General features: G+C 42.0%; 117 protein-coding genes, 1 tRNA gene and 1 pseudogene (1 of these 119 running past the window's edge). 55 read left to right on the plus strand and 64 right to left on the minus strand.

From position 1 onward, the window contains the following. Window positions 1–140 precede the first annotated feature (140 nt). The 7 genes from pth to KUG63_RS06640 all read right to left on the minus strand — a co-directional run bounded on the left by pth (window position 141) and on the right by KUG63_RS06640 (window position 5,711). Window positions 141–710, minus strand: coding sequence for an aminoacyl-tRNA hydrolase (pth, locus tag KUG63_RS06610; protein WP_015006533.1), 570 nt, complete (start codon window positions 708–710; stop codon window positions 141–143). A gap of 3 nt (window positions 711–713) precedes the next feature. Beyond that, window positions 714–1,364, minus strand: a complete 651-nt coding sequence (locus tag KUG63_RS06615) for a 50S ribosomal protein L25/general stress protein Ctc (RefSeq protein ID WP_016390630.1) — start codon at window positions 1,362–1,364, stop codon at window positions 714–716. 59 nt (window positions 1,365–1,423) lie between these two features. Beyond that, entirely contained in the window at window positions 1,424–2,359 is a 936-nt protein-coding gene (locus tag KUG63_RS06620; protein WP_016390629.1) for a ribose-phosphate diphosphokinase, read from the minus strand. Window positions 2,360–2,420: 61 nt separating this feature from the next. Next, a tRNA-Gln gene (locus KUG63_RS06625) sits at window positions 2,421–2,495 on the minus strand. 17 nt (window positions 2,496–2,512) lie between these two features. Next, window positions 2,513–3,406 carry a 4-(cytidine 5'-diphospho)-2-C-methyl-D-erythritol kinase gene (gene ispE, locus KUG63_RS06630; protein WP_015006536.1) on the minus strand — a complete coding sequence of 298 codons (894 nt, stop codon included), beginning with the start codon at window positions 3,404–3,406 and terminating at the stop codon, window positions 2,513–2,515. Continuing rightward, entirely contained in the window at window positions 3,388–3,978 is a 591-nt protein-coding gene (lolB, locus tag KUG63_RS06635; RefSeq protein ID WP_041932889.1) for a lipoprotein insertase outer membrane protein LolB, read from the minus strand. Before lolB ends, ispE begins: the two co-directional genes overlap by 19 nt. After that, window positions 3,975–5,711, minus strand: coding sequence for a tetratricopeptide repeat protein (locus tag KUG63_RS06640; RefSeq protein ID WP_020162523.1), 1,737 nt, complete (start codon window positions 5,709–5,711; stop codon window positions 3,975–3,977). The genes lolB and KUG63_RS06640 overlap by 4 nt, the downstream gene beginning before the upstream one ends. A 167-nt stretch (window positions 5,712–5,878) precedes the next feature. On the opposite strand from KUG63_RS06640, the gene hemA reads away from it, so the two are divergent. From hemA to KUG63_RS06660, 4 genes are read left to right on the plus strand one after another with little or no spacing between them, the layout of a single operon-like run. After that, window positions 5,879–7,129, plus strand: a complete 1,251-nt coding sequence (hemA, locus tag KUG63_RS06645; protein ID WP_016390626.1) for a glutamyl-tRNA reductase — start codon at window positions 5,879–5,881, stop codon at window positions 7,127–7,129. Between the two features lies 1 nt (window position 7,130). Then, window positions 7,131–8,219: a peptide chain release factor 1 gene (gene prfA, locus KUG63_RS06650; protein ID WP_016390625.1), complete on the plus strand. Its 1,089-nt coding sequence runs from the start codon at window positions 7,131–7,133 to the stop codon at window positions 8,217–8,219. A 21-nt stretch (window positions 8,220–8,240) separates the two neighbouring features. Next, window positions 8,241–9,074, plus strand: coding sequence for a peptide chain release factor N(5)-glutamine methyltransferase (gene prmC, locus KUG63_RS06655; RefSeq protein ID WP_020932171.1), 834 nt, complete (start codon window positions 8,241–8,243; stop codon window positions 9,072–9,074). Between the two features lie 15 nt (window positions 9,075–9,089). Continuing rightward, window positions 9,090–9,512, plus strand: a complete 423-nt coding sequence (locus KUG63_RS06660; protein ID WP_020162525.1) for a Mov34/MPN/PAD-1 family protein — start codon at window positions 9,090–9,092, stop codon at window positions 9,510–9,512. Window positions 9,513–9,539: 27 nt separating this feature from the next. On the opposite strand, the gene KUG63_RS06665 is transcribed toward KUG63_RS06660, so the two are convergent. The 4 genes from KUG63_RS06665 to gatC form a co-directional block, all read right to left on the minus strand. Further along, window positions 9,540–9,890 (minus strand): hypothetical protein, encoded by a 351-nt coding sequence (locus KUG63_RS06665; protein WP_016390623.1) that lies wholly within the window; start codon window positions 9,888–9,890, stop codon window positions 9,540–9,542. Between the two features lie 49 nt (window positions 9,891–9,939). Then, complete coding sequence (gene gatB / locus KUG63_RS06670) at window positions 9,940–11,373, minus strand: Asp-tRNA(Asn)/Glu-tRNA(Gln) amidotransferase subunit GatB (protein WP_020932170.1); 1,434 nt, start codon at window positions 11,371–11,373, stop codon at window positions 9,940–9,942. Between the two features lie 2 nt (window positions 11,374–11,375). After that, window positions 11,376–12,839 carry an Asp-tRNA(Asn)/Glu-tRNA(Gln) amidotransferase subunit GatA gene (gene gatA, locus KUG63_RS06675; protein ID WP_020162528.1) on the minus strand — a complete coding sequence of 488 codons (1,464 nt, stop codon included), beginning with the start codon at window positions 12,837–12,839 and terminating at the stop codon, window positions 11,376–11,378. Window positions 12,840–12,927: 88 nt separating this feature from the next. Beyond that, window positions 12,928–13,215, minus strand: coding sequence for an Asp-tRNA(Asn)/Glu-tRNA(Gln) amidotransferase subunit GatC (gene gatC, locus KUG63_RS06680; protein ID WP_015006546.1), 288 nt, complete (start codon window positions 13,213–13,215; stop codon window positions 12,928–12,930). Window positions 13,216–13,338: 123 nt separating this feature from the next. Here gatC and KUG63_RS06685 point away from each other — a divergent pair, with 123 nt between their 5' ends. From KUG63_RS06685 to lipA, 12 genes are all read left to right on the plus strand, one after another. Beyond that, window positions 13,339–14,382, plus strand: coding sequence for a rod shape-determining protein (locus KUG63_RS06685; RefSeq protein WP_015006547.1), 1,044 nt, complete (start codon window positions 13,339–13,341; stop codon window positions 14,380–14,382). A 28-nt stretch (window positions 14,383–14,410) separates the two neighbouring features. After that, complete coding sequence (mreC, locus tag KUG63_RS06690) at window positions 14,411–15,286, plus strand: rod shape-determining protein MreC (protein WP_073023048.1); 876 nt, start codon at window positions 14,411–14,413, stop codon at window positions 15,284–15,286. Further along, complete coding sequence (gene mreD / locus KUG63_RS06695; RefSeq protein WP_287017728.1) at window positions 15,276–15,761, plus strand: rod shape-determining protein MreD; 486 nt, start codon at window positions 15,276–15,278, stop codon at window positions 15,759–15,761. Before mreC ends, mreD begins: the two co-directional genes overlap by 11 nt. Window positions 15,762–15,767: 6 nt before the next feature. Continuing rightward, window positions 15,768–17,597: a penicillin-binding protein 2 gene (gene mrdA / locus KUG63_RS06700; RefSeq protein WP_026362649.1), complete on the plus strand. Its 1,830-nt coding sequence runs from the start codon at window positions 15,768–15,770 to the stop codon at window positions 17,595–17,597. After that, entirely contained in the window at window positions 17,594–18,730 is a 1,137-nt protein-coding gene (gene rodA / locus KUG63_RS06705; RefSeq protein WP_020162530.1) for a rod shape-determining protein RodA, read from the plus strand. The genes mrdA and rodA overlap by 4 nt, the downstream gene beginning before the upstream one ends. Window positions 18,731–18,739: 9 nt before the next feature. Continuing rightward, complete coding sequence (gene mltB, locus KUG63_RS06710; RefSeq protein ID WP_073023050.1) at window positions 18,740–19,753, plus strand: lytic murein transglycosylase B; 1,014 nt, start codon at window positions 18,740–18,742, stop codon at window positions 19,751–19,753. Further along, complete coding sequence (locus KUG63_RS06715) at window positions 19,750–20,607, plus strand: septal ring lytic transglycosylase RlpA family protein (protein ID WP_015006553.1); 858 nt, start codon at window positions 19,750–19,752, stop codon at window positions 20,605–20,607. The genes mltB and KUG63_RS06715 overlap by 4 nt, the downstream gene beginning before the upstream one ends. A 96-nt stretch (window positions 20,608–20,703) precedes the next feature. Continuing rightward, window positions 20,704–21,828: a D-alanyl-D-alanine carboxypeptidase family protein gene (locus KUG63_RS06720; RefSeq protein ID WP_020162533.1), complete on the plus strand. Its 1,125-nt coding sequence runs from the start codon at window positions 20,704–20,706 to the stop codon at window positions 21,826–21,828. 8 nt (window positions 21,829–21,836) lie between these two features. Continuing rightward, entirely contained in the window at window positions 21,837–22,703 is an 867-nt protein-coding gene (locus tag KUG63_RS06725) for a D-amino acid aminotransferase (RefSeq protein WP_015006555.1), read from the plus strand. Window position 22,704: 1 nt separating this feature from the next. Beyond that, complete coding sequence (locus KUG63_RS06730) at window positions 22,705–22,986, plus strand: YbeD family protein (RefSeq protein ID WP_015006556.1); 282 nt, start codon at window positions 22,705–22,707, stop codon at window positions 22,984–22,986. After that, window positions 22,983–23,654 carry a lipoyl(octanoyl) transferase LipB gene (gene lipB / locus KUG63_RS06735; RefSeq protein WP_016390614.1) on the plus strand — a complete coding sequence of 224 codons (672 nt, stop codon included), beginning with the start codon at window positions 22,983–22,985 and terminating at the stop codon, window positions 23,652–23,654. The genes KUG63_RS06730 and lipB overlap by 4 nt, the downstream gene beginning before the upstream one ends. Before the next feature lie 4 nt (window positions 23,655–23,658). Then, window positions 23,659–24,633 (plus strand): lipoyl synthase, encoded by a 975-nt coding sequence (gene lipA, locus KUG63_RS06740; protein ID WP_015006558.1) that lies wholly within the window; start codon window positions 23,659–23,661, stop codon window positions 24,631–24,633. 18 nt (window positions 24,634–24,651) lie between these two features. Here the strand turns inward: lipA and murU are convergent, their stop codons facing one another. Together murU and KUG63_RS06750 are read right to left on the minus strand one after the other, a co-directional pair. Continuing rightward, window positions 24,652–25,317, minus strand: a complete 666-nt coding sequence (gene murU / locus KUG63_RS06745) for an N-acetylmuramate alpha-1-phosphate uridylyltransferase MurU (protein ID WP_020162534.1) — start codon at window positions 25,315–25,317, stop codon at window positions 24,652–24,654. Beyond that, the gene (locus tag KUG63_RS06750; protein WP_277642453.1) at window positions 25,314–26,336 is read right to left on the minus strand and encodes an aminoglycoside phosphotransferase family protein; all 1,023 of its coding nucleotides are present in this window, start codon (window positions 26,334–26,336) and stop codon (window positions 25,314–25,316) included. The genes murU and KUG63_RS06750 overlap by 4 nt, the downstream gene beginning before the upstream one ends. 97 nt (window positions 26,337–26,433) lie before the next feature. Between KUG63_RS06750 and KUG63_RS06755 the strand changes: the two genes are divergently transcribed. The 4 genes from KUG63_RS06755 (at window position 26,434) to rsmA (ending at window position 32,371) form a co-directional block, all read left to right on the plus strand. After that, window positions 26,434–29,160 (plus strand): LPS-assembly protein LptD, encoded by a 2,727-nt coding sequence (locus KUG63_RS06755; RefSeq protein WP_287554495.1) that lies wholly within the window; start codon window positions 26,434–26,436, stop codon window positions 29,158–29,160. 108 nt (window positions 29,161–29,268) lie between these two features. Beyond that, window positions 29,269–30,567: a peptidylprolyl isomerase gene (locus KUG63_RS06760; protein ID WP_287554496.1), complete on the plus strand. Its 1,299-nt coding sequence runs from the start codon at window positions 29,269–29,271 to the stop codon at window positions 30,565–30,567. Between the two features lie 30 nt (window positions 30,568–30,597). Further along, entirely contained in the window at window positions 30,598–31,575 is a 978-nt protein-coding gene (pdxA, locus tag KUG63_RS06765; RefSeq protein WP_413464111.1) for a 4-hydroxythreonine-4-phosphate dehydrogenase PdxA, read from the plus strand. Window positions 31,576–31,579: 4 nt separating this feature from the next. Next, on the plus strand, window positions 31,580–32,371 hold the full coding sequence (gene rsmA / locus KUG63_RS06770) for a 16S rRNA (adenine(1518)-N(6)/adenine(1519)-N(6))-dimethyltransferase RsmA (protein WP_287554498.1): 792 nt from the start codon (window positions 31,580–31,582) through the stop codon (window positions 32,369–32,371). A gap of 17 nt (window positions 32,372–32,388) precedes the next feature. Here the strand turns inward: rsmA and KUG63_RS06775 are convergent, their stop codons facing one another. Then, on the minus strand, window positions 32,389–32,919 hold the full coding sequence (locus tag KUG63_RS06775) for a hypothetical protein (protein WP_277642456.1): 531 nt from the start codon (window positions 32,917–32,919) through the stop codon (window positions 32,389–32,391). A gap of 55 nt (window positions 32,920–32,974) precedes the next feature. On the opposite strand from KUG63_RS06775, the gene KUG63_RS06780 reads away from it, so the two are divergent. Both KUG63_RS06780 and KUG63_RS06785 read left to right on the plus strand, forming a co-directional pair. After that, window positions 32,975–33,181 carry a DUF465 domain-containing protein gene (locus KUG63_RS06780; RefSeq protein WP_277642457.1) on the plus strand — a complete coding sequence of 69 codons (207 nt, stop codon included), beginning with the start codon at window positions 32,975–32,977 and terminating at the stop codon, window positions 33,179–33,181. Beyond that, entirely contained in the window at window positions 33,181–33,837 is a 657-nt protein-coding gene (locus tag KUG63_RS06785) for a lipopolysaccharide kinase InaA family protein (RefSeq protein ID WP_277642458.1), read from the plus strand. Before KUG63_RS06780 ends, KUG63_RS06785 begins: the two co-directional genes overlap by 1 nt. Window positions 33,838–33,972: 135 nt before the next feature. Here the strand turns inward: KUG63_RS06785 and KUG63_RS06790 are convergent, their stop codons facing one another. The 3 genes from KUG63_RS06790 to KUG63_RS06800 are packed head-to-tail and all read right to left on the minus strand — an operon-like array spanning window position 33,973 to window position 36,708. Further along, window positions 33,973–34,755 (minus strand): lipopolysaccharide kinase InaA family protein, encoded by a 783-nt coding sequence (locus KUG63_RS06790; protein ID WP_277642459.1) that lies wholly within the window; start codon window positions 34,753–34,755, stop codon window positions 33,973–33,975. A gap of 26 nt (window positions 34,756–34,781) precedes the next feature. Then, complete coding sequence (gene rfaP, locus KUG63_RS06795) at window positions 34,782–35,585, minus strand: lipopolysaccharide core heptose(I) kinase RfaP (protein WP_287554500.1); 804 nt, start codon at window positions 35,583–35,585, stop codon at window positions 34,782–34,784. Then, window positions 35,575–36,708, minus strand: a complete 1,134-nt coding sequence (locus KUG63_RS06800; RefSeq protein WP_287554502.1) for a glycosyltransferase family 4 protein — start codon at window positions 36,706–36,708, stop codon at window positions 35,575–35,577. The genes rfaP and KUG63_RS06800 overlap by 11 nt, the downstream gene beginning before the upstream one ends. Window positions 36,709–36,816: 108 nt before the next feature. On the opposite strand from KUG63_RS06800, the gene msbA reads away from it, so the two are divergent. The 4 genes and pseudogenes from msbA to KUG63_RS06820 all read left to right on the plus strand — a co-directional run bounded on the left by msbA (window position 36,817) and on the right by KUG63_RS06820 (window position 41,807). Beyond that, window positions 36,817–38,580 carry a lipid A export permease/ATP-binding protein MsbA gene (gene msbA / locus KUG63_RS06805; RefSeq protein WP_287554504.1) on the plus strand — a complete coding sequence of 588 codons (1,764 nt, stop codon included), beginning with the start codon at window positions 36,817–36,819 and terminating at the stop codon, window positions 38,578–38,580. 4 nt (window positions 38,581–38,584) lie between these two features. Next, window positions 38,585–40,135: a glycosyltransferase family 39 protein gene (locus KUG63_RS06810; RefSeq protein WP_020932153.1), complete on the plus strand. Its 1,551-nt coding sequence runs from the start codon at window positions 38,585–38,587 to the stop codon at window positions 40,133–40,135. A 185-nt stretch (window positions 40,136–40,320) separates the two neighbouring features. After that, a pseudogene (locus KUG63_RS06815) lies at window positions 40,321–40,589 on the plus strand (integrase core domain-containing protein); the annotation flags it as partial. A 162-nt stretch (window positions 40,590–40,751) separates the two neighbouring features. Continuing rightward, on the plus strand, window positions 40,752–41,807 hold the full coding sequence (locus KUG63_RS06820) for a glycosyltransferase (protein WP_020932151.1): 1,056 nt from the start codon (window positions 40,752–40,754) through the stop codon (window positions 41,805–41,807). Between the two features lie 8 nt (window positions 41,808–41,815). Here the strand turns inward: KUG63_RS06820 and KUG63_RS06825 are convergent, their stop codons facing one another. The 7 genes from KUG63_RS06825 to glnE all read right to left on the minus strand — a co-directional run bounded on the left by KUG63_RS06825 (window position 41,816) and on the right by glnE (window position 50,695). Next, entirely contained in the window at window positions 41,816–42,958 is a 1,143-nt protein-coding gene (locus tag KUG63_RS06825) for a glycosyltransferase (protein ID WP_020932150.1), read from the minus strand. Further along, entirely contained in the window at window positions 42,955–43,290 is a 336-nt protein-coding gene (locus tag KUG63_RS06830) for a hypothetical protein (protein WP_041932884.1), read from the minus strand. Before KUG63_RS06830 ends, KUG63_RS06825 begins: the two co-directional genes overlap by 4 nt. A gap of 100 nt (window positions 43,291–43,390) precedes the next feature. Next, window positions 43,391–44,833: a lipopolysaccharide kinase InaA family protein gene (locus KUG63_RS06835; RefSeq protein WP_287554507.1), complete on the minus strand. Its 1,443-nt coding sequence runs from the start codon at window positions 44,831–44,833 to the stop codon at window positions 43,391–43,393. After that, complete coding sequence (gene waaC, locus KUG63_RS06840; protein WP_287554508.1) at window positions 44,830–45,846, minus strand: lipopolysaccharide heptosyltransferase I; 1,017 nt, start codon at window positions 45,844–45,846, stop codon at window positions 44,830–44,832. Before waaC ends, KUG63_RS06835 begins: the two co-directional genes overlap by 4 nt. Beyond that, on the minus strand, window positions 45,827–46,870 hold the full coding sequence (gene waaF, locus KUG63_RS06845) for a lipopolysaccharide heptosyltransferase II (protein WP_287554509.1): 1,044 nt from the start codon (window positions 46,868–46,870) through the stop codon (window positions 45,827–45,829). The genes waaC and waaF overlap by 20 nt, the downstream gene beginning before the upstream one ends. 6 nt (window positions 46,871–46,876) lie before the next feature. Beyond that, window positions 46,877–47,797: a branched-chain amino acid transaminase gene (locus tag KUG63_RS06850; RefSeq protein ID WP_015006581.1), complete on the minus strand. Its 921-nt coding sequence runs from the start codon at window positions 47,795–47,797 to the stop codon at window positions 46,877–46,879. Between the two features lie 42 nt (window positions 47,798–47,839). Next, entirely contained in the window at window positions 47,840–50,695 is a 2,856-nt protein-coding gene (glnE, locus tag KUG63_RS06855; protein ID WP_287554511.1) for a bifunctional [glutamate--ammonia ligase]-adenylyl-L-tyrosine phosphorylase/[glutamate--ammonia-ligase] adenylyltransferase, read from the minus strand. Window positions 50,696–50,968: 273 nt separating this feature from the next. Between glnE and KUG63_RS06860 the strand changes: the two genes are divergently transcribed. Then, window positions 50,969–52,795 (plus strand): EAL domain-containing protein, encoded by a 1,827-nt coding sequence (locus tag KUG63_RS06860; RefSeq protein ID WP_238538327.1) that lies wholly within the window; start codon window positions 50,969–50,971, stop codon window positions 52,793–52,795. Here the strand turns inward: KUG63_RS06860 and KUG63_RS06865 are convergent. Together KUG63_RS06865 and KUG63_RS06870 are read right to left on the minus strand one after the other, a co-directional pair. Beyond that, window positions 52,792–55,185: a heavy metal translocating P-type ATPase gene (locus KUG63_RS06865; RefSeq protein ID WP_287554512.1), complete on the minus strand. Its 2,394-nt coding sequence runs from the start codon at window positions 55,183–55,185 to the stop codon at window positions 52,792–52,794. The genes KUG63_RS06860 and KUG63_RS06865 overlap by 4 nt on opposite strands. An 89-nt stretch (window positions 55,186–55,274) precedes the next feature. Beyond that, the gene (locus KUG63_RS06870) at window positions 55,275–55,685 is read right to left on the minus strand and encodes a BphX family protein (protein ID WP_015006585.1); all 411 of its coding nucleotides are present in this window, start codon (window positions 55,683–55,685) and stop codon (window positions 55,275–55,277) included. A 177-nt stretch (window positions 55,686–55,862) separates the two neighbouring features. On the opposite strand from KUG63_RS06870, the gene gstA reads away from it, so the two are divergent. Beyond that, complete coding sequence (gstA, locus tag KUG63_RS06875; RefSeq protein WP_015006586.1) at window positions 55,863–56,474, plus strand: glutathione transferase GstA; 612 nt, start codon at window positions 55,863–55,865, stop codon at window positions 56,472–56,474. A 48-nt stretch (window positions 56,475–56,522) separates the two neighbouring features. Here gstA and KUG63_RS06880 read toward each other — a convergent pair whose 3' ends face one another. After that, window positions 56,523–57,983: a 2-hydroxymuconic semialdehyde dehydrogenase gene (locus KUG63_RS06880; RefSeq protein ID WP_287554514.1), complete on the minus strand. Its 1,461-nt coding sequence runs from the start codon at window positions 57,981–57,983 to the stop codon at window positions 56,523–56,525. Window positions 57,984–58,315: 332 nt separating this feature from the next. Here KUG63_RS06880 and KUG63_RS06885 point away from each other — a divergent pair, with 332 nt between their 5' ends. Next, window positions 58,316–59,647 (plus strand): SRPBCC family protein, encoded by a 1,332-nt coding sequence (locus KUG63_RS06885; protein ID WP_016390587.1) that lies wholly within the window; start codon window positions 58,316–58,318, stop codon window positions 59,645–59,647. Between the two features lie 45 nt (window positions 59,648–59,692). Continuing rightward, a complete protein-coding gene (locus tag KUG63_RS06890; RefSeq protein ID WP_016390586.1) occupies window positions 59,693–60,268 on the plus strand; it encodes an aromatic-ring-hydroxylating dioxygenase subunit beta in 576 nt (191 codons plus the stop codon). Window positions 60,269–60,418: 150 nt separating this feature from the next. Here the strand turns inward: KUG63_RS06890 and KUG63_RS06895 are convergent, their stop codons facing one another. The 6 genes from KUG63_RS06895 to KUG63_RS06920 all read right to left on the minus strand — a co-directional run bounded on the left by KUG63_RS06895 (window position 60,419) and on the right by KUG63_RS06920 (window position 66,912). Further along, on the minus strand, window positions 60,419–61,306 hold the full coding sequence (locus tag KUG63_RS06895; RefSeq protein WP_020162556.1) for an EamA family transporter: 888 nt from the start codon (window positions 61,304–61,306) through the stop codon (window positions 60,419–60,421). Window positions 61,307–61,655: 349 nt separating this feature from the next. After that, complete coding sequence (locus KUG63_RS06900) at window positions 61,656–62,432, minus strand: HpcH/HpaI aldolase family protein (RefSeq protein ID WP_015006591.1); 777 nt, start codon at window positions 62,430–62,432, stop codon at window positions 61,656–61,658. Between the two features lie 25 nt (window positions 62,433–62,457). Next, the gene (gene hpaH / locus KUG63_RS06905) at window positions 62,458–63,261 is read right to left on the minus strand and encodes a 2-oxo-hept-4-ene-1,7-dioate hydratase (protein WP_015006592.1); all 804 of its coding nucleotides are present in this window, start codon (window positions 63,259–63,261) and stop codon (window positions 62,458–62,460) included. Then, a complete protein-coding gene (locus tag KUG63_RS06910; protein WP_015006593.1) occupies window positions 63,255–64,118 on the minus strand; it encodes an alpha/beta fold hydrolase in 864 nt (287 codons plus the stop codon). The genes hpaH and KUG63_RS06910 overlap by 7 nt, the downstream gene beginning before the upstream one ends. 117 nt (window positions 64,119–64,235) lie before the next feature. Further along, window positions 64,236–64,628, minus strand: coding sequence for a limonene-1,2-epoxide hydrolase family protein (locus tag KUG63_RS06915; RefSeq protein ID WP_015006594.1), 393 nt, complete (start codon window positions 64,626–64,628; stop codon window positions 64,236–64,238). A gap of 334 nt (window positions 64,629–64,962) precedes the next feature. Continuing rightward, window positions 64,963–66,912 (minus strand): hydantoinase/oxoprolinase family protein, encoded by a 1,950-nt coding sequence (locus KUG63_RS06920; protein WP_015006595.1) that lies wholly within the window; start codon window positions 66,910–66,912, stop codon window positions 64,963–64,965. Window positions 66,913–67,065: 153 nt separating this feature from the next. On the opposite strand from KUG63_RS06920, the gene KUG63_RS06925 reads away from it, so the two are divergent. The 9 genes from KUG63_RS06925 to KUG63_RS06965 all read left to right on the plus strand — a co-directional run bounded on the left by KUG63_RS06925 (window position 67,066) and on the right by KUG63_RS06965 (window position 74,138). After that, complete coding sequence (locus KUG63_RS06925; RefSeq protein WP_015006596.1) at window positions 67,066–67,998, plus strand: ABC transporter ATP-binding protein; 933 nt, start codon at window positions 67,066–67,068, stop codon at window positions 67,996–67,998. Beyond that, window positions 67,991–68,734 (plus strand): ABC transporter permease subunit, encoded by a 744-nt coding sequence (locus KUG63_RS06930; protein ID WP_015006597.1) that lies wholly within the window; start codon window positions 67,991–67,993, stop codon window positions 68,732–68,734. The genes KUG63_RS06925 and KUG63_RS06930 overlap by 8 nt, the downstream gene beginning before the upstream one ends. Further along, window positions 68,731–70,080 (plus strand): GldG family protein, encoded by a 1,350-nt coding sequence (locus KUG63_RS06935; RefSeq protein WP_020932137.1) that lies wholly within the window; start codon window positions 68,731–68,733, stop codon window positions 70,078–70,080. The genes KUG63_RS06930 and KUG63_RS06935 overlap by 4 nt, the downstream gene beginning before the upstream one ends. A gap of 3 nt (window positions 70,081–70,083) precedes the next feature. After that, complete coding sequence (locus KUG63_RS06940) at window positions 70,084–70,941, plus strand: DUF4340 domain-containing protein (protein WP_035850860.1); 858 nt, start codon at window positions 70,084–70,086, stop codon at window positions 70,939–70,941. Next, window positions 70,934–71,749, plus strand: coding sequence for a bifunctional DNA-formamidopyrimidine glycosylase/DNA-(apurinic or apyrimidinic site) lyase (mutM, locus tag KUG63_RS06945; RefSeq protein ID WP_016390581.1), 816 nt, complete (start codon window positions 70,934–70,936; stop codon window positions 71,747–71,749). Before KUG63_RS06940 ends, mutM begins: the two co-directional genes overlap by 8 nt. A 98-nt stretch (window positions 71,750–71,847) precedes the next feature. Then, on the plus strand, window positions 71,848–72,582 hold the full coding sequence (locus tag KUG63_RS06950; protein ID WP_016390580.1) for a DUF1538 domain-containing protein: 735 nt from the start codon (window positions 71,848–71,850) through the stop codon (window positions 72,580–72,582). Beyond that, the gene (locus KUG63_RS06955; protein ID WP_020932135.1) at window positions 72,582–73,376 is read left to right on the plus strand and encodes a DUF1538 domain-containing protein; all 795 of its coding nucleotides are present in this window, start codon (window positions 72,582–72,584) and stop codon (window positions 73,374–73,376) included. Before KUG63_RS06950 ends, KUG63_RS06955 begins: the two co-directional genes overlap by 1 nt. A 1-nt stretch (window position 73,377) precedes the next feature. Then, window positions 73,378–73,728 carry a P-II family nitrogen regulator gene (locus KUG63_RS06960; protein WP_015006603.1) on the plus strand — a complete coding sequence of 117 codons (351 nt, stop codon included), beginning with the start codon at window positions 73,378–73,380 and terminating at the stop codon, window positions 73,726–73,728. After that, window positions 73,725–74,138, plus strand: a complete 414-nt coding sequence (locus tag KUG63_RS06965; RefSeq protein WP_015006604.1) for a CBS domain-containing protein — start codon at window positions 73,725–73,727, stop codon at window positions 74,136–74,138. Before KUG63_RS06960 ends, KUG63_RS06965 begins: the two co-directional genes overlap by 4 nt. A 41-nt stretch (window positions 74,139–74,179) precedes the next feature. On the opposite strand, the gene ggt is transcribed toward KUG63_RS06965, so the two are convergent. Genes ggt through KUG63_RS06995 form a run of 6 tightly spaced genes read right to left on the minus strand, consistent with a single transcriptional unit; the run spans window position 74,180 to window position 79,849 of the window. Continuing rightward, window positions 74,180–75,868, minus strand: coding sequence for a gamma-glutamyltransferase (gene ggt / locus KUG63_RS06970; RefSeq protein WP_232228632.1), 1,689 nt, complete (start codon window positions 75,866–75,868; stop codon window positions 74,180–74,182). A 4-nt stretch (window positions 75,869–75,872) separates the two neighbouring features. After that, entirely contained in the window at window positions 75,873–76,130 is a 258-nt protein-coding gene (locus tag KUG63_RS06975; RefSeq protein WP_015006606.1) for a YfhL family 4Fe-4S dicluster ferredoxin, read from the minus strand. A gap of 4 nt (window positions 76,131–76,134) precedes the next feature. After that, a complete protein-coding gene (coaD, locus tag KUG63_RS06980) occupies window positions 76,135–76,614 on the minus strand; it encodes a pantetheine-phosphate adenylyltransferase (protein ID WP_016390578.1) in 480 nt (159 codons plus the stop codon). Continuing rightward, window positions 76,607–77,188 carry a 16S rRNA (guanine(966)-N(2))-methyltransferase RsmD gene (gene rsmD, locus KUG63_RS06985; protein WP_020932133.1) on the minus strand — a complete coding sequence of 194 codons (582 nt, stop codon included), beginning with the start codon at window positions 77,186–77,188 and terminating at the stop codon, window positions 76,607–76,609. The genes coaD and rsmD overlap by 8 nt, the downstream gene beginning before the upstream one ends. Beyond that, window positions 77,188–78,507 (minus strand): M16 family metallopeptidase, encoded by a 1,320-nt coding sequence (locus tag KUG63_RS06990; RefSeq protein WP_020932132.1) that lies wholly within the window; start codon window positions 78,505–78,507, stop codon window positions 77,188–77,190. Before KUG63_RS06990 ends, rsmD begins: the two co-directional genes overlap by 1 nt. Continuing rightward, entirely contained in the window at window positions 78,497–79,849 is a 1,353-nt protein-coding gene (locus tag KUG63_RS06995; protein ID WP_016390576.1) for a M16 family metallopeptidase, read from the minus strand. The genes KUG63_RS06990 and KUG63_RS06995 overlap by 11 nt, the downstream gene beginning before the upstream one ends. Window positions 79,850–79,925: 76 nt before the next feature. Between KUG63_RS06995 and ftsY the strand changes: the two genes are divergently transcribed. The 4 genes from ftsY to rpoH all read left to right on the plus strand — a co-directional run bounded on the left by ftsY (window position 79,926) and on the right by rpoH (window position 83,519). Then, entirely contained in the window at window positions 79,926–80,924 is a 999-nt protein-coding gene (ftsY, locus tag KUG63_RS07000; RefSeq protein ID WP_016390575.1) for a signal recognition particle-docking protein FtsY, read from the plus strand. 5 nt (window positions 80,925–80,929) lie between these two features. After that, a complete protein-coding gene (ftsE, locus tag KUG63_RS07005; protein WP_015006612.1) occupies window positions 80,930–81,592 on the plus strand; it encodes a cell division ATP-binding protein FtsE in 663 nt (220 codons plus the stop codon). Beyond that, window positions 81,585–82,544 (plus strand): permease-like cell division protein FtsX, encoded by a 960-nt coding sequence (gene ftsX / locus KUG63_RS07010; RefSeq protein WP_287554519.1) that lies wholly within the window; start codon window positions 81,585–81,587, stop codon window positions 82,542–82,544. The genes ftsE and ftsX overlap by 8 nt, the downstream gene beginning before the upstream one ends. Window positions 82,545–82,649: 105 nt before the next feature. After that, a complete protein-coding gene (gene rpoH, locus KUG63_RS07015; RefSeq protein ID WP_015006614.1) occupies window positions 82,650–83,519 on the plus strand; it encodes an RNA polymerase sigma factor RpoH in 870 nt (289 codons plus the stop codon). A 22-nt stretch (window positions 83,520–83,541) separates the two neighbouring features. Here the strand turns inward: rpoH and KUG63_RS07020 are convergent, their stop codons facing one another. The 5 genes from KUG63_RS07020 to KUG63_RS07040 form a co-directional block, all read right to left on the minus strand. Further along, window positions 83,542–84,066, minus strand: coding sequence for a TIGR02281 family clan AA aspartic protease (locus KUG63_RS07020; RefSeq protein WP_287554520.1), 525 nt, complete (start codon window positions 84,064–84,066; stop codon window positions 83,542–83,544). Window positions 84,067–84,164: 98 nt separating this feature from the next. Continuing rightward, a complete protein-coding gene (gene cyoE, locus KUG63_RS07025) occupies window positions 84,165–85,055 on the minus strand; it encodes a heme o synthase (RefSeq protein WP_020932131.1) in 891 nt (296 codons plus the stop codon). Window positions 85,056–85,069: 14 nt separating this feature from the next. Next, the gene (locus tag KUG63_RS07030; RefSeq protein ID WP_287554522.1) at window positions 85,070–86,044 is read right to left on the minus strand and encodes a COX15/CtaA family protein; all 975 of its coding nucleotides are present in this window, start codon (window positions 86,042–86,044) and stop codon (window positions 85,070–85,072) included. A gap of 4 nt (window positions 86,045–86,048) precedes the next feature. Further along, window positions 86,049–86,627 carry a hypothetical protein gene (locus tag KUG63_RS07035; protein ID WP_287554524.1) on the minus strand — a complete coding sequence of 193 codons (579 nt, stop codon included), beginning with the start codon at window positions 86,625–86,627 and terminating at the stop codon, window positions 86,049–86,051. Continuing rightward, complete coding sequence (locus tag KUG63_RS07040; RefSeq protein ID WP_236886361.1) at window positions 86,620–87,285, minus strand: SURF1 family protein; 666 nt, start codon at window positions 87,283–87,285, stop codon at window positions 86,620–86,622. The genes KUG63_RS07035 and KUG63_RS07040 overlap by 8 nt, the downstream gene beginning before the upstream one ends. Before the next feature lie 124 nt (window positions 87,286–87,409). Between KUG63_RS07040 and KUG63_RS11880 the strand changes: the two genes are divergently transcribed. Beyond that, on the plus strand, window positions 87,410–87,658 hold the full coding sequence (locus KUG63_RS11880; RefSeq protein ID WP_020932129.1) for a DUF2909 domain-containing protein: 249 nt from the start codon (window positions 87,410–87,412) through the stop codon (window positions 87,656–87,658). A 51-nt stretch (window positions 87,659–87,709) separates the two neighbouring features. Here the strand turns inward: KUG63_RS11880 and KUG63_RS07045 are convergent, their stop codons facing one another. From KUG63_RS07045 to bioB, 8 genes are all read right to left on the minus strand, one after another. After that, window positions 87,710–88,573 carry a cytochrome c oxidase subunit 3 gene (locus tag KUG63_RS07045; protein WP_015006621.1) on the minus strand — a complete coding sequence of 288 codons (864 nt, stop codon included), beginning with the start codon at window positions 88,571–88,573 and terminating at the stop codon, window positions 87,710–87,712. Between the two features lie 161 nt (window positions 88,574–88,734). After that, window positions 88,735–90,315 (minus strand): cytochrome c oxidase subunit I, encoded by a 1,581-nt coding sequence (gene ctaD, locus KUG63_RS07050; RefSeq protein WP_020162567.1) that lies wholly within the window; start codon window positions 90,313–90,315, stop codon window positions 88,735–88,737. A 12-nt stretch (window positions 90,316–90,327) separates the two neighbouring features. Next, window positions 90,328–91,179, minus strand: coding sequence for a cytochrome c oxidase subunit II (gene coxB / locus KUG63_RS07055; RefSeq protein ID WP_015006623.1), 852 nt, complete (start codon window positions 91,177–91,179; stop codon window positions 90,328–90,330). Window positions 91,180–91,585: 406 nt separating this feature from the next. After that, complete coding sequence (gene bioD, locus KUG63_RS07060; RefSeq protein WP_287554527.1) at window positions 91,586–92,284, minus strand: dethiobiotin synthase; 699 nt, start codon at window positions 92,282–92,284, stop codon at window positions 91,586–91,588. 6 nt (window positions 92,285–92,290) lie between these two features. Continuing rightward, window positions 92,291–93,106: a malonyl-ACP O-methyltransferase BioC gene (gene bioC / locus KUG63_RS07065; RefSeq protein WP_287554529.1), complete on the minus strand. Its 816-nt coding sequence runs from the start codon at window positions 93,104–93,106 to the stop codon at window positions 92,291–92,293. Then, the gene (bioH, locus tag KUG63_RS07070; protein ID WP_319023246.1) at window positions 93,103–93,894 is read right to left on the minus strand and encodes a pimeloyl-ACP methyl ester esterase BioH; all 792 of its coding nucleotides are present in this window, start codon (window positions 93,892–93,894) and stop codon (window positions 93,103–93,105) included. Before bioH ends, bioC begins: the two co-directional genes overlap by 4 nt. Next, window positions 93,882–95,039 (minus strand): 8-amino-7-oxononanoate synthase, encoded by a 1,158-nt coding sequence (gene bioF, locus KUG63_RS07075; RefSeq protein WP_277642136.1) that lies wholly within the window; start codon window positions 95,037–95,039, stop codon window positions 93,882–93,884. Before bioF ends, bioH begins: the two co-directional genes overlap by 13 nt. Window positions 95,040–95,047: 8 nt before the next feature. Then, entirely contained in the window at window positions 95,048–96,043 is a 996-nt protein-coding gene (bioB, locus tag KUG63_RS07080; RefSeq protein WP_015006628.1) for a biotin synthase BioB, read from the minus strand. Window positions 96,044–96,099: 56 nt separating this feature from the next. Here bioB and KUG63_RS07085 point away from each other — a divergent pair, with 56 nt between their 5' ends. Beyond that, window positions 96,100–96,813 (plus strand): ComF family protein, encoded by a 714-nt coding sequence (locus KUG63_RS07085; RefSeq protein WP_287554532.1) that lies wholly within the window; start codon window positions 96,100–96,102, stop codon window positions 96,811–96,813. Here the strand turns inward: KUG63_RS07085 and ubiA are convergent. The 8 genes from ubiA to KUG63_RS07125 all read right to left on the minus strand — a co-directional run bounded on the left by ubiA (window position 96,810) and on the right by KUG63_RS07125 (window position 104,888). Beyond that, entirely contained in the window at window positions 96,810–97,697 is an 888-nt protein-coding gene (ubiA, locus tag KUG63_RS07090) for a 4-hydroxybenzoate octaprenyltransferase (protein WP_041932878.1), read from the minus strand. The genes KUG63_RS07085 and ubiA overlap by 4 nt on opposite strands. Continuing rightward, window positions 97,697–98,251 (minus strand): chorismate--pyruvate lyase family protein, encoded by a 555-nt coding sequence (locus KUG63_RS07095; protein WP_223253220.1) that lies wholly within the window; start codon window positions 98,249–98,251, stop codon window positions 97,697–97,699. Before KUG63_RS07095 ends, ubiA begins: the two co-directional genes overlap by 1 nt. Window positions 98,252–98,266: 15 nt before the next feature. After that, window positions 98,267–100,351 (minus strand): ATP-dependent DNA helicase RecG, encoded by a 2,085-nt coding sequence (gene recG / locus KUG63_RS07100; protein WP_277642135.1) that lies wholly within the window; start codon window positions 100,349–100,351, stop codon window positions 98,267–98,269. Window positions 100,352–100,376: 25 nt separating this feature from the next. Further along, window positions 100,377–100,766: a RidA family protein gene (locus KUG63_RS07105; RefSeq protein WP_015006633.1), complete on the minus strand. Its 390-nt coding sequence runs from the start codon at window positions 100,764–100,766 to the stop codon at window positions 100,377–100,379. Between the two features lie 10 nt (window positions 100,767–100,776). Then, entirely contained in the window at window positions 100,777–102,939 is a 2,163-nt protein-coding gene (locus tag KUG63_RS07110) for a RelA/SpoT family protein (RefSeq protein WP_015006634.1), read from the minus strand. 119 nt (window positions 102,940–103,058) lie between these two features. Next, on the minus strand, window positions 103,059–103,331 hold the full coding sequence (gene rpoZ / locus KUG63_RS07115; protein WP_015006635.1) for a DNA-directed RNA polymerase subunit omega: 273 nt from the start codon (window positions 103,329–103,331) through the stop codon (window positions 103,059–103,061). A 63-nt stretch (window positions 103,332–103,394) separates the two neighbouring features. Further along, entirely contained in the window at window positions 103,395–104,012 is a 618-nt protein-coding gene (gene gmk / locus KUG63_RS07120) for a guanylate kinase (protein WP_015006636.1), read from the minus strand. A gap of 9 nt (window positions 104,013–104,021) precedes the next feature. Beyond that, on the minus strand, window positions 104,022–104,888 hold the full coding sequence (locus KUG63_RS07125) for a YicC/YloC family endoribonuclease (RefSeq protein WP_015006637.1): 867 nt from the start codon (window positions 104,886–104,888) through the stop codon (window positions 104,022–104,024). 65 nt (window positions 104,889–104,953) lie between these two features. Between KUG63_RS07125 and KUG63_RS07130 the strand changes: the two genes are divergently transcribed. From KUG63_RS07130 to pyrE, 6 genes are all read left to right on the plus strand, one after another. Further along, entirely contained in the window at window positions 104,954–105,865 is a 912-nt protein-coding gene (locus KUG63_RS07130; protein ID WP_287554535.1) for a serine/threonine protein kinase, read from the plus strand. Window positions 105,866–105,968: 103 nt separating this feature from the next. Continuing rightward, entirely contained in the window at window positions 105,969–106,685 is a 717-nt protein-coding gene (gene rph / locus KUG63_RS07135) for a ribonuclease PH (RefSeq protein ID WP_015006639.1), read from the plus strand. Further along, window positions 106,682–107,293, plus strand: coding sequence for an XTP/dITP diphosphatase (locus KUG63_RS07140; RefSeq protein WP_015006640.1), 612 nt, complete (start codon window positions 106,682–106,684; stop codon window positions 107,291–107,293). Before rph ends, KUG63_RS07140 begins: the two co-directional genes overlap by 4 nt. Next, window positions 107,290–108,441: a radical SAM family heme chaperone HemW gene (gene hemW, locus KUG63_RS07145; RefSeq protein WP_020932119.1), complete on the plus strand. Its 1,152-nt coding sequence runs from the start codon at window positions 107,290–107,292 to the stop codon at window positions 108,439–108,441. The genes KUG63_RS07140 and hemW overlap by 4 nt, the downstream gene beginning before the upstream one ends. After that, window positions 108,438–108,635: a CPXCG motif-containing cysteine-rich protein gene (locus KUG63_RS07150; RefSeq protein WP_015006642.1), complete on the plus strand. Its 198-nt coding sequence runs from the start codon at window positions 108,438–108,440 to the stop codon at window positions 108,633–108,635. Before hemW ends, KUG63_RS07150 begins: the two co-directional genes overlap by 4 nt. An 86-nt stretch (window positions 108,636–108,721) precedes the next feature. Further along, the gene (gene pyrE / locus KUG63_RS07155; protein WP_015006643.1) at window positions 108,722–109,363 is read left to right on the plus strand and encodes an orotate phosphoribosyltransferase; all 642 of its coding nucleotides are present in this window, start codon (window positions 108,722–108,724) and stop codon (window positions 109,361–109,363) included. On the opposite strand, the gene KUG63_RS07160 is transcribed toward pyrE, so the two are convergent. From KUG63_RS07160 to moaA, 3 genes are all read right to left on the minus strand, one after another. Continuing rightward, complete coding sequence (locus KUG63_RS07160; protein ID WP_015006644.1) at window positions 109,360–109,656, minus strand: hypothetical protein; 297 nt, start codon at window positions 109,654–109,656, stop codon at window positions 109,360–109,362. The genes pyrE and KUG63_RS07160 overlap by 4 nt on opposite strands. Window positions 109,657–109,858: 202 nt before the next feature. Then, complete coding sequence (locus tag KUG63_RS07165; RefSeq protein WP_015006645.1) at window positions 109,859–110,326, minus strand: 4Fe-4S dicluster domain-containing protein; 468 nt, start codon at window positions 110,324–110,326, stop codon at window positions 109,859–109,861. A 113-nt stretch (window positions 110,327–110,439) separates the two neighbouring features. Beyond that, window positions 110,440–111,456, minus strand: coding sequence for a GTP 3',8-cyclase MoaA (gene moaA, locus KUG63_RS07170; RefSeq protein ID WP_015006646.1), 1,017 nt, complete (start codon window positions 111,454–111,456; stop codon window positions 110,440–110,442). 310 nt (window positions 111,457–111,766) lie between these two features. Between moaA and KUG63_RS07175 the strand changes: the two genes are divergently transcribed. From KUG63_RS07175 to KUG63_RS07185, 3 genes are read left to right on the plus strand one after another with little or no spacing between them, the layout of a single operon-like run. After that, window positions 111,767–112,753: an ABC transporter substrate-binding protein gene (locus KUG63_RS07175; RefSeq protein WP_015006647.1), complete on the plus strand. Its 987-nt coding sequence runs from the start codon at window positions 111,767–111,769 to the stop codon at window positions 112,751–112,753. Between the two features lie 12 nt (window positions 112,754–112,765). Continuing rightward, window positions 112,766–113,512, plus strand: a complete 747-nt coding sequence (locus KUG63_RS07180) for an ABC transporter permease (RefSeq protein ID WP_287554538.1) — start codon at window positions 112,766–112,768, stop codon at window positions 113,510–113,512. 6 nt (window positions 113,513–113,518) lie between these two features. Further along, window positions 113,519–114,250 carry an ABC transporter ATP-binding protein gene (locus KUG63_RS07185; RefSeq protein ID WP_287554540.1) on the plus strand — a complete coding sequence of 244 codons (732 nt, stop codon included), beginning with the start codon at window positions 113,519–113,521 and terminating at the stop codon, window positions 114,248–114,250. A gap of 161 nt (window positions 114,251–114,411) precedes the next feature. Here the strand turns inward: KUG63_RS07185 and KUG63_RS07190 are convergent, their stop codons facing one another. Continuing rightward, window positions 114,412–114,774 (minus strand): phasin family protein, encoded by a 363-nt coding sequence (locus KUG63_RS07190; protein WP_015006650.1) that lies wholly within the window; start codon window positions 114,772–114,774, stop codon window positions 114,412–114,414. 307 nt (window positions 114,775–115,081) lie between these two features. Here KUG63_RS07190 and KUG63_RS07195 point away from each other — a divergent pair, with 307 nt between their 5' ends. Further along, window positions 115,082–115,343 carry the 5' portion of an antibiotic biosynthesis monooxygenase family protein gene (locus KUG63_RS07195; protein WP_015006651.1) on the plus strand. Its footprint extends 41 nt past the window's final position, so the window shows 262 of its 303 coding nt (coding positions 1–262); the start codon lies at window positions 115,082–115,084; the stop codon falls past the right edge of the window.

The following is a 115,343-nucleotide window of genomic DNA, read 5'->3' on the forward strand; positions in this document are numbered from 1 at the left end:
ATTCGAACCTCCGAAGGCTGAGCCGTCAGATTTACAGTCTGATCCCTTTGGCCGCTCGGGAACCCCTCCGAAATTAGCCGACTATTGTCTTTGATTTAATTTTGGCTGTCAACAACCAATATACTTCTTAATAAAAGATTTTAGTCTGTATGTAAACTTTGCATTACCGACTGGATATCACCGGCACAAATACCCGGTATTTTCTCAATTGCACGATCCATTGCAGCCTCAATTAATACATTATCCGCTTTACTGGGCGCCTTTAATACATAATTTACAACTTTATTGCGATCACCTGGGTGCCCCACCCCAAGTCTAAGCCTATAAAACTCTTTGGATGATAAATGCGCGATTATATCTCGAAGACCATTATGCCCGCCATGACCCCCTCCTTTCTTCAATCGCACTATGCCAGGCTCCAAGTCCAACTCATCATGCACAATCATGACATTTTCTGGCTGGACAGAATAATACTTTGCATAGGCCGATACTGACAAGCCACTTTTATTCATAAATGTTTGCGGCTTGATTAACCTAACCATGCTGTTACCAATTACGCACTTTGACACATCGGCTTTAAATTTAGCGTCATAATTAAAGCGCACACCTTCTCTTTGAGCCAAAGCATCTAACAATAAAAACCCGACATTATGTCGGGTTTTTTTATACTCATCGCCCGGATTGCCCAGACCGACTATTACTGAAATCATTTATTACTCGCCAGAACCCTCTTCGGACTCACCTTCAGCTGATTCAGCACCTTCAACATCTTCGTCTACTTCTGCTGCTCTGTTGGCTTGAATTGCAACCACCTGCAGATCGTGGTCTTCACCTTGCAACAAGGCAACCATTTCTAGACCATCGGCCAACTTAATGTCGGACAAGTGCAAACTATCACCAATTTCTAGAGCCGATACATCCACTTCTATAAACTCAGGCAAATTATTAGGTAAACATTGGATCTCAACATCCACTAGGCTATGCGTTACCACACCACCCTGTTTAGCGCCCGGAGCCTCTTCTTCACCAATAAAGTGAATAGGCACATGAACTTTTAATTTTTCCTTCATGCTGACACGCATAAAATCCGCATGCATTAAAATATTTTTCGCAGGATGACGCTGTAACGCTTTAATAATAACGCTTTCTTTCTTTCCGTCCACATCAATAGATAAAATATGCGAGAAAAAGGCTTCATTTTCCGTGCTATGCATTAATTGATTATGGCCCAAAGTTATCGAAACAGGTTCTTCACCCGCCCCATAAATTACAGCTGGAACCATTTCTTGTTTGCGTAAACGACGCGTTGCACCTTTACCTAAGTCATTACGAATCGATGCCGCCAATTCAAAGCTGATACTCATCTAACTTTCTCCAAAAATAATATTTAATTTGCGCTAAACAGCGTATTTTGCCACATTTTTTAATCTACGTATAGCGAACTTACTGAATCGCCTTCTACCATTCGACGAATTGTTTCTGCCAGCATCTCAGCAATACTCAATTGTCTTATTTTTTCACAACCCAATGCTGTTTCACTTAAAGGAATTGTATCTGTAACAACCAATTCATCAAGCACTGAACCTGATATATTTTCTATTGCCTTTCCTGATAACACAGGGTGCGTACAATACGCCTTTACACTTATTGCGCCATTATCTTTTAGCGCCTTTGCAGCCAAACACAAAGTACCCGCTGTATCCACCAAATCATCAACAATAACGCATTCTCTGCCGCTTACATCGCCAATAATATTCATCACTTGCGAAACATTAGCCTTTGGGCGACGCTTATCTATTATTGCCAAATCTGCATCGTCTAAGCGTTTTGCAATAGCCCTTGCCCTTACTACACCGCCGACATCAGGCGACACAATCATTAGGTCTTTTGTTTTTCTCTTCCATATATCGCTCAACAAAAGAGGTGACGCATAAACGTTATCAACCGGGATATCAAAAAAACCTTGGATCTGATCGGCATGCAAATCAACTGTTAGTACATGATCTGCACCGGCAGTATCAATCATTTTTGCTATTAATTTAGACGTTATAGGCACCCGCGCTGAACGTGGGCGGCGATCCTGTCTAGCATAGCCATAATATGGAATAACCGCAGTGATACGATTTGCGCAAGCTCTTTTCAGCGCATCAATCATCACCAATAACTCCATCACATGGTTGTTTGTTGGTGCGCATGTTGGCTGTATGATGAACACATCTTTACCACGAACATTTTCGCCAATTTCAACCATTACTTCGCCATCGCTGAATATCTCAACGCTGGCACGGCCAAGCCTCATATTAAGATGACGAACGATATCTTTAGCTAACGATATATTTGCGTTACCAGTAAACACCATGATGCCATTATCTAGCACTATGAACTCCCACTAAAGTATTGAATGATATAAGTATAAAGAATGGCTGGGGCGCCAGGATTCGAACCTGGGATGCGGAGATCAAAACCCCGTGCCTTAACCACTTGGCCACGCCCCAAACTTTATGGCTGCAGATTATACCTGATTTAACCGATTAAAAAACTGTTTAAGCGACTTCTGTAAAGGTGATTCGCTTACGCCCTTTACTACCCACTTATTCCAGCCATCAGGTAACCTTTCTGACAGCAGCACCGCCTCTTGCCGAGTATCGCATTTAGCAAACATACTCGAGCCAGTGCCTGTTAAATAAACCTTAGAGAATTCAGAAAATTGCAGATAAACAGCATCCAACTCTTGACTTATTTCTCTAACAACCGGCAAGCAACTATTATCTTCTTGCCCGTCTAAAAAGTCGCGTATTGTGATGGCTGAATTATCCCGTGTCAAACTGTTATGTGAAAAAACTTCTTTTGTTGAGCAATGATAAGGAGGATTTACCACAACAAACCACTTTTCAGGCAAGTCAATCACTGTCATTTTTTCACCAATACCTTCCGCCCATGCTGACAAGCCCCTAACAAAAACAGGCACATCCGCCCCCAGTTTAAGGCCCAACATTTCCAACTCTTCAACTGAATAACCGAGCCCCCAAACTGCATTAAGCACAATCAACGTAGTGGCCGCATCAGAGCTACCTCCTCCTAAACCGGCACCCATTGGTAATATTTTCTTAAGTATTATCTTTGCACCTAAACTTGCATTTGCTTGCTGCTTTAGTAAATTAGCCGCTTGAACAACCAAATTAGTATTTGTTGCAAGACTGACCGAATTGCAACTTAATGTGATCTCACCATCCTCTGTAGGCACGACGTTTAACCAGTCAGAAATACCTATTAACTGGAAAACTGTTTGCAACTCATGGTATCCATCAGGTCTTTGTCCAACAATATTTAGCATTAAATTTAACTTTGCCGGTGCTGGCCACCAATGCTCTTCCCACTCTGTCACCGCTATTTTTCCATCCACCATTTATCTACAACCAATTTAATTTTTAAGTCTTCTTTTATAAGCGTCACCCTAGCGGGCAATACAACTTCCCCATAAGTCTGAAACCGTTCTAATTGCACATTCCAGCCACCCTGCTCAAACAACACGGTATCATCGAGATATTCCCTGCTTGATGGTCCTTGAAACTCGGGGGATAACACACCTCTCACCCAATATTTCATATGCTTTAAAGGTGCTGAATACCCCAATAATGAAGCCAACTCCTCCTCCGAAACATGCTGTAAAACACCCTCTTCATCGGTCAGTAAAATACCTTGCTTTGAATACAATATTTTTGCAACCACGCCCCCTAATGAGGTGCTTAAGGTCAGGTCATCTATACCCTTTCGATGATTCCACTCTAGCGTTGTAAACCAAGACTGCCGCATATTTCGAACAGATAAACGACCCAGCAAACGCCACTCATTAATAGCTAAAACCTTCTCTGCGTTGTGTAAGGTCGGTAAAGAACTTTCCTCAGTTTTTATAATGCTTGTAGAGGCACAGGCCATCAATTGCGAAACTAACAGAAGACAAACAAGACAACGGGTCATTTTAGTTTCTGCAATACTTCAAGTAGGTAACGGTTATCTTTATCCCGTTTTAGTGCTTCCTCCCAGATGGTACGCGCTTCTTTTTGACGCCCTAGCATCCAAAGAGTCTGACCAAGGTGAGCAGCTATTTCACCTTCAGGTGTTTGACTGTATGCTCTTTTTAACAAAACCAGTGCGCTTTCGTAATGACCTTCACGATAATCCAACCACCCCATACTATCTAAAATAGCGGGGTCATCTGGCTTTAATGAAAGCGCCTGCGTTAGGTAACCCCTCGCTTCTTTAAAGCGAAAGGTTTTACTCGCCAATGCGTAACCCAATGCATTTAAGGCATTAACATCCTTAGGCTCTTTTTCTAATACAAACAATAAGTCTTTCTCTGCAACGGACAATTTATCTAGCTCCGTGGCTGCGATTGAGCGCGCATATCTGAGCGATAAGTTATCCACATTTTCACTAATTGCCGACGATAATAAGTCATAAGCCAGCTGATAATTCTGAACATCCACCAAAAGCTCCGCCTCTAACAGGTAAAACCGTGCTGTATTTTTTGGGTATTCATTGCGCAACTGTTGCAAAACACTCCTGGCGCCTTGCAAATCTCCCATTTCTGACTTAATCATCGCGATTGAGACCCAAGAATCTACATGGTGAACACCATTATCCACCTTCTCAAACCACAACAAAGCATCTTGGTACTGTTTCTGATAATAATATATTCGCCCTAAATAAAAGGCTGACTTCGAAGCAAACACCTCTTCGTTATATAAATTTTCAAATACTTTCGCCGCTTCTATAGGGTTATCCAACTTTAAATAAACAAGGCCCAATGCAAAACTTGCCTCTGGGTAGCTTTCCCCATCAGACAACAACTTTAAAAACTGCTCTTTTGCCTCTTCGTACTGTTCATTCTTGGCTAACAACTGACCATAACCCATCAGCAAAGGTTTCGCTTTAAGGTTCTCGACAGCGTTTTTTAAAACCTCTAACGCACGCTCTGTCTCACCTTTTTGCTCCAACACTAGGGCAAGCTGAGCAAACCCCACAGGCCAGGTCGAATCCAACTCAGTAACCTTCACCGCATCCTTTTCGGCTTGAAGCAGTTGCCCTAAATGAGACATCATTTGCGAGCGAGCAAGATAAGCTCCAGCCTCTTCAGGATAATAACTCACCAACTCATCGATCAGATGACCAGCCAAGTCTTTAGACGCATGACGGGAAACAATGTCGCCAATGGCCAGCAAGGTATTTCGTTGAGGCATATCGCTTTCTTTAAGGATTGAAGTAATCAAATCCAAACTCTTCTCTGCCTCACCCGCACGCAAGTAAACTGTTAGAGCAAGCCGTTGCGATTGAAGCGATAGCTCTCCTTTTGCCACCAATATATCAACGGCTAACTTAGCTCCAACGATATCATTACTATACAACGCTATTTGTGCAGCCCTAAGCGCTACCTGTGGATCATTCGAGCGCTTAGCCGCATCAACATAGAATGCAGAAGCCATTTTGACATCCCCACGTTGACCTGCCACCTCGCCACCTAACAAACTATACAATAAAGCAGCATCTAGCTGGCTCGGTTGTACCTGCTTCGTTTTAACCTCAGGCGTTTCTTGCACAAGATTCGATATTGCTTTGCTTGGCTCTACCACTTCAACAGCATCGTTTTTACCTACGTGTGTACAACCTATAGATAAAACAACAAAAACCATCATCACGAACTTTAGAATCATATTTTTCTCACCCACACCCTAATCAACATCAGCCGCCTATAAAACTAACACCTCATTCTCTTGTTACAAGGCAAATCGAAAACTACCTGTTTAAACATATAGAACATTCATAGGGCTAAAACGCTTATAATAACCCAATTAACCTAAAGTAAAACTACCAAAAGCGCATGCTGCTTACGCTCGGACTCAATCACAACACAGCACCTATCGAGATTCGAGAGAAACTCGCTTTCTCTCCTGAGCGCCTCGGTCAATCGCTTCAGTCATTAGCGCAGCTTTCATCCATTGAAGAAGCCGCTATTTTATCCACCTGTAATCGCACCGAAATATACTGTGATATAGCAACGCAACAAACAGATGAACTGATCGCTTGGCTTGCCAGCTACCATCGCCTAGATGAAAGTAGTATTAGAGACTATCTATACAGCCACATTGGCCCCCAATCAATAAAGCACATGTCACGAGTCGCCTGTGGGCTTGACTCCTTAGTGCTTGGCGAACCACAGATTCTTGGTCAAATGAAAACGGCTTATCAACATGCCTCTGAGGCCGGCACCCTGGGAAAGTATCTTGGTCGCTTATTCCAGCACACCTTCCAAGTCGCGAAGAAGGTGCGTACCGATACAGCCATTGGCTCTAGCCCGGTATCGGTTGCTTTTGCTGGCGTAAAATTAGCACAACAAATATTTGGTCAATTACAAGATCAAACCGCCTTACTTATTGGTGCCGGGGAAACTATCGAACTATCAGCCCAACACCTAAAAGAGCAAGGCATTGGTCGATTAATTGTTGCTAATAGAACCCTTGAAAAAGCACATGCCATTGCTTCTCAAGGTAATGGATACGCCATTGAAATTAAAGATATCCCTGAGCATCTCGCCGAAGCAGACATTATCATTTCATCAACGGCTAGCTCACTACCCATCCTTGGCAAAGGGAGTGTTGAAACCGCCATTTCAAAACGTAAACACAAACCCATGTTTATGATGGATTTGGCAGTACCACACGATATAGAAAAAGAAGTTGGTTCATTAAGCGACGTCTATCTTTACTGCGTAGATGACCTAAAAAATATAGTTGATGATGGACTTCAATCACGTCGCGAAGCGGCCGAACAAGCTGAAGATATAATCGACATTCAAATCTCGCACTTTCAAACATGGCTACGTGCGCAAGATGCCTCAAAAACCATTTACCAGCTTAGAACCCAATCGGACAATATACGTGAGGAACTCCTTCAAAAGGCGATTAGTGCGGTAAAAAACGGCCAGCCCGCTGAACAAGCTCTAGAACGTTTAGCAAACGATCTCACGAAAAAAATATTACACGCACCTAGCAGCACCCTGAAGAAAGCTGCATCCGAAGGTAACAACGAATTACTATTAGCCGCTCAACAACTTTTTAACTTAAATAAATAACGTGAATATAACTATCCTACAAAAGCTAGACACTCTGTCTGAACGTTTCGAAGAAATTGCTGGGCTACTCTCTGAACCCAGCATACAAAGCGATCAAAATAAATTTCGCTCTTTGAGTCAAGAGTATGCCCAATTAGATCCCATTGTTAGCACCTACCAGAACTATCTAGCGACACTAGAAGATAATGAGTCTGCAAAAGCCATGCTGAATGATAGCGACCCGGATATTAAGGCTATGGCAAAAGATGAGTTAAAGGACACTCAAGCAGCCCTTGAAAAACAAGAAAATGAATTGCAAATCCTTTTGTTACCTAAAGACCCTAACGATGGAAAGAATGCTTTTCTTGAAGTTCGTGCGGGAACAGGTGGTGATGAAGCAGCTATTTTTTCAGGCGATCTTTACCGTATGTACCTACGATTTGCTGAGAAAAAAGGCTGGAAGTTTGAAATCATGAGTGAAAACCAAGGCGACCACGGCGGATACAAAGAAATTATCGCTCGAATAGAAGGTCACGACGTGTATTCACAACTGAAATTTGAATCCGGTGCTCACCGTGTTCAACGTGTCCCAGAAACCGAATCTCAAGGCCGCGTTCACACCTCTGCATGCACGGTAGCTATCATGCCTGAAGCCGATGAAAAAGATGATATTGAAATCAACGCTGGCGACTTGCGTGTCGACACTTTTAGAGCATCAGGATCTGGCGGACAACATGTTAACAAAACAGACTCTGCGATACGTCTTACTCATCTTCCCACCGGCACAGTTGTAGAGTGTCAAGACGAACGCTCACAACATAAAAATAGGGCTCGCGCGATGTCCTTATTAAAAGCCAGAATCATGACCGCTGAACAAGAAAAAGCTGATGCTGAACAAGCTGAGTCTCGTCGTTCGCAAGTTGGTAGCGGCGACCGCTCTGAACGCATTCGAACCTATAACTACCCACAAGGCAGAGTTACCGACCACCGCATCAACTTAACACTGTATAAACTAGATGAGATCATGCAAGGCGCACTAGATCAGGTGATCGACCCATTAATTCAAGAACACCAAGCAGAACAACTAACACAGTTAAGCGCAGAAGAATAAACCCTCGTTTTGAAGCCCCCCTTGACAATAAAAGAGGCTCTTACAGAAGCTGCAAAAACACTGGTTAGCAGTGACAGCTGCGTGCTTGATAGCGAAGTATTACTAGCCTTCGTACTGAATAAAAACCGTAGCTATTTTAGAGCTTGGCCTGACGAGCTTCTAACTACCGAGAAGCTGGACAGGTTTCAGCAACTTGTTGAACAGCGACAAAAAGGGCAGCCGATCGCTTACTTAGTTGGCGAACGAGAGTTTTGGTCACGACGATTTATCGTTTCAAAAGACGTCTTAATTCCTCGACCCGACACCGAGCTACTCATAGAAATTACCCACGAAACGTTCGCTACCGACCAACATTTCTCAGTATTAGATTTAGGGACTGGTAGCGGCGCCATCGCTATCACCTTGGCATTAGAGTTTCCAAACGCCTCGGTGACAGCCCTTGATAACAGCCAAAAGGCCTTAGCGATTGCTGAAAAAAATGCCCTGCAACATAAGGTCCACAACATTCAGTTTTTGCGTAGCGATTGGTTTGAAACAGTGCCCAATACGAGGTTTGATTTAATAATAAGTAACCCACCTTATATTTGCCCAAATGACCCTCACCTTTTAGAAGGCGACCTTCGTTTTGAACCCTCTTCGGCATTGATTGCTCAACACGAAGGCCTACAGGATCTTGAGCATATTACCTCGCAAGCAAAGTCTTTCCTTAAACACAACGGACTTATCTTGTTTGAGCATGGCTTTCAGCAAGGCACTTTGGTCAAAAACTTGTTAGAATTGTACGGATTTAAATCAACCCAACATTTCCAAGATATTCAAGGGCACGTTCGGGCAACATTAGGCACAAAACCATAAACATTAGGGTTAAAAATGCACGAAAAAGAAATTGTCTTACCTAGAAAACTCGTTAATGAATTACTTCATAACGCACAATTATCAGAAGACCTCGAGGTCTGTGGTTTTATCAGTAAAAACAAAACGGGTCAGTACACCTGCCATCCTGTTCAAAATATAGCTGAAACACCTAGCAAGCGTTTTCTAATGGCGCCTGAAGAGCAAATCAGCGTAATGAAAGAAATCCGCGATAAGGGTGAAGAGGTTTTTGCTATCTACCACTCGCACCCCACCGCACCCGCTAGGCCTTCAATAAGCGATACTGAAATGCCTTCACACCCCGAAGCCTATTATTTAATTATTTCGCTAAACACCAAAGGTGTCTTAGAGATGCGCTGTTTCAAATTATTACACGATGAAAATATTGTTGAGATAACCCTAAGAATGGTTGAGGAATAACAACCAGACCGGGGCATCCCTTATTGGCTATTTACTTAACGCTATCGTTGCCAAAAACATTGCTCGTTTTAGTTTTCTTTTGGGCTCATCTGCATAGTCGCTCAATATATATGCTTCTCTGTAGGCTGAAACAGCTTCATCATATCTTTTCAAATACATGTTTCCATCGCCGACTAACAACCAGCCTTTAACCGTTGGTTCATCTTTTAGTTTTTCAGATATACGCGCAACCTGCTGCTCAACTTCCGCTTCCTCTGCTGACAAAGTCTTAGTCGCCAGCCCTTCTTGAGTGGGTTCCACGCCATTTTTAGTCGCGTGGCCACAGGCAGCCAACCATAACGCGATAACAAAAACACTCAACACCTTCAATATACTCATAACATCCTCGCTATTTATTCTAATAATTAACGTAACACTTTAAGAGAAACTACCCTTTTAGTTTACTTTCCAGCAATTTATTTAATTCTTGTGGATTCGCCTTACCCTGGGTTTGCTTCATCAACTGACCAACAAAGAAGCCTATCATTTTTGTTTTACCGGCTCTATATTGCTCAACTTGCTGAGCGTTATCAGCCATTAGCTGATCAATCATGTTTTCTAAGGCACCTGTGTCAGAAATTTGTTTCAAACCTTCTCGCTCAATCACGTCGTCTGCAACATCCTGACTATTCCACATAAACTCAAGGACTTGCTTAGCGATTTTTCCAGAAATTGTCTTATCTGCAATGCGTCTAACCAAGCCTCCTAATCGTTCAGCACTCAAGGGACTTTGCTGGATATCTAAATTATTGTTATTCAAGTTTGCGCTCAATTCGCCCATCACCCAATTAGCAACAAGCTTCGCCTCTCCATCTGAAAAGTTAACAGCATCTTCGTAGTAATCTGCCATCGCCCGTTGTGTTGTTAATACGTCGGCATCATACTCACTTAAACCATACTGCTGTTGGAAACGTTGTTTTTTAGCCGCAGGTAATTCTGGCAAGTCATTACGCACTTCATCCAACAACTCTGCTGTGATTTCGACTGGTAATAAATCAGGGCACGGGAAGTATCGATAGTCGTTCGCTTCTTCCTTAGAACGCATAGAGCGTGTCTCATCTTTATTAGCATCATACAAACGAGTCTCTTGAACCACTTGTCCGCCTGTTTCGATCACATCAATTTGGCGCTCAACCTCATGTGCAATGGCTTTTTCAATAAAACGAAATGAGTTTAAGTTTTTTATCTCTGCACGGGTTCCAAAGGCTTCTTGCCCTACTGGTCTGACTGATACATTAACATCGCAACGAAAAGAACCTTCCTGCATATTGCCATCGCAAATTCCTAAATACTGCACAAGAGTATGTAGTTTTTTAACATACGCTACTGCTTCTGCGGCAGAGCGCATATCCGGCTCAGAAACAATTTCAAGCAACGGTGTACCTGCTCGATTTAAATCTATTCCCGTCATCCCATGATAGTCTTCGTGCAACGATTTACCCGCATCTTCTTCTAAATGAGCCCGCGTAACACCTATTGTTTTTGTTTTACCATCCACCTCTATATCTAACCGCCCTAAACCAACAATCGGCTTATCAAATTGACTTGTTTGATAACCCTTAGGCAAGTCAGGATAAAAATAGTTTTTCCGTGCGAACACTGAATATGGAGCGATATGCGCACCAATGGCCAAACCAAATTTCACCGCAAAACGAACGGCCTGCTCGTTCAACACCGGCAATGTACCCGGTAAACCAAGGTCCACCGCACAAGCCTGCGTATTAGGTTCTGCGCCATAAGCCGTTGAAGCACCCGAGAAAATTTTAGATTGAGTCGCTAACTGAGCATGAATTTCAAGACCTATAACTGTTTCCCACTGCATCCTTATACCTCCTGCTCGTATCCAGCCGGCACCGCAAGATGCCAGTCAGTCAGTTGTTGATATTGGTGCGCCACATTTAACAAGCGAGACTCTTCAAAATAATTTCCTATCAACTGCATACCTACCGGCTTGTTCTCCACAAAACCACACGGCACTGACATTCCAGGCAAGCCTGCTAAATTAACACCAATGGTAAAAATATCTGAAAGATACATTGAAACAGGGTCTCCCTTCTTCTCATCTGATTTAAAGGCAACAGAAGGTGCTGTTGCACTAGCGATCACATCTACTTCTTTAAACGCTTCTACGAAATCTTGTTGAATCAAACGACGAACTTGTTGAGCTTTTTTATAATACGCATCGTAATACCCCGCAGACAAAACATAAGCGCCAATCATAACTCTTCGTTTTACCTCGTCACCAAACCCCTCTCCACGCGAACGCTTATAAAGATCCTCTAAGTCTTTTGGCGATTCGCAGCGATACCCAAATCGAACACCATCAAAACGAGACAAATTAGCAGAACATTCAGCGGGGGCAACCACATAATAAGCAGGCACTGATAGGTTAATATTCGGTAGGCTAATTTCTTTCACATGTGCCCCTGCAGACCGAATGGTATCAACCGCTTCTTCTACTTTTTCTCGAATATCACTATCAAGATCATCGGTAAAAAACTCTTTGGGCAAGCCAACGGTCAAGCCTTTGATCGAGTCACCCAAGCCGCTTAACAAATCATCAACGGGTCTATCAACACTGGTTGAATCCCTCTCATCAAAACCAGACATCGCTTGTAGCATGATCGCTGCATCTTCAGCACTTTTCGCCATCGCACCACCTTGGTCCAAACTAGAGGCGAACGCAATCATGCCGTAACGTGACACACGGCCATAGGTTGGTTTAATACCCGTCACCCCACAAAAAGCTGCTGGCTGACGGATCGATCCACCTGTATCTGTACCACTAGCCAACGGCGCCAAACGTGCCGCTACCGCCGCTGCTGACCCACCCGATGAGCCACCTGGGACCGTTTCCAAATCCCAAGGGTTTTTTACTCCACTATAAAAACTGGTCTCATTTGACGAGCCCATCGCAAACTCATCCATATTGGTTTTACCCAACATCACCGCACCAGCTTGTTCTAATTTACTAACCGCTGTTGCCGAATAAGGGGCAATAAAATTATCCAGCATCTTTGAGCCACAGCTTGTTCGTAAGCCTTGTGTACAAAAGATATCTTTATGTAACAAAGGAATCCCCGTTAACAAGCCGGCATCTCCTGATGCAATTAGTTGATCCGCCTGTTGAGCTGCAAGTAATGCGCCGTCTTCATTTAATGTAATGACGCTATTTAACGCCCCATCGTATCGATTGATACGCTCCAAAAAGTATTGACTAAGCTCAACACTGGATATTTGTTTGTTGTGAAGGTCGCTGGACAGTTCTTTTAATGATTTGTTATACATTGATTACCAATACTGTTTAAAAGGTATATATGCTTATCGCTATAAGCCTTTGTTTAAATAAATATGACACCGCCTCGTTAAAGGGCGACTAATCGATCACTCGCGGCACTAAAAACAAACCGTCTTCAATAGATGGCGCATTGTCCTGCAAAATATCACGTTGATTGCTTTCTGATACCACATCCGCCCGTAAACGTTGAAACTGATCAAGTGGGTGGGCCATAGGTTCAATATCAGTTGTATCAACTTGATTCATTTGCTCAACTAACAGCATTATATTCGACAAGTCTGACGCATATGACTCAAGCTGCTCGTGCTGAATACCGAGCCTCGCCAAGTGTGCGATTTTCAGTACATCTTCTGACTGAATTGGCATAAAATAACCACCTTGTTTTATTCATACTTTAAAACAGTGCAAATTAACACAATTCGCGCCTTGCCCAAAGAGGTAAAGGGTTGTTAAAGTACAAAATTCTCACCACCTACACTTATAAAATTCATGTTTAAAAAAATACGCGGCATGTTTTCCAACGATTTATCCATCGATTTGGGCACAGCAAACACACTAATCTATGCACTTGGCAAAGGCATTGTGCTTGATGAACCCTCTGTTGTTGCCATTCGAGAAGATAAAGTGCGTGGCGAAAAAAGCTTTGCCGCTGTCGGCAGCGAAGCAAAAGCAATGCTGGGTAGAACACCCGGAAATATCACCGCGATTCGCCCAATGAAGGACGGTGTTATTGCCGACTTTACTATCACTGAAAAAATGCTTCAGTACTTTATCCATAAAGTACATGAAGGTAAATTTCTACGCCCTAGTCCTCGTGTGCTTATTTGCGTACCGTGTGGCTCTACTCAAGTTGAACGAAGAGCCATTCGAGAATCGGCATCAGGTGCTGGTGCACGTGAAGTATATTTAATTGAGGAGCCAATGTCAGCGGCAGTTGGTGCAGGCTTACCGATAGATGAGGCACGCGGCTCCATGGTGTTAGATATTGGTGGCGGCACATCAGAAATCGCCGTTTTATCACTCAATGGTATCGTCTACTCGGAGTCAATTCGCGTTGGTGGTGACCGTTTTGACGAAGCGATTATCAATTACGTTCGACGTAATTACGGCACTATCGTCGGTGAATCGACCGCCGAAAGAATTAAACACACGATTGGCTCAGCTTACCCAGCAAATGAAGTTAAGGAAATGACCGTTACTGGTCGAAACCTAGCAGAGGGCATTCCCCGAAGCTTTACACTTAACAGCAATGAAATTTTAGAGTCATTACAAGAACCTGTTACCGCCATTGTTAGTGCTGTGAAACAAGCTCTCGAGCAAACTCCCCCAGAGCTAAGCGCTGACGTTGCTGAAAATGGCATTGTGCTAACCGGTGGCGGTGCATTACTGTATGGTTTAGATGAGCTTATCCATGAAGAAACAGGCGTACCTGTTCGCACAGCTGACGACCCTCTAACTTGCGTTGCGCGAGGTGGGGGCAAAGTACTAGAGTTGATCAATGAAAAAGGGCCTAATACGTTTGCATTAGAGTAAGAATAAGAGGTTATTCGCCATAAAACCAATTTTCTCAAAAGGTCCTGCTACCAGCACACGCTATATTGCCGCCGCCGTTATTTCTATTTTGCTTTTGCTACTTGCACAGCAAACGAACCAACTCACGCGCCTTAAAGACAGCCTTTCTTTTATCGTTCACCCTGTTCTCATCGTTGTGGACCTGCCTAGCCAGCTCTATGCCTGGCTGACTGAAAGCACAACAGAGTTATCTGAATTAGCTGACGAAAATCAACGCCTAAAAGATGAGTTATTATTTCTTAAAGTCAAACTGCAAAAATTTGAGGCGCTTGAAACAGAAAATACCCGGTTGCATAGCTTATTGGAGTCTTCATTCAAAATTGGAGAACAATTTATTTCAGCGTCTCTTATTAAAGTAAACCAACACCCAAACACAACCAATATTGTGATTGATAAAGGCAGTCGTTTCGACCTTTATAAAGGACAAGCCGCCCTCAACGAAGACGGTGTACTCGGTCAGATTACCAACGTTCACCCGCTCACTTCGTCTATCATCCTGATTACTGACCCCAATCATGCTATACCTGTTGAAATAAACCGAACAGGCTTAAGAACCATTGCCTCTGGTAGCGGACTAAAAAATACATTAACGCTACCATACCTACCCCATAATGCTGACATCAAGATAGGCGATTTATTAACGACATCTGGACTGGGCGGTGTTTTCCCATCTGGTTACCCTGTTGCCACCGTCACCAAACTGGCCCCGTTGCCAGGAGAAGCTTTCATGCATGCCGAGGCTAAAACTGTCGCCAAAATAGACAGCACTCGTGACATTTTATTGGTATGGAGCCAACAACAGCCCATTCCTATTTTATCAGGCGTCCCTGAAGAACCAGAAGTACCCACAGACAATGCACGCTAAATCCTCTGGTGGTGCCATCATTGGCTTAACTTTATTTTTTTCCATGGCCCTTAGCATTGCACCTTGGCCTGACCATTTGGCTATATTAATGCCCAGCTGGACGTTGCTAACATTAATCTACTGGAGCATCGCTTTACCGCATAAAGTTAGTATCTTGACTGGTTTTTCAACCGGCCTACTGTTCGATGTTTTAACAGGCAGTTTGCTCGGACAAAATGCGCTAATATTCAGTACCGCTTCTTTTTTTAGCCACTCTCTTTATTCACGCCTAAGAAATTATCCTGTGTGGCAACAATCTACGCTTATTTTAATGTTCTTAGGGTGCATAAAACTACTCTCTTTATGGCTTAACCACTTTATTGTTCACATTGAGTATACTTACCAACATGGGCTTCAAGTTCTTTTTAGCGCGCTGGTATGGCCTGCTATATTTGCTGTCTTACGCCTCATCAGAAGACACTTTAAAGTACAGTAACCTCACATGAACACTCGCTTCGACCTCAAGAGCTCACTCCAGGAAAATCGCCTTTTCCTATTGCGAGCCACCACATTGATCGTTTTTGTTCTTATTTTATTTTTTGCGCTGATTGCCCGTCTTACCTATTTACAAATCGCAACACATGAGAAGTATGTAGACCTCGCTCAAAATAACCGCGTAAAACTATCAGTTATTAGTCCTGTTCGTGGTTTAATTTTCGATACAAAAGGTCGCGTTCTTGCTGAAAACAACCCTACTTATAGTCTTGAATTAGTACCGGAACAAACGCCAGACCTTGCGAACACCCTCGAACGCTTGAGTGCCTTATTACCCATTTCTAAAGATGAATTGGCGTTATTTGAAAAACGTAGAAAACAGCAAAAACGCTTCGCTAGCGTCTCCATTAGAAATCGATTAAACGATCAGGAAGTGGCTATTTTTTCTGCCAACCGTCACTTATTTCCCGGTGTTGACATACAGGCACGTCCATTAAGACACTACCCTTTCCCTGAGCTAACCGCACATGTAGTGGGTTATGTCGGCGCCATTAATGAACAAGAGCTGAAAACTATTGAGCCAGCCAACTACCGAGGGACTCGATTTATTGGAAAAACCGGCATTGAAAGAACTTACGAAACTGAATTACATGGTTATGTTGGATACCAGCAAACCGAAAACACAGCACAAGGCAGATCATTAAAAGTCCTCAGCTACACACCACCATTATCAGGTAGCGATCTAACTTTGAATCTAGATATTGAGCTACAAAAAATCGCTCACGACGCACTCGGTGATTACACCGGAAGTGTTGCCGCAATAGATACTCGTACTGGCGCAGTTCGCGCCTTGGTGAGCAAACCAGGCTTCAATGCTAACTTGTTTGCTAAAGGTATCGATCAAGCCTCATACAGCCAATTACAAAACTCTTCAAAACGCCCTTTATTTAACCGCTTTCTTCGAGGGCAATATCCCCCAGGGTCTACCTTAAAGCCATTTTTAGCGCTCGCCGGCCTCGATTACAAAACCGTTCACCCACATCAAAGAATCTTCTGCCCAGGCTTCTATCAACTACCCAAACAAACACATAAATACCGTGATTGGAAAAAAACTGGGCATGGTATGACCACGCTTCATGACTCAATCGTTCAGTCGTGCGATGTTTATTACTATATATTGGCCCATGAGTTAAAAATTGATCGGATGCATGACTTTCTGCAAAAATTTGGTTTTGGGCAAAAAACAGGCATTGACATTCTGGGCGAAAGATCGGGCTTATTGCCCTCAAGAGAGTGGAAGAAACGCACACGAAATCAGGTCTGGTATCCTGGCGAAACATTGATTGCTGGCATAGGGCAAGGTTTCAATTTAACCACACCCCTTCAGTTAGCCCATGCAACGGCTCTTATTGCTAACAAAGGCTCCACACATATTCCATCACTCGTTGCTAAAATTAATGATAAGCCTCAGCAAACATCAACCACCCTGCCAATTACATTAAATAACCCTCAGCATTGGAATACCATTATTGATGCCATGTATGATGTCGTTAACGGTGCGCGTGGCACTGCTCGAAAAATTAGGGAAGGTGCGCCCTACAAAATAGCTGGCAAAACGGGAACTGCTCAAGTGTTTACCATCAAACAAGATGAAAAATATGATGAGGAAAATGTGCAAGAACACCTCAAAGACCATGCCCTTTTTATCGCTTTTGCACCCGCACGTGAGCCTCAATTAGCCGTTGCTATCGTGGTAGAGAACGGTGGTCATGGTGGCTCGGTTGCTGCGCCTATTGCCCGTTCTATTTTCGATCAATATATACAAGTTACCCCATGAATTGGTCTTTCCAAAAAGCCTCACAAATGAGCCTCTATCATCATCGCAAAGAGAGCCTCTTTCAGCGATTGCATATTGACCTCACCTTACTCATTCTACTGGCCCTCTTATCGTCTATTGGCATTCTTATTTTGATGAGCGCCGAACACCAAAATATTGGATTATTAAACAGGCAAGCCACTCGATTAGCTGTTGCCTTTTTTGCCATGTTTATCATTGCTCAAGTGCCACCTCATGCGTTAAAAATGTTTGCTCCTTGGTTATTTTTTCTCGGCACGCTCTTATTACTGGGCGTGTTATTTGTTGGTGATATGGGGAAAGGCGCTCAACGTTGGCTAGACCTAGGCTTCTTTCGCTTTCAACCCTCTGAATTACTGAAACTGGCAACCCCCATGATGGTGGCTTGGTACCTAGCAGAACGGCGACTACCTCCCAGTCACAAACATGTCGGTCTCGCCACTGTTTTTATAGCTATCCCTACCGTCTTAATTGCCAAACAACCTGACCTCGGTACCGCTATCTTAATAGCCAGCTCGGGATTAACCGTGCTGTTTCTTGCCGGCATTTCATGGAAGATCATCATCGGCGTCATAGCAACTGGCGCAGGACTCGCCCCTGTTCTATGGAGTTTTATGAAAGACTATCAAAAACAACGGGTTCTTACCTTTTTGAGCCCAGAAGAAGACCCATTAGGGGCTGGTTACCATATTATTCAATCAAAAATCGCCATTGGCTCAGGTGGTATCAATGGCAAAGGCTGGATGCATGGCTCGCAAGCACGCCTAGAGTTTTTACCCGAAAGTTCTACCGATTTTATTTTTGCCGTCTTCTCTGAAGAATTTGGCTTGATGGGTTGTGTCGGCTTATTAACCATTTATTTGATTATTTTCATCCGCTCCATTTACATTGCGATTCAGGCACAAGACACCTTTTCACGACTGCTTGCAGGTAGCTTATCGCTAACCTTTTTTATCTATTTATTTGTAAACGTCGGGATGGTCACGGGTATTTTGCCAGTCGTTGGTGTACCCTTACCTCTAGTGAGTTATGGCGGTACATCAATGGTGACATTATTACTTGGATTTGGCATATTAATGTCGATACATACTCATCGAAAATTACTTTCTTCTTAAGGACAAACGATGCGCAACATAAAACTTTTTTCTTTTCGATTAGCATTAACCCTTCTATTAACGCTAGTCTCTATTAGTGCTTGCGCCTCAACATCGTCGTCGCCTAGCAACCCTAGCCTTTATCACGACTTTATTGAAAAAATGGTCGAAGAGCACCAATTTAATCGTGACGAATTAACAACCTTATTAAATAAATCGGTTGTTAAAGAAAGCATCTTAAAAGCCATGTCATCACCGGCGGAGAAACGCCTAGAGTGGCACAGTTACCGTAATATTTTTCTTAAACCTAATCGCATTAATGGCGGTATAAAATTCTGGAAAGAAAACAAAGACCTATTGGATGCCGCCACCGAAAAATATGGCGTACCAGCAGAAATCATTGTCGCCATTATTGGTGTTGAAACACGTTATGGTCGCAACACAGGGTCTTATAAAGTCCTCGATGCCCTAACAACCCTTGGTTTTCATTTTCCAAAACGCGCTAAGTTCTTTCAACGTGAGTTAGAGCATTTCTTATTACTGTGTCGTGAAGAAGGCTTTGACCCTTATGAACCCAAAGGGTCTTATGCTGGAGCCATGGGGAAGTCTCAATTTATTTCAAGCAGCTACCGTGCTTACGCTGTTGATGGTGATGGCGATAACAAGCGGGACTTGTGGAATAGCCAGGCTGATATCATTAACAGCGTGGCCAATTACTTTTCAAGACATGGTTGGAAAAACACAGACCTAGTCACACAACAAACTAACGTTACAGGTGATGCTTATAAAACCTTACTCAATCGTTCACTCAAACCAAAGAACACCTTAAAACAACTGGCTGAACATCAGGTGCAAACACCACCTAATCTTGCAGATGACACTATCGTCAGATTATTGGAACTTAAACAAAAAGACCACTCGGAATTTTGGCTAACATTTCATAATTTCTATGTCATCACCCGCTACAACCATAGTCACTTATACGCAATGGCCGTTTATCAACTTGGTCAAGAAATTAAAAAGGGCTTTATAAATAACACATGATCCGCCTTCACTTTTTTTTATTATGCTGCTTGTCTGCTTACTTTTTAATAGGCTGCACAAGCCAACAACCTTTCGTTACCGATAGCGCCCCATCCGTTCACCCTGCCGGTATTGAACTAACCCCAGATGCGATCCCTAAAATAGAAGCTAAGAGCCGTGGAGGCAACCCCAGCTCCTATGAAGTTTTTGGCAAAAAGTATTACGTACAAGCGTCCAGTAAAAACTTTGTTCAACGCGGCCTCGCCTCTTGGTACGGCACTAAATTTCATGGCAATAAAACTTCGAACGGTGAAACCTACGATATGTATGCAATGACTGCCGCGCATAAAACCCTACCTATCCCAACCTATGTCGAAGTCACTAATCTTTCTAATGGCAAAAAAATCATTGTTCGCGTTAATGACCGTGGCCCTTTTCATGATGAACGAATTATAGATTTATCGTATGCCGCTGCCGCTAAACTCGGCACCCTTAAAAACGGCACATCAATGGTAGAAATCAAAGCCCTCGACCCTCACACCTATCTTTCAACCTCTTTAGATGAGCCACCTGCCGCACCAAAAAGCGACCTCACCTTAAGGTATACTGTTCAGCCACCCCAACCCTCTACTGAACAAAAGGGTTTGTTATTTATTCAAGCGGGGGCCTTTAGCTCTGAAGAAAATGCCAATAAACTCAAGTATGAATTGACCAATTTACTAAAAACCCCAGTCACCATAGAGTCTGGTGGTAGCACGTCAAAACCCTTGTATTTTGTGCGTGTCGGCCCTTATATACGAATGAAAAGTGCCGACTCAACAAGATCAAAACTTTACGAGTTAGGCTATAAGAGCACTTTTTATACCTCTAAATAAGCCAGCTAAAACAGCCTTCCTCCTAGCCCTTAATGATACGTTTTGCATGATATAATCTGAGCTTATCGTTACCCTAATACCTAACATTGCATTAATATGAAAAGAATTATCCTGCTGCTGAGCTTTTTTCTCTCTTCTCAAGCCATCGCGTTACCTATTCCTTCCGCCCCAAATTTAAAAGCGAGAAGCTACCACCTGACCGACTTTCACAGTGGAACAGTTTTAGCCTCTAAAGACCCTGATTTAAAACTAGCCCCCGCCAGCATGACAAAAATCATGACTGCGTTAATTGTCTTTCGTGAACTAAACCATGGAAATTTGAATTTAGACGATCAAGTTCGTATTAGTGAAAAAGCATGGCGAACTCCTGGTTCTAGAATGTTTGTGGAAGTTAATAAATTCGTTACGGTCGATGATTTAATTCACGGAATGCTTGTGCAATCAGGTAACGATGCCACTGTTGCATTAGCCGAACATATCGCAGGGGATGAATCAACTTTTGCACAATTAATGAACCAAGTTGCTAAAGACCTTGGCATGAAAAATAGCCACTTTACTAATAGTTCTGGTCTGCCCGACGAACAGCATTACACTACCGCTAGAGACCTCTCAGTTCTAACTCGCGCCTTAATCATTGAGTCTCCCGAGTTATATAAAATAAATGCGATCAAATCATTTTCTTTTAACGGTATTACTCAACAAAATAGAAACAAGCTGTTATGGCGTGATAGCACAGTAGACGGCGTTAAAACAGGGCATACAGAGGACGCTGGTTATTGTTTAGTTTCATCTGCTGTTCGCGACAATATGCGTTTAATTTCTGTCGTTATGGGCACAGACAGCGTAGCTGCACGAAATGATATCAATCAGGCCTTGCTGAATTATGGTTACCGTTTTTATAAAACTCACTTGCTGTATAAAGCACAACAATCACTAACCACCACCCGCGTCTGGAAAGGCGCGATTAAATCTTTACCAGTAGGCTTGGCGAAAGACCTTTACCTGACTATTCCTCGCAATGAATATAAATCATTAGATGCGAGCCTAGAGTTAAACCCCCAGCTGATTGCACCCATAAAAAAAGGCCAACTTGTTGGCAACGCGGTTATTCAACTTAAAGGTGACATTATTGCCAAACGCCCACTCATTGCTTTACAAGATATTCCGGAAGGGTCATTTATGGACATCCTAAAAGATGAAGCATTGTTATTGCTTGAGTAGGAGAATTGATGGTGTCGCACAAAACTGATGTTTTCCTTAATGGCCAATTTCTGCCACTAGCTGAGGCTAACGTTTCTGTATTAGACCGTGGTTTTTTATTTGCCGATGGTGTGTATGAAGTTATTCCTGCATACGGCGGCAAGCTTTTTCGCCTTCAACAGCACTTAGACCGCCTCAATAGTAGCTTAGCCGCTATTCGCATGAAACCGGTCATGAGTGATCAACAATGGACAAAAACACTCTCCCAACTGGTTTCACCGCATACGCAATCTGACCAATCGGTCTATGTTCAAGTAACACGTGGTGCTGGCACAAACCGTGATCACCAATTGCCAACTGAGTACTCCGCAACAACTTTTGCAATGTGCCAAACAATAGACCCCAAGAGTCTCGATTCTATTGCTAACGGCATTAACGCTATCACTTTAGATGATATTCGCTGGGATTGGTGCCATATAAAATCCGTCGCCTTACTTGGCAATATATTATTGAAGCAACAAGCCAGTGATCAAGGTTGTACTGAGGCTATTTTATTACGTGATGGTTTTGCAACCGAAGGGTCTGCTAGTAACTTGTTTATCGTTAAAGACCAGCAACTTATTACGCCACCCAAAAGCCATCATTTATTGCCCGGCATTACACGTGATCTTGTTTTAGAGCTTGCTATCAAAGAAGGCATTTCATGCATTGAGCAAGAAATATCAGAACAACAACTGTTTGATGCTGATGAAATTTGGTTAACCAGCTCTACCAAAGAAATTATGCCTGTAGTTAAATTAAACCGCCAAGCGGTCGGCAACGGACAACCGGGGAATTTATGGCAACAAGTCTCAACCAGCTATAGTCAATTTAAGAACCAATTGAGAAACCAGTAAAATGACTGATAACCCAGACGATCAACATAATGCATTAATGGACTACCCTTGTGAGTTCACCATCAAAACAATGGGGCTATCAAACATTGAGTTTGACGTAATCGTTGTCGAGATTGTGCGTCGCCACGCGCCTGATCTGAGTGAAAATGCGGTATCGTCGAAATTCAGTAAATCTAAAAAATACGTGTCTGTTAGCATCACCCTTACTGCTCAAAATAAACAGCAAATGGATGCCATTTATCAGGACTTAACAGACTGCGAACACGTTTTAATGTCTCTGTGAGCATTGACACAACACCCCCAGATTTACCATTAGTTATTCGTCAGCTTAACCAGCAGGACTACCTAGCAACCTGGGAAGCGATGAAAGCCTTTTGCATTGATCGTACCGGCGAAACACATGATGAAATTTGGTTTGTTGAACACCCCTCTGTTTTCACCCAAGGGGTGAGCGGTAAACCCGAACACGTCTTGAGTGCCAGTGATATTCCTATTATTCAAACAGACCGTGGCGGTCAAGTCACCTATCACGGACCTGGGCAATTGGTCATGTACGTTTTATTGGATTTACGCCGCCTAGGAATAGGTGTTCGTGCACTGGTTGATGTGCTCGAAAATATTACTATCTCAGGGTTAAAGAAATACGGATTAAAGGCTGCTGCACAAATAGATGCGCCGGGCGTCTATCTTAATGATAAAAAAATTGCTTCCTTAGGTTTACGGGTAAAAAAAGGCTGTAGTTATCATGGACTCAGCATAAATGTTGATATGGACCTAACACCCTTCAGCTTTATTAACCCCTGTGGTTATAAAGGTCTCGAAGTTACCCAATTATCCAAACATGGCGTAAAATGCACTACTGCAGACTTTTCAGCCGTTTTATTGCATGAATTAAAAGAACAACTCAATTATTCCCAATTAATACTCGGCCCCAATACACTACACGTTTAACACTATGTCACACGATACTGATACTTTAAAAGCGCCCTCTCGCGCTACGCCCGAAACACATCAACGCAGTGAAGCAAAGTTGGCTCGCATTCCGATTAAAGTTGAGAAAAAAGCTGACATTTTACGCAAACCCAAATGGATACGTGCAAAAGTACCCAGCGGAAACCGCGTTAACGCCATAAAAAAGGCTCTTCGTGAACACGGTTTATATTCCGTTTGTGAAGAAGCGGCTTGCCCAAACCTTGGCGAATGTTTTAATAATGGCACCGCCACCTTTATGATTATGGGTGATATCTGTACACGGCGCTGCCCATTTTGTGACGTTGCTCATGGTCGGCCAAACCCGCTAGATAAAGATGAACCACAAAAACTCGCCGACACCATTAAAGATATGAAGCTCCGTTATGTGGTCATTACATCGGTAGACCGTGATGATTTACGTGATGGTGGCGCTGACCATTTTGCCCAATGTATTAGTGCCGTGCGTGAAAAAAACCCTACTATACAAGTTGAAGTGCTAGTCCCTGACTTTAGGGGCCGTATGGATATCGCGGTCAACATATTAGCGCAAACACCACCAGATGTTTTTAATCATAACCTAGAGACCGTTCCACGTTTATATAAAAAAGCGCGCCCCGGCTCAGACTATCAGTGGTCGCTTGATTTATTAAAGCGTTACAAAGACGCCCACCCTGATATTCCAACTAAATCGGGACTTATGCTTGGTTTAGGGGAATCCAACGAAGAAACCTTAGCGGTAATGCGAGATTTACGCGCGCATGGATGTAACATGCTGACCTTAGGCCAATACTTACAACCTAGCCAAGGGCATTTAGCTGTGGAACGATATGTCACCCCAGAAGAGTTTGATGAATTAGCCAAACTGGGCAAAGAGATGGGCTTTTCACACGTCGCCAGTGGACCGATGGTTCGCTCTTCTTACCATGCCGATCAACAAGCCTCCGGGGTCATCGACTAGCCTAACGTTTGAGTGGCGTTAACGCTGTTTAAGCTTTAACGCCAACTCAGCAAGCCTTTCCGGTGTTCCTACATCAACCCACTCCCCCCGATGAAGCTCGCTGCTCACTCGCCCTTGTGCTATAAACTGACGAATAATCGGTGCTAAAGGAAAAACACACTCTGTTTGCTGTTCAAAAACAGCGCGGCTAAACACGCCGATTCCACTGTAGGTATAACGTTGACTGTCTTGATTTTTTTTCTCGCCATCCAGCAAGCAAAAATCACCGTGTTGATTATGATCAGGGTTATTAACAAGCACCAGATGAATATCTTTCACTGTCTTTTTTCTTAAACGCTGGAATGGAAAATCAGTCCATACATCCGCATTGACCAATAAAAACGGTTCATCACCTAATAAAGGCAAGGCCCTAAAAACCCCACCGCCTGTTTCTAAGGCGTTATCGCCTTCATCTGAATATTCAATGTGAACGCCCCACTGCTCCCCTTTTCCTAAGGCCGTTTTTATTTGATCGCCCAAATAGGCCACATTAATAACAAAGTCATTAAAACCTTGCGATTTTAACGCCAATAGGTGATGCACAATTAACGGCTGACCCGAAATTTCAAGCAGCGGTTTCGGGCAATTGTCGGTTAAGCGGCCCATTCTTTCGCCTCGACCTGCCGCTAAAATCATGACCTTCATGCTTCTTCACGCTCTTGTTGAAGCGTTGTAAATCTCTTCATTAATTGGTACTTATTAATCAAATCTGCTAATGGCTTTAATGTTTCATAGCGTGAACACACACGGGTTATATACGCCAGTGTGCGCGGTATATCCTTTAAGTAGCCTTTTTTACCATCCCTTAATAGCAAACGAGAAAAGATACCTACTGCTTTCATATGTCGTTGAACACCCATCCAATCAAACCATTGGTAAAAACGAAGTGAGTCAAAATCATCGCTACAACCACGTTGCTTACGTTGTTGTAGAAACGCATCCAGCCAAGCATAAATTTTTTCATCTGGCCAATTTATATAACAATCCCTGTATAAAGAGACTAAGTCGTAGCTTATTGGCCCGACAACAGCATCTTGAAAATCAATCACCCCTGGGTTGTTCTTCTGTGTCACCATCAAGTTTCTTGAATGGTAATCTCTGTGTACAAAAACCTGTGGCTGCTCGAGAGCAGAGCCTGTTAAGGCGTTTTTAACAGTCACTAGTGTTTTCTTATCTTCAGATGATAACTCTACACTTAATAGCTGACTGATAAACCACTCATCAAACAAGCCCATTTCTTTGTGAAGCAACTGAGAGTCATAATGCGGAATTGACAGTTCTTTCAGCGCTATAGCATGCATCTTATGTAGAACAGTCGCAGCATCTTGGTAGAGCCCATTAACAGACATTTCGTTCAATTTATCCAAATAGCTGTCTGTTCCTAAATCACTGAGCACGAGAAACCCTTCTTCAAGCGATTTGTAAAAAATTTCCGGTGCATAAATGCCGTTTTCGCGTAATACCTCAGCTATCATGATAAAAGAGGTACAGTCTTCTTGAGCAGGGGGCGCATCCATCACAACAAAAGATTGTGCCTGACATTTAACCCGAAAATAACGTCGAAAACTTGCATCACTTGAAGCAGGCTCACAACTAAAATCATCGGTTAAGAGAACCCCCGACAACCATTTAATTAAACGCTGCTTACGCTCATCTCTTACCATAAAAAATACTCTATCAGACCTAATTAACGCAGACCGAAAGTTGCGTGTTAATATATCGAAAAAATTACATGCTATCGTTGAAGATAAGCACCATTCTATGCGATTTCATACAACTTACGTTAGACTCAAGCAAAAAGGTTCAGCCATTATCTGCTCATACAAACACTTTCTTTTAGCCCTAGTGCTTTTATTGATGGCAAGCCAGGCATTTGGTTTCAGTAACTCTCAGTGGGATTGTAAATTAGCGAATGATGGTCAAACCTGGGATTGTTCCGCGTCTACCAAACCGATTGAAAAAAGTGCCAAAGTAGATAGTCCGCAACAACCCTCTAAGGATCAAACAACCGTTGCAGACAACACGACTGATAAACCAGCGCCCCCCTCTGTTCCAAGGGTTCGAGTTGCTGGCCAACCAAAAGTCATACAAACAAACAAAAAAGCACCGACTCAGACTCAAGTCACAACATTAAAAAACACTGGCTCATGGGATTGCAAAACTGGTGAGAATGGAACTTGGGACTGCTCACAAACCAGCGCGCCTTTTACAATGGTAGCCACCCTAGACAATAGACAGAGCATTGCCTTGTATGATGATAATGCAGGCCGGGTTAGAAATAATGCGCTGTTTCATCAAATGGTTAGGCAACTTAAAGTTGACCCTTGGGACACTTGTGAAGTCACTACCGACTCACTTCGCGAAAGCAGAAACAGCATTCAGCAAAATCGTTTAAATTCTGAGGTAAACATACAATCAGACTACGCCGAAGTCCTTGATAAAAGTAATGCCAAATTTAGCGGCGATGTCTTGGTTAATCGTGCTGATCAATCTATTACCGCCGACCAACTGACATATAATAATCAACAAGAAAGCGCCTCTGCTTCAGGTGATGTTTTCTACCAAGAAAATGGTTTCGCCTTGCACAGTGACCAAGCTGAACTACAGCTTGCTAAGGATACCGGGCAATTTAAAAACAACCAATTTATTCTTGAAACCACACACGCTCGCGGCAGCACCCAAACAACAACACTGGTTAACCGTAATATCACCCAGTCAACAAACGTTACTTACACCACCTGCGCACCGAGTGTTAGTGACTGGGAGTTACAGGCAAGAACACTTGAGTTGAACAAGGAAACTGGTCGTGGAACTGGACGTGACGTATGGGTTGAAGTATTTGATATTCCATTGCTTTATACGCCTTACATTAGCTTCCCTATTGATGACCGACGTCAATCTGGGGTCTTGACACCGACCTTTGGAAGTTCTGACACAACAGGCGTTGATTTCTCTCTCCCTTACTATTGGAATATTGCGCCAAACTATGATGCAACTATTACTCCTCGCATCATGAGCAACCGAGGGTTTATGCTCGGAGGCGAATTTCGCTACCTAACAGGTAGCAGTGAAGGACAGGTATCTGCTGAAATTCTAAGCGATACAGAGACGAGCGACTTACGAGGTCAATTTTCATTACAAAACCAATCAACCATTACATCTCGTTTGAGCTCAGATATAGACTTAAACTACATCTCCGATGATGATTATTTTGAAGATTTTGGTAATAGCCTCATCAGCTCTAGTAACCGTTACCTAAAAAGCCAAGCCAGTTTAAATTACCGTGCCGATCACTGGAGCTTACTAACTAAAATAGATAACTATGACTCTATTGATGAATCCCTCTCTAGCACCGCACGTCCTCATCGCCGTTTACCTCAGGTGCTGTTTAATTTACGTGAAACAGACGTATTTGGTATCGCTAAAGTCGATATGCGCAATGAGTTTGTTTACTTCGACCATAGTTCAGATGTTGATGCCAAACGTGTAGACCTTCACCCAGGCATTAGCGTTCCTTTAAGAAACGCCAGTGGCTTTTTAACCCCTAGACTAAGCCTAAGACATACCGAATATCGGCTGAGCGATCAAGCCAGCACCATTAACAGCGGTCAAAGTAGAACGCTTCCAATACTCTCTGTAGACTCTGGATTGTTTTTTGAAAGAAACCTTAATTTTGCCAGTGGCATGATACAAACACTGGAACCACGCGTATATTATTTATACGTTCCCCATGAAGACCAAGATGATATTCCATTGTTTGATACCTCTGAATATGACTTTAGCTTTAATCAATTATTTAGAGAAAACCGTTTCTCCGGCGCTGACAGAGTAGCCGACGCTAACCAGCTTACCTTAGCAGTCACTTCACGTTTTATTGAGTCTAATACGGGTAATGAACGCCTAAGAGCCAGTATTGGTTCCATTGTTTACTTTGACGACCTAGATGTACAACTTAAACCAACCAACAAGCCTATTACCGACGATACTTCTGACTTAGTAACAGAAGTTTCCGCAAAAATCACAGATACATGGTCCGCTCGTTCAGCCTTGCAATACGACCCACATGCTGGCAAAACAGAAAAAGCAACTCTGGGTCTTCACTACCAAGATGGGGCAAATCGTTTATTTAACGCAACCTACCGTTCACGCTATGAAGGCACTACTGACTTCAGAGGAAACTCTAATGATATTGAACAAACCGACTTATCATTCAAATGGCCAATTAGCAAAGAATGGAGTACGGTTGGCCGCTGGAATTACTCACAAGAGCATAACCTAGCACTTGATACCTTCTTAGGGTTAGAGAAAGACACCTGTTGTTGGCGCTTAAGAGTCATCGCTAGGCGCTACGTTAACGACGCAATAGACGAAGAAGCTAAAGAAGGCATTTTCTTTCAATTTGAACTAAAAGGCCTTACCAGCTTTGGTGAAAAACTAGACTCTTTCCTTGAAGAAGGCATATTAGGCTACCAAATACCCGAGCAATAACGTTCAGAAAAATCACTCTCAACAGTAAATAGAAGGTTACATAATAGCAATCCAAATGTTATTTTAACCTTCTATTTAAGCCCCTTTTAACTTGTGAATCTTTCCATCATGAATAATCTTAATCGCGCTCTCTTTATTAATGCAATCGTGCTATGTAGCTTCCTTTCGCCTGCTGTCTTCGCACAAGAGTCTATGAACCGCATTGTCGCCATTGTTGATAAAGGCGTTATTTTAAAAAGCCAATTAGACGAGCAAGTTAAACAAACCTACCAACGCCTACCCGCTGAACAACGTGCCTCAATATCAAGAGACGATATTGAAAAACGCGTATTAGACCGTATGGTACAAACCGAACTACAACTACAAATTGCTAGACGAAGTGCAATGAAAATCTCTGACGCGGAAATCGAAGACTCCATGCAACGTATCGCAGCCGCCAATAAACTTTCAACAGAAGAATTTTTAGACGTTCTACAAAAAGATGGCGTTACGCTGAAGTCTTTTAAGAACTCAATTAGAGATCAGATGTTAGTCAGACGTGTACAAGCAAGTTATGTACATCATGAAGTTAAAGTTTCAGACCAAGAAGTCGCCAGTTTTCTAAACTACCTAGAACAAAGCGAAGGAGACCAGTCTACAGAGTATCATTTAGGACATATCCTCATTGGTACGCCTGAAAACGCATCACCACAACAAATAACAACCGCTCGTAACAAGGCAGAAAAAATTATTACTAGCCTTAAACAAGGAAAGAAATTCTCTACGCTGTCCATTGCAAATTCAGACGCCAGCAATGCATTGGATGGTGGTGACCTTGGGTGGATGAAATTAGCGCAAATGCCGTCATTATTAACGCCCTTCGTTGAGAAAATGCAAGTCAATGAGTTTTCAGACCCTATTGCAAGCCCTAGTGGGTTCCATATTATTAAACTGTTTGGGACACGTGGCCAACAAAAGGTAATGATTACTAAAACACATGTTCGTCATATTCTTATTAAAATTAATGCATTGATTACCGATCAAATTGCGCAGGACCGATTGCTTAATCTTAAACAGCGTATTGAAAACGGCGAAGACTTTGCTGCATTAGCAAGAACAAACTCCGAAGATAGAGGGTCAGCCATTAATGGCGGCGACTTAAATTGGGTGCAACCCGGTGCTCTGGTGCCTGCTTTTGAAGCCGCCATGAACACACTCGAGATCAATGAAATTAGCCAACCTGTACAAACCCAATTCGGCTGGCACTTAATTCAAGTGTTAGGTCGCGAGGAACAAGATAACACCCAACTGATGCGCGAAGCTCAAGCACGTTCTCAACTTCAAAAACGTAAAGCAGATGCTGCGATTGAGTCGTGGTTAACTAAGTTAAGGGATGATGCTTACATTGAATATCGCTTGGATAACTAATTATCTTTTTTATCCAGTGATCATGTAATCATGCCATTACCTCGAATTGTTATTACACCTGGCGAACCTGCCGGTATTGGGCCTGATATTTGTCTGCAAATCTGCCAGAAACCATGGCCCTGCGAGCTTATTTTTGTCGCTGACCCTAACCTGTTAGCCCGTAGAGCTACTAAACTAAACCTTTCCATCGACATTCAACAAGCAGACCTAAGGCAAGCCTCTAGCGCCCATAAACCCGGCACTATGAACGTGTTTCCTATTAAACTCGCTAAGCAAGAAATTAGTGGGCTCTTGGATGTCAGCAATGCCGCGTATATCGTTGAAACGCTCAAAGCCGCCGCTCAACTTTGTCTCGACAATCAATGCCAAGCACTCGTTACTGGGCCTGTCCAAAAGAGTGTTATTAATGATGCTCATATACCCTTTTCTGGCCACACTGAGTTTTTAGCTGATTATTGCGGCAGCTACCCAGTAATGATGCTAGCGACCAAAACCTTACGAGTTGCTCTTGCAACAACGCACCTTCCACTAAGCAATGTTAGCGCAGCCATTACCCCTACTTTACTGGAAAAAACGATTACAATTTTAAACCATGATCTTCAACGGCAATTTGCCATCGCCAACCCGCGAATCGCCGTTTGTGGACTCAACCCACATGCAGGTGAGAATGGACATTTAGGTGATGAAGAAATCACCACCATCATCCCGACACTTGAAAAATTACGCGCTAAAGGTTTCAGTTTAACAGGCCCCTTACCAGCAGATACAGTCTTCACACAGGCTATTTTAAATGAACACGATGTTGTCTTAGCCATGTATCATGATCAAGGCTTACCGACCCTAAAATACGCAGGCTTTGGTGACGCAGTGAATATCACTCTAGGATTACCAATTATTAGAACTTCTGTTGACCATGGAACAGCCCTTGATTTAGCTGGTACAGGTCAGGCTAATTCAACAAGTTTAGAATCTGCCTTAAAGATGGCCATACAACTTTCATCACAATAATCACTTGAATAAACCACATAAAGCTCGTAAACGTTTCGGTCAGAATTTTCTACAAGACAGCCGAATTATCCATCAAATAGTCATGGCTATTAACCCATCCGCAGATGATCACGTGGTTGAAATTGGCCCCGGCCAAGGCGCTATTACCCAGCCACTGTTAGACACACACTGTCAGTTAGATGTTGTTGAATTAGATAGAGACTTAGTCGAACGCCTTAACACCCAGTTTTCTCATATTGATCGATTTACTCTGCATAGCGCAGATGCATTAACGTTCAACTTTGCCGCTTTAGAGCACGGCCAGGCATTAAGAGTGATTGGTAATTTACCTTACAATATATCCACACCCTTGCTGTTTCACTTACTAAGCCAAGCACCCCATATCCAAGACATGCATTTTATGCTGCAAAAAGAGATTGTAGATCGCTTGCAAGCTCAACCCGGCAGCAAACAATTTGGCCGTTTAAGCATCATGATTCAGCTCTATTGCCATGTAGAAGCGCTATTTGATGTGGACCCAGAGTGCTTTCATCCGCGCCCAAAAGTCATGTCCAGTATTGTTCGCTTAACACCCTATGCACAACAAAAATACCATATTGACGATCTGGTTCTTTTTGAAACCATCGTAAAAGCTGCTTTTTCGCAGCGCAGAAAAACAATAAGAAACACACTCAAAAATATTTGCGATGACCTCACGTTTGAAGCAGCCCAAATTGACCCAAATTCTCGAGCTGAAGCATTAAGTATTGATGATTTTGTCAGGCTTAGCAATCAACTTAGCAAGCAGAAAAGTTAACAACTACATCGTTCCACTTAGGTGATATCGGCGGGATACACTAACTTGATAAGTTGGAAGGACGCATACAAATAACAGAATGTTAGCAACAAACTAACAGCAAAACCTTTGTCTATTGTTTCACGAATAATATAAGCCATCACAATAAAGCTCCAACAAACGAGCATGAAAACAATCAGTCCCACCATGCCAGTTGAGCCATTACTAGCCGTTAGGCTTTGCATCCAAAAAACAAAAGGCATGCTAACTATCGTAATAAAAGCACCACTTCCGTATAAGGCTGTTATAGCTTGATTAAAACGATTTTTTATAGCAAAAAAACTAACCAACAAGTAAACAAACACCCCTAGTAACACCGTCTCTATAAGCGACTGCATAAGCGCTTCAGTGACTACTAATGAGCTAGAAAGAAGTACCGTGCCCGCTAAAAAATAAAGGCAAAAAACAAGTGTTAATAAAGCACTTGAATTGGGCAAGTCTTTTGGCCCTTTCTTCATTAAGCATAGTTCAAAAAAGAGCCCGAGCAGTCGTTTAAAATCATTATTCATCTGACAAGTATGCTGTACCATAGCCCCTTATTCAATCCGCTTTATGAAAATTTAGATGATATTAAGTGACAATGATCAAATAAAGCTCAGAATTATTGAGCTACGCCAAGAACATCAAGATTTACACTATATAATCGATCACCTCTCAGAAGAAATTCAACCAGATCAACTAAGGATTCGTCGATTAAAAAAAAGGCGGCTCTTCATAAAGGACCAAATCGAACAATTGAAAAGCACATTAATTCCAGATCTAGACGCTTAATGGAAAAGATTAGTCAACAGCAATACCAAGCACTTATCAAGGGTGCCTTACTGCTTGAGAAAGACGCCTTTGGGATAAAAGTACTGGATACCGGTAAAGGTGAAATGATTAAGCTATTTCGCCGTAAACGACTGCTATCGACCGCACTATTTTTTCCTTACGCCACTCGCTTTGTTGCTAATGCAAAAAGGCTTACTCAGCTGGGTATTCCAACAGTCAGTATTAATAAGGTACTAAGCTGCCCTAGCATAAAACGCCAGCTAGTTATTTATCAAAAACTGGAAGGGGAGTTGTTACGCACAGTATTAAGCCAATCAGTTGATCAAACTGAAAAACTATATGAAAAGTTTGGCCGTTTTATTGCCCACTTGCACCAAAAAGGCGTGTATTTCCGTTCAGCTCATTTAAAAAATATCTTAGCTTTACCTAATGGTGAATTTGGCCTTATTGATATTTCAGACATGCAAATTAAGCATCACCCACTAAACCACTCATTACGCCTAAGAAACTTTTCTCATATTCTTCGTTACCAAGAAGACAAAGCATTAATTCGCTCTCAGTTTGACGCTTTTATGTTGGGTTACGCAAACGAAAGTAAACTGAGTTCAGCCGCAGCGTTGGCAATAGAAAATGAGGTCCGTGCATTAGTCATTTAGCCCAGTTGACGAGCATAAGCCATTAATAAACTTTTCACGATGGTTCCACCTTTGTTCTAACCGCCGATTGACAGCTTGCTTATAGCCCAGATGCTTATTAAATTAAGCAGAGAAAGCAGATACGAATGAGAGGTCTTACAATTTATGTGACTCTAATTTTCGATTGATCTTTCGCCAAAGTTTACGCGATGTAGCACTCAACACCTCTTCACCTTGGTATATTTTAAAGAAGGTTAATTTATCTTCATCAGTCCACTCTTGTGCATGCCTTAATAAGGAATATACATCTCGAAAAGTGGCATTTTTTCTAAAAAGTACTTTTTTTGCTTTTTCCAAATCAATGATTTTTAATTCCATATCTGCTTTCTCGACAGGTCTGGCAAACACGTGCTTCAAATAGAAACAGTCGTGTTTAATATTTTTATCATGCATTTGGTGCATTAGGCCGGCCAATAATTTAAACAACGATAGTTTTTTCTCAGTCGTATCGACATATCGCCCCCCGAGGTGAAAATCATCACTGGACAAGGGCTTAAAGCCTGTTAACTCACGCGTCATTAAAATTGCTTGCAGCTTGCCTTGCTGGCGATTATCAGAAAAAAAGATAGGCTCTAGGGTATTAATACCTAACTGTTCAAAACGTTGGATATTCTCAAATTCAACTGCAAACGTTGCCCGTCCACTCAGTGGGTAGGCCAGTGATCTTTTCCGGTGATTTTCTTGACGTTTTAAGAAAACGCCAACCGAACCCCCTTCTGGTAATAGCAGGTCAATTCGTGAAACACCACTCCACCCCCCTCTTCGTTGATTTTTTTCCTCAAACCACGGTGCATCCAATGCCCATAATTGCTCAAATGTTTCAAGCTTGTTAAAGGCCAAAATTGCTTGCCAAGCAGTATTAATATAGGGCTTTACCATTGTCTTAACTCACTTCATTGAACAGTTTATTGATTAGCGTGCTTGGCATATAAGCCAAGTGCTCTTTTTTCCACTTTTTGCCAAAAAGACCGATTAAGCGTTAATTCATTTTTAAGTGTCTCATTTGAGTAACGTCTAATGAAACGGTAAAGATCTCTTTTTGTCAGGCCTATATCCATACTGGAAAAATATAGCGCTGCCAAATCCTTAACCTGCCACCTGAGCGGAATTGCTTTTCTAATTTGCACCCGATGTAAATCAATCAAATACAAATTAATACCCATGCCCTTAGCAAGCTGATCTAAGGCACCTTCTTTCATTAAGAAATGACAAATATACAAATCACGGTGATTAATACCTTGCTCATGCATTCGTTTACTCATCATAGCCACTTCATTAATAAGTGCCTGCTTCAGATTAAAAGGCGGCTTTTTCCTTTGCCAATCCGCACAGTAATCTTCTAAACTAATCGATGGTTCTAATGATTCAGTAATAACAAACGATTCTAACTCCGCTGGGTTCCAACCGCGCTGTCCATAAGCAGCCAGCGTCATCGTATTCACATTAATAGCCCTCAGCGCCGCAATTGCATCATACTCATTTTTTGCGCCCAATACTGGCAAGCGGAACCGAACAAGATTCTTAATAATTTCACCCCAGCCTACACCTTGATGAATTTTGGCAAAATAGGCCTGTCCATTGCGTTCAAACTTGAACGTCTTACGGCGTGCAATGGCACGGTACATTTGACCATCCAAACTCATGAACTCATCAAAAGTAGGCACCGACCTCCAGTGTTTTTTAAATTTATCAGAACATTCAATTTTCATTTAACTGCTCTTTTGCTACTCGTTCAATCACATCCACCACTTTTTCAGGCATGCTATATAAATCCTCATGCTCTGCATACTGCAGCGCCTGTTTTGCCCAGTATGAGCATTCATCACTCGTTAACATCTCAAGTAGTACCTTGTTTAAATGCTGTTGCCGAAAGGGTTCTTCAATAACCCGTCCCGATTTTGCTCTTTGTACGTGTTTAGCATAGCCACACACTTTCGTCACCAATTGAGGCAAGCCTGAGATCATTGCTTCTAAAATCACCGTTCCGGTATTCTCCTTACGAGCGGGGTGTAATAATAAATCAGCGGCTAATAAAAAGTCAGGCACATCACCTCGCCCCCCCATAAAATGGCAGTAATTAGCAACACCTTTCTGCTTAGCATATCGTTCGTAAGCCTTAATATCACCCTCACCAACGATCATTAATTGAGTTCTTTCCAATACTATTTCAGGTAATGATGCCAGCGCATCAATTGCCCGATCAACTCCTTTTGTTTTAAAGGCAGAGCCGAGCATCAGTAGCATTATATCGTTATCTTTTAATTGAAATTGCTGCCGAAAATTTCGTCTTTTTTCGTCCGCACCCTCAGGCCTGCGTCGATTAGGATCTATGCCCGGAGGCAGCATAACCAACCGCTCATCGCCTATTTGATAATGCTTTTTAAATAATGCTGTTTGCGGTTCTGAAATCATTAAACAGATAGTTTGACTGTGTTGCCCAAATACCGCTTTTTCTGCCTCTGCATAGGTCCTATAACGTGGGTTCAATTTAGCTAAGCATGTCTTATCAACAAAACGATCTATATAGCAAGGGTCTGCAGCATAATAGACATCCACCCCAGGGATTTTATTAAAGCCAATCGTCACATCAAATTCGCTATTAACCAAAGTGCTCGCTAATTGACGATGAAAACTAGCTACTCGCGCATGGTTGGTCCAGCCTTTAGTTTTTATTAGATGCACATTAACACCATTGGGAACCTCACCCTGCCAGTCCATTACGTAGACATCAACGCGATGACCTTTTGCTAAGCACAGTTTTGCAACACGCACAAAATCCCGTGCTAAGCCACCATATGGGAAATACTTATAAAGAGCAAAAGCTAATCGCATAGAACATTATTAAAGGCTATTCAGGATGAATTATTTTACCTCTATTCTTCCTACTCATAAGCTAAGTATGCGTTAAAATGCCAAACAATTAATTAACATACATTCGTCGTGAGCAAAAAAATCAACCCAAACGGCAGCGATCAAACAACGACTAGCCTTAAAATTTATTTACGACTTCTAGAATATGTTTTACCGCATTGGAAAGCATTTGCTATTAGCCTGTTCGGCTTTCTCATTTTCGCATCGACCCAACCTGCCCTAGCTGCCTTAATGGAGTACTTAGTTGATTCACTGCAAGCTGAACAACGTGATGAAATTTACTGGGTTCCGATCGCAACAGTCGGTATTGTTTTTTTTAGGGGGATTGGTTCATTCCTAGGCAGTTATTATATTGCTAAAGTTGCTAATAACGTTGTACATACCTTACGTTGTAAAATATTTAACAAATATACCCACTTACCGCACGGATTTTTTGACGACCAAAACTCGGGGCACCTACTTTCTCGAGTGACTTATGATGTTCAACAAGTGACTGCCGCAGCCACGGATGCCGTTAAGATTATTGTTCGAGAGGGTCTTACTGTTATTGGTCTTCTTGGCTATTTAATGTATATGAACTGGATGCTCTCTCTTATTTTCATAGCGATAGCACCCATCATCGGGCTTCTTGTTAATTACGCCAGTAAGCGCTTTAAAGCAATTAGCAAAAACATTCAAACAACAATGGGAGACATTACTCACGTCTCGTCAGAACTCATCAAAAATTATCGCGTCGTTCGTAGTTTTGGCGGTGAAGCTTACGAAAAAGAACGTTTTACTAAATCCAGTCTCTCAAATTTCAAACAAACCATGAAAATGGTGCAAACTGGTGCTATTAACACGCCGGTGCTTCAACTCATTGTTGCTTGCGCGCTGGCATTAATGATTTACCTAGCTCTGCTTTTAATGACTGACGCCTCCCCTGGCGAGTTTGTAGCCTACATCACAGCGGCCGGTTTAATACCAAAACCCATTAGGCAACTGAGCGAAGTGAACGCTAAAATTCAAAAAGGCATTGCCGGTGCCGAAAGCGTCTTTAACGTATTAGATGAGCCCCAAGAAGATGATCATGGTCAATACCAACCCAGCCATATAGAGGGAAAAATTGACATCAAAAACTTGAGCTTTTGTTATTCAGCTGGACAAAAAAACATATTAAGGAATATCAATATCTCAATTAAGCCTGGGACAACTATTGCCTTAATAGGTCGCTCAGGCAGTGGAAAAACAACCTTATCAAATTTAATACCAAGATTTTATAATCATCAACAAGGGGAGATTCTTATTGATGATGTGGACGTTAACGATTACAAACTTGCTAATTTGCGTGAACATATCTCATTGGTCACCCAAAATGTTACGTTGTTTAATGACACGATTGCCAACAATATCGCCTATGGCACCCTGCAAAAAAAACCTCTTGAGTTGATCAAGCAAGCCGCCAAAGAAGCCAATGCCTATGAGTTCATTGAACAACTGCCTGACGGCTGGGATACATTAGTGGGAGAAAATGGCTTAAAACTGTCCGGTGGACAGCGGCAACGTCTTGCAATTGCAAGAGCCTTACTAAAAGATGCGCCTATTCTCATCTTAGATGAAGCGACATCAGCCTTGGACACCGAGTCAGAACAACTGATTCAAAATGCACTTGAAAAAGCCATGAAGAACCGTACTACTATTGTCATAGCGCATAGACTCTCAACCATTCAAAATGCTGATGAGATTTTAGTGATGGACCAAGGTGAAATTATTGAATCTGGAACGCATAGCAGCCTATTAGAAAACAGCGGGCTTTACGCAAAGTTATTAAAAAACCAAGTAAATAATACTTAGACATATGAAGGAAAAAATTATTCATTCGCTAACCAACTCGAATGACGCCACTCAAACTGAGTTACGAACCCTTCTCTTTTTTACTGTCGTTATAAGTTTACTTTTATCGTTGTCTCAATTGATAGATGATTCCGTTATCAATAGTGACGGAATATTTTATTTGTATCTAGCATCACTCATTCAACAAGGAGGGTGGCAAGCTGCAACAGAGGCCTATAACTGGCTCTTTTACCCTTATATTATCTCACTAGTTTCTACACTGACTTCACTTACTTTAGAGTCTTCAGCTCATGTCTTGAATGCATTATTTACAGCGACTACTTGTGCCGCATTCATTCTGCTCATTAAAGAGTTTGGTGGCAAACAAAAAGTGCACCTGTATTGTGCTAGCTTAATTATTCTCTGCTATCCAAACTTAAATGAATATCGTAACCTAATCATCCGAGATCATGGTTATTGGGCATTTTATCTACTCAGCTGCTATTTTTTTATTAAAGCCTATAAAAAACCAACACTAAAAACTGTTATTTCTTTAGCATTATTCACTTCTATAGCTGCTTTATTTAGAATTGAAGGTGTCATTTTTATTATCACCTTACCGCTACTATTATTACTTCGTCATATTTCGTTAGTACAAAAACCAAACTCTCTTACAATTTTAATACTTGCGGCTACTTTACTGAGTGTCTTTGCCTACAGCAGTACTTATCAACCTTTAAACGTCAGTGGCTTCACAAAATTCAACCAACTTCAGCAAGCCCTTACATCCGCTATTACAAGTATTTCATCTGCTCTTAGTTCAACCCAAACATTCATCAATACACTTTCTCCCCAAGGCTTTTCTAATGACTATGCCCCTGCTCTTCTTATCTTCTTTTTCATACTTGTTTTATTAACTGAAATAGTTAGCGCAACCAGCCCTCTTTATGCCCTTGCCTTAACGTCCATCTTTTTCTTAAAAAGAACAGTCTTAAACCGCCAATTAATATGGCCATGGATTTACCTAATAGCCATTAACATTATTATTTTATGTGGTTTTCTAACGTCTACATACTTCCTCGCAGGGCGCTACCCAATTCCTCTTGCTCTAATACTCATCATTCCACTACCCTTTTTAGTTCAATTAGCTTACCAACAACTACAAAAAAAAGCTTTTTCAACAACACAAACGTACATAGCAAAAATTACGCTCGTATTCTTTATAGTCTTAACTTTTGATGGGCTCATATCAACGGGCGTCAGCAAGGATTACTTGAAGGATGCAGGCCGATGGATTGCTGCAAATAAAGACAAAAACGCTTTATTATTCACCAATAATCAATTTGTCAGTTTCTATGCTGGCGCTCATAATGGAAAACGAATTAACGAACCTAGCTTTAACACCGTGATTCGAGAAATAAATAATGGAAAGTTAAATCAGTTTGACATTTTGGCTGTACAAATCAGCCGAAAGAACACTGATGGCGCCTCAAGCTTGCTTACTTCATTAGCTATCGAACCAGTAAAAGCTTTTAAGAACCGTAAAGGTGATAGTGTTTTTATTTTTAAACCATAAATTATTAATGCTTTTTAATAACTACGAGTTTATTTTTGCTTTTCTACCCGTATCAGTCATGATCTTTATTCTATGTTAACGGGTTGGCAACAAGGAGCTGACATCACTTTAGTTTATTTCATGCTCACTTTTCTTTTATGGATAGTGGTGTAGTGACCGGTTGAATCCATAGGTGCTTTAAAGCGATACGCTGCGATAATGGCCCTGAGTACATCAGCCAAACTCTTAAAAAATGGACAGTAAACAGGAAATTACGTTACTTTATGTTCAGCTGGGCAAACCAACTCAGAATACCTATATTGAACGATTCAACCGAACAGCTCGACATGAATGGTTAGATTTACACCTATTTGAGTCTATTGAACAAGCTCAATTATTAGCCACAAAGTCGCTTTGGTCTTACAATAATGAACGTCTGCATACAGCAATTGGGGCGTACCGCCTAGACGTTTAATAAATGCAGCATAACCTCTACTTAAAACTTCGGTTACTTATGGGGGGGGGGATTACAACAAACATTAGGACTAATTCTTTGTAAGCGACTACAAAATAATTTCGGCATCTAGGCCTATCATCAACAATCTTAAAAACTTATTCCACCTAACCCTGTTCAGTAATGAAAAAAAAACATCATAAAAAAATTTTAATTCTTGATGGAATTAGCGGCGTCTCTCTGGCTAAAGACATATCAGAGTCCATTATATCTGCTGGCATACATTGCGACTACATTGATTGCGCTCAACTTAAGAAAAAAAAGTTTTACAAGCCAAGGCAGGCTATCAATAAGATCATTCAGAAATCTTTATTTTCCCAAGAGTTTTACTATACGCCAAAAATACCCTCTCAAATTTTCGCACAAGCGATTGAAGCCAGCCAAGCTAACATTGTTTTTGTAGTCGGCTTTTTATACCGTTTTATTGATATCGAATACATTATTCATCTAAAAGAAAAACAGGGGTTTTCCTTATATTTATACGATACAGACAGCTGCAACCTATTTTCCAGAAGAAGAGAGTTACTGTATTTTATCAACCAAGAGTTCCCCATCTATGACCGTGTATTCTCTTTTTCATCTGTAATGGCAAACTTCAGCAACAAGCTAAATAAAACTGAAGCTTATTACTTCCCTTTTGGTTCAAAAGACATCCCGCCGCCAACAAACAAGCAAAAAGAACACGATGTCTTTTTTATTGGCAGTGCAGACTTAAGACGAATATTTCTGCTTGAAAAACTCACTAAACATAACACCGTTATTTATGGGAGCCGCTGGGGAAAAAACTGGTCAGTTATTTCCTCACAGTTGCAAAAGAAAATTATTGAACAAAACTTATGGGGCAAGGAGCTCCACCAACACCTTCACCAAAGTAAAATCATCCTAAATATAACCCGATCAGGTTTTTATGGCGTTGAAACTGGGTTAAACCTAAGAATATTTGAAACACTAGCAGCAGGTGCATTTCTATTAACCGACTACTGTGACGAGTTAGCCGATCTATTTACAATTGGCCAACATATTGAAGCATTCAAGTCATCAGAAGAAATGGTTGACAAAGTTGATTACTATATTAAAAACTCCGACAAAAGAGAGAAAATAGCGCGTAACGGCCTACAGCTATTTCATGAAAAGTTTAGCTGGGATAAGCGTGTAGCAGAACTTCTACCGCTCCTTTAACAAAAGGACTAAACTGATATCAAACGATTAAAGCTCTTAGCCACAGCCTCAATAGAAAAATTCTTATGTACACGACTAAAGCCTTTTTCCACTACGATACTGCCATCAACTCGCGCTATAACCCTAATAAATAACTTAGTCAAAGCAGCTGAATCCGCAAACTCAAACAAATAACCCGCATCAGAAACCACTTCGCTTGCCCCACCGCAGTCACTCGCAACGACAGGGACTTTAGCAACCATTGCTTCTAATAAAACCAAGCCAAAAGGCTCCTTATCGGATGATAAGGCAAACAAGTCGAAAGCTTTATAATAGTTAACCGCATCTGGTACTTGACCTAAGAATAATGCTTGCTGCTCAACCCCTAGTTCCCGAGCTAAATCTTTTAATTGTTGCTCTAAGCGACCAGTACCGAGAATAACGAGCTGGCTATTGGCGTACTGTTTATGAAATTCGCTAAACGCACGTATCAACGTCGCTTGGTCTTTATCTGGGTGTAACCGCCCAACATTACCAATTATAAATGCTTGGTCATTTAAGCCTAAAAAGGCTCGTGCTTTTTCCTTATCCAATTGCTTAGATGCAACCGCGGCTACATCTATCGCGTTATATAGCGTTTGCACTTTATTCCTTGGAAGCAAAGGCATTGAGTCCCTAATATCATCTCTAACAGCATTAGAAACACCTAGTATTATTAAACGCTTAGCAACTAGGGAAAGAAGCAACCTCCGACCCAAACTTTTAAATGCGCCAAAAGCATGTATAACCCCCACCCGTTTAAACTTTAAACCTAACAAGCACACCATTGTTGCTAAATAAATGGCCTTATACCGATGGCAAATAACAAGGTCAAACTTCTCATGTTTTATAAGTTTATAAAGCTTAACTATCAGTCCCAACTTCATCCCTTTTAATTGTTTTGAATCACACCCCCAAAATATCACTTTAGATGCTTTTGTCGTTTGCTTTACCTCACCCGATTCATTACCTGTCAAGTACAACGTAACAACTTCATTAGTTTTATTTAACATTGACTCATATTGCTTGCTCACACCTAAAAATGGTGCGTTATACCCATGTGATATTTGAAGTATTTTCATTTCACTTAAACTACTGTTTTTGGAGTTAGTCTGAACTTTTCTGAATTTCATACATATAATATTCTGCTAGATTTAGGCTGCCAGTATACTTGTGCCAAAGGCAACCAAAAAATAAACCACAAGCTGTTCGGGTTTGTTTTTAACCCTCTACCATCAAAAAGCAAGTCAACAACTCCCGTTAATAAGCCAAATCCCATTAACAGTAACCAAGTAATAATGATAATGGCAAAGGGGCAGATATAACGACCAAACGCTTGATCTTTTATTAACGAAGGGGCGGCCAATAAAACCAATAGATAAAACCCAATATTAGCTAATTTAGAGGTTGGCGCTGCATACATAAAGAAAATAAATGCCAGTAACGCATAAGGAATATTGTTCAATAAAAAGCGCTGGAATCCACCTGCTTCTCATCTATTTAATGAATCGTCCTGCATAAAACCGTTCTCTTATAATTTTATAGCCATGCTTTTTATAACGCCTTTAGTCGTCCGCCAGCAATTTGTCAGTAAGATCTGAAAAATAAGGGTTTACCTTCCACTGGTCTGGCCAGCTAATTTGAAATCGTGCGATATCTTTCTTAAATTGTCGCCAAAAATTGGCAGGCGATTGTTCTGCATTCAAGCCATCTAAGTCAATAAATAAAGGTCCATCTTCAGGACATAAAATATTTTGTGCTTTTAAATCGCCATGACTAATCTGACTGCGTTTTAATAGTAAAAACAAGTTCACTATTTTTCTTGCCCAGTGCTTTTTACTCTCATCATCATATAGATCACTGTCATAGATCTCCCACGCCTGAGGCGCGTCAATATATTCTGATAATAAATAAGAACGTCGCCTTAGCGGCCCGCAACGTTGCTCAATCATCACGTATGATTGCGCGGTCGGTATACCTAGCATTTCTAATAAAAGCCCATTTCTCCATGATACCGCTGCTCTTGACCATTTCAAACCTCTGATCAGGCTGTGTATCGGTTTTTTAATGTTATAGCGTTTTAATACATAGGCTTGACCGGCAATATCCACTCGAGCAACGGTGGCTGTACCGCCGTCTTTCAACAGCTGGCCGTTATCGATTAAGCCGTCTAAATCAGCCAGTGCTAAGGCCATGTCCTTAGAATAAATATTTCTTTTAGCCATTAAAAATCGTAACGTATTATGTTCGCTGATATAGTCCGTACAGGAACGAAATACCTTTTTATTAATAAACTTTTTTTGCCGCCAACGTCGCTGCTCGATCAATGCTTGCTGCCAAGAGCCTTCATTCAGGTTTTGCCATTGCGGTAAGTTTTTCAACACCCTTGTTAACAGCTGAAATGCCTGCTGATCCAACGTAACCGGTAGCTGAGCATACAGTAACGCCAAATTTTTAACGGCAATTGACTGACTGAGAGGATCATTTTTTTTACTGATATCACCTGCATCAATCAGGTACACATCAGCTTGACGGTATAAGAAGTTATCTAAATGAGCATCTTTTATTTCAAACCCTGCTTGCTGACAGGCCAACATTAGCTCGGTGATTGCCAGTAACCTAGCTTCAAACTCTACTGGCTCAGGCTGCGCCCAAAAAAAAGATGATAATGTTTCAGCATCCTCAATATATTGAATAATCAACAGCCCATAGTCGGCCTGTTTCTCACTATAAAGCACCTCAGGTGCGCTAATGGACGACTTTTTCAAAGCCTGTAACGTTAGCGCTTCCTTCATCAAGTTTGCATTAAAACCAGGCCCATAGAAAAGCTTCGCAATTACGGGTTTTTCCTGCCACATCGCTCGACAAGTTAAACGTCTTGTCGGCAAGTGTCTTAAACATGTATCTAGTTGCAACACCCCATGCTTACTTGTTAGCTCAAATGCTTCATCAGGTTTTTTTGCCCACGCATCAAGCGCACTAACGCTGATTAACGTATCTGTATTCATAGCATTAAATCCTGCAATTTTTGCCAAACCAGTTCCGCTGGTAAGGTTTGGTAACAAGCCGGTACCACCTCAGCTGGATGCTTATATTCACAGGCTTTTTTTAAACAAGGTGAACAACTGAAATCAGCTTGTAAGCTTATATTTCTTGCCCCCATACTGCCTGTTAATGCGGCACTCGTTGAACCATAAATAGTAACAGCCGGCACACCACAGGCCGCTGTTAAGTGAGCCAATCCACTGTCCACGCCCACCACGCCATCAGCATGCAGTAACACTGAAGCTAATTCTTTAATTGATGAACGAGCCAACACCTGTACAGCACTTGATGGAGCAGCCAAGACTTCAGCGCGTTGCTTCTCATGCTCATCCCCCCAAGGTAAATAGATTGTAAAATCTTGCTTTTCAGCCAGCTTAATCAGTCTCTGCCAATATTCAATAGGCCAGTGTTTACTCGCCCACGTCGTACCATGAAGAAACACCAAATAAGGCTTTATTAGCTTTTTAGACGAAGGGAGTCGCTCCTTCCCTAGGCCATAGTCAGGCGGGTCTGTTGGTTCAGCATAAGCCAGACTTTTGGCAAATAACTGTCTAACTCGTGTAATGGCGTGTTGACCTTTTTTTACCTCTATAGCTTGCTGATAAGCGAGGGCAGCCAATGGTTCTCGGCAACTGCTTTTTGATAAACCGTAGCGCTTGCCTTTTGCAAAACGACTTAAGACAGCACTTTTAATTAACCCTTGCGCATCAATCACCAAATCATAATGTTGCTGTTGAATAGCTTTAATACTGGCGCGAATTTCCGCACGAGCTGCCCAGAGATTCTTCCGCCAACGACGTATTGAGACTGGAATAACGCGGTCAACACTCGGATGTAAACGAGGAATGTCTTGAAACGAGTCTTCGACCACCCAATCAAATGAAATACCTGGAATAGCTTTTGTTGCATCGCTTAAGGCAGGCAATGCATGAATAACATCGCCCAACGATGACGTCTTAACGACTAATACTTTCATCTGGCATCAATGAGGGAATACCCAATAAAGTGGTCACCCGCTCAGCTGATATTTTAGTTAGGCAGTCTAAATGCCCCAGTGGGCACTCTCGCTTAAAGCAGGGCGAGCAAGCTAAGTTCAAACTAATAATGTCTGCCTCTGGGTGTAAGGGTGGGGTAAAATTTGGATCGGATGAACCATAAAGCGCAATGGTTTTAATATTAAGAGCGGCGGCCACATGCATTAAACCAGAATCATTGCTGACGACCGCATCACATAGTGACATAAGGTCTAACGCTTGAGTCAGACTTGTTTTACCAGCAAAATCACTACAGGCTCCACCACTTAGTTCATTAATAGTTGCCGCTACGGCCTTATCTTTTGCTGAGCCGAATAGATACACTTGCCAGCCATTTTCTATGGCTTTTTTTGCCACCTCAGCATAATGCGTTTCAGGCCAACGTTTTGCCGGGCCATATTCTGCCCCTGGGCAAAGCCCAAGTATTTTCCCTGCCTTGGTGGGCAATAAAAACGTTTCAGTTGTTTTAGCAACACTCGCTGGATCAACTAATAAACGTGGCTGTGGAATAACCGGCAAAATAGCACACGGCTCGGTGGCCAAGGCCACAAAACGTTGCACCGTTTTAGTCAAAAAATCTTTATTAAGCTTGCGTGCATTATTCAACAAACCCCAACGCATCTCACCTAAATAACCGGTTCGTTTCGGTATCCTAGCAAAGTAAGGAACTAAGGCCGATTTCCATGAATTTGGCAATACAATCGCTTCGTCATAAGCCTCATCACGTAGCGATAGGCCCAAGTTTTTACGACCCTTGAAATTAAACTGCCCATGTCCCATTGGCATAACAATCGCTTTACGTACTTCAGGCATCCGCTCCATCAACGCTAACGACCATTGAGGTGCTAGCACATCAATCGAACAGTTCTTATGCCGCTCTTTTAAGGCCATAAATAGGCTCTGCGCCATCACCATATCGCCGACCCATGAAGGGCCCACGACTAGTATGCGATAAGGGTTACTCACCTCTATTTATACGTAAGTTAACCAATCACTATGCTGAGCGGAGCGACCTTGAACGGCATCAAAATACATTGTTTGTAAGCGCTCGGTAATTGGACCACGCCCGCCATTACCAATGGTCCGGTCATCCACTTCACGAATAGGGGTTACTTCGGCGGCTGTTCCGGTAAAAAACGCTTCATCGGCCACATAAACTTCATCACGTGTAATTCTTTTCTCAACAACTTCTAAATTACACTCTTCAGCCAGTTGGAAAATGGTTTCGCGCGTAATCCCTTCTAATGCAGAGGTTAGGTCGGGCGTAATTAACTTACCATTGCGAACAAGAAAGATGTTTTCACCGCTGCCTTCTGCCACATAGCCTTCGTGATCGAGCAACATCGCTTCATCGTAACCGCATGAAATAGCTTCTTGCAGCGCCAAAATAGAGTTCATATAGTTTCCATTTGCTTTAGCTTTGCACATCACACTATTCACATGGTTTCTGATATAGGAAGACGTACGAATTCGAATACCTTTTTCTATACCATCTTCACCAAGATATTTACCCCATTCCCATGCTGCAACCATGACGTGAACTTTCAGACTATCAGCACGAATACCCATCCCTTCAGAACCATAAAAACACATCGGACGCAAATAAGCAGACTTTAACTTATTTTTAGCCACCGCCTCGCGCTGCACCTGGTTTAGCGTAGCTTTATCAAACGGAATTTGCATATTTAAAATATGAGCCGAGCGGAACAAACGGTCAGTATGATCCTGCAATCTGAAAATAGCGGTGCCTTCATTTGTTTCATAGGCACGTGTGCCTTCAAACACACCCATACCATAATGCAGAGTATGCGTAAGCACGTGGACTTTGGCGTCGCGCCAATCTACCCATTCACCGTCCATCCAGATGACGCCATCTTTGTCATCCATTCCCATAGTTAACTCCTAATTTATTTGTGAAACTAAACGACCATTCGTTTAGTTATTTATCATTATTTCATCCCAAACTAACGCCACCTGCCGAACCTGCTCTTCAACCACATCAACTGGTACCATTGTTGGCTGTTCTGCTAATGAAGCATGATGCGAGGCTTCTCGATAGGCTTTGTATGCCCCATCAAGATTCTGCTGTTGTAACGTCGATAAGAAACCAATCTTGTTCAATTCATGTAACAGACGAATATTGTCTGTATACGTTAATAGACTGTCATGTTCATTAGCATTAGCCAATACACCGAATTGTACAATAAACTCAATATCGACAATACCTCCAACACCATGTTTAAGATCAAAAAAGCCCTGCTTTTTAGTCAGTAACGTTGAACGCATTTTTTCTCGCATTTCAACCACCTCATTTCTCAAGGTTGTTATATCTCGTCGAAGCCCTAACACCTCACTTCGAATCTTGTTAAATCGCTCAGCTACGTCAGAACACCCAGCAACAAATCGCGCACGTACTAGAGCCTGATGTTCCCACGCCCATGCGTTTTTTCGCTGATATTGCTCAAATGATGACTCACTGCTAACTAACAGACCAGAATTTCCATTCGGCCGCAGTCGTAAATCCATTTCATACAATAAACCAGAAAAAGTGCGCGTTACCATGTAAGTAATAATTTTTCGCCCCAAGCGCATATAGAACTCACCCAATGAAATCGCACGATCACCCACTGTCATCTCATCTATTTGAGCCTCTTTATGCAAAAAAACCACATCAAGATCTGACCCAAAGCCCAGCTCAATACCCCCCATTTTTCCAAAGCCAATCACCGCAAAACCACTCACCGACTGCGCGCTTGCATTCGCGGGCGTTCCATATTGTGCGCAGATCGATTTCCAACTCAATGTCACCACTTTTTCAACAATGACCTCTGCTATCTCCGTCAGTTTATCGCTCACCACCATGACCGGCAAAGTACCTGTTAAATCTGAGGCGGCAACATGTAAAACACTGGTCTGCTTAAACAACCTTAATGCTTCCATCTGAGCTTCAATATCGTCCGAGTCTATAGATAATAAGGCATTATCTAAATCAGCTTGAAGCTCATCTTTTGACGGCACCTGATATAAACTATGAGGATCAATCAATTCATCCAATAGAATGGGCGATCTTGTCACCTGCGTTACAATCCAAGGGCTCAATATCGCCAACCGAGTTAACTGATTAAAGACACTTGGGCTTTCAACCAAAAGAACTAAGTACGCAACACGGTTACAAATCTTTTCAAGCATAGCCAGAAAAATGAGTACTGTTTTTTCTTCTGGCTCCACTATGAGCAAACGCTCTAACAACATGGGCAATAACCGAACGATGTATTGCCGACCTTTCTCCTGTAATTGTCTAACCGGATAACTGTGGCAAAAATGGATAATGCCTTTTCGCGTTTCCTCACTCACTGAGCCACCTTTGGCGGCTAAAAAGCTATCCAGCCCTTCCTCAGTTAAGTCTAACCAGTCGGTATTATCAGTTTGTTCGCTAGGCTCATCAAAATCGACCAGCCTGTCAAAATATTGATGTACTCGCTTCATCGTTTGTTGTGTTTTTTCAAGCAGCTCAAGCCAGCTTGAAAAGCCCATTGAAAGTACTAGCTGCAGTTGGTTTTTAGTATCGGTGGGTAAATCATGTGTTTGCCGATCATCTATCTCTTGAATATGATTTTCTAAACGACGTAAGTAGCGATAATCTTCGCTAAGTTCTTGCGCTGCTAATGGTGAAATTTGATTCCTATCAGCCAATAAGCCTAACACTTTCAAAATACCACGCGCTTGCAACGCTTTATCCCGACCACCTCGAATCAGCTGGAACGCCTGGCCAATAAATTCAATTTCCCGAATACCACCCGGCCCTAATTTAACATTATGCTCAACACCCTTTTTTTGTAACTGCGCTTCAATCTGTCGCTTCATCACGCGAATAGAGTCGAACACGCCATAATCTAAATAACGGCGAAAAACAAAGGCCTTTATCATCGTCGTAAGTTCAGCCTTACCTTCTTTACTTCCGGTTATCAGCCGTGCCTTCACCATCGCATAACGCTCCCACTCTCGCGCATGGCTTTGGTAATAAATTTCCATGGCATCGTGGTTTAGCACTAATGCCCCACTTTCACCAAAAGGGCGTAACCGGGTATCTACGCGAAAGACAAAACCATCCACTGTAACCTTGTCTAGCAAGCGAATAACCATTCTGCACATTTTAGTAAAGAACTCTTCATTACTTGTAGGCCGTGTACCATCGGTTTCACCCCTTGATGGGTAACAAAATATAAGGTCTATATCCGAGGAAAAGTTAAGCTCCTTCGCGCCCAGTTTCCCCATACCAATCACTATTAACTGCTGCTCTTTGCCTTGCTCATCACGGGGAATACCCGAGCGTGCACAAGCCATCGAATACGCCCATTCCACTGCACATCGGATCAACGCATCAGCCAATGCAGACAAATACTGCAAAATTGAATCGACCTCAGCGCCAGCGAGATCAAGCCAAGCAATCTGTAACATGTATTGATTGCGAAACTGGCGAAGCAGGGGCATCATAGTCGCTTCATCAGTAACTCCATCGACCCTGCCCGTTAACTCTTCAAATAGGCTATCGACACACCAGTTAATTGGGTCTACCCCTTGCAATAGCTTCTCGCTTATCTCAGGAAAGCGTACTGCTTGGCGTTGAATAAACGAACTACTCGCCAGAACTCGGCCAGCTAAATGAGCATCCATTTCTGCAAGCCTACGTTGATCAAATAAATCCGGCAGCTCACTGACCATATGCGTTATATCTGCATGTAATTCGCTAGGCAATTGAGCCAATAATTCACTACTGTCTAATATTGTCATAAAGTTACTTTAATCGTAAATATCTCTGTCATAGTCTAATATCATATCCTTTCTATAAATTTAGTCTAAAATCATTGTACTTCTTTGCGCCCTGGTTTATAACGGAGTAATAAATCAAAACTCAATAAAATCAATCATCTATTGAGAATCTTGTCATTTATAAGGTTACCCACATGATCACTACATTAGCTGTACAGGTTGCTAAAAAAACCACTCAAAACTGTGCCGCTGCGTTATGGCACCTTAAACATAACTAAGCCAATGAAAGACGATATGTTTAACCAAAAGGGTTTCTTAATAAATGAACAAAAGCCTCTTTCTAACCCTTCGTCAACCGTTAAGGCTCAAAAGAAACTGAAAGACCAACAGGCTCGCATTAATCAACCAGAAAAAGAGACTTCAAACATTAAAGAAAAACTAAGCATCGAGAGAGATTTTCTTCAAGCAACGATGGAGTCAGTGCATGAAGGCGTTATCGTTACCGACCTCAACGGTATCATTCACTATAGCAACCCCGCTGCCCATAAGTTATTAAACACTCAACAAAAAGACTGTACCCACCAAGCTATTGATGAGGTTTTAATATTAAAAACCAATGAATCGTTGCCCATTGAGTTGGTTAATATCAATAAAGAAACGTTGGAAGCAAAACAACAAGTTGCTTTTATTGAGCACGAAGATGGCAACAAATCCACGATTGAGTGGTCTCGCACTTTTATAACCAACAAAAATGCCGAACGTTTAGGGCTTGTCTTTACTATTAACGACATCACAACGGCTTATCATTTAACCAACCAATTAAAGCATCAAGCCTCTCATGACACCTTAACCGGCTTATTAAACCGTGGTGAATTTAGCCGCCGCTTAGCAAACTGCCTATCTGCAACTCAAGAAGCCAATATTAGGCATAGCCTGATCTTTATAGACCTCGATCAATTTAAAATAGTTAATGACACCTGTGGACACCAAGGTGGAGATCAATTACTCAGGCAACTCTCCTCCATTCTTTCGCCTTTAGTCCGAGGACGAGATACCTTAGCGAGACTTGGTGGCGACGAGTTTGCCATTTTATTGGAAGCGTGCCCGAAAGAGGCTGCACTTAAAGTGGCTAACGACGTCTTATCCACCATACAAAAGTTTCGTTTCACCTGTGATCATAAAACGTTTAATATCGGCGCCAGTATGGGCATTGCACACTTTTCTTCCGGATTACAATCTGAAAGTGACCCACTAACAGTCGCTGATGCTGCTTGCTATAAAGCAAAAGAAGAAGGTAGAAACTGTATTATAGAAATGGATATCTCAAATGTTCAGCAACAGCCGGGCATACCTCAACACCAAATGCAATGGCTTAACAAGCTAAACACTGCGCTCGACACCGACCAATTCATTCTCTATCAACAAAGAATAGCCCCAACCAACCCTGGTAGTAACCAATCTTTACATTACGAAGTCCTACTCAGAATAAAAGATAATGAAAGACTCATCAGCCCCGGCGCTTTCTTACCACCAGCTGAACGTTACGGGCTGATACACCGAATTGATCATTGGGTCATTAAAAACACATTGGCATGGCTGTCTGAACACCCTGATGTGTTAGCGAAAACAAAATTATGCAGCATTAACCTATCAGGCCTATCGTTGTCAGACGAGGATCTTTCCCATTATGTCACTCGATACCTCAAACAATATGCGATTGATTGTAAAAAAATATGCTTTGAAATAACCGAGTCATCGGCCATTCAAAACTTATCGTTGGCATTTGAGTTCATACACAATATGCACGAGTTGGGCTGCTCTTTCTCATTAGACGACTTTGGTACGGGCATGTCATCCTTCTCTTACCTTAAGCAATTACCCGTTAATCATTTAAAAATAGACGGTAGCTTTATTCGTCATATTGAGTCAGACCCCATTGATTTAGCGATGACCCGCTCCATCAATGAAATTGGTCATGTTATGGGCATGAGTACAATTGCTGAGTTCGTTGAAAATGAAGAAATTTTTCAGCTGCTTAGGCAACTCGGGGTAGATTATGCTCAAGGCTACCACATAGCTAAACCCGCACCCCTAGATGAACTGCTTGATCACCTAACTTAAAGCCTTACTATTTTTAACCGCAGCGCATTGGCAATCACTGATACAGAGCTTAAACTCATCGCTGCGGCGGCAATCATCGGCGACAATAAAATCCCTAAGAAAGGGTACAACACGCCTGCTGCAACCGGCACACCTAAGCTATTGTAAAGAAAAGCAAACACAAGGTTTTGCCTGATATTTTTCATCGTTGCTTTACTCAATTTACGCGCGCGGACGATACCTCTCAGATCACCTTTAACCAGTACAACACCGGTGCTTTCAATAGCAATATCCGAACCGTTGCCCATTGCAATACCTACATTTGCTTGCGCCAGCGCGGGGGCATCGTTAACACCATCCCCAGCCATCGCTACCACATGGCCATCAGCTTGAAGACTTTTAATAACATCCGCTTTTTCTGCCGGTAAAACACCCGCTTTAAATTCATCAATCCCCAACTGATTGGCTACCTGCTCAGCTGACGTCTGCTGGTCACCCGTTAACATCACGACTTTTACACCAGCTTGGTGCAGTTGATCTATCGCCTCATGTGTTGAAGGCTTTATTTCATCCTTTAATAAAAACACTGCACAGGCCTGATCATTTACCGCCATATACAATAAAGTTTCTCCTGCACTGTTATCAGATAACGACAAGCTATTAAAATCACCCGTATCGATCCCGTTATCATCCAGAAAACGTTTATTCCCTAACAATACAGACTGCTGATTAATCTCACCAGACACTCCTTTTCCAGTAGTAGCATTAAAATCAACCACCTCAAGCAGAGTTAACTCTTGCGCTGCATTCACAACCGCCTCCGCCAGTGGATGTTCACTGACTTTTTCAAGGCTTGCCGCCAATAAGAGCGCCTCATCAGTCGTCATCTTCCCTAGTGTTTTGATACCCGTTACACTGGGCTTCCCTTCTGTTAATGTGCCGGTTTTATCAACCACCAAGGTATCCACCTTTTCCATCAACTCTAACATTTCAGCATTTTTGATTAACACGCCCATGTTCGCACCACGTCCCATACCCACCATAATCGACATCGGTGTCGCTAAACCTAGGGCACACGGACAGGCAATAATTAACACCGCAACGGCATTAACAACAGCCAAACTTAGCGCATATTCGGATGCCAAGGCATACCAGGCAAAAAAAGTCACCACAGAAATACTAACAACAATCGGGACGAACCACGACGCTACAACATCCGCCACACGCTGAATCGGCGCACGACTACGCTGTGCCTCGCTAACCATATGAATGATTTGTGACAACAACGTCTCATTGCCCACGTGCTGCGCCGTTAAGGTAAAGCTGCCAGTGCCATTAACTGTACCGGCAATAACTGAGTCTCCTGCTGTTTTCTCCACCGGCACAGGCTCACCGGTGACCATCGACTCATCTATTGAGCTACCGCCATCGAGTAAAACACCGTCCACAGGCACTTTATCGCCTGGGCGAACACGCAGCACATCACCGACAACAACATCTTCTAATAAAATTTCCTCTTCATCGCCATGCCCATTCACCCGTCGCGCTGTATTAGGTGATAGCCCCACCAACAAATGAATTGCTTTGTTGGTTTGACCGCGTGCTTTTAATTCCAACACTTGACCCAACAATACCAAGGTAATAATCACTGCAGCCGCTTCAAAATAGACAGCAACAACACCCTGTGCATTGAACATTGAGTCCGGAAAGGCATTAGGGAAGAACACCGCCACGAGGCTATACAGCCAAGCGACGGTTACACCCAAGCCGATCAAGGTGAACATATTAAGGTTCCATGTTTTTATCGACTGCACGGCGCGTTCAAAAAACGGCCAGCCCGCCCATAATACAACCGGGGATGCCAGCAGTAGCTGAATCCATTGCCATGTTTTGGCCGATAAAAATGATAAAAACAAATCCCCTACCACCATTTCTGACATGGCTATAATAAATAACGGCACCGTAAATATAAGACTAAAAGTAAACCGTCGACTCATATCATCTAATTCTGGGTTTTCCTCTTCCAAAACCACCGTTCGCGCTTCTAAAGCCATACCGCAAACCGGGCATGAACCCGGTGACTCTTCCACCACCTCTGGATGCATAGGGCAAATATACTCGGTCTTTTTAGATGGAGGTACAAAGGCTTCCGGCTCCAATGCCATACCACATTTTGGGCAAATATCTGGGCTATCACTTTCAACACCCGGACACATTGGACAGATATATTTAGCCCCTAGAGCAGCAGTAGGTTCAGGTCGTGCTTGACCCGACAGGTACATGTCTTGATCTTTGTTAAATTTTATCAGGCAGCCTTCACAACAAAACCCATACCATTGGCCCTTATATTCCGTCTGGTACTGAGTATCTTTAGAAACATCCATGCCACATACAGGGTCTTTATGGCTCATTCCCTTCTCCTGTTGAGCTTCATGACAACAATCATGCATGTTAGCAACTCCTCATAAAAAAACTGATCAAGATTATTTATAAACTATATTCACACATCTAAGGCTTTAGCGTTCTTCCAGACCACAAGCCCTGTTGCGATAATAATGACATGAATAACCAGCGTAATCAGTGCCACAACAACATCCTCATGGTTCATCGCACTGTAGATATCCCAAATGCCAAAGATCGTTTCTGTGATAAACACCACAGGAATCAACGCAGGATAGTAGCGCATTGGGTTTCGTGCGCCAGCAATCAACACCACGCCTATTGCTGCTAAACCAAGCCCTACAATCAACCAAGCATCTAGCAACAATTGAAATATAACCTCATCTTGATATAGCTCAACACCTGGATACATCAAAGGTACTTGCGGCCCCCAAAGGCTTGGCCACAATAACACCAAGTTTAATATATAAAAAATACCAATACCGACCATCCAAACTTTTAAGCCTTTCATCAGATTGCTCTCCTAGATTTTGATTAATTTTTTAAAGCACGAATACACTAGCATTTACTTAACAATAATCAAAGAACGGCGTTACAATAAAACTAAGCATATTGATGCTTTTAGTAGACAATGACCCACATTTATTTTGGGATTTTTAACTAACGATAATTATAAGGAATAACACGTATGAAACTTTATTACTCCCCAGGATCATGTTCTTTATCTCCACATATTGCTATTCATGAAGCAGGTTTAACAGCTAAAACAGAGCTAGTAAAAGTAGACTTGCAATCACACACTCTCGAGAATGGTGATAACTATCTTGACATTAACCCTTGCGGTTATGTGCCTGCGTTACAGCTTGATAGCGGTGAATTTTTATTCGAAGGTCCTGCTATTGTGCAATACATCGCAAGCTTAGCACCTGAAAAAAACCTAGCACCTGCTGCTGACACGTTTGAACGTGCAAAGTTACAGCAATGGTTAAACTTTTTATCAACAGAATTACATAAAGGACTTGCGCCTTTATTTAACCCTGCTCTTTCTGATGATACAAAAGGTGTTTTTATTGAAGGTTATAGCAAGCGCCTAACTCAATTAGTTGAGTCAATGGGTGATAGTGAGTACCTAGTAGGTGATCAGTTCTCAGTAGCAGATATCTACTTATTCGTTATCTTAAGCTGGCACCCATACTTTGAATTTGATGCCTCACCTTGGCCATCACTTAAAGCATTCCAAGAGCGTATTGGCTCTCGCCCTGCTGTACAAGAAGCACTTAAGCATGAAGGTTTAGCTTAAGTCTTAAGCAAGTAATCGAGGTGCCCATAAGGCACCTCGGTTATTTCATTACAATTTAACGCAAACATTCCGTGTTTCAGTATAAAACTCTAAGGAATGAACACCACCCTCTCGTCCAATACCTGATTGCTTAGAGCCACCAAAAGCGGTTCTTAAATCACGTAAGAACCAGCTATTAATCCAGGTAATACCCACATCAATTTTGGCAGCCACGCGGTGAGCGCGTGACAAATCCCGTGTCCATACGGTTGTTGATAAACCATATTCTGTATCATTGGCCCAGTTAATCACTTGTTGCTCATCGTCAAATGGCGCAATGTGGCAGCAAGGACCAAAAATTTCTTCCTTCATGACCGTTGCATCTTCTGCAAGCCCTGTCCAAATGGTTGGCTCCACCCAAGCACCCTCTTTTAATTCTTCTGGCATGCTGGGAACGCCACCTCCCGTGACAACTGTTGCGCCTTCCTCAACTGCTTTTGCATAATAAGACAGTACCTTTGCTTGATGCTCATGGCTAATCATTGGGCCAAAATTACAGTTTTCATCATCCGGCCTACCGTGGCGCACTTTTTCGACTTTTTTCTTCAGTGCTTCCACAAATTTATCAAAAATGGGCCGCTCAACATAAACACGCTCCGTGCCTAAGCAGACCTGTCCAGAATTCAAGAATGAGGACTTGTATATCCCATCAACCGCTTTATCAAAATCACTATCTGCAAAGACAATACCCGCATTTTTACCACCCAGCTCAAAGGAAACATCTCGCATCCCCTCCGATGCGGCTTTCATAATGGCCGCTCCTGTAGTCGTTTCACCGGTAAAGGTAATAGCGTCTACCTTTGGATGATGTGTTAAATACTCACCGGCAGAGTCAGGCCCAAAACCGTGAACAACATTAAACACGCCTTTTGGTACGCCTACTTTATTCATGACTTCACCCAATAAAGTAGTGGTTAATGGCGTCTCTTCAGAAGGCTTAACCACCACTGTATTACCACAAGCCAGCGCAGGCCCTACTTTCCACGTCATTAACAAAAAGGGCGCATTCCAAGGCGACACCACACCAACAACACCTTTTGGTACACGAATAGCATAGTTCAGCGCACCTAAACCATCCGGCGTTGTGGTTTGAAATGACTCATTCGGAACATTCTTAATGACATCAGCAAAAATTTTAAAGTTTGCCCCGCCTCTAGGAATAAACGCATGCGTCATAATACTTTTAGGTTGCCCCGTATCTGCCATTTCCGCTTCTACAAAATCATCAAAACGTCGGGTAATCTCATCGGCAACACCATATAAAATCTCAACGCGTTGCTCCATGGTAAAAGCTCCCCATTCTCCATTTAAAGCGGCACGCGCTGCGTGGACTGCACGATCAACATCAACCTTACCCCCTTCAGATACCTGAGCAATAAGGCGCCGGTCAACAGGGGAGCGTTTTTCAAATGATTTACCGTCAACAGCGGATACAAACTCGCCATTTATGAAATGATTAATATGTTGCATATGCCTTCCTTAAATAGTTAACTGAATGATAAAATAATTTATTCTACCGTGGCTAAATACACCACGCATTGATCATCATCAATCATAGTCTTTAAACGACTTAAAATTAATGTCATCAAAACACAAGCTTATCTAAAATAAGCCAATATCTGAGTTTTAATACCTTACTTTAAAGCTTTAAACCCTGCATTATCAAACAACCTGTCGCTCAAATCTAACTAAAGATAGATTTTTCTTAAATTTTTGCTAACGGATATTTTTTAAACTACAATGACTTTAATCAATATTTTAGTCTAAAGAACTTAAAAATCACTTTTGGAGAACAGTAACTCATGAATGATGAGGAAAAAAACACATCTAATTGGTCTATCGATGAGATCAAAAAGTTAGTCAGCGATGAAAACGGAATTATAGATGCACGCATCTATAATGATGAGGCGCTCTATGAACTTGAGCTTGAACGTGTATTCGCTCGTTCATGGATCCTACTTGGACACGAGAGTCATGTTCCTAATACCGGCGACTTCCTAAACACTTATATTGGTGAAGACCCTGTCATTCTAGTGCGGCAAAAGGATGCTAGCCTTCGTGTTTTCTTAAACCAGTGCCATCATCGAGGCATGAAATTATCCCGTGATGACGCAGGCAACGCCAAAGCATTTGTTTGCACATACCACGGCTGGGCTCACGACATTTCTGGCCAGTTAATTGATATCCCTTTCGAGAAAGAAGGCCATTGTGAACCCCTAGACAAATCAGAGTGGAGCCCCTTGCAAGCCCGTGTTGAAACCTATCGCGGACTTATTTTTGCCAACTGGGATGAACAAGCACCTTCGTTAGACGAATACCTATCTGACTCAAAACCTTATATCGATGTGATGTTTAACCGAACCGAGGCAGGCACAGAAGCCATCGGCGGCATTCAAAAATGGGTTATCCCCACCAACTGGAAATTTGCTGCCGAACAATTTTGTAGCGATATGTATCATGCTGCCACTATGTCTCACTTATCTGGTTTTACCGCTGGTTTACCTGAAGAGCTTAACTTGAACGATATTGATATCCCAACTCAAGGCAACCAGTTCCGCGCTAAATGGGGCGGTCATGGCACCGGGTACTATGTAGATCAACCCGGTCTTTTGCAGGGCATTATGGGCCCGGCCATTACTGAATATATTACCACCAGCCCGCAGGCCGAGATCGCTTCAAAACGCCTAGGTCCTATGTTTGGTCAACGTATGATGGGGCAACACATGACCATCTTCCCTACTTGCTCCTTTTTACCGGGCGTTAACACCATCCGTACTTGGCACCCTCGTGGCCCTAACGAAATCGAAGTATGGGCATTTATTGTGGTTGATGCTGATGCACCTGATCATATTAAAGAAGAGTTCAGAAAACAGAATATTCGCACCTTTTCTGCCGGTGGTGTTTTTGAACAAGACGATGGTGAAAACTGGATTGAGGTTCAAAAGCTTTTCAGAGGCAATAAGGCTCGAAAAACTAAGCTTAATATGCAAATGGGGTTAGGTGACTCAACTACCGATCACCCTGACTTCCCTGGCCGCATTAGTGGTGTTTACAGTGAAGATGCCGCTCGTGGCATGTATCAGCACTGGTTAAGAATGATGACTGAGCTCAGCTGGGACACCTTAAAACCTTAACTTTAAGAGCTGATCTTAACCTAAAAATTACTTTTGGAATCGACTATGGCCTCACCTATTAACATTAAAGAAATTATTTCAAGCCCTGCGGCTGACCTTGCACTACAAAACGAAATTGAGCAGTTTTATTACCGCGAAGCGCTACTATTAGACAACATCAAATACGAAGATTGGTTTGCCTTATTAGATGACGACATTCACTATTATATGCCCATTAGAAGAAACGCTATGCAACGACGTGGACGCGCTCGAGCTAGTGATTTAGTTGAATATACTAACCAGCATGAATTCGCTCATTTCGATGAAGACAAAACCACAATGAACGGACGTTTAAGAAAGCTTCTCAGTGACTTTAGTTGGTCTGAAAACCCAGCTTCGCGAACACGTCACACCGTTTCAAACGTGATTATTACCGAAGGTGAACAGAAAGACACCTTCAATGTTTGCTCATCATTTATTGTTTATCGAAACCGCTTAGAAACGCAGGTGGATATTTTTGCAGGCGAACGTCACGACGTGCTGCGCCGCTCAGATAATACATTAGGCTTTAAAATAGCCAAACGTACCATTTTAGTAGACCAAAGCACCATCCTATCAAACAATATTAGTATCTTTTTCTAGTTAGATAGAAACCAGACTACCATGAGGTTGTTGCCAATATTCGCAGCGACCTCATGGCATAATAAACTCTGCTCTAAAATACCCTTGATCCAAAGAGTAGCCGAACCGACAGCCAGATTCTTTCGGCCTTAGCGCATCACCACTAAACCCTCATATACCTGCCACAGCAACCGCTAACGAGCCAAACATTAGCAAACCGCCTGCTAGTCGACTAATTAATTGTTTACGCGTCAGTTTTTCCATTTGGCTCAAACCAAACCGGGCTAATACATAAACCACACCTACGGCAATAAAGCCTCTTGACGCTTGCACAATATTTATCATCGTTGCCTCTTCCGATAACTTAAACGCATACATCAAAATAATAAGCCCCATGAAGTGCGCTAACGCATATATAAGCAATGATTTACCAAACGGTTTTGAAACCTTCCAGTCATTTTTAAACAAAATTGGTGAAAGTGGCATTAATAATACGGCTGGAACAACAAAAACAAACACCGCCAATTCCAACCCCCCCATGCCATTTTTCAATACATGGACGACAATTATATCGGCCAAGGCAAAGAAGAAACACGTTAACAATACAAAGAACAATGCCAACGGCGAGCCATGTAATTTACCGTCATTTAAAAAAAACAAACTAACGAAAGCACCTAGCCCTGCAAGATAGACACTCGGCGGATAGGTTTGTTCAAAAAACAGTACCGACAAGCCAGCCACTGCAAAAATTTTACAGCCCAACATCGGCACTACAAATGACGCATCACCATGCCGCATTGCATTGAGATAACTTGTTTGTCCCAATAGCACGAGCACACACATCGATAAGACTAGCCAAAACTGCTCCCATAATTGTGCTAAATCAACAAACGGCAATAATAGTACCGCTAGAAACCCCACTGCATACTGACTGTAAAAAGCTAACTTTTGGCGATTCAATGAATGCGCTAAGAACTGTTTAGTATACGTAAAGCTAAACGCATGAAAAACAGATGCCAGCAATGTTAGCCAGACATAGGAGGGGATAATTGATATCAAAATGATGACCTAGATAGGAATAAACCAGAATATTATTACAAGCTAATATAATACCAATATTCAGGCTCTGTATCAGCTTTATTAATGACAGTTTACCTTAACATCCGTATCAATATGACTGACTGTGATTCACTACTCATTCGCTAACACTTTTAATACTTAAACAGCATATACAAATTTATTTAATACGAACCAACCATAGCCACATTAGCCCATAACAACAAGGCGCTGGGTTAAATGAAAGAGCGACCTCCTTTAATATCACCTATCTCATTTAAATTTTTCATGGCGCATTAAAAAAGCTTATGAGCACATCACCCATAAGCTTTTTATAAAACAAGAAAAAAGGCTAATCCTTATTAAAGCGATCTAGCAAAGAGCCAGCAGCTGCCTTTAACAATAAGGTATCTGCTCCAATCAAGAAAAAACTAGCTCCCATTTGTTGGTAGCGCTCTGCTTGTTCAGGATCACCACAATAAACACCCACCGGCTTTCCAAGTTCATGAACACGCTTAATTGATCGCTCAACGACCTTACAAACTTCAGGGTGTCCAGGTTGACCTATATAGCCCATTGCAGCCGCTAAGTCTGCAGGGCCTATAAACACCGCATCTACACCATCAACTTGAGTAATCGCATCAAGATCCGCAATGCCTTCTTTACTTTCTAGCTGTAAGACTAAACAAATATTATCGTCTGCTTGTTGAAGGTAATCTTTGATGCTCCCCCAGCGAGTTGCTCGGGTCAAAGCCCCTCCCATACCTCGCACACCCTTCGGTGCATAACGTACCGCGTCGACTAATTGCTTCGCTTGCTCAGCCGTGTCAACCATAGGAATAAGCAATGTTTGCGCACCAATATCAAGCACCCTTTTAATATCGCCAACATTATGATCTTGCAAGCGAACAACTGAGTTAACGTCATACGCACTCATCGCTTGCAGTTGATGCATAATATTTTTGATATCATTCGGGCCGTGTTCGGCGTCGATCAACAACCAGTCAAAACCGGTCGTCGCCATCAGCTCTGCTGCCGTAGAATCGGCCAGTGCCATAAAGGCGCCCAGTTGTTTTTTATTCGCCTGTATCGACTGCTTAAATATATTCTTTGTCATCGGTAATGACATATTTCTCTACCTCTTAAATATTTAATTAGACGAAACGGAATCCAATGCTACCCAAAGTGCCAAAATCAGCATGAAAAGTATCTCCACGTTCGACTGACAAAAGGCGCGTAAATGAGCCACCTAATATCACTTGCCCCGGTTCCAGCGATATACCATGCGGAGCAAAACGCTTTGCCAGCCATACAATCCCATTACCTGGGTGATTAAGCACGCCCGCAGAAACGCCCGTTTCTTCGATTAAACCATTACGCGAAATGACACCACCTATCCATCTTAAATCAACATCCATTGGCTTTACTGGTCGGCCACCAGTAATTAAACCAGCACAAGCAGCATTGTCCGCAATAGTATCAAACACTTTGCGTCGTTTGCCGGTTTCTGGGTCTACACGTATTACCCGTGAATCAACTATTTCTACAGCTGGACAAACATAGTCAGTAGCTTTCAGCACATCCGTTAGCGTAATATCTTCACCAACAAGGCGTTTCCCTAAAACAAATGCTATCTCTACTTCAACCAACGGCGCAATAAAACGGTCAAATGGAATTTCAGAGTTATCTGAAAATACCATATCATCCATTAACGTACCGTAATCAGGCTCGGTTATTTGCGATGCCATTTGCATAGCACGGGATGTTAAACCAATTTTTCGCCCTACAATTTTTCGCCCTTGAGCCAACCTAATTTTTGTCCATTCAGCTTGGATGGCATAACCATCTTCAATGGTCATTTCAGGATACAGCTGAGAGAACTGCGGGATAGTCTCACCACTGGCTAGCGCTTTATCAAGCGCTAGCGCAGAGGCTTCTAATATTTTTTGGTCTAACACCTGATTTCTTTACCCAAGAAGTGAGACATAATAATTGGATACATACCGTCCCAACGTTGTGTTTGAGCCCAGTGACCACAACGATCCAATACATGTAGCTCAGCACGTTTCAAATGCTGTAAGAAGTACATGCTAGTTTCTAGTGGTACCACTTTATCTTGGCGACCGTGAATAATCGCCCATTCATGGTCCATAGAAGCAAGAATAGGTGGTGGAATAACGAGCACTGTATTCATCTCTTCATTCATCGCTTTAAACATAACTTCTTGGATAGGACGCATTTTAGGGTCCATTGCTTTATCAAAACGGTCTTGCATCACTGCTTCTAAATCTTCAAAGATACTTGGATCATAAACAAAGCTTTGAATTAACTCACGGTAACGCGCTTTTCTTGGATCATCATAAAAAGTCATCATACGTGTAAGCGTGGATGATTTTTCGAATGGCGCACCGATAGCGCCCATCAACATACACTTATCAAAACGATCTGGCATTTCAACAACACACTGCATAGCAAGGGCACCACCCATTGAATTACCAATAATATGTGTTTTTTCAATGCCTAATTCATCAAGCAAGCCTTTAATTTGCTCCACGCGATAGCCCATCCATCTAGCGATTTTTGTCGGCACTTCTTTCGGTAATTCTGATTGGCCGAAACCAATCGCATCCGGTGCAATCACATAAAAATCTTTTGCTAAAATAGGAGCACATTGCGCCCAATTTGACATCGCACTGGCTCCTGGGCCTGCACCATGTAATAACAATAGCGGTGGATTTTTAGGGTTTCCTGCAATAATACAATTACTTGCAAGCTCCCCTGAAGGGATCATTTTTTCAACCATTTCAAAACTCATATTTCTCTTCCTCTATATTAATTTATAAAAAACTTCTACAACTCTAAAAACGATGGCCCTTAAAAGGCCCATTAGTTTATTCACCACTATAAAATAACAGTATTCATTTAACGTCTGCTATAACACTGGTCCACCACGTTTAAGCCAATCTTGCATATCCCAATACTCACGCCACGAACTTATTTTGCCATTATTATCAAACTCAAATATACCTAATACTGGCAGTTCTTCCATCATCGTGCCATCTTTAAAAGCAAAGGTATCGACTCGTTCGGTTACAACACGCTTACCATCTGCCACCAAGGTTAATATTTTAAATTCAGTGCTTGCTGTCATCTTTAAAAAACCTTCTACAGAGCCTGCTATTTGCTCGCGGCCCTTTAATGGCCCTAGCGGTAAGTTATGGTAAACAGCATCATCACTCATTAACGATAAGATTGTATCCTGATCCATTTCATCCCAAGCCTCACAGAATCGCTTAACCGTTTCCTCATTATTGGTTACCAGCATGCCCCTCCTTCTTATTTATGAGAACCGCGCTTTTCATACCACTTAGGGCTAGCATTCAACATGCATGACACAAAACGCAGATGTTGGCGACTCAAAAGAAAACTAACACTTGTTATTTTTACAGATCGGCATAATGCTAACCACTTACAGCGACTAAATCAATGCTTTTTATGCTTGAGATTTAGTAAAAATCTACTCTTAACTTTAATCTAATTCTCAAGTCGAAGCAAAGCTAGTTGATTCTCCTCATTATTGTATTTTTTTTAAAACTTTGGCAGGCCATCATCATTCAGCTGTTCTTGTTTTAGACTGAGCTTTTAAAAAGCAATGTCAGCTATAGTTTCGATAGAACCAAGTTACCTATATGATCAACCTGACATTGCCAACCAGCGGCTAGGTACGTGGTTGCCACCTGTTCAACAATGAGCGCTTCCCCATTAATTACGTCATTCGACATTAACTCTTTTCGTTGGTAAATGTGCATTCCATCATCCATTTCAACAGGCACCTTACCGTCTTTATCACGTGAACACTGTTCAACTAACCTAGGCTTCGGCATTTCACCCGATAATGACACCCTCAGATTAACTAATTCAACGGCCAGCTCTAGATCATGCCCATAACGGCTCTTATGCATCGTATGAAAGTCTTTAATCACTGTCGCCGAATCACTCCATTGTATTGGCAACGTATACGACTGACCGACATACCTTAGATCAACCAGGTAGTTTATTTTTATATCGTCTAAGGACACGCCTTCCGCCATTAACTCTGCTTGGCCTTGCCTCACTAAAGTTAAAAAACCATGCTCTATTTGCTCAACAGCTACATCATCCAACCGCCCTAGTAAGCTTCGGGACAACTCACGCGAGCGTGGCGCTGCTAACATCCCAAAGGCAGACAGCACACCCGAGTTAACAGGGACTATGGCTGTTTGCATTCCCAAAGCCTCCGCTAAAGCACACACATGCAAACTGCCTGCCCCACCAAACGTCATTAAGGCATATGGCCTTGGATCAATACCACGCTGAATTGAAATAACACGTAACGCTCGTGCCATATGTTCATTCGCTAACTTAATAACCCCTTGCGCTGCCTCTTTAGGTTCACATCCCAAGTCTGCCGCTAAGCTCTCCATTGCTTGATTTGTCGCCTTTATATCTAAGGGCATATCACCACCAAGAAAATAACGCGTATTAATTCTAGCCAAATATACATTGGCATCAGTTACTGTTACTGCCTGCCCACCTTTGCCATAACAAGCTGGCCCAGGTGAGGCACCCGCAGATGCAGGTCCAACACACAGCAACCCACCTGCATCAACAGATGCAATAGAGCCACCGCCTGCACCAATGGTATGCATATCCACCATTGGAACCGCAACGGGATAACCCTCAATTTGCCCCTCGTTTGTTAACGCTATCGCACCATCTAATAAGGCCACATCCGTAGACGTCCCCCCCATATCCAACGTTAACAGACGATCAAACCCTGCTTTTTCACCTATGTGTAATGCGGCCATTAATCCACCAGCAGGGCCAGACAAAAGCATTCGAACCGCTTGTTTACCTGCCTGTTCTGCGGCTATCGTTCCACCAGAACTTTGCATCACAGAAACGGATGATGCTTTAACTGCTGCTCTTAGTCTATCTAGATAACCAATGACTAACGGCCCAACATAAGCATTCAACCAAGTCGCCATACCGCGTTCATATTCTTTATATTCAGCCAAAACCATCGATGAACGCGATACAAATAAACCTTCAGGCATGGCCGCCTCTAATCGTCTTTCTGCTGCATCATCTAAAAAAGAGAATAATAAATTAATCGCAACTGCTTCTGGTTCTGGTTCTAGATAATTTATTTTTGAAATCAATGTTGCGATCTGCTCATCGCTTAGCGGTTCAATCACTTCACCCTGCGCTGAGACACGCCCGCCCGTTTCCAAACACAAGTTTGAGGGCACCGGCGGCTCTTCCGGTTTTGGGTTTAAGTTGTAAAGCTCTTTCCTTGCTTGGCGACCTATCGTTAACATATCCGCTAAGCCATGGTTTGTCACAAAGCAGCAACGGACACCTTTTTTTTCTAATACAGCATTGGTCGCCACTGTTGATCCATGCACAATCAACAAACTTTCATTATCAACGCCTAAGGCATTAATGCCTTGCAAAATAGCTTTTTCAGGAGCCTCTGGGGTTGAAAGCACCTTATGAATACGCACGCCTTGATCGTCTATGTAAACAAAATCGGTGAAAGTGCCGCCAGTATCTATACCTAATAACATGAAAAAAGCTCAACCTTTTAAACCTGTATTTTTACATGCCTCTATAATAGATTCACCCCTATTTATCTGACCATCGTTGCTTGAAAGGAAGTCAGGCACATATTAGACTCCTTCGTTTAACCCCCTAAACTAAGATCACAGATACTAAATTTGATGAGCAGCCTAATAGAAGTTAACCATTTATCGCGTCAATTTGGTCACCATTGTGCTGTTGACGATGTAAGCTTTTCGCTTAATAAAGGCGAGGTTCTTGGCTTTTTGGGGCCAAATGGGGCTGGTAAATCAACCACCATGAAAATGATTTGTGGCAACTTAACACCCACCGTCGGTGAAATTAAAATTAATGGTTATGACATTATCGACCAACCCAAACTTGCCAAAGCTGAATTAGGGTTTTTGCCTGAAATACCCCCTGTTTATCCAGATCTGACGGTAGATGAATACCTGCGCTACTGCGCCAAACTGCATGGTTTACGTAAACACGCCATTAAACTCTCTGTAGAACGTGGAAAGCTAAAATGTGGTTTAAGCGACATGGGGCATCGTTTAATTGGCAATTTATCAAAGGGTTATCAACAACGCGTTGGTATTGCTCAAGCTATTTTACATAACCCATCGGTGATTATTTTAGACGAACCCACGGTTGGCCTAGACCCTATTCAAATTTTAGAAATTCGTGAACTCATTCGTGAACTTGGCAATGAACACAGTGTCATTTTATCCACTCATATACTGCCCGAGGTTCAGCATTCATGCAGTAGAGTACAAATCATTCATCACGGAAAACTGGTATTAAATGAGCCTGTTGAAGGCTTATCTCGCAGAATGACGTCTTCGAGCTTAATAGTGCGCTTTCGTCAACAACCGAACGAGGAAGTACTGCAAAACGTGCCCAACATAACAGCCCTTGAAGCCCTCGACACCGGGCAGTACCTGATTCAGCATACCCAAGGCACTAGTATCTCAGAAACGATAGTCGAGCTGTCGGTAACAAATAACTGGGGCTTGCTAGAGTTGACACCTCAGCAACACGATATGGAACAAATTTTCCTTTCACTCACTCAACATTCAAATAACCATGAATAGTTTCACGATTGCCAGCCGAGAACTGCGCAGTTTATTTCTGTCACCACTTGCGTGGACCATTCTCGGTGTTAGCCAGCTTATTTTGGCCTACATGTTTTTAACACAAATTGATTATTATTTAGCGATACAACCCAAACTTATTGGTATACCGGGTGCGCCTGGCGTAACCGATCTGATTGTCGCACCGCTGTTTGGTAATGCTGCTGTCATCTTGTTACTTATTATTCCACTGCTAACCATGCGAACCATCAGTGATGAACGCCGCAACAAAACCATTAGCTTGCTGTTTTCTGCTCCCGTCAGTCTAACTGAAATTGTGCTTGGTAAATTCCTTGCCATTTTTGCTTTCTTACTGATTATTCTTTTATCCATCACCCTAATGCCGCTCTCGTTATTGACTGTAGGCGAACTCGATATAGGCAAGCTTTTCGCCTGCCTGCTTGCCATGGTCTTACTGATGGCTTCGTTCAATGCGCTAGGGCTTTACATGTCTGCTATTGCCTCTCAACCAACGGTTGCAGCAATCGGAAGTTTTGGCGCTTTATTACTCTTATGGATTATTGATTGGGCTGGTAACAGCAGCAGTGTGCTTGAATATATTTCTATCATGCGACATTTCGAAAACTTACTACGCGGCTTAATACACTCGACTGATATTTTTTACTTTATTTTGTTTATAGCCGGGTTTTTAATTCTCAGCATTCGTCGATTAGATAACGACCGTTTACAAAAATGAAAATATCCCGCAAAGCACACCAATTTATTCGGCTGCAAAATGTCGTTTTCACACTTTTATTTCTTGGCGTACTTGGCCTACTCGCTTGGCTAAGCACACAATATACCGCCCAATTTGATTGGACAGCCAATAGTAGAAATTCGTTATCTACCCCGAGCATCCAATTACTGAAACAATTAACACACCCCATAGAGGTAGACGCGTACGCCACTGAAAATGATATTTTGCGCCAACAAATCTCTGAGCTTATTGATAAATACAGCCACCATAAAACAGATATTACATTAACCCTTATTAACCCCGATATACGCCCTGACCAAGCACGTGAAGAAGGTATCACCGCCGATGGTGAGTTAGTGATTCGCTATAACGGTAAACGCGAATCACTACAACAATTAAACGAGCAAGCCTTTACCAATGCCCTACAAAGGCTTGCTAATAGTGATCAGCGTTGGGTTGTTTTTCTCACCGGGCACGGCGAGCGCAACCCAGCAGGCCATTCAAATTATGACTTTGGCCTATTCGCAAACGAATTAAAAAACAAAGGCATTAATAGCCAAACCATTAATCTAATGGATACGCCATCCATACCAAACAATACATCCTTGCTCGTCATCGCTGACCCACAGGTAAATTACCTAGCCGGAGAAATCGACGTGATAAAACAATATCTTGCTAAAGGTCGGGCATTATTATTGTTGGGCGAACCTAATCAATCCGAACCTCTTAAGCCTTTAACAGAACTGTTAACGATTCAAATCTTGCCCGGCACTGTGGTCGATGCCACTACCCAAGTCTTTGGTATTGATGACCCAACCTTTGCCTTGGTCACCGCATACCCTAACCATTTAGCAACCAAACATTTAAAGGCTATGAGCTTGTTTCCAGGCGCCGCTGGGCTCAGTCTATTAGCTAACAGCCCTTATCAAGCCGCCCCCTTATTATCTACGCTGGAACGTTCATGGACAGAAACAGGTGATATTGAAGGGCAAATACAATTTGACCCCGATACGGATGAAAAGCAGGGCCCCATTACAATTGGTTATGCGCTGAATAAAAAAGATGACAATACCAAAGAGCAGCGCATTATTGTTTTGGGCGATGCGGATTTCTTATCCAATACTTTTCTTGGTAATGGCGCTAATTTAGACCTTGGTCTTAGCCTAATTCAATGGCTCAACCACGACGACTCCTTTATTGATATTCCTGCAAAAACAGCGCCCGATACCACACTAGAAATAAGCCAACAGTGGTCGCTTATTTTTGGTCTTGGGTTTTTGTTTCTGCTACCGGCCCTCTTTATCGTCAGTGGCCTGCTCATTTGGCTTAAACGCAAAAAACGTTAAGCTATGAAAAATCGTCTACTTATCAACTTGCTACTAATTACCTTAGTGGTCTGTCTAGGCATGATTGCGTGGCTAAAGCCCGGGCATGAAGCCCCTAAAAAAACCAACCTAGCTGGGTTAGACATCAACACTATTCAGCACATTAAGATCGAGCGAACAGCGGCTAATACCATCGAATTAAAGCGCCTACAAAACCAGTGGTACTTAACCCAGCCTGTCAACACACTAGCCTTAGCAGGCAAGGTAGAAAGGTTACTTAAAATATCTCAGATCAAACCAACCACTAGCTACCCATTAGAAAAACAGCCACTCAGTCAATTTGGCCTAGATACACCAACAGTTAAGGTCTCTTTTAACAAAAAAACACTCAATATTGGCAAAACAGAAAGCGTTCAATCACGTCGCTACGTCAGCAACGACACACAATTATTTTTATTAGATGACACTTTTTTACATCATCTAACCGCGCCTGTTGATGCTTATATTGACACTCGGCTGATACCCAATAACGGTCAGATTATTGGCTTAAAAACACCCGAGATAACGCTTCAACGACAAGAAGATAATACTTGGAAAAGTATCCAATCACCCACTGACGAGCTCTCATCAGACGCGGTTCAAATGCTTCTCGATGAATGGCGATTTGCCCGCGCTATTACTGTTACTACAAAATTCGACGCCACACCTACCGAGCAGATTATTATTTCTCTCTACGAGCAGCCAAACTTGATCTTTCATTTAATAAAGCAAAAAGACAGCGTCTTGCTAGTCTCCAATGATAAAAAACTTGCATATCAGTTTAGTGATACAAAATATAAGAAAATGACAACTCTACCGAGATTGGAGACACCCGATGCCTGAGTTACCAGAAGTCGAAACGACTCGTCGCGGAATTGCCCCTCATATTGAAGGCAAACAAGTTTCACAGGTCATTGTCCGACAAGCAAAATTACGTTGGCCCGTTAGCCCAGAAGTTTCCACCTTATTACCGGGTCTTTGCATTAACCATGTTAAACGTCGTGCAAAATACCTATTGCTTGAAACCGATAAGGGCACGTTAATTATCCACCTGGGCATGTCGGGTAGTTTACGCATCGTTCAGGCTTCAACGACACCAGAAAAACACGAACATATTGACATTATTTTTAGTAATAACACCTGCTTGCGCTATAAAGATCCGCGCCGTTTCGGTTCGCTGTTATGGTCAACAGATGTCATTGAAAATCACAAATTAATACAACACCTTGGGCCAGAGCCTTTATCCGACGCATTTAATATTGACGATTTTTACCCAAAGGCTCAATTAAAAAAAACACCCATTAAAAGTTTTATTATGGATGGGCAAGTCGTTGTCGGCGTTGGTAATATTTATGCTAGCGAAGCATTATTTCAGGCAGGCATTCACCCTAAACGTGCCGCTAATAAAGTTTCTAAAAAGCGCTTGATTAACCTCGTTTTTGCCATTAAAAAAATCCTAGCGCAAGCTATACAACAAGGCGGCACAACGTTAAAAGATTTTGTTAACAGTGACGGCAACCCTGGTTATTTTCAACAAACACTTAATGTTTACGGGCAAAAAGACAAACCTTGCCCAAGGTGCAAAACACCCATTAAACAAATCATTATTGCTCAACGATCGACCTTTTACTGCACCCACTGCCAACGTTAAATACTTGACGAGCTAACGCCTGCCAATAACGTTTTTTAATTCTTTATTAGGCATACCCTCCTAATTCCTATAGAGTTATAGCTCTAAAGGGAGTTTGCTTGTTTCAGTTAAAAAATAAATTCATTCAACAGTTATTCGGCAGTTTTATGGACCTGCTGCCAATTTTTTCAGTGGTTCTTTTTTTTCAGTTATTTATTCTGCGCCAACCCATCCCCAATATAGCGGATATAGCTATTGGTACAGCTTTTGTTGTACTCGGCTTAACGCTGTTTATTCAAGGTCTTGAAAAAAGCCTATTCCCCATTGGTGAGACCATGGCCTATGCGTTTGCTAAGAAAGGTAGCTTATTGTGGTTACTAGTCTTTGCCTTTTCATTAGGCTTTGGCACCACTGCAGCCGAACCCGCCTTAATTGCTGTTGCCGACGAAGCAGCACGTATTGCAGCGGAAGGTGGCATGATCGAGAAAACTAACAAAGCAAAAGAATCTTATGCTTTTGGTCTTCGGTTTACCGTTGCCTTCTCTGTGGGCTTTGCCATTTTGTTAGGGGTACTAAGAATTATTCGTGGCTGGCCTCTGCATTATTTGATTATTCCAGGCTATATCGGCGTTGTGGTGATGACTTTTTTTGCACCCGAATCAATTATCGGTATTGCCTACGATTCAGGTGGCGTTACTACGTCTACTATCACAGTCCCCTTGGTAACCACTCTCGGCGTTGGCTTAGCCTCAGCCATTCAGGGCCGCAACCCAATGACTGACGGTTTTGGCTTAATTGCCTTTGCATCACTCACCCCGATGATTTTTGTGATGGCATACGGGGTCATTTTATAATGATATTGCTGGCGGAATTGTGGAGCACTTTCTTAAGTACCTTACGTGATGTCGCGCCAATTATTTTTGTTATCCTTTTCTTTCAATTGGTCATTATCCGACGACCATTTAGTCATTTGAAAAACTTAATAACCGGAATGGTTTACGTAGTCCTAGGGATGACTTTCTTTCTTGTGGGTTTAGACAAAGCCCTTTTTCCTTTAGGCACCAGCATGGCCGAACAATTAACCAGCCATGACTTCATCAACCCAACAACCGATCAACGTATTTCTATTGCTTGGCAAGACTATTATTGGGTTTATATTTTCGGGGGCTGTATTGGCTTTGCTACAACATTAGCAGAACCTGCTCTTATTGCTGTTGCTATCAAAGCTCAACAAATTTCTGGTGGTACTATTAAAGCTTGGTACCTAAGGTTGGCTGTGTCTATTGGTGTTGCAGTTGGTATTTCACTAGGGACATTTCGAATTGTAAGCGGCATTGATTTATATATGTTTATTATTGCTGGCTACGTCGTTGTCATTATCCAGACTATTTTTTCACCAAAACTCATCATTGGCCTTGCTTATGATTCAGGTGGCGTTACCACATCAACCGTCACCGTACCGCTAGTTACCGCATTAGGTATCGGTTTAGCTTCAAGCATTCCTGGCCGAAACCCATTGATGGATGGTTTTGGCCTTATTGCCTTTGCCAGCCTATTTCCCATCATGACTGTGTTAGCCTACGCACAATTTGCTGAGTGGATAAATCATCGCGCACAACTTAAACAAGCAGACCAAATAGGAGAATAAAATGCACTTTAAACTCATTATCGTCTTTGTTGATGACAACAAAACTGACAAAGTCCTTAAAGCGGCTAGAGAAGTAGGCGCCACCGGCGCTACTATTATCAATAATGCACGCGGCGAAGGTATTAAACAGCAAAAAACATTCTTGGGTCTAAATTTAGATACTCAACGAGATGTTTTGCTTTTCTTGGTCGAAGAACATTTAAGTCGAAAAATTATCGAAGAGGTATCACGAGCGGGTTTATTCGATGAAGAACCGGGCAGCGGCATCGCCTTACAAATAGATGTTGAAGATGCTATTGGCGTGCTACATCAAGCAAAAAAAATTACCCAATCAATAGAGACAGAACTATGAATGATGCAAAACTTATCACCGTACGCGATGTGATGAAAACCGAGTTTTATATGATTGATGGAACAGCCACCATCACAGAAGCTATTAGAATGATGAAAAAAAATAAAACCTCGGTTTTATTTGTCGATAAATTTCACGAACATGATGAGTATGGCGTGATTAATGCGGGCATTATTGCAAGACTTGTTTTGGCAAAAGATAGAGCACCCGACCGTGTCAATGTATACGAAATAAATGAAAAGCCACTCATTAACGCACACCCCGACATGGATATTCGTTACTGTTCTCGTTTATTTGCGCGCTATAATTTGATGCGCGCACCGGTTATGGAACAAGGCAAAATTATTGGTGTTGTTAGTCCTATTCAGCTAGTGCTTGATGGTTTATGTGAAATTACTGGCATTTGTTAATTAGCCGTATAAAAAGCTCATCAAAAACGCAGCAACGCGATTTATTTTGCTGTGCTTAAAGGTACTGACTCAACAATAGCTGCCCCAGATCCTCTACGGTCACTGGCGGCAACAAGTTTATTAGACTTTTTATCCCACAAGACTGCGTGCATATTGCCATAATGCCTTCCAACAGACTTTAGTTTGTGGCCTTTTTCGGTCAACTCCAGCAAAGTTTCTGCTTTAAAAGTATCTGGCTCATGTTGAATAACATCCGGTAAGTATTGATGATGATAACGTGGCAAGTTGACCCAAGATTCAGGACTATGTCCTTGCTCGGCATCCAAAATACCCAATAACACCATACTAATAATTCGGCTGCCTCCTGGTGTACCCAAAACGCCCACTTTTTCCTCTGTTTCAATAAAAGTTGGAGACATGCTCGATAACATTCGCTTACCTGCTGCGATTGCATTTGCCTCTCCGCCCACCAAGCCGTATACATTTGGTGTGCCTGGCTTAATAGAAAAATCATCCATTTCATCATTCAACAAAACACCCGTCCCTTGAGGCACAAATCCAGAACCAAATGGGTAATTAATCGATAAAGTTGCCGCCACACGGTTACCCCTTTTATCGATCACAGAGAAATGCGTTGTATCATGTCCTTCAATTTCGTTTAAACCACTAATGTGTTGACTGGGTGTAACCTCATCTAGCCTTAAATCTTTAGATATAGTATGGGCATACGACTTTTCACTCAGCTCACTTACTGGCACGCTGACAAAATCACTATCGCCCATGTGTAATGCACGATCACGGTACGCTCGTTTCATTGCTTCAACCACAACATGAATTCGTGTGGCTTCGTCCATCGTTGACAAGTCATATTGTTCTAAAATATTTAGCGCAATAGACAACACCAATCCACCCGATGAGGGCAAAGCAGCACTGGTCACCTTGATATTTTTATAATGCGCAACCACCGGCAAACGCTCTTTCACTGTGTATCGAGCCAAATCCTCTTTGGTCCATATGCCCCCAGCTTGTTGCACACCTTTTACTAACTTATCTGCAAGCTCTCCACTATAAAACCCATCAAAACCTTGTGTTGCCAATAACTGCAAAGTATTAGCTAAATCGTTTTGTATAATGTTTGCGCCCAAGGCAGGTACCTTTCCATCACTTAGGAAAATAGCCTTCGCAGAGTCATTTGACGCTAAAACCGCCTGACGAAATTTAGCCAATCGCTGGTAATGCTCGTTAACTAAAAAACCGTCTTTAGCCAGCTTTATCGCCGGCTGCAAACTATCCGACAGTGCTAATACTCCATAATGCTTTGCTAAATGATCTAAAGCAGCTGGTAAACCCGGAATACCGGCAGCTAATGCCCCATCGACCGAGGCATTCTTAATTGGCTCACCCTGACTGTCTAAATACATATCACGTGTGGCGGCCAAAGGCGCTACTTCACGCCCATCTATCATCACTTGTTTACCATCATGTTGGCGATGTAATAACCAAAATCCACCACCACCCAGTCCAGAACCGAAGGGTTCGACAACTGCCAGTGCCGCACTAACGGCAATGGCTGCATCAAAAGCATTACCTCCTTGGTTGAGCACACTAAGTCCTGCTTGAGTTGCCGCCGGGTGTGCACTTGCTACTGCTTGTTGATGCAGCTGTGTGGCAGGGGTTGCATACGCTGTTATTGCAAATAAAATACTGGTGAAAAAAAGAATTTTTTTCATTTTTTTAATCCTCATTTGTCGCCATTAATTGCTGATATTTCAATAAAAGCTGATCGTTAGTTTCTTCGTTATTCGGATCTTTTGGTATACATTCAACGGGGCAGACTTCCACACACTGAGGCGTATCAAAATGCCCGACACACTCTGTACAAAGGTGAGAGTGTATTTCGTAAATTTCTTCGCCCATAAAAATCGCATCATTCGGGCATTCAGGTTCACATACATCACAGTTGATGCACTCATCGGTAATAATTAATGACATTTTTCTAATTCACCTTAGCTAAAATAGCTTTTTCAATCTCACGCGGAACAAAATCACTGACCTGCCCACCAAGCCGTGCAATATCGCGTACCAAGGTTGAGGAAACATCACACCAGTCAGGGTCGGTTGTTAAAAATACCGTTTCTAATGCTGGCATCATTTTTTTATTCATACCTGCCATTTGTGATTCATATTCAAAATCCGCAATGCTGCGAATGCCTCTAACAACAATATTGGCTTTATGTTCTTTTGCTAAATCAACCAGCAGGCCATCAAAAAACACCACGTCAATATTGTCATATTCACATAATGCTTGTTTTGCCATATCCAAACGCTCTTGGCTTTCAAATAAAGGTGACTTACCTGCACTTTTTGCAACCGCCACCACTATCGTATCGAATAATTTGCTGGCTCGCTGGATACTATTAATGTGTCCATTTGTCATCGGATCAAACGTACCAGGGTAAATTGCTTTTTTAATCATTTGCTTCTCGGTGATATAGGTAATAGGCCACTTGACCTGTTTTTTTTTGTCGGTGCTCTGTCCAGTTTTTTGGCAGAAAATCTAAATTTAGCGCGTTTTCGCATTCCAAATAAATAACAGCATCATCCGATAAGCAGCCACTTTCTTCAAGCCGTTTCACGCATTCACTAAGTTCACCTTGCTTAAACGGTGGGTCAAGAAAAACAACATCAAATAGCGCATCTGTTTGTTTACGCTTATCGTTTAAAACATCCAACGCCATTCGTTGCATTAATTGAATATTATCTGCTTTTATCAGTTCTTTATTCGTCCTTAGTGCCTTTATTGCCTTAATATCTTTTTCCACCATTAAAACAGAACTCGCACCACGCGATGCCGCCTCAAACCCTAATGCACCACTACCTGCATATAAATCTAAACAATTAGCTTGCGGTAAGTAAGGTTGCAACCAGTTAAATAGCGTTTCACGAATTGGGTCTGTAGTTGGACGCAAACCGTCAATACTAGGAAATTCGAGTTTACGCCCTCGCCATTGTCCACCAATGATACGAACACGGTTTCCCTTAGCAGCCATTAATCTTTTTGTACGACAGATTGGCCAGCAGTTACCATGACCATTTTTTCCATCTTCAGATGTCTTTGGAAAGCTTGTTTTATTTGCTGCTGTGTGACCGCTTCTATTTTCTGCATATAGCTATTTAAATAATTTAAGGGCGCACCACTAACAACGATTCTCACCACATTTCCTAACAATTTTTTATTGCTGTCTAACTTAAGCGCGAAGCCCCCTATGATATTTTTCTTAGCGGCCATTAGCTCTTCATCTGTTGGTCCGTCCTGTATAAAAGTTCGCAACGTTTGTTTAACAGCCATTGACGCTTCCTTTGCTTTTTCATTACGTGTCTGTAGGCCCATTACAAATGGCCCCTTTTGAATCATCGGGTGAAAATAACTGTAGGCACTGTAGGCCAGCCCTCTTTCTTCACGAATTTCTTTAACAATGCGTGAGCTAAACCCGCTGCCACCGAGAATATGGTTACCCACATACAATGGAAAGTAGTCTGGATCATTATGCTGTAATACCGGCAAACCATACAGTAAGTGCGTCTGCTCAGATGGATATTCTAGATGAATAACCTTACCTTTTTGCGGCGTCAGCACCGCTTCAATCGGCGCCGCTTTTTTACCCGCTAACAAATCAACCACCAACTCCTCCACCATGCGTTCGGCCTGATCACGCGAAATACCGCCGACTAAAACAACCGCAAGGTTATTGGCTACATAATACTGCCGATAAAACTGCTTTAAGTCGTTAACTTGAATCTCTTTCACCGTACTTTCGACACCTTGTATTGCATGCGAATAAGGGTGGTTTTTATATATTTCTTGGTAGAGCGCCAATTGCCCCAGTACTCCCGGTGACTCTTGGCGCTGCTTAATCCCCAGTAATGTACGAGCCTTAATTCGATTAAAGTCCTGCAGAGGAAAGCTCGGTTTGCTTAATACTGCTTTCAATAACTGCCACGAGGTTTGTAGCGCTTTTTCATCTGTTAAGCTTCGGTAACTAATTGTTGTTAAGTCACGCGATGTTGATGCGCTGAGTTGCGCCCCAACACTGTCTAGTCGCTCTGCAATATCTTGCGCATTAAGCCCCGCTGCACCTTGAGTCAGTAAAGCACTGGTTAACGCTGCCACGCCATTTTTATCTCCGTCCGCTGAACTGCCTGCCCGCAAGACTAGTTGTGCGTCTAAAATTGGCAACCCTTCAGTTGGCACAAAATATACCTGAACGCCGTTATTTGTTTGCCAATGTTGAATACTTGGGAGAGCCAGCGATAACGGGCTGAGTAACAACAGAACACTACTGACTATAACCTTTATTTTAATTTTCATTAGCGTCCCCCATCGGCAGCATATGAACGACTGTTAAATGATCTTCAATCAAATATTGTTGTGCAACGGCACGAACTTGCTCAGCCGTCACAGCGTTTACTTTTTCAACATAATCATGCGCTTTTTGCCAACCAACACCTACAGTTTCAAGCATACCCAACTGCATCGCCTGATAAAAATTGGAATCTTTTTCATACACCGATGCCGCTATCACTTGCGCTTTAACCCTGTTCAATTCTTTTTCCTCAATTAAATCCGTTTGCAAGTTTGCTATTTGCTCCACTAAGGCCTCCTCAAGCTGTTGAATGCTTTTATCTGCAGCCGGCGCACCATCAAACAAAAACAATGTCGGTAGCCGAGCATTCATGTCGTACCCTGCACTGGCACTGGAGGCAACTTGAGAACCCCGTACTAAATTTGAGGGCAATCGTGCACTACTACCGCCGCTTAAAATACCGGATAACACCTCTAATGCGTACACATCCTCTTCATTCTGCACAGTGTTGAGCACAGGTACTTTGTAGCCCATCAATAAATAAGGGACTTTAGCATTCTGCTTCACAATACTACGTCGCACACCCACCTGTGGCACTTCTGTTCTTTTTTTAACCGGCTTAAACGCGACCGCAGGAATAGGCTCAAAATATTGTTCTGCCAACTGAAAGACCTGCTCATGCTGAACATCACCGACAACCACCAGTGTTGCGTTATTTGGCGAATACCACTGTTTATACCAAACCGCTAAATCCTCTAGTTCCATATCTTTTAAGTCCTGCATCCAACCAATGATAGGGTTTCGATAGGGACTACTGGTGTAAGCCAGTGCTTTAAAGTATTCGTACGCCTGACCTCGTGGTTTATCTTCAGTACGCATACGGCGCTCTTCCATAACCACTTGCAGCTCTTTGCTGAACTCCTTTTCTTGCAACTTTAAATTTTGCATCCGTTCTGCCTCAAGCCGCAGACTTACCTCAAGGCGTGAGGCCTCCATGGTTTGAAAATACGCCGTATAATCAGCACCGGTAAACGCGTTTTCACGACCGCCATTTTCAGCAATTATTTTAGAGAACTCACCCGGCTCTAGGTTTTCTGTTCCTTGAAACATCATATGTTCTAGTACGTGCGATACACCGGTAATACCATCATGTTCGTAACTGGCCCCTACTTTATACCAAATTTGCGACACCATAACGGGTGCTCGCCGATCTTCTTTAACCAACACTTTTAAGCCATTTTTTAGCACTTTTTCGTGTACCATATCAGGCAGAGTTTCTGGCGAAGCAAAACTGTTCAGCGAATAAACGATATTCAGAATAAAAAGTGCCACAAATAACTTCTTCATTTAGTTCTCACTTAACTTTAAAACGAATTTAGAATAGGGATTTTACGATAAAGTTCCCACCAATAGACACAATATCATGTTTGGATTTGGCAAAAAGAAAGATACCGACACAACTAAGCAGCCGCCTGTCGAAGAACCTAAAGAAGGTTTTTTTGGCCGCTTAAAAAACCAGTTAACAAAAACACGCAGCGGATTGACCGGTGGTTTAGGTAATTTATTTTTAGGGAAAAAACAAATCGACGACGATTTGTTTGAAGAATTAGAAATGTTACTGCTAACAGCTGATGTCGGCATTGAAGCCACTCAACACATCATTTCAAATTTAACTCAGCGAGTTGCGCGCAAGCAGCTAGCCGACCCACAGGCTCTCACCCAAGCACTTCAAGAAGAGATGCTATCGATCCTTGAGCCAAACCAACAAGCTTTAACCATTCCTGACAGTGACGGCCCTTTCGTTATCTTAGTGGTCGGCGTTAATGGCATGGGTAAAACGACGACCATTGGTAAACTGGCTAAACGTTTACAAGCCGAGGGCAAAAGTGTCATGTTAGCGGCTGGCGATACATTTAGGGCCGCTGCGATTGAACAATTACAAGAATGGGGGAAGCGTAACGACGTTGAGGTTGTTGCTCAACATACTGGGGCTGACTCTGCTTCGGTTATTTACGATGCCTTTGAGAAGGCAAAAGCGCGCAACATTGACGTCTTACTGGCAGACACTGCTGGCCGCCTACATACCCAAACAAACCTAATGAATGAGTTAAGCAAAATCAACCGTGTTATTAAAAAACTGGATGACAGCGCGCCACACGAAACCATGCTGGTTCTTGATGCAGGCACCGGACAAAATGCCCTCGCCCAAGCTAAGAATTTTGATAAAGCCACCCCACTAACTAGCATCACTCTTACGAAATTGGACGGCACCGCAAAAGGTGGTATTATTTTCGCCATTGCCAATCAATTCAAACTACCCATTCGTTTTATTGGTATTGGTGAAGGCATCAATGACCTACGTCCTTTTGATGCCGCCGAGTTCACCACGGCTCTATTTGAAAAATCTGAAACTGACCATTAGCGCTCATGCTTCAATTTATCAACGTCAGCAAACGTTACCCTGGTGGTGCCGATGCGCTTAAAAACGTTAATTTCGAGTTAGAAAAAGGCGAAATGGCCTTTCTTACCGGCCACTCTGGTGCGGGTAAAAGCACCTTGCTAAAACTTATCGCGATTCTTGAACGTAGCACGCAAGGTCAAGTGATGCTCGACAACCAAAACATTGGCCGCCTTTCCAAACGGCTTGTTCCCTATGCTCGGCGTAAAATTGGCATGATATTTCAAGATCATCGTTTACTGCATGACCGTACCGTTTTTGATAATGTCGCCTTACCTTTAATTATTGCTGGACTGGATCGTCATGAAATTCAACGCCGTGTTCGCGCAGCGTTAGATAAAGTCAATTTACTTGGAAAAGAAAAGCGCTACCCCATCACTTTGTCTGGCGGTGAGCAACAACGTATTGGTATTGCACGGGCAGTTGTTAATAGGCCGCCAATGATTTTAGCCGATGAACCAACAGGAAACTTAGACCCTGCTTTATCCGAAGAAATAATGCAATTGTTTGAACAGTTTAACCAAGTGGGCGTGACTGTACTGGTCGCAACTCATGATATTGCCCTTATTGAACGCATGAATTATCGAACATTAGTACTTTCTCAAGGTGAAATAGTGAGCAATCATGGCTAGTCGTCGACAAAACGTACAAAGACCTACTAGTCTATTTAGTTTACGTGCTTACGTGCTAATTCACTTGCATACTTTTTTTGCCAGCCTTGGTCGTTTTTCAAGAGCACCCTTTAACTTTATGATGACGGTCAGCGTCATTGCCATAACATTATCCCTGCCGTCTGGTTTATTAGTTTCTATTAACAACCTTCAATCACTTAGCGGCCAAATTGACTTAAACAACAATATTTCATTATTTCTTGATCAGTCGGTCAGCCTTGAGCAAGCGTCGAAACTCAGTCAGGCACTACATGAACATGATCAGATCACCCAATCGCTTTTAATTAGTAAGCAAGCAGCTCTAGAAGAGTTTCAGCAATATAGCGGATTTGGTTCAGCCATTAACGCACTTGACAGCAATCCATTACCGCATGTTATCCAAATCACCCCTATTATTCAGCTAAACAACCGTGAGGCACTAGAGGCCCTGGTTAATGAACTTAAACAACGAGCCGATATCGAACTGGTCCAACTGGATATGGGCTGGCTCGACCGGTTAAATGGCATCCTCAACATAGCCCAGCGTGGTGTTAGCATTATCACTGTATTACTGGGTTTTGCTGTACTCTTAATCGTTTGCAATACTATACGATTAGAACTGCAACATCGTCGTGATGAAATTGACATCACTCGACTAGTGGGTGCAACACGCAGTTTTATTATGCGCCCATTTATCTATAGTGGTTTTTGGTATGGTTTTCTGGGCGGTATTTTCGCTTGTTTACTGGTTAATTTATCTGTGTGGCTAATTGATGGTCCCACCAGTTCTTTATCTGCTTTATATAATAGCTCGTTCAGCCTTAGCTTTATGCCTTTAGGGCATGCTATTTTATGGGTTATTTTCTCTATCAGCCTTGGTATTATTGGTTCATGGCTGGTGGTTAGTCGATACTTATCAGAACTAGAAAACTGAGTATCATAAAGCCTTTAAATTGCTTTATAAAATGAACCTTTGTTATACTTGCTGGTCTTATATTGTGAGTGTTAAGTTATTCAAGCACACAAAAGGAGGGATAGTATGACTCATGCTTTAGCATTACCTAATCAATTATCAGCTGGATCTTTAGATGCTTATATAGCCTCTGTTTCCTCTGCGCCTGCGTTAACGGTAGAGCAAGAAAGAGATTTAGCAAATCGTTTACGAAATGAAAATGATTTAGAAGCTGCTCGCATGCTCGTTTTATCTCATATGCGTTATGTTATCCATATTGCCAAAAGCTATAGTGGCTATGGCCTTGCACTGCCAGATCTCATTCAAGAAGGTAGCATTGGCTTAATGAAAGCCGTTAAACGCTTTGACCCTGACATGGGGGTTCGTCTTGTCTCGTATGCCGTACACTGGATTAAATCTGAAATTCATGAATTTGTAATCAAAAACTGGCGTATTGTTAAAATTGCGACGACAAAAGCTCAGCGCAAACTGTTCTTCAACTTAAGAAAGCACAAAAAGAACCTAGCATGGCTAGACGAAAATGAAGCTGACGCTATTGCAAATGACCTGGGTGTCGATAAATCTGCCGTTTACGAAATGGAAAAGCGTTTGAGCAATTTTGATATGGCTTTTGACGGCCATCAAGATGACAACACAGAATCAGACGAATTGATTCATACGCCTGCGACATTTGTGACTAAAGAAGAACACGACCCTGCTACTTTACTAGAAACATACAACGAAGAGGCTCACGATGCTTCTCGCTTAAATACTGCCCTTAGCAACCTTGACGATAGAAGTCGATCAATTTTAGCAGAGCGCTGGTTAAGCGAAAAGAAATCAACTTTGCATGAGTTAGCAGATAAATATCAAGTCTCTGCTGAACGTATTCGTCAATTAGAAAAAAATGCGATGAATAAGGTAAAGCAAGAATTAATTGAGTATAGAGCCTCTTAAAACCGCCTAAAGCCCAAGAATATCACCTTGGCTTTAGGCGTAGAGTCAGCTGTTTCCCGACTTGTATCATCTCGACCTGCTTTAAAAAACTCATCCCTAATAAAACAACCTCACCATCCATATGTGGGTTGATATGTGCCGCAACATTTTTTAGTTCAATCGACCCAAGACTAACCGACTCAAGCGTAACCCGATACACCACAATATCACCATTGGCGGTTCGCGTTCTTTGCGGGTAACCTTCTGGCAATCGCATCTGTTTAGCAACTTTAGCGGGAACACTGATATTGGTCGCTCCAGTATCCAAAACAAACATAACCCAATGACCATTCAATTTGCCATTCGCTACATAATGACCTTGTTTATTTTGTTGTAGCATTACCTCAGCCACACCATCCAAGTCATAGATAACATCAGGGCGCTCGTTGGGGTTCGCTTGCAAGTCAAGGTATCGATCGAAGCCTATCACTAACATGGCTAAAAGGCCCAACCATGTTAGCCAAACCATTATTTTTGAAAGCTTAGTATTCGGTTCTACACTTTTCATTAGCAAATATTACACACACTTACGGCTCACCGCATTATGACAGGTAGTTATTTAACTCGCTGTATGTGTAACGGTATTAAATATTTTGCCTATTTAAATCAAAGATAATGATCAATAAGTAAGGCGGCGAATAACAGCATTAAATATAGAATTGAGTATTTAAATGCTTTCATTGCAATAATGTCATCAGCTGTTTTCTTAAGCAGCACCGCATAATATAAAAAACCGAAACCTAAGCCGATAGCACTAACCAAATAGAGCATGCCACTCATGCCTGTCAAATACGGCAATAAACTCACTAATATTAATAAAACCGTATAAAAAACAATGTGTAACCTAGTAAATTCGGCGCCATGAGTCACCGGTAACATCGGAATATCTGCTTTAGCGTATTCCTCTCTTCGCGCAACAGCCAGTGCCCAAAAATGTGGCGGCGTCCAAATAAAAATAATTAGGAATAACAATAAAGCATGTGGGTCAATTGTCGATGTAACCGCACTCCAGCCCAATACAGGAGGCGCTGCACCCGCAGCACCACCAATAACAATGTTTTGCGGTGTAGCATGCTTCAAATAAACGGTATAAATAACTGCATAACCAATTAATGAAAGAAAGGTTAAAAAGGCCGTTAACTCATTTACCAGAAAGATTAGCACTAGCATTGCAATAGCACCAATCGTAAAGGCAAATCCAAGCACCTGTGTACCGTTCAAATCCCCATGTGGTAATGGTCGCCCTTTTGTACGAGCCATTTTGGCATCAAATTTTTGATCTAGGTAATGGTTAATCGCTGCTGCTGAAGATGCTGCCAAACCAATTCCAATCGTGCCGAATACCAATGGTTGCCAAGGCACCATGCCCGGCACTGCTAAAAACATTCCAACCACTGCTGTAAAAATAATCAGCAGGACTACCTTAGGCTTACATAATTCGTAATAGCTTTTCCAACTAATAGTGTTAGTTGAATCATTAATCATCTGTTCACTCAAAATATAACCCTAAATTATAGTACTGGCTTACCAAGCCTAAATCTTACATACACTACACTTAATAAAAGTAATGCTGCTACTGCATTATGCGCGACAGCAACGTGTAGAGGCAAATTTAGCAACACATTTAATATGCCCAGCATTACTTGCATAAATAATAGAGCACCAAGCATTATTGCTTCTTTGATGGCACTTAAACGGATCAGTAAATATATCAAGAAACTAAATAATATAGTCGTTATTAAGGCGCCTATACGATGCACCCAGTGTATAGCTGCACGCGCTTCATTACTTAACACACCAAACTCATAGTCCACACCTAAGCCACGCCATAACACAAACCCTTCTTTATAATCCACAGCTGGGGTCCAGCTAGTACCAAAGCATGTCGGAAAGTCTGGGCAAGCCAACGCTGCGTAGTTTGTACTTGTCCAGCCGCCTAAGGCAATTTGCACGACTAGTACTAACAGAGCAACTGATGTAACACCCCTGACAGTGTTTTTTTTGTCTGTCTGTGCCAACCGTTTTGTCTGAATACGCAGCAACAGCAACAATAACAAACTAAGTGTTGCTAACCCACCGAGCAAATGACTCATAACAATCGCCGGTTTAACCAACAAAGTTACTGTCCACATTCCAAGCGCCCCTTGAAACATAACTAACAATAATAATAACGTCGTTAAGCCTCGCTGACCAAGCTCTGGTCGCCTCCAAGCCATAATCGTTAATATTAGTATGACAAGACCTAAGCCACTAGCAAAGTAACGGTGTATCATTTCCTTCCACGCTTTAGATACCTCTAGAGGGCGCTCAGGGTAATGCTCAGCGGCATGCGCAACACCTTCATGCGATTCGTCGACAATGAGGCTTCCGTAGCAGCCAGGCCAGTCTGGGCAACCTAGCCCTGCATCTGATAAGCGAACATATGCGCCCAATACAACGACAAACAAGGCCAAGAGTATTGCAAAAATAGTTAAGTTTCTGAACATGTTATTAACCTATTTGGGAGGCCTTAAATAAAAGTTTAAGGTCTTTTTGAATACCATATGGGTCTGCGTCTTGCGAATATTTCATCATGATGTTCCCAAGAGGATCCAACAGCAACATATCACCATCGTTGATGTTTTTAACATTAGCTTGTAACTTTGCAAGATGCTGATCACTCCAACGTAATACGAACAACTCAGGAGCCTGTGAAAGAAACACATTATCTTGATGTTCGGATTTGTCTAAATATACTCTTTTTAATCGCTTCGCATCTTTGTTTAACAATACGTGCAGTTGTTGAACAATATGAACAGACTGTTTACACAATTCAGAACACTCCCCATCCGTATCAATATGCACAAGAACCCATCGCCCCTTCAATTCCTTGATCTCATCTTCTGAACCAACAAAGTAGTCACTTAATTCAGAAGGTATTGCTGGTACAATTAATTCACCATAGTTTTTAGTACTGCCACCGTCAAGCCATTGTGGATTATTGAACAATAGCCAGGCCGTTAAAACTGGCACAGCAAACATACTTGCAATAAATATAAGTTTAAGTCTATTTTTAATGACGTTATCCATTCTTTTTTCTACCTAGTTTTATGGTTAATACAAAATAAATAATGACCCAAGCCGTCGCTAAAGCAAACCATTGAAATGCGTAGCCATGGTGTTTTTGTGGGCCCATCTTCATTGGAACCCAACGACGATCATAGCCATTAGGTTCTTGTTGGTTTAATAACAGTTGATATGGCAAAACAGTATAACCTAAGCGTTCCGACACCTTATCGACATCAATTAATTGCGTTACCGAAGGCCAACCATTAGACAGTGTATCTGCTCCATCTAGCTTTATACCAACACTGGGGAAATGATCTAGTTTCCCACTAATTGTAACCCCATTAGCCGGTAAACTGACATTTGGTAAAATATCTCTAGTCGGTCCAGCAGGCACCCACCCTCGATTCAATAAAATTGCTTCTGAAGCATTTAATTTTAAAGGTGTTAATACAAAGTAGCCCTGTCGACCATCTTTCACTTGATTATCTATTAAAATTTGTTGATCTGTGTCTAACAAACCAGTTGCCTTAACTGGCCAGTAACGTAAGCCTTTATTAGCTCTCAACTGCAACGTTGACAACTCAACAGACTCCATGTTCATTCTGATGGACTGCAAATCTAATATATCTTGCTTTTCTTGAGCTCTATTAAGCTGCCAATTACCCAAACTTAGAAGCAATAACAAAACCAATATGGCAAGTATTGTTAAATATATATTCGCTTTGAATTGCATAATAAAATATTGTTAGTCTTTACACTAAGTTTAAATGACAATAGGAACATTATAATTTGAGAAATATGCAATGAACCCCTTCATTAAATACCTAATTGTTTTTACATTATGCGTCATTATTTACAGCCTCTTTAAAGCTTTCTACCATTTGTCTCGTAGAAAATCTTCCCCTAAAGAAGTGGTGAAGTCACTCGCAATACGAATTGGCCTATCATTAACGCTATTCATTTCATTATTATTATTTTCTTATCTTGGCTTTATTAAGCCTCATGCTGCCATACCCACCCAGCAAAGTAATCAACAACCATTAAATCAATGACAATAAAAAAGGCGCTATCTTGTAGCGCCTTTTTTAAATAAACCTCAGTCTCTATAGCCAATAGACAAAGACAAATAATCCCAACCAAACCACGTCAACAAAGTGCCAATACCAAGCCGCTGCTTCAAAAGCAAAGTGATTTTCTGGCGTGAAGTGTCCCTTCATGCTACGAAAAAGGATAACTGCGAGGATAATAGCACCCATTGATACATGAAACCCATGGAAACCAGTCAACATATAAAAAGTAGACCCATAAACGCCCGAAGCCATGGTTAAGTTCAAGTCATTATAACCGTGACTGTATTCAAGGGCCTGTAAAGCAACGAATACGAAGCCCAAAATAACCGTTAACGCCAATCCGATAATAAGTTGTTTACGTTTATTAGCAATTAAACCCCAATGTGCCCAAGTCACCGTCACACCACTTGTTAACAGAATAAGTGTGTTGATCGCTGGCAAACCCCATGGGCCCATTTTCTCATATTCACCACCTACATTTGCTGGTCCATTTGTTGGCCACATCGCCTCAAAGCCATCCCAAATATATTCATTGGTACTCGCTCCTGAGCCTTCGCCGCCTATCCAAGGCACTGAAAATGTTCGAATATAATACAAAGCACCAAAGAATGCGGCAAAAAACATTACTTCAGAAAAGATAAACCAAACCATGCCGCCACGAAAAGAAGCATCTTCATTGCTTTTATAAGCACCCGATTCACTTTCATTAATAACTTCGCCGAACCACCCAAACATCATATAAACCAAGACTAAAAAACCTACCGTCATGATAATAGATGCAGAAGGAGCATTATTTAGCTCGGCAGCAAAACCACCAAAAAATAACATCAAACCAATGGAGCCAATAATCGGCCATTTCGCATCGTGAGGTACGTAATACGCGTTTTCAGAAGACATAAATTTACCTATTCTAATTATTTATTCTGTAAGGAACATAAAAGAACCTAAATAAAAGCTTAATGCCATAGCGACCAAAATAGCCACTGTGATTAATTTTTTTTTGCGTTGTTCTTTCATATTAATAATGCGTCTAGCCCTTAAGCTAGACGCTCATACCTTTATTTAATTTCAGGTGCCGTTGAAAAACTATGATACGGCGCTGGAGAAGGCAATGTCCATTCAAGACCTTCAGCTCCTTCCCAAACTTGATCCGTTGCTTTTTCCCCGCCTTTGATTGTTTTATAAACAATGAAGCAGAAAAATACTTGCGACAGGCCAAAGGCAAAACCACCAATACTCGACCACATATTAAATTCTGCAAACTGAACTGAGTAATCAGGAATACGACGAGGCATTCCAGCAAGCCCTAAAAAGTGTTGAGGGAAGAACAATACATTCACAGATATCGTAGATAGCCAAAAGTGCCATTGGCCCATTTTTTCGCTATACATATTGCCTGTCCACTTTGGAATCCAATAATAAACAGATGCCATGATTGAATACACCGCACCGGTCACCAATACGTAATGGAAATGAGCGACAACAAAATAGGTGTCATGGTATTGAAAATCTGCAGGGGCAATCGCCAACATTAAGCCTGAGAACCCACCAATCGTAAACATAATGACAAAACCAATCGCAAATAACATGGGTGTTTCAAATGTCATCGAGCCTTTCCACATAGTGGAAATCCAGTTAAACACTTTCACCCCTGTTGGTACCGCAATCAACATCGTTGCGTACATGAAAAACAATTCACCTTGCAGCGGCAAGCCCACTGTGAACATGTGATGCGCCCAAACAATAAATGAAAGGAATGCGATCGACGAGGTCGCGTATACCATTGAGCTGTAACCAAATAGAGGCTTACGAGCAAACGTTGGAATAATCGCAGAAATGATACCAAAAGCTGGCAAAATCAAAATATACACTTCTGGATGACCAAAGAACCAGAAAATATGCTGGAACAACACAGGATCACCACCACCCGTTGCACTAAAGAACGTTGTATCGTAAAAACGATCTGTCAAAAGCATTGTGATTGCCCCTGCTAACACAGGCATTACGGCAATTAATAAATAAGCTGTAATGAACCAAGTCCATACAAATAAAGGCATTTTCATCAATGTCATGCCAGGAGCACGCATATTAAGGATGGTAACAATAACGTTTATAGCGCCCATCACAGATGAAATACCCATCATATGAATCGCAAAAATCATAAATGGAAAGCCGTTACCACCTTGTAGTACTAACGGTGGGTACATAGTCCAGCCACCTGCTGGCGCACCACCATCCATAAAGAATGTTGCCAATAGCATTGTAAATGCAAAAGGTAGTATCCAAAAACTCCAGTTATTCATCCTAGGTAATGCCATATCAGGGCCGCCAATCATAATGGGCAACATCCAATTGGCTAAACCCACAAAAGCCGGCATAACAGCACCAAAAATCATGACTAAAGCATGAACAGTTGTCATTTGATTAAAGAAGCCTGGATCAATAAATTGTAAACCTGGTTGAAATAATTCCAAGCGTATAACCATTGCCATTGCACCACCAACCATAAACATCACTAGTGCAAATACTAAATACAGTGTGCCAATGTCTTTATGGTTTGTTGTTGTTACCCAACGCATAAAGCCTTTTGCTGGACCATGATCGTGGTGATCATCATGTGAATCTATAACAGTCGCCATTATCTGAATCTCCTAATTATCTTTTAAGTCTCTTGGATTAAGCGCGTCAAGTGCTGCTATTTTCGCTCCCTTAACCCCTGATTTCTGTTCGGCTAACCACGCTGCATAATCTTCTTCAGATTTGACTTCAACAACGATAGGCATAAAACCATGGTCACGACCACATAACTCAGCACATTGACCTCGGTAAATACCTGGTTTATCCACTACAACCCAAGCTTCATTAATATAACCAGGGATCGCATCTTTCTTCCAGCCAAAATCTGGTACCCACCAAGAGTGGATAACATCACTTGCTGTTAATAAGAAACTTACTTTTTTGCCCACAGGCAGCACCAATGGGTTGTCGACATTTAACAAGTAATTCTCAACAGTGGCTGGATCAATTTCTGAACCAACTTGACGTGCTTCGTTACTGGCAACATCTAATGTGCTAAAGAAGTCTACGCCTTCACCGACATACTCATAACGCCATTTCCACTGGTAGCCGGTTACTTTGATTTTCATATCAGCTTCAGACGTGTCATGCATTTCAATCAACACTTTCGTCGCTGGAATAGCCATAACAATCAGAATGATGAATGGAATAATAGTCCACACCAATTCTGCCGCCATGCTTTCATGAAACTGTGATGCCACTGCACCGCGTGATTTACGGTGATAAATCATCGAATAAATCATCGCACCAAAAACAACCACGCCAATCGCTACACAGACCCATAGGATCAACATATGCAAATCATGAACTTGCTTGCTCGTCTCAGTTACACCCACCGGTAAATTCAACCCATAGTCCGCCTGGGCGATGCCTGACATCAACGTCAATACAGTGCCACCAGCAAAAAGTTGCTTTAGTTTAATCACAGAAACTGCCTCCCTTATTTTTTATCTTTCAAAACTAATTTGATATTGACACGATTAGCATTTTCAAATGTCGCATCACCAACTTTTCGTTTACTTTTAGTTACAAAAGCATCCGACCTCAATTTAATGTTACTACCTTGTAAGACAAGGTCTCTGGGCGTCAGTTATATAGTGACGTCTCCAGTAATATTTATTTAACAACTAACGATTTTACTTTTATCCGAGTGAGTTAGTTCTCCTTCACTCACTTAAAGATATACAAAGTAAAATCAATTAAAAATATATAGTATTTTCAGAATACCCATGAAAATCTGAGTGTTAGTGTCAGGCATTCTATCAATGACTTCTACCGACTTTACCCATTAATTTTCATCTATCCAAGCATAAGACAGTATGGCCTCGCAATTTAACGAAATTCAATCAAATAATCAAGTAGACCCTTTATCTTTCTTTGATCCACAGCACTCTTTTTTTCTTTATCTGGTTGATATTCAATATTGCCTATAAATTTAGATTTCATTCGCTGCTTTAATGTCCGTATATTTTCATTTATCTCCATAAACTGACCGTTTAGGTCATTACCGATCCAACCTGCAATCCGACACCCCTTGTTCAAAATTGCAGCCTCGGTCAATAACGCATGATTAATACACCCAAGCTTTAAACCAACGACTAGAATAACCGGAGCATTAAGCGCTAACGCCAAATCATCAAAACCAAGCTGATCATTTAGCGGAACCATCCAACCTCCGGCTCCCTCCACTATCACCATATCAGCTGCCAACTTATGTTTTGCGTAAACCGCCTCAATGTCTGGCAAGTTAATGACCATGTCTTCTTGTTCCGCCGCAATGTGCGGTGCTATGGCTGGTTCAAAACAATAAGGGTTTACATCCGAATAGCCGAGCCCTGCCGTAGATTCCAGCAATAAATCAATTGCGTCTTCATTTTTAAATTGACCATCCTGCCATGTAGCACCAGCAGCAACCGGCTTAAAACCAGACACCGTCAACTGACGCTCTGCTAAACCCCTTATTAAGGCAGCCGCGACATAAGTTTTTCCAACATCCGTATCGGTACCCGTAATAAAAAAACTCTTCAACATTAAACTTTACTCACTTTTTTTAGCATAAACATAAACTGCCTGAAAAGTGGCAGGGACCCCTTGCTCTGTTCGTAAACTTTCATACACTTTGAGCATAGCCTTAAATGATTTAACACCTGTTAAACCAAGCCGTCGTCCTTGATTCATATTGTGTGCTCCCATCCCTTTCAGGCTTACCATCAATTGTTTTGGTGATGAGTAATAATTCACAATATTATCCGTCAGTATCGTTATGTCGTAAAAACCAGCATGTTGAAGCGCTTGCCGAATCACTTCTTCACCCACAAACGAATTAACGTGTACCGCCTTATCACTTTGCTGCCATGAGCTTTTTAACTCAGTCAATGTTGCAGGCCCAAATGTGCTGAACACAAACAAACCTTTCGGCTGTAACACCCTATGTGCTTGAGCAAACACTTTCTCCAAGTTTTCACACCATTGAAATGCCAGATTAGAATAAATCACATCCATAACGCCATCATTCAGTGGTAACTTTTCAGCATCGGCACATATAACGCCTTTCGCCTGCAAAGTCCCTAAATAATGGCGTGCATGCTTCAACATACCAATTGCAATATCTAAAGCATACACATCCTTCACTTCATTTAACTCAAATAATTTCTTGGTTAAATAGCCCGTTCCAGCGCCAATATCAAGAACACTTTGATTCGCATGATTTTGAGCTTTTTTGTGTAAAAGTAAGTGATCACCAATCAGCCGTTGAAGAGAGGTATGTTCGTTATAGTTTTGTGACGCTGAGTCGAATGATTGACGCACCATTTCTTTACTATAAGTAACTTTTTGAAACCCGCCAACGCTCATAACTCCCTATCTCCAGCAGACATAAATCGTACTAACTCTTGTGATACCTCATTCGGGTGTGACAAAAAAGGAACATGTGTGGCGCCCTCTATGACACACACAGTAACACGAGGATTAATTTGTGCGAACTTATCTGCTACCTCAACTGGCACCAATTGATCCTTCTCCCCAAGCAACAGCATAGTCGGACAGTTTAGTTTTTTTAACGCAAGCCGATAGTCAGCCTGAGATAAAATATCCAAACCGCTAATCAATCCTTTTGTTGATGTTTCACTGCGCACCTGTAACACCGACTTTAGAAACCTCTCGATTGTTTGAGATGGTTCACCACCGTCTGTTTGCAATTTAACAAAGCGTTTCATTGTCGGCAGCGGCTTTCTTTTCAAGTGACTAGAAAAAACATCAAATACTGCTTTAGATTGGGCAGGCTGCCAGTCGGCAGATTGTACGAATTTTGGTGTGCTCGCCAGCATGACAAGCCGATTAACACGCTTCGGGAAGTGATCTGCATAAGCCAAGGCAACCAACCCGCCTAATGACCAGCCCAAAAAACTACACTGCTGAGGTAATTGTGCCGCCATCATCTCCAGCAAGTCACTCATCTGCCATGGCTCGTTATACTCGCTGTTTCCGTGCCCCGGCAACTCAACACAAATAACACGAAAGGACTGTTCCAAAAGAGCTAACCAATTATTCCAAACCAAGTTATTCATGGCCCAGCCATGTACTAACACAAGATTTGGCCCTTCACCCGATTCTTGTATATTTAATGCTGTTAACAGAACAATTCCTCCAAACCCAGCAGTAAATTATCAACTTGTGAGTCCGTATGGGTTGCCGATAACGTAATTCTTAGCCGCTCACTCGCTTTTTTAACCGCTGGATAACGAATAGCGCCCACTAAAACACCTTTCTCTTTTAAATACTCACCCGCAGCCATGACCGCCTCATTACTACCAAGAATAATCGGCTGGATAGGTGTCTGCGAAGGCATCAAGTTAAGCCCTAATTGCTCGGCGCCTTTCCTAAACCTAGCGACCAAATGCCGTAACTTTTCTCTGCGCCATGTTTCTTGTTGGCAAATTTTTAAACTTTGTCTGGTGGCTGCCATTACCGCTGACGGCATTGCAGTGGTAAAAACGTAGGTACGCGCTTGTTGTATCAACGTTTCGATAAGTTCTTCACTACCTGCAACAAAAGCCCCTGATGTTCCCAAGCCCTTGCCTAACGTCGCCATCAAAATGGGGACTTGTTGCTGATTTAAGTCGCATGCTTCCAACAATCCACCACCTTTTTCACCCAACACCCCTAGCCCATGCGCATCATCAATCATCAACATTGCATTTGAGGTTTCCGTTAGACCAACCAAGCCCTGCATGTTGGCTTCATCACCGTCCATACTAAACACGCCATCACTAACGACCAACTTTCTGCGAGTTGATGAGCCTTCGAGCAATTGCTTTAACTGCCCCATATCACCATGAACAAACCGTTTAACCTGAGCACCAGAAAGTCTTCCGCCATCAATCAGCGATGCATGATTAAGTTTATCTTGGAAAATCTCATCGCCTTTATGAGCCATTGCCGATATTGCGCCTAGATTTGCCATATAGCCAGTTGAAAAAATCAACGCACGATCACGCCCGGTAAATTCTGCCAGTTCTTCCTCAAGCGCATGATGTTCGGCACTATGGCCACAAATCAAATGCGCAGAACCACTTCCAACACCGTAACGTTCAGCAGCTTGTTGAAATGCTTTAATAACCGACGGATGATTTGCTAACCCCAGGTAGTCATTGCTCGAAAAGTTATCGAACATTTGCCCGGCCATTTGAACACTTGCACCTTGAGGACTTTCAATTGTTTTGCGCAAGCGATAGCGCTGCAGACGCTTTAAGTCATCGAGCTTTGTTGCTAACTCCCAAGGATCCATACAAAAAACTACACCGTTGCAGGATAAATACCTAATCGCTTAAACAATTGATGGTCTGCACTTTCTTCTGGATTTTCTGTGGTTAACAGTTGATCACCGTAAAAAATGGAGTTTGCGCCTGCAAAGAAACACATCGCCTGCATTTCATCGGTCATATCAGAACGACCAGCAGACAACCTGACTTGAGAAGTTGGCATTAAAATTCGAGCCACTGCGATCGTTTTTATAAATTCAAGCGAGTCTATCGCCTCGGCACCGTCTAATGGCGTTCCTTTTACTTGCACTAATTTATTAATCGGTACGCTTTCTGGCGGATGCTCCATGTTCGCTAATGTTTGCAACATCTTTGCTCGGTCATCACTGGCCTCACCCATGCCGACAATTCCGCCGCTACACACGTTAATGCCGGCATTTCGAACCGTATCAATCGTATCTAAGCGATCTTGATAGGTTCGCGTCGTAATCACCTCTTTATAGTAGTCTTCTGACGTATCAATATTATGATTGTAATAATCTAGCCCAGCGTCTTTTAACTGTTGCGCTTGGCCATCTTCCAACATTCCCAAGGTAACACAGGTTTCCATTCCCAAGGCTTTTACCTCTTCAACCATTTTGGTGACTTTATTTAAATCACGATCTTTAGGGCTACGCCATGCCGCCCCCATGCAAAATCGGCTTGCACCATTCGCTTTAGCTTCTTTAGCCGCATCAACAACTGCTCTAATTTCCATTAATGCTTCTTTTTCCAGCCCCGTATCGTAACGAACACTTTGTGGGCAATAGGAGCAGTCTTCAGGGCATGCGCCCGTTTTAATACTCAATAAGGTGCTAATTTGAACCGCATTTGGGTCAAAATTCTCACGGTGGATAGTGTGCGCTTTAAAAAGCAAATCGTTGAATGGCAAATCAAACAGTGCTTGAATTTTCTTTAACGGCCACGTGTTCCTAACTATATTAACGGCAGCTTTTTTTTGCTCGCCAATCGCTTCTGATGCTATGCTCATTCAAAAATACCTTTTCAACTGGATATAAATTGACAATGGTACATTAGGTTAAAAAGTTGTCAAAATTAATTTATACAAAAATGGACAACTGGTCAAATATTATCCAATTTAACCTTTACCCGCCCACTTGTTTTATTTGTGATCAGCCAGGGCATAATGCATTAGACCTATGCACTGAATGCCTACAAGAACTAAAACCATCAACACACGCATGCCCAGTCTGCAATATAGAGCTCAGCGCTGTATCATCCATTTGTGGCCGCTGCCTACAAAGGCCACCCTGTTTTGACCATGTGTTTTCGTTATACCGATACGAAGGTATTGCACAATTTTTAATTAAATCATTAAAATTTCAAGCAAAACACAGTTGCGCAAGAACCATCGGGCACTTAATGGGGCAGCACTTCAAAACTCTCGAAAAACTACCTGACGCCCTAATAGCTGTTCCACTACACCCAAAACGCCTAAAAGAACGAGGGTTTAACCAAGCAGAACTTATCGCTCAACATATACATAAAGAGCTCAACATTCCTCTGGTTTCGCCCGACCTGACTCGAATCATTAACAGCACGAGCCAAACCAGCCTTAAAGCCAGCGAACGTCGAAAAAACTTAAAGAATGCTTTTTGCTATGAGCCATCAATAGAAGTTAGATCCATTGCTGTTATTGATGACGTGGTCACGACTGGGTCGACAGCAAACGAAATTGCCAAAACGCTGAAGAAAAAAGGAGTGCAACAGGTTGAAATTTGGGCTTTTGCTCGGGCTTAAGCAACAATACCTTTTACTGCATAGTCCGCAGCTATACCTACAAAAACGATTAAACCGAGCCAGTTATTATTTAAAAACGCCGCCATACACTTTGAGCGATCTCGATCTTTGATCAAATACTGATGGTAAATAGACAGTAAAAACGCAATGAAGACGGCTGTAAAATAAAGGCTGCCCAAATCTGCTTTTTGCCCAATCATAATCAACGCTATAAAAAATAATAACTGGAAAAAACCAATCAATACTTTATCCAAATCACCGAACAAAATGGCCGTAGATTTAACCCCAATTTTTAAATCATCATCACGGTCAACCATTGCGTACATCGTATCGTAGATCACTGCCCATATCACTGTAGCGGTAAAGATCAGCCAAGCCATCGCAGGCACAGTATTTGTTTGAGCAGCAAAAATCATAGGAACGGCCCAGCCAAATGCCATGCCTAAGAATATTTGCGGCAAATGAGTATGGCGTTTCATAAAGGGATACAACGAGGCTAAAAAAACAGCACCCAATGATAAATAAATTGTCAGCGTGTTCATCAGTAACACCAACAGCGACGACGCAAAAACCAAAACAAAAAATAATTGCAATGCTTCAGTGGGCTCTACTTGCCCTAAGGCTAGCGGTCGATCTTTTGTTCGCAACACATGCGGGTCAAGTTTTCTATCTGCATAATCGTTAATCACACAGCCAGCCGAACGCATCAACACCACGCCCAACGTAAACACGATCAAAACCAGAATATCCGGCTTGCCATTACTGGCGATCCAAAGCGCCCAATACATCGGCCAAAGTAATAATAGGCTACCAATTGGCTTATGCATGCGTGTTAAACGCCAATACGCCTCAATGTTTTCTTTTTTTAATTCTAATTTCATCATTAATTAAACAAAGCTGGTAAAAAAAACTCGCTAACCAAAAACACGTGTTTATTAAGCTGATAAGCATTACGACGTGCCCAGATATGCGGCTGACCTTCAAGCATTTTTTGAGTTTCTAGGTTTAACTGATGGCAGCCAATTTTAGCCAGATCAAGCCCTACTCTTTTTAACCTTGGGTCACTAAAAATGACTTCGCCCAGCGGTTTGTCCCCTAGGTGTGTTAATTCTTGCAAGTGATGGGCAGCTTTTCTTGGCAAAGTGGTCCGTGCAAATACAAACGGTTGATTATTAATATTCAGCTGCACCTCACGAATAAGCGCATACCGATACGGGCGCTGATTTAAATAGCGGGCATCCGCCAATAAAGGTTTTGCCAGTCCTTGCCCTAACACATTGACACTAAAAGGCTCATCAAATGTATTTTTCATTCGCACAGTAAGTGAATTAGGCTCTAATAACCAGTCTACCACCTGTTGCGGCATCGAGTGTATTGGCCATCGGCTTAACGCACGCCATACGGGTTCTTGTAGGAAAAAGTTATTAATGTTCTTCAACACAGCCTGACTCAATTAAACTTGTGCATATTCTACTGAATTCGCTATCCAACGGTGAACTAATGGCTCAACTAACTCCGGCTGTATTCGCAAAACCTCCTCCGCAGACAGTGCCACTTGATCTAACAACTCAGCATCTCGCACTAAGTCAGCCACTTTAAACCGCATAAAACCAGCCTGTCGCTGACCTAATATTTCCCCTGGACCACGCAATTGCATGTCTTTTTCGGCAATTTTAAAACCATCCGTTGTTTCACGCATAATTGATAACCGCTCACTGGCATTTTTTGACAACGGCGCCTTATACATCAGCACACAATGACTTTCTCGTTGCCCCCTGCCGACCCTACCTCGCAGTTGATGTAGTTGCGCCAAGCCCAAACGTTCGGCATTTTCAATGACCATTAGACTTGCGTTAGGTACATCAACACCTACTTCAATAACCGTTGTCGCCACCAGAACCTGTAATGCTTGCTGCTTAAATTGCATCATCACAGTCTGCTTTTCTTGTGCTGTCATCCGACCATGTACCAAGCCAATTTTCAACCTTGGTAAACACTCTCGCAGCAAATCAGCCGCTACTTCAGCTGCCTGACACTGTAAAGCCTCCGACTCTTCAACCAGCGTACAAACCCAATACACTTGCCGGCCATCCTCAACCCCTTTTTCAATTCGCTCAATAATTTGTTCTCTTTTAGAGACCGGAAGCACCGCCGTGGTCACTGGTGTTCGCCCGGGTGGTAGCTCGTTAATAATCGACAAATCTAAATCTGCATACCCTAACATTGCTAGGGTTCTTGGAATGGGGGTTGCTGTCATCACCAACTGATGCGGATAAACCCCTGTCTTCGCTCCTTTATCGCGTAACGCTAATCGTTGATGCACACCAAACCGATGCTGTTCATCAATAATGACTAGACCTAGGTTTGCAAAGATTACTTTTTTTTGAAACAAGGCTTGTGTGCCAATTACGATGTTAGACCGACCTTCGGCAATATCGGCAGTAATTGACTCGTATGTTTTACCCTTATGTTGCCCAACAAGCCAATCCACTTGAACACCTAGATCTTTTAGCCACAATTGGAAGTTTTTGAAATGTTGCTCTGCTAATAGTTCTGTTGGTGCCATCATTGCTACCTGATACCCCGCCTCTGTAGCTGCTAAGGCAGCACACGCTGCAACCACTGTTTTCCCTGAACCAACATCCCCTTGTAATAAACGTTGCATCGGGTGTGAACGTGCCAGATCTGACAATATTTCTTGAATCACTCGGTTTTGTGCATTAGTCAGCTCAAAACCCAATGATGTTAAAAAACGCTGTCGACTTTCCCCAGTCGATTTAAAACTCGGCGCAACATCACAACGAACGCCTTTTTTTAACCGACTTAAACTAAGGTGATGAGCCAGTAATTCTTCAAATATTAAGCGTTTAAATGCCGGTCGCTGACTGGCATCCAAGCTTGGCATTGTGTCTGGGTAGTGTAATTGCTGCAAACTGTCTACTAACGTAGGCAGACCGCGTTGACTCAACATGGACTGCGGCAAACAATCACGAATGCCCATCCCTTGTTGAAGGAGCAAAAAAGCCTGCCTTATCAGTTTCCTAAATGATGCTTGATGTAAGCCATCTGTTACTGGGTAAACCGCAAGCAAACCTTCTTGAATTTCACCGCGTTGCGCTTCATTAATCAGCTGATATTCAGGGTGGACCACATCAGCAACCCCTTGTTTACTATAAGATTTAATATCACCAAAACAACGTAGCCACTGACCACGCTGCATAGCTTGTTTTTGACTGTTTGAAAAGTGAAAAAAACGTAATGTGACAAAGCCCGTCCCATCACTCAAGCGAACGAGCAAAGAGCGTCGCCCCCTAAAAACCACCTCTGCTAACTCAACTTGACCTTCAAATAAAGACGACTCCCCTGTTTTCAACGAGCCTATCGCAACCACCTTGCTTCTGTCTTCATAACGAAATGGCAAATGAAACAAGATATCTGCAACACTCACGATCCCTAGCCGACTTAATTTTTCGGCTACTTTTTCGCCAACACCTTTAAGGTAAGTTATGGGCAAATCATCCAAATAACTATCCACCACTATGACAGCCTTCTATGCAATAGTATTAATCGTCAACCAATACCATGACAGCGTCCATTTCGACACGACTATTTTTTGGTAATTCAGCCACGCCTATTGCCGCTCGTGCTGGGTAGGGCTGCGAAAAGTGGGCCGCCATTTTTTCATTGACCACCGGAAAGTCCGCCATATCAGTTAGATAAATATTTAGTTTTACAATATCTGCCAAACCACCGCCTGCCGCTTGTGCCACAGCGGTTAAGTTTTTTAATACTTGTTCAATTTGCTCTTCAATGCCGCCGCTAACCAGCACCATAGTTTCTGGCAATAGTGGAATTTGACCGGATAAATAAACCGTTTGGTCCACCTTAATCGCCTGCGAATAAGTGCCGATAGCATCTGGTGCTAAATCTGTATGAATGACTGTTTTTTGCAAAGCGCCCTCCTTAGTTCCTAATTCGTGCTATTTTTATAACCGATGCAAGTGCATGTAAACGACGCATCACCCTTGCTAAATGCTTCCTGTCCCGTACCGTTATGGTAAAAACATCACTAGAAGCATCTGCAGAACGTGAGGCTATTTTGATGTTTTCAATATTACAATCATACGATGATAATATTGATGCAATCTCTGCTAAAACACCCCGCTCGTTCTTTAACTCTAAGCCTATATCGGAACTAAACTCGCCTTCCACAATATTGGCCCACTGAACACTTAACCAATTTTTGTGTTTGCGTTTATATTCCCGTGTGTTTTTACAATGCACCCGATGTACCACCACACCACGCCCAGGGTTAAAGAAACCAATAATTTTATCGCCTGGAATTGGCCTACAGCAGGTACCCAAATTAATCAGCATCCCATCTGCACCGTGGATATTAAGCGTGGCTGTTGCTTGCTTACCCTTGGCAATGTCGATGAAGGAGTCTTCATCCCCAGCTGCTGCAATTAAATGTTGCGCAACCAACAAAGGCATTCGATTACCAAAGCCCAAATCCATCAATAAGGCATCAAGCGAACCAATTTGCTGTTCGCTTAAAAACTTTTGTAATTGTTCAGGGTCAACATCATCAAAATTTAAGCCGACACTTTTAAACTCTGCATTCAACAGTTGACCACCAAGACGAATAGCATCACGCTCTTTAAATTCTTTAAGGTGATTTCGAATAGCGTGCCTTGCTTTGTTGGTTACAACAAAATTTAACCAATTGGGGTTACAGACTGCGAAATCACTGGTCATAATTTCAATAGTTTGGCCATTTCTAAGCACTGTGTGCAACGGCTCCATTATTCTATTTATCTTCACGCCAGCACACGCCATACCAATATCGGTATGAACCGCAAAGGCAAAATCAACCGCCGTAGAGCCTTTAGGCAATTTAACAATTTTGCCTTTCGGCGAGAACACAAAAATTTCTGTCGGAAACAGATCCACCTTTAACGTATCAATAAACTCAAACGAGTCATCAGAACCCTTTTGCGTTTCTAACAGGTTCCTTAACCATTCATGCGCTCTCACTTTTGCATCATGCGCAACATCTGTTGTTTTATAAAGCCAATGTGCGGCAATCCCTGACTCAGCCAAACGATCCATTTCTAAGGTTCTAATTTGAAGCTCTATTGGCACTCCAAAGGGCCCAACTAATACGGTATGTAATGACTGATAACCATTCGTTTTTGGCAAAGCGATGTAATCTTTAAACCGACCCGGTACCGGTTTGAATAAATTATGCAGCAAGCCTAAGGCTTGATAGCATTGCTCAATTGTCTCGACAATCACCCTAAAGGCATACACATCAAACACTTCGTTAAAGGGTATGTTTTGCCGTTTCATTTTTCGATAAACGCTGTATAAGTTCTTTTCACGCCCGTAAATAACGCCCGGAAAGTCGGTGTCTAAAAACTTTTCTACCAGTAATTTCTCTACTTTATCGACGACCTCTTTTCGGTTGCCTCGAGCTTTTTTAATACTTTTATTGATAATCGCTCTGCGACGAGGGAACATTGCTTCAAAACTAAGGTCTTCTAATTCAAGCCGAAACTCATGCATTCCTAGCCGATGTGCAATAGGCGCATAAATATCTAATGTTTCTTTGGCAATCCGCCGTCTGCTAGCGGGTTTCATCACCTTAATTGTTCGCATATTATGCAAACGGTCAGCTAATTTAATAATAATCACTCGCAAATCTTTTGCCATTGCCAAAAACATTTTGCGCATATTTTCAGCCTGCGCTTCTTCACGAGTTTTAAAGTTAATTTTTGTGAGTTTACTCACTGCATCAACAAGGCCAGCAACATCATCATTAAATAACGACGCCAATTCCTCATAGGTCGTGTCTGTATCTTCAAGAAGATCATGCATTATGGCAGCCATAATGCAGTCAACATCCATTTTCATATGACTTAAAATGAGTGCGACAGACACTGGGTGACAAATATAATCTTCACCACTCAATCGGTATTGTCCAGCATGTGCTTCACTGGCCACTTGGTACGCCTGATGAACCTGATCCAATTGCTCCTGCGATAAGTACTCAGACAACACTGACATTAGCTCTGCTAACAAGGCCGTTTGCGGCAATTCAACGTTTTCTTTTTCTACATCCATCTACAATTATTTTCTTTTTCACATAAAAAATGCCCATGAGAGCATCATGAGCATTTGAGTCTATCACCAAAACTCTATTGGCGAATAGGCAGCGTTTCTAATTTTTTAGTTGGCCAACCCTAGTTTTCTTCAACAGTCACTTGCTCAGTTGAATCAGCGTCTTCAATAAACAACTCTTCAATCGGTGGATTATCAACCAAGTCCAACGCTTCTTCGGTGATATGACCGGCTGCGATTTCTCTCAGAGCAAGAACAGTTGGTTTATCATTTTCAAGCTCAAGGCTTGAATCAGCACCATCCATTATCTGGCGCGCACGTCTTGAAGCTAATAAAACCAACTCAAAACGGTTGTCTAATTTTTCAAGACAGTCAGAAACTGTTACACGTGCCATTTGAACCCCTTTTAAATATGAAATAATTTGAATAGTCGAACATTATACTATATTTTTAAATAATTAATTAAGCAACTGATTGATCAAAGCCGAGTGGGTGAGTTTTCCCCTTTTCATGGCTAATCGTTGAGTCTTTACAATCATGGCTAGCTCGTCCAAAGCCACTTCAAAATCATCATTGACCACCAAGAAATCATATTCTTCATGATGCACCATTTCATCCACTGCTGTACGCATTCGCTTATTGATAACCTCGTCGCTATCTAACCCACGTCCTCGCAACCTTTCCTCGAGAACCTGTTTGGACGGTGGCAAAATAAATATTGAACAGCTATCCTTCATCACACGGCGAACTTGTTGCGCCCCTTGCCAGTCAATCTCTAGAATAATATCCACCCCTTGTGCTAACTTTTCATCAACTAAGCGCTTGGACGTTCCATACGAATTGCCAAAAACGGTCGCGTATTCTAAAAAGCCATCTTGCGCAACAACCTGTTGAAAGCCTTCCTCGCTGATAAAGTGATAATCAATACCACTCACCTCACCTGACCGTGGTGCTCTCGTTGTACTTGAAACAGACACCTCAATATCTGAGAGTGTCTCTAATAACGCCTTCACTAAACTTGTTTTACCAGCCCCCGAGGGTGCAGATACGATAAATAATTGCCCTGTTCTCGTCACTTTTGTCCTTTATTCTATGTTTTGAATTTGTTCTCGCATTTGTTCTATCAGAACTTTTAACTCAACAGAAACATTCGTTGTTTGGATATCTGCCGACTTTGATCCCAAGGTATTCGCTTCTCGATTAAGTTCTTGCATCAAAAAATCTAACCGTCGTCCAACCGGTTCTTCTTGGTGCAAAATCCTACGTACTTCCTTAACATGTGACTCAAGCCTATCTAGCTCTTCTTCGACATCCATTTTTTGTAAAAAATAAACGAGTTCTTGCTCAAGCCTTGCTTGCTCAGGCTCATCCATCAAGTCCTTAATTTTCTTTTCTAGCTTTTCACGCAGTAAACCCTGCACTTCTGGTAACCGTGTTTTAGCTATGTCCATTTGTTCTTGAATCAGCTCACAACGCGAATCAACCATTTCCAATATATTGGCGCCTTCTCGTTCACGCGAGTCAATCAATTGCTCTAACGCCTGATTTAATAATAACATCGCACCATCATGCACCGGCTCTAAGTCCTCCCTTACCTCTGCTTGCACACCCGGCCAACGTAAAATATCTAACGCAGACAGCTTCTGAAACTGTTCCATATTCGTTTCGATCTTCGAGGTTGCTGTTAGCAACTGCTTCAAGCGTGCTTGATTTATTTCAATGCTTTCTTCGCCTTGCTTTTGTTTTCTGTAAACCAAGTTACAATCAACTTTGCCACGCTTTAGCCGCTTGCCAACTGCCTCACGAACTAATGGTTCAATCGTACGAAATATTTCAGGCAACCGAGGTGAAACATCTAAATAACGATGATTAACTGACCGAATCTCCCAAATCAACGTGTATCCTTCAACTTCACACTCACTACTTGCAAAAGCAGTCATACTTCTTATCATTTTGTCGCCTATACTTAACGTTAAACAATAAATATTAGGCTGTTTTTAAAAAGATTAATACCCTGATGACAAAAAACACCTTCTCACTTCCTACACACGCAACAACAAATCATACCGAGACCTTACCCTCTGGCACTGTTGTTAATGAATATATTATCGAACGCGTCATTGCACAAGGCGGTTTCAGCACCGTCTATTTAGCTCGCCAACTAAAAGATCAGCAACAAGTTGCTATCAAAGAATACAAGCCTAAACACCTAACTAGACGCGATGGCAACGCTGTCATGCCTATTGACTCGGCGGCACTAAACTTATTCCAACGTGGCCGCCAGTTATTTATGAAAGAAGCCACCTTATTAACAACCATCAAACACCCAAACATTGTTAGCGTGCTTAATTTTTTCCTCTGCAATAATACCGCTTACTTAGTGATGAATTATGACTACGGTATAACCCTTGGAAATTGGTTAAAAGATTCAACAAATATCGCGACCACTGAGTTTTTACTGGACGTTTTTCTACCCGTAATGCGATGTATTAAAAACATGCATCACAGAGGGTTACTTCATCTCGATATTAAACCCGATAACATTCTATTAAGACCCTCATGCAACCCTCTCATCCTCGATTTTGGTTCAGCACTGTCTTACAAAAACCAACAACAGCTAAATTCACATAGCATGACAAAGGGTTACGCTGCACCAGAACAACACGAGCAAAGCAAAACACTAGGCCCTTGGAGTGATTGCTATGCAATAGGCGCTAGCATGCGCACTTGTTTAGATAGAACCGCCCCTATAAGCTCATCAGACGTTGTCGCTATTGAAAAAAGGCAATCGGCCCACCGTCTTTATAAGAAGCAAATTAATGAAAATATTCTTTACGCTATCGACTGGGCCATGCAAATGTCACCCTCTAAAAGGCCCCAGTCCATCGACGACTTATTGAATATCATAAACTACCGCCAGAATTCTTAATTCAGTCAGATAAAGTGATTTTTCTGGCCTATAATGCGCATATTATCAAACGTGGCATTTTCAACGTTGCCCGTCATTCAATATTATTATCATAGGAAAAAACATGAGACCCAGTGGACGTAACCCTGACCAACTTCGCGAAGTAAAAATAACAACCAACTTTACGATTCACGCCGAAGGGTCTGTATTAATTGCCTGTGGTGACACCCAAGTCCTATGCACCGCTTCGGTTGAAAGCCGTGTACCAAGGTTTTTAAAAGACAAAGGTCAAGGCTGGGTCACTGCTGAGTACGGCATGCTTCCGCGTTCAACACACAGCCGTATGGGTCGCGAAGCTGCGCGCGGCAAACAAAGCGGTCGCACACAAGAAATTCAACGTCTCATAGGTCGTTCTTTGCGTGCCGCCGTTGATCTAAACGCACTAGATGGCTACACGATCACTATCGACTGCGATGTTCTTCAAGCAGATGGCGGGACACGCACCGCCTCTATTACGGGGAGTTTTATTGCTTTGTCATTGGCTATTGAAAAATTACTCGATGAGAAAAAAATCAAGAAAAACCCAATCCATGGTCAAATTGCTGCTGTCTCTGTAGGCATTTTCAACGGCGTGCCAGTACTAGACTTAGACTACCCCGAAGATTCCGAAGCGGAAACTGACATGAATGTCATTATGAATGAAGCAGGTGCCTTCATCGAAGTTCAAGGCACTGCGGAAGGGCATGCTTTCCGTCGTGAAGAACTGGATGAAATGTTAAACCTTGCCGCATCTGGCATTAGCGAATTAATGCAGCAACAGCGTGACGCCTTAGCAAAATGATCCAACAACTTGTGCTGGCCAGCAGCAATAAAGGGAAAATAGCAGAAATTCAGGCGATGCTTAAACATCAAAACATTGAGATTGTTTCACAATCACATTTTGATGTGCCTGATGCCGAAGAAACCGGCACTACGTTTATTGAAAACGCTATCATTAAGGCTAGACAAGCAACAAAAATTTCAGGTTTACCTGCCATTGCGGATGACTCTGGACTAGAAGTTGATGCCCTTAATGGCGCGCCTGGCGTCTATTCTGCCCGTTATGCAGGCTTACCCAGCAACGATAAAAAAAATACCGCAAAGTTACTCAATGCGTTAGCCGACGTAGCTCAGGAAAAACGTACAGCACGCTTTCATTGCGTGATGGTTTTCATGGCACATGCTAATGACCCTTCCCCTTTGATCTCTCATGGTGTTTGGGAAGGGCGTATCGCATTTCAAGAAAATGGCGATAATGGTTTTGGCTATGACCCCGTTTTTTTTACCCCTGAACACCAGTGCCTCTCTGCTGAGCTAGCGCCCTCTATCAAAAACACAATCAGTCATCGCGCCAAAGCATTGAACCAACTCATGCCTCAAATTTCTGATTACTTCACGACGCAAGCATGACAAAAGGCTCAACAGATTATAGCCTCTATATTCATATCCCTTGGTGCATTAAAAAATGCCCCTATTGTGACTTTAATTCACATGAAAAAAAAGGCGACTATAACGAAGAACTGTACGTTAACGCGCTGATAAAAGATCTCTCAACCGAAATAGAAACTGTTAACAATAAGTCATTAAAAAGTATCTTTATCGGTGGCGGCACACCCAGCCTCTTTTCCGCTGCTAGTATTCACCGCATTCTAGAGGCAACCGATAATGCGCTGGGTATTAATAAACAGACTGAAATTACCTTAGAAGCTAATCCTGGTACAGCCGAAGCCAAGAAATTTTCTGACTTTCACGCAATTGGTATTAACCGCCTATCCATTGGCGTGCAAAGCTTTAATAACGAACATTTGAAAAAACTGGGCCGTGTTCATGATGCTGAGCAAGCGCATAATGCCATCCAACTAGCACAAAAAGCTGGTTTTAATAGAATCAATCTTGACCTCATGTTTGGCTTACCCGGCCAGAACATCCAACAAGCCATTGACGACGTTGAAATGGCACTAAGTTACCACACAGGCCACCTGTCTCATTATCAACTCACCCTTGAAAAAAACACCTTATTTTATAAACACCCACCAGCGTTACCGCATGATGAGTTAATTTGGGATATGCAAGTTGCCTGTCAAACAAAAATTGATAACGAACTTAACCAATACGAGGTATCTGCCTATGCTGCCGAGGGGCAGCAGTCTCGTCATAACCTAAATTATTGGCAATTTGGCGACTACATTGGAATCGGCGCGGGCGCACATGGCAAGTTAACCGATGAACAAGGTACTATCTCACGCTATTGGAAAAAGAAACTGCCTCGAGACTACATCAAGCTGGCGGGCACTCAAGATGTTATAGGTGGAAAAAATATCGTTAAAGACGCTGAGTTACCTTTTGAATACATGATGAATGCTTTGCGCTTAAAATCAGGCTTTACAGTTGACCACTATCAACAACAAACACATCAAAACGCTTACCAAATACAAGCCATCTTAGACTCACTGGTTAACAAGAAATTATTACAGCGGAACGCTTCAAGCTACCGCTGCACCGAGCAAGGATGGAACTTTCTAAATGATACCGTAGAACACTTTTTACCCAGCGAATGAACGAATTACTGATCAACAAAACTTACAGTTGCCCATACTGCGGAGAACGAATCGATACCTTCATCGACACCTCTCAAGGCAACCATCAAACAGTCGAGGACTGCAGTGTCTGCTGCCGCCCGATTGAGTTAAACATAGAAATTGATATCAGCAGCCAAGAAGTTAACCTAACTGCACAAACTGATTCAGAATAATATCGCGCCAAAAGATTGCTTCGTTCCTACGAAATAGAGCACCTTTCAGTATAAAATAGCCCAACATTAACCCAGATAATCAGACCATGAAAAATTACAAACGCGAGTTTATTGAATTCGCCCTGCAATGCAACGCACTCAAATTCGGACAATTCACCCTAAAGTCTGGCCGAATTAGCCCTTACTTTTTTAACACCGGGCTATTTAACACGGGCTATCGTTTACGAAAATTAGGGCATTTCTATGCACATGCCTTGATAGACTCTGGCATGGATTACAATATTTTATATGGCCCCGCTTATAAAGGCATTCCACTTGTTTGCGCTGTGTCTATTGGCTTATCTGAGGTGTCAAATCAAGATATACCCTATGTTTTTAATCGTAAAGAAGTCAAAGACCACGGCGAAGGTGGCTTGTTAGTCGGCTCAGAACTGAAGGGTAACGCTATCATTGTTGATGATGTTATTAGTGCCGGAACCTCGGTTAGAGAGTCTGTCGATATTATTCGATCAGCTAATGCGACTGCATCCGGTGTTCTAATCGCGCTTAATCGGCAAGAAAAAGGTCGTGGCGACACCTCAGCAATCGACGATGTAGAAGAAAGCTATGGCTTTAAAGTCGCTTCTATTATTGGCTTAGCAGACATTATCGATTACCTCAAAGAATCAGCTGAACCTGAGCATTTAAACAGTATTCTTAAGTATCAAGAAACTTACGGGACTGGCTAGCCCCCACCACGAAGAAACTTAAGCAAAAACACGTCCATAAACTGCGCTTGCTTTTCATCATCCATCGTTGAAAAGTCAAAGCTCACGGGCAACATTGGTAGGCGCGTAGAGGATACTTTATGCGTACCCTCATGACCTAAGCTAAGACGCGCCTGTTGATCAGCTACTGTAAAGATAATGAGATTTTCATCGCGTTTATAAACCAATTTATTTTGGTTCTCGAGCAACGAAAGAAACTCTTTGCGCGAGAACCCCATGTCTAATGTAAATTGTTTTTTTTTAAATAGTTTCATTATTCAGCCTCACTTGTTGTCAACTCAAAGAACACTGGCTTTGCTGTTCAGGTTGCAACTTTTCGATTCATCACACGTTCCTTTAAAGCTAAAATAAAGCATAAAAAAAGCGAGACTTTTGTCTCGCCCTTTCTATTAGCACTTTGATCAGCTAATGGATATCAAACGCCGATGAATGCCATTTATCTTATAACGTCAGTCGTTATTTTGCTGGCATCGCTTTCGCCGCATAACCTTTCATTTTGTCATACCCAGTCCAGTTCGCATCTTGATAAGTAATAGCATCCGTTGGGCATGCTTTTGCACACTCTGGGTCACCGCCACATAAATCACATTTAATCACTTTGCCACTGTCTGCATTATAGTTAACCGTTCCGAATGGGCAGGCAATCGTGCAAACTTTACAGCCAACACATAAATCATTAACAATTTCTTTTGCGCCTGTTTCTTTATTCAACTGAATCGCTTCAACAGGACAAGCATGCATACACCACGCTTCATCACATTGGGTACACGTGTAAGGTACAAAAATACCTTCTTCATGAAATGGGAAGATTTTAATTCTGGATTTTGCTGGGTTAAAAACACCCTCGCCTTCATAAGAACAAGCCATTTCACACTGCAAACAACCCGTACATTTATTTGCGTCAATAACTAATGACATCTGCATAACACCCTCCTGTGGGTTCTATTTACTTTTAATAACATTAACAAAAAATTTATACCGTAAAGACATAAGGCCTAATTTGATTGGTAAAACTTACCTCTTTGCCACACTCACACTTAACCGCCCGTAACACTCATATGTCGAAAAATAACAGGTTGTTCTGTCATATCAAAATCATGCCCTTTAGGCTTTATGTCCATTGACTCTATAAGCGCTTCTTTGACCTTATTTAAATCTGTTGGGTTCGCTCTTAGTACCTGCTTTAAATCCATTGAGTGCTCTTGCCCCAGACACAATAACAACAAGCCCGATGCTGTAACACGCACTCTATTGCAAGTATCACAAAAGTTATGGCTATGTGGAGAAATAAAACCTACCAAATTATCATAACCTTTTACGCCGTAATAACGTGCTGGACCACCCGTATTTTTTGTACTTGGTAGCAATTCAAATTGTTGTTCTATATCGCGCTTAATTTCATCACTAGAGTAATACGCCTCTTGTCTCGAGTGACTTTCTATGGCCCCTAAAGGCATTTCTTCAATAAAGCTGATATCGAGCCCCTCTTTCATTGCAAACTGAACTAAGCTGTTTACCTCATCGTGATTCCTATTTTTAAGAATCACCGCATTTAGTTTAATTTTTTCAAAGCCCGCTTTTTTAGCAGCTTGAATACCTTCTAAGACAGTATTAAGGTCACCCACTCGCGTTACTTTTTTGAATTTATCCGCATCAAGACTATCTAAGCTGATATTGATTCGTTTGACGCCAGCCTCTTTCAATGGGTGTGCTAATTTAGTTAATTGCGAACCATTTGTCGTAATAACTAATTCTTCCAAGCCCTCTAACTTAGCAACATCTGCCAGCATATTGACGATATCTTTTCGTACCAAAGGCTCACCCCCTGTTATACGAATTTTCGTCACGCCCATTTCTACAAAAGCCTTCGATAAACGAGTTATTTCCTCTAAGCTCAATACCTCTTCGCGCGGTAAAAACTCCATATCCTCGCTCATACAATACACACAGCGAAAATCACAACGGTCTGTCACAGAAATTCGCACATAGGTGACTTGTCGACCAAATTTGTCGATTAACTTATTTGTGTTTATTATTGGCGATACGGCATTCATACAATCTAAACTGCTTCTCCTAATTTTTCTTAAGAAACTCCCGCACTTCAAAAGGTTACGAGCTTCTTGAGAATTACTTTCATTTGAAAATTATTCTCATTTATAATTAATGACTTACAGCCACATTCGTACTTTGTACACCTTACCGCAGTTTAAATTTATAGGTCAATAAATTAGTTCATAAAGCTAACTCCAAACTAGGGCTTTTATATACCTCCCAAGGCCTATTTCATCATTCACTTCACCTTCACTGTAATTAAGATAAACTAGCTTCTATAACAATTATTACAACAGCCCCCCTTTACTATAGATGCGACTATCATTAAAAACATACCTCACCAGCTACGTACTGATTACTGCATTTATTTTATCTTATAGCGCTGTCGCCGATACAGGCACGCCGATAAAAATATCTGTCCTTAAGTTTGGTACTGTTAACTGGACATTAGAAACCATAAAGAAAAACCGACTTGATAAAAAAAATGGTTTTGAACTCATCATCCAGCCTTTAGCCAACACTCAAGCGGGCAAAATTGCACTGCAAGCAGGTGCCGCCGATATTATTGTCTCAGATTGGACATGGGTTGCGCGCCAACGCCAATTCTCATCTGATTATTTATTTGCCCCCTATTCATCCGCGGCAGGTTCTATTATGGTGCCTAATGACTCAGCTATTCATTCCATCAAGGATTTGAGCGGTAAGAGATTAGGGATCGCAGGAGGCGAGCTAGATAAAAACTGGCTGTTACTCCGAGCATTAGCATTAAAAAAAGGCATCGACCTTCAAACAGGCCTCGATACATTTTTTGGCGCCCCACCGCTGCTCAATAGCCTCATCAAACAAGGCCAGTTGGACGCCCTAATCAATTATTGGCACTATAGTACGCGTTTAAAAGCAGATGCTTATCGTGAAATTATTAATACGCATGAGATTATTCAGCAACTCGGTATCAACAAAACCGTTCCCATCCTTGGCTACGTTTTTAGTGAAAAATGGGCACGAGAGCAGTCAATCAGCCTCAATAATTTTCTCACCGCTAGCCATGATGCCACTCAGCTCTTATGTACTTCCGATAAACACTGGAAAGCCATCTTGCCGCTAACCAAGACACACAACACACTGACTCAACAACTGTTACGCAAGAGTTATTGCGAAGGACAAATTAAAAAATTTTCAGCTGAAGAGAAACAAGCCATTGCTGATATTTACTCTATATTAGCCGATATTGGAGGTGAAAAACTTGTCGGGACAGTCAAGCAATTTGACCCTAATTTATTTTGGAATAGCGGCCATTAATTAATCAACCTCATGATGCTACGCTCCTCATTCTTAAACTCGGTGTTATCATTAGGGCTGCTGATATTAATTTGGCAACTTGCCGCGGTCACATTTAACAGCCCCGTCTTACCCTCACCTTTACTGGTTTATAAGACACTGGCACATGCTATTCAAACCCATGAATTACCACATCACCTTGGCGTAACTTTATATCGGTTAATAATTAGTTTTTTTCTGGCCATGCTTATAGGAACCGCCATTGGGATTCTTTTAGGGCGGCACAATTCACTCAATCAATTTTTTGATAGTTGGCTAATCATTCTGCTAAATATCCCTGCTTTGGTGACTATTATCTTGTGTTACATTTGGTTTGGTTTGATTGAAACAGCTGCTATTTTCGCTGTCGTTATCAACAAGATTCCCAACGTTATCGTCACCATTAGAGAAGGCACTAAAAACCTAGATGAGCACCTTATGGAAATGACTAGGGCTTATCGATTTGGGCGCTACAAGACATTGCGTCATGTAATTCTCCCCCAACTCTTTCCTTACATTATGGCTGCCGCCAGAACCGGCCTTGCTCTAATATGGAAAATAATTTTAGTCGTTGAAATGTTAGGCAGAAGCGATGGCATGGGTTATCAAATACACCTGTTTTTTCAACTTTTTGATATCCCCAGCATTATGGCTTATACCGTTTCTTTTATTATTGTCATTCAATTGATAGAAAGCATGATATTAAAACCCTTGGACAAAAAATCTCAACGCTGGAAATAACGTACGATGAGCTCTCTTACTGTCGATATAAAAAAGAAGAACTTTCCAAAAAGTGGGCTTAAGGAAACGTTCACCGTCATAGACAACCTTTCTTTCGATATAACAAATAATGAGTTTGTCTGCCTTGTCGGCCCATCAGGCTGTGGCAAAACAACGCTGCTTAATATTATCGCGGACCTTGATAGTGATTATGACGGTACTATTAATAGTCAAAGCAGCAAGCTTCGACCCAGTTACGTTTTCCAAACTCCCCGTTTATTACCATGGCGAACTGTCTTGGAAAACATTCAATTAGCAACCCAGCCCGATGCTTCTTTAGCCAGCATAATAAAAACTCTTCAATCCTTAAACTTAGGCGACCATCTACATAGCTACCCCCATCATTTATCACTGGGAATGCAACGACGGGTTTCACTTGCAAGAGCTTTTTGCTTACCAAGTAACTTGTTGTTAATGGATGAGCCGTTCGTTTCGCTCGACCAGGCCAACGCGAACAAAGCCAGAGGGGCTTTATTAAACTTATGGCATGAAAAACCAAGGTCTATATTATTTGTTACCCATGATTTAAGCGAAGCGATAACACTAGCCGATCGCATTTTATTTTTATCCGCCCCCCCTAGTCATATTATCGCCGAGGTCAACATTAGCCTGACGAGAACTGAACGCACACCCAATCAAGTTAACGCATTTAAAGAGCATCTGAAAACCAGCCAACCAAACATTCGCCCATTTCTGTAAGTTAAACGCCTAAACTGACTATAAAAAATATAACCTCTGTTTCCTTAAGATACTCATAAACAAAAAAAATCCGCTACCAAATTTGGCAGCGGATTTTTATAGCTATTAAACCATCCTCAAAAAGAGGACTTCTCACAAATGGTCAAGCAATTAGTTTCACTTTAAGCTGCTTTTTTAGCTGCTTTTTTTACAGTGTCTTTAACTTCTTGAGTTACTACTGAGTTGCTTTCTTGAACAAGCTTAATCACTTCTTCGTTATAAGCCTTAACCTCTTCAATCAATTCTTTACTATCAGCTTGTACTTTTTCAAAGCTACTTTGGGCCAGTTCAACCTGATCTTTAACAAAAGCACTTAGGCCTTCAAGATCTGTAATGGCAGTAGCCGCTTTAATGCGTGCTTCAGTGAGAGCAACATATTCTTTAGCTGCAGCTTGTTGTGCGGCAATAGCTTTTTCGAACTGTGCTTTATTTAATTCAACTAATTTTTTAGCAGGAGCGAATAAAGTTTCTAGATTATTTAACATGTCATATCCTTTTATTTGTTTTAAGGTATAAGCAATAACTTCTTCTTTGCTGAGTTGGATTATACAGTGTTTTTATTGCAGTGCAACACTTATCTAAGTATCGCATTTTGCACGCACTGTCAACACCCCTTGAACCACTAGTGGTATTAGTCCCCTTACTAAATATTTATATTGCAGTCTTAAAAGAACATACGCTAACCTCTTTAGTTAACGTATCATTAACGACGACGATATCCATTTAATAGTCTCGATTATTCAGCGTAATGAATGGTAAAAAAGTCTTATTTAACCAAAAAGGAGCAGTGTTATGTTTATCGCAATGAACCGCTTTAAAGTAAGCCTTGGCAAAGAAAACGAGTTTGAAGAAGTTTGGCGTTCACGCGAATCTCGCTTAAATGAAGTCCCTGGTTTTAAAACATTTCACCTTTTACGTGGCCCAGCACTTGAGGATCACACCCTATTTGCCTCACATACAACATGGCAAGATAAAGCGGCTTTTGATGACTGGACTCACTCGGACGCGTTTAAACAAGTGCACGCTCAAGCCGGGCAAACAAAAGGTTTATATA

Source organism: Cycloclasticus sp. (genome assembly GCF_019090545.1).
GTDB classification, from domain to species: domain Bacteria; phylum Pseudomonadota; class Gammaproteobacteria; order Methylococcales; family Cycloclasticaceae; genus Cycloclasticus; species Cycloclasticus pugetii.

Coding starts and splice junctions, on each gene's coding strand:
- KUG63_RS07150 (WP_015006642.1), top strand. CDS start 108,438: ATGAACGAATTACTGATCAACAAAACTTACAGTTGCCCATACTGCGGA.
- KUG63_RS06775 (WP_277642456.1), bottom strand. CDS start 32,919: ATGAATAATGATTTTAAACGACTGCTCGGGCTCTTTTTTGAACTATGC.
- KUG63_RS06660 (WP_020162525.1), top strand. CDS start 9,090: ATGCACGAAAAAGAAATTGTCTTACCTAGAAAACTCGTTAATGAATTA.
- KUG63_RS06910 (WP_015006593.1), bottom strand. CDS start 64,118: ATGAGTTTTGAAATGGTTGAAAAAATGATCCCTTCAGGGGAGCTTGCA.
- gatC (WP_015006546.1), bottom strand. CDS start 13,215: ATGCCAATTCAGTCAGAAGATGTACTGAAAATCGCACACTTGGCGAGG.
- ftsX (WP_287554519.1), top strand. CDS start 81,585: ATGGCTAGTCGTCGACAAAACGTACAAAGACCTACTAGTCTATTTAGT.
- KUG63_RS06720 (WP_020162533.1), top strand. CDS start 20,704: ATGAAAAGAATTATCCTGCTGCTGAGCTTTTTTCTCTCTTCTCAAGCC.
- KUG63_RS06990 (WP_020932132.1), bottom strand. CDS start 78,507: ATGAAAATTAAAATAAAGGTTATAGTCAGTAGTGTTCTGTTGTTACTC.
- KUG63_RS06915 (WP_015006594.1), bottom strand. CDS start 64,628: ATGCTGGTAACCAATAATGAGGAAACGGTTAAGCGATTCTGTGAGGCT.
- lolB (WP_041932889.1), bottom strand. CDS start 3,978: ATGACCCGTTGTCTTGTTTGTCTTCTGTTAGTTTCGCAATTGATGGCC.
- murU (WP_020162534.1), bottom strand. CDS start 25,317: ATGAAGGTCATGATTTTAGCGGCAGGTCGAGGCGAAAGAATGGGCCGC.
- rfaP (WP_287554500.1), bottom strand. CDS start 35,585: ATGAAAATTGAATGTTCTGATAAATTTAAAAAACACTGGAGGTCGGTG.
- KUG63_RS07180 (WP_287554538.1), top strand. CDS start 112,766: ATGATGCTACGCTCCTCATTCTTAAACTCGGTGTTATCATTAGGGCTG.
- KUG63_RS06865 (WP_287554512.1), bottom strand. CDS start 55,185: ATGAGCCATAAAGACCCTGTATGTGGCATGGATGTTTCTAAAGATACT.
- KUG63_RS06975 (WP_015006606.1), bottom strand. CDS start 76,130: ATGTCATTAATTATTACCGATGAGTGCATCAACTGTGATGTATGTGAA.
- mltB (WP_073023050.1), top strand. CDS start 18,740: ATGCGCAACATAAAACTTTTTTCTTTTCGATTAGCATTAACCCTTCTA.
- KUG63_RS06640 (WP_020162523.1), bottom strand. CDS start 5,711: ATGATTCTAAAGTTCGTGATGATGGTTTTTGTTGTTTTATCTATAGGT.
- KUG63_RS06810 (WP_020932153.1), top strand. CDS start 38,585: ATGAAGGAAAAAATTATTCATTCGCTAACCAACTCGAATGACGCCACT.
- mreD (WP_287017728.1), top strand. CDS start 15,276: ATGCACGCTAAATCCTCTGGTGGTGCCATCATTGGCTTAACTTTATTT.
- moaA (WP_015006646.1), bottom strand. CDS start 111,456: ATGAATGCCGTATCGCCAATAATAAACACAAATAAGTTAATCGACAAA.
- KUG63_RS06615 (WP_016390630.1), bottom strand. CDS start 1,364: ATGAGTATCAGCTTTGAATTGGCGGCATCGATTCGTAATGACTTAGGT.
- KUG63_RS06930 (WP_015006597.1), top strand. CDS start 67,991: ATGAATAGTTTCACGATTGCCAGCCGAGAACTGCGCAGTTTATTTCTG.
- KUG63_RS07140 (WP_015006640.1), top strand. CDS start 106,682: ATGATCCAACAACTTGTGCTGGCCAGCAGCAATAAAGGGAAAATAGCA.
- KUG63_RS06860 (WP_238538327.1), top strand. CDS start 50,969: ATGTTTAACCAAAAGGGTTTCTTAATAAATGAACAAAAGCCTCTTTCT.
- mutM (WP_016390581.1), top strand. CDS start 70,934: ATGCCTGAGTTACCAGAAGTCGAAACGACTCGTCGCGGAATTGCCCCT.
- KUG63_RS07185 (WP_287554540.1), top strand. CDS start 113,519: ATGAGCTCTCTTACTGTCGATATAAAAAAGAAGAACTTTCCAAAAAGT.
- KUG63_RS11880 (WP_020932129.1), top strand. CDS start 87,410: ATGAACCCCTTCATTAAATACCTAATTGTTTTTACATTATGCGTCATT.
- ubiA (WP_041932878.1), bottom strand. CDS start 97,697: ATGATGAAATTAGAATTAAAAAAAGAAAACATTGAGGCGTATTGGCGT.
- KUG63_RS07035 (WP_287554524.1), bottom strand. CDS start 86,627: ATGGATAACGTCATTAAAAATAGACTTAAACTTATATTTATTGCAAGT.
- KUG63_RS06995 (WP_016390576.1), bottom strand. CDS start 79,849: ATGAAGAAGTTATTTGTGGCACTTTTTATTCTGAATATCGTTTATTCG.
- KUG63_RS06750 (WP_277642453.1), bottom strand. CDS start 26,336: ATGGTAAGAGATGAGCGTAAGCAGCGTTTAATTAAATGGTTGTCGGGG.
- KUG63_RS06965 (WP_015006604.1), top strand. CDS start 73,725: ATGAATGATGCAAAACTTATCACCGTACGCGATGTGATGAAAACCGAG.
- KUG63_RS06925 (WP_015006596.1), top strand. CDS start 67,066: ATGAGCAGCCTAATAGAAGTTAACCATTTATCGCGTCAATTTGGTCAC.
- ftsE (WP_015006612.1), top strand. CDS start 80,930: ATGCTTCAATTTATCAACGTCAGCAAACGTTACCCTGGTGGTGCCGAT.
- hemA (WP_016390626.1), top strand. CDS start 5,879: ATGCTGCTTACGCTCGGACTCAATCACAACACAGCACCTATCGAGATT.
- rph (WP_015006639.1), top strand. CDS start 105,969: ATGAGACCCAGTGGACGTAACCCTGACCAACTTCGCGAAGTAAAAATA.
- KUG63_RS06665 (WP_016390623.1), bottom strand. CDS start 9,890: ATGAGTATATTGAAGGTGTTGAGTGTTTTTGTTATCGCGTTATGGTTG.
- KUG63_RS06900 (WP_015006591.1), bottom strand. CDS start 62,432: ATGTCATTACCGATGACAAAGAATATATTTAAGCAGTCGATACAGGCG.
- KUG63_RS07175 (WP_015006647.1), top strand. CDS start 111,767: ATGCGACTATCATTAAAAACATACCTCACCAGCTACGTACTGATTACT.
- KUG63_RS07190 (WP_015006650.1), bottom strand. CDS start 114,774: ATGTTAAATAATCTAGAAACTTTATTCGCTCCTGCTAAAAAATTAGTT.
- gstA (WP_015006586.1), top strand. CDS start 55,863: ATGAAACTTTATTACTCCCCAGGATCATGTTCTTTATCTCCACATATT.
- KUG63_RS07130 (WP_287554535.1), top strand. CDS start 104,954: ATGACAAAAAACACCTTCTCACTTCCTACACACGCAACAACAAATCAT.
- KUG63_RS06960 (WP_015006603.1), top strand. CDS start 73,378: ATGCACTTTAAACTCATTATCGTCTTTGTTGATGACAACAAAACTGAC.
- KUG63_RS07160 (WP_015006644.1), bottom strand. CDS start 109,656: ATGAAACTATTTAAAAAAAAACAATTTACATTAGACATGGGGTTCTCG.
- ctaD (WP_020162567.1), bottom strand. CDS start 90,315: ATGGCGACTGTTATAGATTCACATGATGATCACCACGATCATGGTCCA.
- KUG63_RS06955 (WP_020932135.1), top strand. CDS start 72,582: ATGATATTGCTGGCGGAATTGTGGAGCACTTTCTTAAGTACCTTACGT.
- KUG63_RS06620 (WP_016390629.1), bottom strand. CDS start 2,359: ATGGTGTTTACTGGTAACGCAAATATATCGTTAGCTAAAGATATCGTT.
- bioD (WP_287554527.1), bottom strand. CDS start 92,284: ATGTTGAAGAGTTTTTTTATTACGGGTACCGATACGGATGTTGGAAAA.
- ispE (WP_015006536.1), bottom strand. CDS start 3,406: ATGGTGGATGGAAAAATAGCGGTGACAGAGTGGGAAGAGCATTGGTGG.
- rpoZ (WP_015006635.1), bottom strand. CDS start 103,331: ATGGCACGTGTAACAGTTTCTGACTGTCTTGAAAAATTAGACAACCGT.
- KUG63_RS06800 (WP_287554502.1), bottom strand. CDS start 36,708: ATGCGATTAGCTTTTGCTCTTTATAAGTATTTCCCATATGGTGGCTTA.
- KUG63_RS07045 (WP_015006621.1), bottom strand. CDS start 88,573: ATGTCTTCTGAAAACGCGTATTACGTACCTCACGATGCGAAATGGCCG.
- KUG63_RS06870 (WP_015006585.1), bottom strand. CDS start 55,685: ATGAAAGGCTTAAAAGTTTGGATGGTCGGTATTGGTATTTTTTATATA.
- KUG63_RS06790 (WP_277642459.1), bottom strand. CDS start 34,755: ATGGTAAAGCCCTATATTAATACTGCTTGGCAAGCAATTTTGGCCTTT.
- KUG63_RS07110 (WP_015006634.1), bottom strand. CDS start 102,939: ATGGATGTAGAAAAAGAAAACGTTGAATTGCCGCAAACGGCCTTGTTA.
- KUG63_RS06835 (WP_287554507.1), bottom strand. CDS start 44,833: ATGAATACAGATACGTTAATCAGCGTTAGTGCGCTTGATGCGTGGGCA.
- bioC (WP_287554529.1), bottom strand. CDS start 93,106: ATGAGCGTTGGCGGGTTTCAAAAAGTTACTTATAGTAAAGAAATGGTG.
- KUG63_RS06890 (WP_016390586.1), top strand. CDS start 59,693: ATGGCCTCACCTATTAACATTAAAGAAATTATTTCAAGCCCTGCGGCT.
- KUG63_RS06920 (WP_015006595.1), bottom strand. CDS start 66,912: ATGTTATTAGGTATAGATACTGGCGGCACTTTCACCGATTTTGTTTAC.
- waaC (WP_287554508.1), bottom strand. CDS start 45,846: ATGAAAGTATTAGTCGTTAAGACGTCATCGTTGGGCGATGTTATTCAT.
- rpoH (WP_015006614.1), top strand. CDS start 82,650: ATGACTCATGCTTTAGCATTACCTAATCAATTATCAGCTGGATCTTTA.
- KUG63_RS06825 (WP_020932150.1), bottom strand. CDS start 42,958: ATGAAATTCAGAAAAGTTCAGACTAACTCCAAAAACAGTAGTTTAAGT.
- KUG63_RS07125 (WP_015006637.1), bottom strand. CDS start 104,888: ATGATAAGAAGTATGACTGCTTTTGCAAGTAGTGAGTGTGAAGTTGAA.
- KUG63_RS06935 (WP_020932137.1), top strand. CDS start 68,731: ATGAAAATATCCCGCAAAGCACACCAATTTATTCGGCTGCAAAATGTC.
- KUG63_RS06725 (WP_015006555.1), top strand. CDS start 21,837: ATGGTGTCGCACAAAACTGATGTTTTCCTTAATGGCCAATTTCTGCCA.
- KUG63_RS07165 (WP_015006645.1), bottom strand. CDS start 110,326: ATGCAGATGTCATTAGTTATTGACGCAAATAAATGTACGGGTTGTTTG.
- KUG63_RS06730 (WP_015006556.1), top strand. CDS start 22,705: ATGACTGATAACCCAGACGATCAACATAATGCATTAATGGACTACCCT.
- KUG63_RS06760 (WP_287554496.1), top strand. CDS start 29,269: ATGAATAATCTTAATCGCGCTCTCTTTATTAATGCAATCGTGCTATGT.
- glnE (WP_287554511.1), bottom strand. CDS start 50,695: ATGACAATATTAGACAGTAGTGAATTATTGGCTCAATTGCCTAGCGAA.
- mrdA (WP_026362649.1), top strand. CDS start 15,768: ATGAACACTCGCTTCGACCTCAAGAGCTCACTCCAGGAAAATCGCCTT.
- KUG63_RS06885 (WP_016390587.1), top strand. CDS start 58,316: ATGAATGATGAGGAAAAAAACACATCTAATTGGTCTATCGATGAGATC.
- KUG63_RS07020 (WP_287554520.1), bottom strand. CDS start 84,066: ATGAAAAGTGTAGAACCGAATACTAAGCTTTCAAAAATAATGGTTTGG.
- pth (WP_015006533.1), bottom strand. CDS start 710: ATGATTTCAGTAATAGTCGGTCTGGGCAATCCGGGCGATGAGTATAAA.
- KUG63_RS07030 (WP_287554522.1), bottom strand. CDS start 86,044: ATGTTCAGAAACTTAACTATTTTTGCAATACTCTTGGCCTTGTTTGTC.
- KUG63_RS06785 (WP_277642458.1), top strand. CDS start 33,181: ATGGAAAAGATTAGTCAACAGCAATACCAAGCACTTATCAAGGGTGCC.
- KUG63_RS06940 (WP_035850860.1), top strand. CDS start 70,084: ATGAAAAATCGTCTACTTATCAACTTGCTACTAATTACCTTAGTGGTC.
- KUG63_RS06850 (WP_015006581.1), bottom strand. CDS start 47,797: ATGGGAATGGATGACAAAGATGGCGTCATCTGGATGGACGGTGAATGG.
- hemW (WP_020932119.1), top strand. CDS start 107,290: ATGACAAAAGGCTCAACAGATTATAGCCTCTATATTCATATCCCTTGG.
- bioF (WP_277642136.1), bottom strand. CDS start 95,039: ATGGATCCTTGGGAGTTAGCAACAAAGCTCGATGACTTAAAGCGTCTG.
- KUG63_RS06685 (WP_015006547.1), top strand. CDS start 13,339: ATGTTTAAAAAAATACGCGGCATGTTTTCCAACGATTTATCCATCGAT.
- rsmD (WP_020932133.1), bottom strand. CDS start 77,188: ATGGCTGCTAAGGGAAACCGTGTTCGTATCATTGGTGGACAATGGCGA.
- pdxA (WP_413464111.1), top strand. CDS start 30,598: ATGCCATTACCTCGAATTGTTATTACACCTGGCGAACCTGCCGGTATT.
- pyrE (WP_015006643.1), top strand. CDS start 108,722: ATGAAAAATTACAAACGCGAGTTTATTGAATTCGCCCTGCAATGCAAC.
- KUG63_RS06820 (WP_020932151.1), top strand. CDS start 40,752: ATGAAAAAAAAACATCATAAAAAAATTTTAATTCTTGATGGAATTAGC.
- gatA (WP_020162528.1), bottom strand. CDS start 12,839: ATGTATAACAAATCATTAAAAGAACTGTCCAGCGACCTTCACAACAAA.
- ggt (WP_232228632.1), bottom strand. CDS start 75,868: ATGAAAAAAATTCTTTTTTTCACCAGTATTTTATTTGCAATAACAGCG.
- KUG63_RS06715 (WP_015006553.1), top strand. CDS start 19,750: ATGATCCGCCTTCACTTTTTTTTATTATGCTGCTTGTCTGCTTACTTT.
- KUG63_RS06880 (WP_287554514.1), bottom strand. CDS start 57,983: ATGCAACATATTAATCATTTCATAAATGGCGAGTTTGTATCCGCTGTT.
- ftsY (WP_016390575.1), top strand. CDS start 79,926: ATGTTTGGATTTGGCAAAAAGAAAGATACCGACACAACTAAGCAGCCG.
- coaD (WP_016390578.1), bottom strand. CDS start 76,614: ATGATTAAAAAAGCAATTTACCCTGGTACGTTTGATCCGATGACAAAT.
- bioB (WP_015006628.1), bottom strand. CDS start 96,043: ATGAGCATAGCATCAGAAGCGATTGGCGAGCAAAAAAAAGCTGCCGTT.
- KUG63_RS06755 (WP_287554495.1), top strand. CDS start 26,434: ATGCGATTTCATACAACTTACGTTAGACTCAAGCAAAAAGGTTCAGCC.
- gatB (WP_020932170.1), bottom strand. CDS start 11,373: ATGCAGTGGGAAACAGTTATAGGTCTTGAAATTCATGCTCAGTTAGCG.
- lipA (WP_015006558.1), top strand. CDS start 23,659: ATGTCACACGATACTGATACTTTAAAAGCGCCCTCTCGCGCTACGCCC.
- rodA (WP_020162530.1), top strand. CDS start 17,594: ATGAATTGGTCTTTCCAAAAAGCCTCACAAATGAGCCTCTATCATCAT.
- KUG63_RS06780 (WP_277642457.1), top strand. CDS start 32,975: ATGATATTAAGTGACAATGATCAAATAAAGCTCAGAATTATTGAGCTA.